This window comes from Anaerobacillus sp. MEB173 (assembly GCF_052119505.1).
Classification (GTDB): Bacteria; Bacillota; Bacilli; order Bacillales; family JBJMAU01; genus JBJMAU01.
Map to the genome: position 1 here is coordinate 1 of NZ_JBJMAU010000006.1, position 115343 is coordinate 115343.

At 39.6% G+C, this 115343-nt stretch carries 94 protein-coding genes, 5 tRNA genes, 3 pseudogenes and 1 riboswitch (1 of these 103 running past the window's edge); of the genes and pseudogenes, 87 read left to right on the plus strand and 15 right to left on the minus strand.

Translation table 11 applies throughout. The features are described from left to right. Positions 1-108: 108 nt before the first annotated feature. The 5 genes from ACJ2A9_RS13460 to ACJ2A9_RS13480 all read left to right on the plus strand — a co-directional run bounded on the left by ACJ2A9_RS13460 (position 109) and on the right by ACJ2A9_RS13480 (position 738). Positions 109-185, plus strand: a tRNA-Ile gene (locus tag ACJ2A9_RS13460). Positions 186-204: 19 nt separating this feature from the next. After that, a tRNA-Asn gene (locus ACJ2A9_RS13465) sits at positions 205-279 on the plus strand. 9 nt (positions 280-288) lie between these two features. Further along, a tRNA-Glu gene (locus ACJ2A9_RS13470) sits at positions 289-363 on the plus strand. A gap of 4 nt (positions 364-367) precedes the next feature. Beyond that, positions 368-443: transfer RNA gene (locus tag ACJ2A9_RS13475), tRNA-Val, on the plus strand. 222 nt (positions 444-665) lie between these two features. Beyond that, positions 666-738: transfer RNA gene (locus tag ACJ2A9_RS13480), tRNA-Lys, on the plus strand. Between the two features lie 147 nt (positions 739-885). On the opposite strand, the gene ACJ2A9_RS13485 is transcribed toward ACJ2A9_RS13480, so the two are convergent. After that, on the minus strand, positions 886-1038 hold the full coding sequence (locus ACJ2A9_RS13485; RefSeq protein ID WP_441422194.1) for a hypothetical protein: 153 nt from the start codon (positions 1036-1038) through the stop codon (positions 886-888). 291 nt (positions 1039-1329) lie between these two features. On the opposite strand from ACJ2A9_RS13485, the gene ACJ2A9_RS13490 reads away from it, so the two are divergent. Continuing rightward, positions 1330-2883, plus strand: coding sequence for a copper amine oxidase N-terminal domain-containing protein (locus ACJ2A9_RS13490; protein WP_441422195.1), 1554 nt, complete (start codon positions 1330-1332; stop codon positions 2881-2883). Between the two features lie 255 nt (positions 2884-3138). Here the strand turns inward: ACJ2A9_RS13490 and ACJ2A9_RS13495 are convergent, their stop codons facing one another. Continuing rightward, the gene (locus tag ACJ2A9_RS13495; protein ID WP_441422196.1) at positions 3139-3672 is read right to left on the minus strand and encodes a DoxX family protein; all 534 of its coding nucleotides are present in this window, start codon (positions 3670-3672) and stop codon (positions 3139-3141) included. A 274-nt stretch (positions 3673-3946) separates the two neighbouring features. Between ACJ2A9_RS13495 and ACJ2A9_RS13500 the strand changes: the two genes are divergently transcribed. Further along, on the plus strand, positions 3947-4909 hold the full coding sequence (locus ACJ2A9_RS13500) for a nuclease-related domain-containing protein (RefSeq protein ID WP_441422197.1): 963 nt from the start codon (positions 3947-3949) through the stop codon (positions 4907-4909). A gap of 260 nt (positions 4910-5169) precedes the next feature. Here ACJ2A9_RS13500 and ACJ2A9_RS13505 read toward each other — a convergent pair whose 3' ends face one another. After that, positions 5170-5706, minus strand: a complete 537-nt coding sequence (locus ACJ2A9_RS13505) for a DoxX family protein (RefSeq protein ID WP_441422198.1) — start codon at positions 5704-5706, stop codon at positions 5170-5172. Between the two features lie 548 nt (positions 5707-6254). Between ACJ2A9_RS13505 and ACJ2A9_RS13510 the strand changes: the two genes are divergently transcribed. The 8 genes from ACJ2A9_RS13510 to ACJ2A9_RS13545 all read left to right on the plus strand — a co-directional run bounded on the left by ACJ2A9_RS13510 (position 6255) and on the right by ACJ2A9_RS13545 (position 21492). Next, positions 6255-8576 carry a YcdB/YcdC domain-containing protein gene (locus ACJ2A9_RS13510; RefSeq protein WP_441422199.1) on the plus strand — a complete coding sequence of 774 codons (2322 nt, stop codon included), beginning with the start codon at positions 6255-6257 and terminating at the stop codon, positions 8574-8576. A 156-nt stretch (positions 8577-8732) separates the two neighbouring features. Next, positions 8733-10112, plus strand: coding sequence for a S41 family peptidase (locus tag ACJ2A9_RS13515; RefSeq protein WP_441422200.1), 1380 nt, complete (start codon positions 8733-8735; stop codon positions 10110-10112). A 447-nt stretch (positions 10113-10559) separates the two neighbouring features. Continuing rightward, entirely contained in the window at positions 10560-11921 is a 1362-nt protein-coding gene (locus tag ACJ2A9_RS13520; RefSeq protein WP_441422201.1) for an efflux RND transporter periplasmic adaptor subunit, read from the plus strand. Continuing rightward, the gene (locus ACJ2A9_RS13525; RefSeq protein WP_441422202.1) at positions 11921-15031 is read left to right on the plus strand and encodes an efflux RND transporter permease subunit; all 3111 of its coding nucleotides are present in this window, start codon (positions 11921-11923) and stop codon (positions 15029-15031) included. Before ACJ2A9_RS13520 ends, ACJ2A9_RS13525 begins: the two co-directional genes overlap by 1 nt. After that, the gene (locus ACJ2A9_RS13530; protein ID WP_441422203.1) at positions 15021-15605 is read left to right on the plus strand and encodes a TetR/AcrR family transcriptional regulator; all 585 of its coding nucleotides are present in this window, start codon (positions 15021-15023) and stop codon (positions 15603-15605) included. The genes ACJ2A9_RS13525 and ACJ2A9_RS13530 overlap by 11 nt, the downstream gene beginning before the upstream one ends. 408 nt (positions 15606-16013) lie before the next feature. Further along, entirely contained in the window at positions 16014-18302 is a 2289-nt protein-coding gene (locus tag ACJ2A9_RS13535) for an S-layer homology domain-containing protein (protein ID WP_441422204.1), read from the plus strand. Between the two features lie 178 nt (positions 18303-18480). After that, a complete protein-coding gene (locus ACJ2A9_RS13540; protein WP_441422205.1) occupies positions 18481-20244 on the plus strand; it encodes a stalk domain-containing protein in 1764 nt (587 codons plus the stop codon). Between the two features lie 144 nt (positions 20245-20388). After that, positions 20389-21492, plus strand: a complete 1104-nt coding sequence (locus tag ACJ2A9_RS13545; RefSeq protein ID WP_441422206.1) for a polysaccharide deacetylase family protein — start codon at positions 20389-20391, stop codon at positions 21490-21492. A gap of 284 nt (positions 21493-21776) precedes the next feature. Here the strand turns inward: ACJ2A9_RS13545 and ACJ2A9_RS13550 are convergent, their stop codons facing one another. After that, positions 21777-22958, minus strand: a complete 1182-nt coding sequence (locus tag ACJ2A9_RS13550; protein WP_441422207.1) for an acyltransferase — start codon at positions 22956-22958, stop codon at positions 21777-21779. Positions 22959-23423: 465 nt separating this feature from the next. Here ACJ2A9_RS13550 and ACJ2A9_RS13555 point away from each other — a divergent pair, with 465 nt between their 5' ends. The 4 genes from ACJ2A9_RS13555 (at position 23424) to ACJ2A9_RS13570 (ending at position 32342) form a co-directional block, all read left to right on the plus strand. Beyond that, entirely contained in the window at positions 23424-25718 is a 2295-nt protein-coding gene (locus ACJ2A9_RS13555; protein ID WP_441422208.1) for an S-layer homology domain-containing protein, read from the plus strand. Positions 25719-25960: 242 nt separating this feature from the next. After that, positions 25961-28216 carry a glycoside hydrolase family 3 N-terminal domain-containing protein gene (locus tag ACJ2A9_RS13560; protein WP_441422209.1) on the plus strand — a complete coding sequence of 752 codons (2256 nt, stop codon included), beginning with the start codon at positions 25961-25963 and terminating at the stop codon, positions 28214-28216. A 375-nt stretch (positions 28217-28591) separates the two neighbouring features. Further along, a complete protein-coding gene (locus tag ACJ2A9_RS13565; protein WP_441422210.1) occupies positions 28592-30271 on the plus strand; it encodes an S-layer homology domain-containing protein in 1680 nt (559 codons plus the stop codon). A gap of 334 nt (positions 30272-30605) precedes the next feature. Beyond that, positions 30606-32342 carry an N-acetylmuramoyl-L-alanine amidase gene (locus ACJ2A9_RS13570; protein WP_441422211.1) on the plus strand — a complete coding sequence of 579 codons (1737 nt, stop codon included), beginning with the start codon at positions 30606-30608 and terminating at the stop codon, positions 32340-32342. A gap of 135 nt (positions 32343-32477) precedes the next feature. Here ACJ2A9_RS13570 and ACJ2A9_RS13575 read toward each other — a convergent pair whose 3' ends face one another. Together ACJ2A9_RS13575 and secA2 are read right to left on the minus strand one after the other, a co-directional pair. After that, positions 32478-33380: an accessory Sec system S-layer assembly protein gene (locus tag ACJ2A9_RS13575; RefSeq protein ID WP_441422212.1), complete on the minus strand. Its 903-nt coding sequence runs from the start codon at positions 33378-33380 to the stop codon at positions 32478-32480. 22 nt (positions 33381-33402) lie between these two features. Next, positions 33403-35763 (minus strand): accessory Sec system translocase SecA2, encoded by a 2361-nt coding sequence (gene secA2 / locus ACJ2A9_RS13580; protein WP_441422213.1) that lies wholly within the window; start codon positions 35761-35763, stop codon positions 33403-33405. Positions 35764-36111: 348 nt separating this feature from the next. Here secA2 and ACJ2A9_RS13585 point away from each other — a divergent pair, with 348 nt between their 5' ends. The 4 genes from ACJ2A9_RS13585 (at position 36112) to ACJ2A9_RS13600 (ending at position 42795) form a co-directional block, all read left to right on the plus strand. Continuing rightward, entirely contained in the window at positions 36112-36849 is a 738-nt protein-coding gene (locus ACJ2A9_RS13585; protein WP_441422214.1) for a WecB/TagA/CpsF family glycosyltransferase, read from the plus strand. Beyond that, positions 36846-40331, plus strand: coding sequence for a DUF5693 family protein (locus ACJ2A9_RS13590; RefSeq protein WP_441422215.1), 3486 nt, complete (start codon positions 36846-36848; stop codon positions 40329-40331). Before ACJ2A9_RS13585 ends, ACJ2A9_RS13590 begins: the two co-directional genes overlap by 4 nt. Position 40332: 1 nt before the next feature. Next, positions 40333-41409 (plus strand): polysaccharide pyruvyl transferase CsaB, encoded by a 1077-nt coding sequence (csaB, locus tag ACJ2A9_RS13595; protein WP_441422216.1) that lies wholly within the window; start codon positions 40333-40335, stop codon positions 41407-41409. A 327-nt stretch (positions 41410-41736) separates the two neighbouring features. Continuing rightward, positions 41737-42795, plus strand: a complete 1059-nt coding sequence (locus tag ACJ2A9_RS13600; RefSeq protein ID WP_441422217.1) for a glycosyltransferase family 4 protein — start codon at positions 41737-41739, stop codon at positions 42793-42795. A 166-nt stretch (positions 42796-42961) separates the two neighbouring features. Here the strand turns inward: ACJ2A9_RS13600 and ACJ2A9_RS13605 are convergent, their stop codons facing one another. Further along, the gene (locus tag ACJ2A9_RS13605) at positions 42962-43936 is read right to left on the minus strand and encodes an LCP family glycopolymer transferase (protein WP_441422218.1); all 975 of its coding nucleotides are present in this window, start codon (positions 43934-43936) and stop codon (positions 42962-42964) included. Positions 43937-44218: 282 nt separating this feature from the next. Further along, complete coding sequence (locus ACJ2A9_RS13610; RefSeq protein ID WP_441422219.1) at positions 44219-44851, minus strand: YigZ family protein; 633 nt, start codon at positions 44849-44851, stop codon at positions 44219-44221. A 450-nt stretch (positions 44852-45301) separates the two neighbouring features. Here ACJ2A9_RS13610 and ACJ2A9_RS13615 point away from each other — a divergent pair, with 450 nt between their 5' ends. The 18 genes from ACJ2A9_RS13615 (at position 45302) to ACJ2A9_RS13700 (ending at position 60976) form a co-directional block, all read left to right on the plus strand. Then, positions 45302-46429, plus strand: a complete 1128-nt coding sequence (locus ACJ2A9_RS13615) for a sensor histidine kinase (RefSeq protein ID WP_441422220.1) — start codon at positions 45302-45304, stop codon at positions 46427-46429. 16 nt (positions 46430-46445) lie between these two features. Beyond that, on the plus strand, positions 46446-47153 hold the full coding sequence (locus ACJ2A9_RS13620; RefSeq protein WP_441422221.1) for a response regulator: 708 nt from the start codon (positions 46446-46448) through the stop codon (positions 47151-47153). A gap of 39 nt (positions 47154-47192) precedes the next feature. Then, complete coding sequence (locus ACJ2A9_RS13625) at positions 47193-48047, plus strand: DegV family protein (RefSeq protein WP_441422222.1); 855 nt, start codon at positions 47193-47195, stop codon at positions 48045-48047. Between the two features lie 51 nt (positions 48048-48098). Further along, positions 48099-49592: a DEAD/DEAH box helicase gene (locus tag ACJ2A9_RS13630; RefSeq protein WP_441422223.1), complete on the plus strand. Its 1494-nt coding sequence runs from the start codon at positions 48099-48101 to the stop codon at positions 49590-49592. 83 nt (positions 49593-49675) lie between these two features. Then, positions 49676-50035 carry a four helix bundle protein gene (locus ACJ2A9_RS13635; RefSeq protein ID WP_441422224.1) on the plus strand — a complete coding sequence of 120 codons (360 nt, stop codon included), beginning with the start codon at positions 49676-49678 and terminating at the stop codon, positions 50033-50035. 370 nt (positions 50036-50405) lie between these two features. Beyond that, entirely contained in the window at positions 50406-50876 is a 471-nt protein-coding gene (locus ACJ2A9_RS13640; RefSeq protein WP_441422225.1) for a ComF family protein, read from the plus strand. A 246-nt stretch (positions 50877-51122) separates the two neighbouring features. Then, positions 51123-51548 carry a TIGR03826 family flagellar region protein gene (locus tag ACJ2A9_RS13645; RefSeq protein ID WP_441422226.1) on the plus strand — a complete coding sequence of 142 codons (426 nt, stop codon included), beginning with the start codon at positions 51123-51125 and terminating at the stop codon, positions 51546-51548. Positions 51549-51630: 82 nt separating this feature from the next. Further along, the gene (gene flgM, locus ACJ2A9_RS13650; protein ID WP_441422227.1) at positions 51631-51891 is read left to right on the plus strand and encodes a flagellar biosynthesis anti-sigma factor FlgM; all 261 of its coding nucleotides are present in this window, start codon (positions 51631-51633) and stop codon (positions 51889-51891) included. A gap of 16 nt (positions 51892-51907) precedes the next feature. Beyond that, entirely contained in the window at positions 51908-52402 is a 495-nt protein-coding gene (locus tag ACJ2A9_RS13655) for a flagellar protein FlgN (RefSeq protein WP_441422228.1), read from the plus strand. Positions 52403-52428: 26 nt separating this feature from the next. Beyond that, positions 52429-54381: a flagellar hook-associated protein FlgK gene (flgK, locus tag ACJ2A9_RS13660; protein ID WP_441422229.1), complete on the plus strand. Its 1953-nt coding sequence runs from the start codon at positions 52429-52431 to the stop codon at positions 54379-54381. A gap of 18 nt (positions 54382-54399) precedes the next feature. Further along, positions 54400-56097, plus strand: coding sequence for a flagellar hook-associated protein FlgL (flgL, locus tag ACJ2A9_RS13665; RefSeq protein ID WP_441422230.1), 1698 nt, complete (start codon positions 54400-54402; stop codon positions 56095-56097). A gap of 139 nt (positions 56098-56236) precedes the next feature. Continuing rightward, positions 56237-56818, plus strand: coding sequence for a DUF6470 family protein (locus ACJ2A9_RS13670; RefSeq protein WP_441422231.1), 582 nt, complete (start codon positions 56237-56239; stop codon positions 56816-56818). 84 nt (positions 56819-56902) lie between these two features. Beyond that, positions 56903-57352 (plus strand): flagellar assembly protein FliW, encoded by a 450-nt coding sequence (fliW, locus tag ACJ2A9_RS13675; RefSeq protein ID WP_441422232.1) that lies wholly within the window; start codon positions 56903-56905, stop codon positions 57350-57352. A 2-nt stretch (positions 57353-57354) separates the two neighbouring features. Beyond that, positions 57355-57585, plus strand: coding sequence for a carbon storage regulator CsrA (gene csrA / locus ACJ2A9_RS13680; protein ID WP_441422233.1), 231 nt, complete (start codon positions 57355-57357; stop codon positions 57583-57585). Between the two features lie 160 nt (positions 57586-57745). Next, positions 57746-58084 carry a hypothetical protein gene (locus ACJ2A9_RS13685; RefSeq protein ID WP_441422234.1) on the plus strand — a complete coding sequence of 113 codons (339 nt, stop codon included), beginning with the start codon at positions 57746-57748 and terminating at the stop codon, positions 58082-58084. Positions 58085-58460: 376 nt separating this feature from the next. Then, positions 58461-60224: a flagellin N-terminal helical domain-containing protein gene (locus ACJ2A9_RS13690; RefSeq protein ID WP_441422235.1), complete on the plus strand. Its 1764-nt coding sequence runs from the start codon at positions 58461-58463 to the stop codon at positions 60222-60224. A gap of 92 nt (positions 60225-60316) precedes the next feature. Continuing rightward, positions 60317-60604: a hypothetical protein gene (locus ACJ2A9_RS13695; protein ID WP_441422236.1), complete on the plus strand. Its 288-nt coding sequence runs from the start codon at positions 60317-60319 to the stop codon at positions 60602-60604. 90 nt (positions 60605-60694) lie between these two features. Further along, on the plus strand, positions 60695-60976 hold the full coding sequence (locus tag ACJ2A9_RS13700; protein ID WP_441422237.1) for a hypothetical protein: 282 nt from the start codon (positions 60695-60697) through the stop codon (positions 60974-60976). A gap of 401 nt (positions 60977-61377) precedes the next feature. On the opposite strand, the gene ACJ2A9_RS13705 is transcribed toward ACJ2A9_RS13700, so the two are convergent. From ACJ2A9_RS13705 to ACJ2A9_RS13720, 4 genes and pseudogenes are all read right to left on the minus strand, one after another. Next, on the minus strand, positions 61378-62832 hold the full coding sequence (locus ACJ2A9_RS13705) for a reverse transcriptase domain-containing protein (protein WP_441422430.1): 1455 nt from the start codon (positions 62830-62832) through the stop codon (positions 61378-61380). Between the two features lie 804 nt (positions 62833-63636). Continuing rightward, positions 63637-63882, minus strand: coding sequence for a type II toxin-antitoxin system PemK/MazF family toxin (locus tag ACJ2A9_RS13710; protein ID WP_441422238.1), 246 nt, complete (start codon positions 63880-63882; stop codon positions 63637-63639). A gap of 599 nt (positions 63883-64481) precedes the next feature. Continuing rightward, positions 64482-64802: a DDE-type integrase/transposase/recombinase gene (locus ACJ2A9_RS13715; protein ID WP_441422239.1), complete on the minus strand. Its 321-nt coding sequence runs from the start codon at positions 64800-64802 to the stop codon at positions 64482-64484. Between the two features lie 137 nt (positions 64803-64939). After that, positions 64940-65319 (minus strand): annotated as a pseudogene (locus ACJ2A9_RS13720) (transposase); the annotation flags it as partial. A gap of 36 nt (positions 65320-65355) precedes the next feature. On the opposite strand from ACJ2A9_RS13720, the pseudogene ACJ2A9_RS13725 reads away from it, so the two are divergent. Beyond that, positions 65356-66675, plus strand: a pseudogene (locus tag ACJ2A9_RS13725) (IS3 family transposase). 297 nt (positions 66676-66972) lie between these two features. Here the strand turns inward: ACJ2A9_RS13725 and ACJ2A9_RS13730 are convergent. Next, positions 66973-68037, minus strand: coding sequence for a YARHG domain-containing protein (locus tag ACJ2A9_RS13730; protein WP_441422240.1), 1065 nt, complete (start codon positions 68035-68037; stop codon positions 66973-66975). Between the two features lie 273 nt (positions 68038-68310). On the opposite strand from ACJ2A9_RS13730, the gene ACJ2A9_RS13735 reads away from it, so the two are divergent. The 8 genes and pseudogenes from ACJ2A9_RS13735 to ACJ2A9_RS13770 all read left to right on the plus strand — a co-directional run bounded on the left by ACJ2A9_RS13735 (position 68311) and on the right by ACJ2A9_RS13770 (position 74464). Continuing rightward, a complete protein-coding gene (locus ACJ2A9_RS13735) occupies positions 68311-69252 on the plus strand; it encodes a lysozyme inhibitor LprI family protein (RefSeq protein ID WP_441422241.1) in 942 nt (313 codons plus the stop codon). A gap of 377 nt (positions 69253-69629) precedes the next feature. Continuing rightward, positions 69630-69908, plus strand: coding sequence for a hypothetical protein (locus ACJ2A9_RS13740; RefSeq protein WP_441422242.1), 279 nt, complete (start codon positions 69630-69632; stop codon positions 69906-69908). A 20-nt stretch (positions 69909-69928) separates the two neighbouring features. Beyond that, a complete protein-coding gene (locus ACJ2A9_RS13745; protein WP_441422243.1) occupies positions 69929-70348 on the plus strand; it encodes a hypothetical protein in 420 nt (139 codons plus the stop codon). A gap of 111 nt (positions 70349-70459) precedes the next feature. Further along, a pseudogene (locus ACJ2A9_RS13750) lies at positions 70460-70720 on the plus strand (Uma2 family endonuclease); the annotation flags it as partial. A gap of 177 nt (positions 70721-70897) precedes the next feature. After that, positions 70898-73321: a Lon protease family protein gene (locus tag ACJ2A9_RS13755; RefSeq protein WP_441422244.1), complete on the plus strand. Its 2424-nt coding sequence runs from the start codon at positions 70898-70900 to the stop codon at positions 73319-73321. A 93-nt stretch (positions 73322-73414) separates the two neighbouring features. Next, complete coding sequence (locus ACJ2A9_RS13760) at positions 73415-73654, plus strand: hypothetical protein (RefSeq protein WP_441422245.1); 240 nt, start codon at positions 73415-73417, stop codon at positions 73652-73654. Positions 73655-73672: 18 nt separating this feature from the next. Further along, positions 73673-73873: a YjfB family protein gene (locus ACJ2A9_RS13765; RefSeq protein WP_441422246.1), complete on the plus strand. Its 201-nt coding sequence runs from the start codon at positions 73673-73675 to the stop codon at positions 73871-73873. A gap of 135 nt (positions 73874-74008) precedes the next feature. After that, on the plus strand, positions 74009-74464 hold the full coding sequence (locus tag ACJ2A9_RS13770; protein WP_441422247.1) for a DUF2269 family protein: 456 nt from the start codon (positions 74009-74011) through the stop codon (positions 74462-74464). An 86-nt stretch (positions 74465-74550) separates the two neighbouring features. Here ACJ2A9_RS13770 and ACJ2A9_RS13775 read toward each other — a convergent pair whose 3' ends face one another. Beyond that, on the minus strand, positions 74551-75675 hold the full coding sequence (locus ACJ2A9_RS13775; protein ID WP_441422248.1) for a glycerate kinase: 1125 nt from the start codon (positions 75673-75675) through the stop codon (positions 74551-74553). 153 nt (positions 75676-75828) lie between these two features. Here ACJ2A9_RS13775 and ACJ2A9_RS13780 point away from each other — a divergent pair, with 153 nt between their 5' ends. The 5 genes from ACJ2A9_RS13780 to ACJ2A9_RS13800 all read left to right on the plus strand — a co-directional run bounded on the left by ACJ2A9_RS13780 (position 75829) and on the right by ACJ2A9_RS13800 (position 79545). After that, a complete protein-coding gene (locus ACJ2A9_RS13780) occupies positions 75829-76215 on the plus strand; it encodes a flagellar protein FlaG (RefSeq protein ID WP_441422249.1) in 387 nt (128 codons plus the stop codon). Positions 76216-76413: 198 nt separating this feature from the next. Then, positions 76414-78219 (plus strand): flagellar hook-associated protein 2, encoded by a 1806-nt coding sequence (locus tag ACJ2A9_RS13785; protein ID WP_441422250.1) that lies wholly within the window; start codon positions 76414-76416, stop codon positions 78217-78219. Positions 78220-78246: 27 nt separating this feature from the next. After that, positions 78247-78651: a flagellar export chaperone FliS gene (gene fliS, locus ACJ2A9_RS13790; protein WP_441422251.1), complete on the plus strand. Its 405-nt coding sequence runs from the start codon at positions 78247-78249 to the stop codon at positions 78649-78651. Continuing rightward, positions 78651-79001 carry a flagellar protein FliT gene (locus tag ACJ2A9_RS13795; RefSeq protein WP_441422252.1) on the plus strand — a complete coding sequence of 117 codons (351 nt, stop codon included), beginning with the start codon at positions 78651-78653 and terminating at the stop codon, positions 78999-79001. The genes fliS and ACJ2A9_RS13795 overlap by 1 nt, the downstream gene beginning before the upstream one ends. A 271-nt stretch (positions 79002-79272) precedes the next feature. Continuing rightward, positions 79273-79365, plus strand: a riboswitch (cyclic di-GMP riboswitch). Positions 79366-79383: 18 nt separating this feature from the next. Continuing rightward, a complete protein-coding gene (locus ACJ2A9_RS13800) occupies positions 79384-79545 on the plus strand; it encodes an anti-repressor SinI family protein (protein ID WP_441422253.1) in 162 nt (53 codons plus the stop codon). Here the strand turns inward: ACJ2A9_RS13800 and ACJ2A9_RS13805 are convergent. Beyond that, positions 79531-79860 carry a helix-turn-helix domain-containing protein gene (locus ACJ2A9_RS13805; RefSeq protein ID WP_441422254.1) on the minus strand — a complete coding sequence of 110 codons (330 nt, stop codon included), beginning with the start codon at positions 79858-79860 and terminating at the stop codon, positions 79531-79533. The two genes, ACJ2A9_RS13800 and ACJ2A9_RS13805, sit on opposite strands and share 15 nt — an antisense overlap. 831 nt (positions 79861-80691) lie before the next feature. Between ACJ2A9_RS13805 and ACJ2A9_RS13810 the strand changes: the two genes are divergently transcribed. From ACJ2A9_RS13810 to trxB, 32 genes are all read left to right on the plus strand, one after another. Beyond that, on the plus strand, positions 80692-80889 hold the full coding sequence (locus ACJ2A9_RS13810; protein ID WP_441422255.1) for a cold shock domain-containing protein: 198 nt from the start codon (positions 80692-80694) through the stop codon (positions 80887-80889). A gap of 314 nt (positions 80890-81203) precedes the next feature. Next, positions 81204-81746, plus strand: coding sequence for a ribosome hibernation-promoting factor, HPF/YfiA family (gene hpf, locus ACJ2A9_RS13815; protein ID WP_441422256.1), 543 nt, complete (start codon positions 81204-81206; stop codon positions 81744-81746). A 402-nt stretch (positions 81747-82148) separates the two neighbouring features. Beyond that, the gene (secA, locus tag ACJ2A9_RS13820) at positions 82149-84662 is read left to right on the plus strand and encodes a preprotein translocase subunit SecA (protein ID WP_441422257.1); all 2514 of its coding nucleotides are present in this window, start codon (positions 82149-82151) and stop codon (positions 84660-84662) included. Positions 84663-84892: 230 nt separating this feature from the next. Beyond that, positions 84893-85991, plus strand: a protein-coding gene (prfB, locus tag ACJ2A9_RS13825) for a peptide chain release factor 2 (RefSeq protein ID WP_441422258.1) whose coding sequence is annotated in 2 segments (ribosomal slippage) — positions 84893-84955 and positions 84957-85991 — 1098 coding nt in all. Because the reading frame shifts where the segments join, the coding sequence is not laid out codon by codon here. A 256-nt stretch (positions 85992-86247) separates the two neighbouring features. Continuing rightward, positions 86248-87117, plus strand: coding sequence for a YitT family protein (locus tag ACJ2A9_RS13830; RefSeq protein ID WP_441422259.1), 870 nt, complete (start codon positions 86248-86250; stop codon positions 87115-87117). A 78-nt stretch (positions 87118-87195) separates the two neighbouring features. Beyond that, positions 87196-87591, plus strand: coding sequence for a c-type cytochrome (locus ACJ2A9_RS13835; RefSeq protein ID WP_441422260.1), 396 nt, complete (start codon positions 87196-87198; stop codon positions 87589-87591). A gap of 412 nt (positions 87592-88003) precedes the next feature. Beyond that, positions 88004-88690 (plus strand): cell division ATP-binding protein FtsE, encoded by a 687-nt coding sequence (ftsE, locus tag ACJ2A9_RS13840; RefSeq protein WP_441422261.1) that lies wholly within the window; start codon positions 88004-88006, stop codon positions 88688-88690. Continuing rightward, positions 88680-89573 carry a permease-like cell division protein FtsX gene (ftsX, locus tag ACJ2A9_RS13845; RefSeq protein ID WP_441422262.1) on the plus strand — a complete coding sequence of 298 codons (894 nt, stop codon included), beginning with the start codon at positions 88680-88682 and terminating at the stop codon, positions 89571-89573. Before ftsE ends, ftsX begins: the two co-directional genes overlap by 11 nt. A 135-nt stretch (positions 89574-89708) precedes the next feature. After that, positions 89709-90980 carry a murein hydrolase activator EnvC family protein gene (locus ACJ2A9_RS13850; protein WP_441422263.1) on the plus strand — a complete coding sequence of 424 codons (1272 nt, stop codon included), beginning with the start codon at positions 89709-89711 and terminating at the stop codon, positions 90978-90980. A 334-nt stretch (positions 90981-91314) separates the two neighbouring features. Then, entirely contained in the window at positions 91315-92775 is a 1461-nt protein-coding gene (locus ACJ2A9_RS13855; RefSeq protein ID WP_441422264.1) for a S41 family peptidase, read from the plus strand. A gap of 214 nt (positions 92776-92989) precedes the next feature. Then, the gene (locus tag ACJ2A9_RS13860) at positions 92990-94198 is read left to right on the plus strand and encodes a PDZ domain-containing protein (RefSeq protein WP_441422265.1); all 1209 of its coding nucleotides are present in this window, start codon (positions 92990-92992) and stop codon (positions 94196-94198) included. A gap of 170 nt (positions 94199-94368) precedes the next feature. Then, positions 94369-94584 carry a DUF2198 family protein gene (locus ACJ2A9_RS13865; protein WP_441422266.1) on the plus strand — a complete coding sequence of 72 codons (216 nt, stop codon included), beginning with the start codon at positions 94369-94371 and terminating at the stop codon, positions 94582-94584. 249 nt (positions 94585-94833) lie between these two features. Continuing rightward, a complete protein-coding gene (gene uvrB, locus ACJ2A9_RS13870; RefSeq protein ID WP_441422267.1) occupies positions 94834-96813 on the plus strand; it encodes an excinuclease ABC subunit UvrB in 1980 nt (659 codons plus the stop codon). A 22-nt stretch (positions 96814-96835) separates the two neighbouring features. Next, positions 96836-99697: an excinuclease ABC subunit UvrA gene (uvrA, locus tag ACJ2A9_RS13875; RefSeq protein ID WP_441422268.1), complete on the plus strand. Its 2862-nt coding sequence runs from the start codon at positions 96836-96838 to the stop codon at positions 99695-99697. Positions 99698-99984: 287 nt separating this feature from the next. Beyond that, positions 99985-101076: a DUF4097 family beta strand repeat-containing protein gene (locus ACJ2A9_RS13880; RefSeq protein ID WP_441422269.1), complete on the plus strand. Its 1092-nt coding sequence runs from the start codon at positions 99985-99987 to the stop codon at positions 101074-101076. A 203-nt stretch (positions 101077-101279) separates the two neighbouring features. Continuing rightward, positions 101280-101480: a PspC domain-containing protein gene (locus ACJ2A9_RS13885; RefSeq protein ID WP_441422270.1), complete on the plus strand. Its 201-nt coding sequence runs from the start codon at positions 101280-101282 to the stop codon at positions 101478-101480. Continuing rightward, a complete protein-coding gene (locus tag ACJ2A9_RS13890; protein ID WP_441422271.1) occupies positions 101480-101842 on the plus strand; it encodes a phage holin family protein in 363 nt (120 codons plus the stop codon). The genes ACJ2A9_RS13885 and ACJ2A9_RS13890 overlap by 1 nt, the downstream gene beginning before the upstream one ends. A 266-nt stretch (positions 101843-102108) precedes the next feature. After that, positions 102109-103044 carry an HPr(Ser) kinase/phosphatase gene (hprK, locus tag ACJ2A9_RS13895; RefSeq protein WP_441422272.1) on the plus strand — a complete coding sequence of 312 codons (936 nt, stop codon included), beginning with the start codon at positions 102109-102111 and terminating at the stop codon, positions 103042-103044. 135 nt (positions 103045-103179) lie between these two features. Further along, positions 103180-104136, plus strand: coding sequence for a nucleoside recognition domain-containing protein (locus ACJ2A9_RS13900; RefSeq protein WP_441422273.1), 957 nt, complete (start codon positions 103180-103182; stop codon positions 104134-104136). Then, positions 104133-104780 carry a pyrophosphatase PpaX gene (gene ppaX / locus ACJ2A9_RS13905; RefSeq protein WP_441422274.1) on the plus strand — a complete coding sequence of 216 codons (648 nt, stop codon included), beginning with the start codon at positions 104133-104135 and terminating at the stop codon, positions 104778-104780. The genes ACJ2A9_RS13900 and ppaX overlap by 4 nt, the downstream gene beginning before the upstream one ends. Then, positions 104777-105301: an acyltransferase gene (locus ACJ2A9_RS13910; protein WP_441422275.1), complete on the plus strand. Its 525-nt coding sequence runs from the start codon at positions 104777-104779 to the stop codon at positions 105299-105301. The genes ppaX and ACJ2A9_RS13910 overlap by 4 nt, the downstream gene beginning before the upstream one ends. Positions 105302-105636: 335 nt before the next feature. After that, complete coding sequence (locus ACJ2A9_RS13915) at positions 105637-106380, plus strand: CAP domain-containing protein (RefSeq protein ID WP_441422276.1); 744 nt, start codon at positions 105637-105639, stop codon at positions 106378-106380. Between the two features lie 649 nt (positions 106381-107029). Next, positions 107030-108208, plus strand: coding sequence for an ATP phosphoribosyltransferase regulatory subunit (locus tag ACJ2A9_RS13920; RefSeq protein WP_441422277.1), 1179 nt, complete (start codon positions 107030-107032; stop codon positions 108206-108208). A 3-nt stretch (positions 108209-108211) separates the two neighbouring features. Next, positions 108212-108856: an ATP phosphoribosyltransferase gene (gene hisG, locus ACJ2A9_RS13925; RefSeq protein ID WP_441422278.1), complete on the plus strand. Its 645-nt coding sequence runs from the start codon at positions 108212-108214 to the stop codon at positions 108854-108856. Then, the gene (gene hisD, locus ACJ2A9_RS13930) at positions 108853-110124 is read left to right on the plus strand and encodes a histidinol dehydrogenase (RefSeq protein ID WP_441422279.1); all 1272 of its coding nucleotides are present in this window, start codon (positions 108853-108855) and stop codon (positions 110122-110124) included. Before hisG ends, hisD begins: the two co-directional genes overlap by 4 nt. After that, complete coding sequence (gene hisB / locus ACJ2A9_RS13935; protein ID WP_441422280.1) at positions 110125-110715, plus strand: imidazoleglycerol-phosphate dehydratase HisB; 591 nt, start codon at positions 110125-110127, stop codon at positions 110713-110715. Continuing rightward, positions 110716-111384 (plus strand): imidazole glycerol phosphate synthase subunit HisH, encoded by a 669-nt coding sequence (gene hisH, locus ACJ2A9_RS13940; RefSeq protein ID WP_441422281.1) that lies wholly within the window; start codon positions 110716-110718, stop codon positions 111382-111384. Beyond that, complete coding sequence (gene hisA / locus ACJ2A9_RS13945) at positions 111353-112072, plus strand: 1-(5-phosphoribosyl)-5-[(5-phosphoribosylamino)methylideneamino]imidazole-4-carboxamide isomerase (RefSeq protein WP_441422282.1); 720 nt, start codon at positions 111353-111355, stop codon at positions 112070-112072. Before hisH ends, hisA begins: the two co-directional genes overlap by 32 nt. A 245-nt stretch (positions 112073-112317) precedes the next feature. After that, positions 112318-113076: an imidazole glycerol phosphate synthase subunit HisF gene (gene hisF / locus ACJ2A9_RS13950; protein ID WP_441422283.1), complete on the plus strand. Its 759-nt coding sequence runs from the start codon at positions 112318-112320 to the stop codon at positions 113074-113076. Then, on the plus strand, positions 113073-113711 hold the full coding sequence (gene hisIE / locus ACJ2A9_RS13955; protein WP_441422284.1) for a bifunctional phosphoribosyl-AMP cyclohydrolase/phosphoribosyl-ATP diphosphatase HisIE: 639 nt from the start codon (positions 113073-113075) through the stop codon (positions 113709-113711). The genes hisF and hisIE overlap by 4 nt, the downstream gene beginning before the upstream one ends. 227 nt (positions 113712-113938) lie before the next feature. Continuing rightward, the gene (locus ACJ2A9_RS13960; protein ID WP_441422285.1) at positions 113939-114994 is read left to right on the plus strand and encodes a tetratricopeptide repeat protein; all 1056 of its coding nucleotides are present in this window, start codon (positions 113939-113941) and stop codon (positions 114992-114994) included. Between the two features lie 99 nt (positions 114995-115093). Further along, positions 115094-115343 carry the 5' end (the start) of a thioredoxin-disulfide reductase gene (gene trxB, locus ACJ2A9_RS13965; RefSeq protein ID WP_441422286.1) on the plus strand. The gene runs 701 nt beyond the window's last position, so 250 of the gene's 951 nt are visible here — the first part of the coding sequence; its start codon is at positions 115094-115096; its stop codon lies off the right edge, out of view.

A 115343-nucleotide genomic window follows, 5' to 3' on the forward strand; every position in this document is an offset into this window, starting at 1 on the left:
CTTTAAAATGTAAAATTAAAAATGTAGAATGTAAAATGTCTTTGGACAAGCTTCGTAGAAAGCTTCCACAAAATTTAAATTTTACATTTTCAATTTTAAATTTAATATGGGCCTATAGCTCAGCTGGTTAGAGCGCACGCCTGATAAGCGTGAGGTCGGTGGTTCGAGTCCACTTAGGCCCACCATAATTTTAAAAAACTTTATTCCACAGTAGCTCAGTGGTAGAGCAATCGGCTGTTAACCGATCGGTCGTAGGTTCGAGTCCTACCTGTGGAGCCATTTTTTAATGGCCCGTTGGTCAAGCGGTTAAGACACCGCCCTTTCACGGCGGTAACACGGGTTCGAATCCCGTACGGGTCACCATATCGGAGGATTAGCTCAGCTGGGAGAGCACCTGCCTTACAAGCAGGGGGTCGGCGGTTCGATCCCGTCATCCTCCACCATTTAATGTAGTAAATGAAAGTTAAGATTTTTAATTCTACATTATTAATTATTAATTAACTACGAGCCATTAGCTCAGTCACGAGCGAAACAGCATTGAAAAACGACGAGTTGTTTCGACACAGCAAGCGACGGAGCGCTACTAGTAGAGGAAGAAACAGGTAAGACCACGGAGCAAGACATCGTCCGTAAACGTCATGCATAGCTTCATTGAATTTATCTGCGAGCCATTAGCTCAGTCGGTAGAGCATCTGACTTTTAATCAGAGGGTCGAAGGTTCGAATCCTTCATGGCTCATCATAAAATATGAAAAAGGAGATTTCCATTAGGAGATCTTCTTTTTTATGTGTATAAGTCCTGTTGATAAGTTTTTTGAATTTGCTTCGTAAACAAATAATCCACAAATGGGGAACGGATCTGGCCCTCGCTTGTGGATTATTTGTTTTACTTTACTTTTACTTCTTCATTATCGTAGGCATCTTTTTCTCTGGCAATAATTGATGCAAATACTCTTTCTAGAATATCGTCTTCCTCAACTTTTGTTATTGTTGATTTATTTGAAGTGTCCTCGAATTTGATTCTTAAGTTTTTTCTCATTGTAATCGCTCCTCAAATTAGGTTTTTTATTTTGTTAAACTCATAATAGCATTTATAATTTTCTGATAATATGAGAAAAATCACACTACACAAACAGCATTCGACAAAATTCATCAAAAAAAGTGAGGGAAACGTTGTAGTATCAAGCTTTTTGAGGGTATTTTACAACTTTGTGAACTTTTACACGATAATATATATTTATTGGAAATTTTTACATTATTACATATTTCGAAGTTTATATGTATGTTAAGATAGATTATATTGGAAAAATAAGGAGAAAGGGATGTAGTTATGAAAAAATACTCTGTATTGGCACTGTTTGTAGCATTAGCGATGGTAATCACAGCATGTACTTCTCCAGCAGGTCTGTTACTTAAGGAAGCAACGATGAAACAATTGGAATTAGATTCATTTGAGGCTAAGTCAACAATTTCTGTTGATATCGATACGGCTGAGATGGAGGATTCCTTTGTTTTAGAGGCATATACGAAGCAGGTGGACATGCTCAACTCGGTGGTTGACTTTTATGTTGAAGGAGATTTGTTAAGTTTAGCTGGACTTGAAGTTCAACCGAATGAAGATGGGAAGGTTTCACTTCAAATCATTTCGAAAGACGGAAATTCCATTCTGGCGTCTAAAGAAGATGACATCGGACTTCAACTGGCTGATCTTAGCATGATGGAGGAAGAGTTAGGCGAAGGGGAGTTTGAGCAATTTATTGTAACGATTCAAGACGCTGTTCGTGAATTCGTAAAAGCTTACGTAGATGATTACGGGTATACATTAAATGATATTGTTAATCATGGTCAGGTTACGATTCAATTACCGAATGGCCAAAGTGTAAATACTAACCACATTGAGGTTTCGTTATCGGTTGTAGAAGTGATTGAGATGCTGCAATACTCATTAAATCACTTCATCGAAAATGATGAATTACAAGAAACGTTTTACAGTACATTTTTAGGTCTACCATTAATGATGGGAGATACTGCTAGTGAAGATGCACAGTTAAGTGAAGAAGAATTACAAGAAATGCTGGAATCGATTCAAGCTGAAGGCAATGCTGCATTAAAAGGTTTTGTTGATAGTTTAGAAGAGATGAAGCAAGAGTTCCTGTTGGAAAATGAAGAGCTACTAAATGATTTAGTGACGATTTCTTATCATACGTATATTGGGGTAAATGATAAACAAACATATCAAACTGAACTCTCATTACAAATCAACTATACAGAGGAATTAGCAGATCAAGAGATTGAAGAGCTTCAAAGTCTGCCATTTGCTCCAGGCGATTCTATTAAACTTACTTCTAAAGATCAATACTGGAATCATAACAAGCAGCTTGATCCAATTACTGTTCCAAGTCAATTAGTGACAATGGAAGAGTTAATGGAAAACATTGATGAATTTAAAGCTATGGCTGGTGAAAATTCTCTTTTAGCTCAAATTGCTGAATTATTAACGAGTGCCGGCAATTTTGGTTTTATCGAGTTAAAAATCAATGAGAACAAAGCGGAGACAATGACAGGCGAAGTTGATGCTCATCTGTATATTAAAAATGGACAAACAATGGCTCCACTGGCGCTAGTTAGTGAGTCAATAGGTGCTGATGTCGTTTGGCTTGCGGACACGCGCCAAATTATCGTTGCGGGTAACGGCCATTTCCTTGAAGTTCAATTAAGTGGTTTAAACAAGCATACAGTTACATTCGATGGCGAAGTGCGTTCAGATATTTTCGTGGAAGTAATCAATGGTACTAGCTATGTAAATGTTAGAGCATATGCTGAGGCAATGGGTTGGACTCTGCTATGGATTCCTGAAACAAAATCAGTTGTGATTTTACCGTAAATTTTTTGGTGAAGACCTGCTTCCGATGGATGGGAGTAGGTCTTTTCTGTTTAATTTATAGTTTGTAATTGGCTGATAAACTTGTGATTTTGGCTGATAAACAATCAAAATCCGCTGATAGACTGCAAGATTTCGCTGATAAACAGTGTAATTTAAATTTAGAAGAGTTAAGTCTGCTCTTTTCTAGCAAGAATTAACTCTTAATGACACAAAAAAGGGACGCACATCTATTGTACGTCCCCTTTTCATCATATTTTACGCCATTCCCGCAGCTGGGCGAGTATTTTTTGTTTTGCCATTTCCGTTAGTAGCAGTTAACTTGCTCTTAATGTAAGGAAGTACCCAACGGTCTCCACCGATGCGACCAGCGTTAGCGCCAGCAGCCAGGATGAACATAGAAATCAGTACTAATAATGGGTTAGAAGAAACCGTACCAGCGAACATGAAAGCAAAGTTCATCATGACCCCGAAGAACGCAGCAGCTGTTGTGAATACACCAAGGATTAAACCAAGACCTACTAAGAATTCACCCCAGGCAACCATGAAGCTGAATACCTCAGCGTTAGGAAGTGCAAACTTCTCTAAAAAGGCAACATACGTCGGATAAACAACAGCGCCGTGACTTTCAACAGGATTGGCAACCGCACCGCCTAAGTATCCAGCAGCACTGAACGGCTCACCAGTAATTTTGCCCCAACCAGCAGACAACCAAGCCCAACCAACATAGAGACGTAGGAAAGTTAAGATTCCAGCAGCATATCTATTTTCTCTTAAAAAGTTCATAAACATAAGTAATTCCTCCTTCACATTGATGTGAACCATATTTGTTTTATTAAGAATGTAAAAGTTCGAGTAGTTTTTGTGATCACTTCTTACTACACTTATAGTATACAACGGATTAGTTTGTGAATTACTGCACAAATGTGTACAAACTTTTGCAGAATAGTGTCGAACTTGTTAACGGCTCTCTGCAGGGCTGTTGTACTGAGTTAAAAGTCTAATTTGAGGAGGATTTTCGCTAAGTATAGTAGAAACTAAGCAGAATAGTAGAGGAGTGATACTTTTGATAAAAAAAGAACAAAAACCGCCACTCAAAATAGTAACTTTAGAGGCTTTATTAAGGCGCATTCCACTAAACCATCCACAACGTGAAAAAATTACTCAAGAGTTGAAGCGGAGGAAGGCAGGCTATCGGGGTGAACAGCTATTAAACTATCATTTGAGTTTTCTCTCACCGGATAAGTTCATGATTTTCCACGATGTACGCCTTACGAATGATGAAAAATACTATTTTCAGCTGGATATATTGCTGTTAACTCAGTATTATTGCCTCATTCTTGAAGTGAAGAACATTTCCGGTGAATTATATTTCGATCAAAACTTCAATCAATTGATTCGCACGTCCAATGAGAAAAGTGAAGCTTTTGAAGATCCAATTTTGCAAGTGAAACGCCAGGAAACTCAGCTTCAAACCTGGCTGGCAAAAAACAAACTTCCGTCAATTCCTCTGCATTCATTCATCGTTATTAGCAATCCTGCGACAATTATCAAAACAGACCCCGAGTACAAAAGCATCTCCAAAAAGGTTATCCATGCTGCATCGCTTCCCACAAAAATAGAAGCATTAGATCAATACTATAAAAATGAAATAGTAACAAGCAAAGAGTTAAAGAAGCTCTCACGCCTCCTCCTCAAACATCACACACCTTTTATTCCAGAGTTGCAAGTTCAGAAGTCAGAAATTTTATCTGGGGTTCACTGTCCTCATTGTCATACACTTTCACTGATTAGATACTGGGGAAAGTGGTTCTGCCCATGTTGTAAAACGATGGATAAAGACGCTCACCTTTCCGCACTTGAAGATTACTCACTGCTTATAGGTTCTACGATTACGAATAAGCAGTGCCGGGATTTTCTACACATCTCCTACTCAGTTGCTTCAAAATTACTAGCTTCATTAGATTTAGAATACTCGGGCCGGTTAAAAGGTCGTAAATATCACTTACGAAATGATAGATTAAGGTAGTTTTTTACTGAAAATGGTAATTGGCTTATAAATGTTTGAAATTGGCTTATAAGTTATCCAATTTGGCTCATAAAATAGTAATTTGGCTTATAAAAGATAAGAGTTGGCTTATAAATACTGTGCTTATCGCTTAGTAGGCATGAAATTAGTAGAAAAAGCATATAATCTGGCACTATCTCTCAGCAGAAACAAGTAATCTAGCATCTCAACAACACAAAAAAGGGACGCACATCAATTGTACGTCCCTTTTTTATCATATTTTATGCCATACCCGCAGCAGGGCGAGTCGTTTTTGATTTGCCGTTACCACCATTAGTAGCAGTTAACTTGCTCTTAAGGTAAGGAAGTACCCAACGGTCTCCACCGATGCGACCAGCGTTAGCACCAGCAGCCAGGATGAACATAGAAATCAGTACTAATAATGGGTTAGAAGAAATGGTTCCAGCGAACATGAAAGCAAAGTTCATCATGACCCCGAAGAACGCAGCAGCCGTAGTGAATACGCCAAGGATTAAGCCAAGACCAACTAAGAACTCACCCCACGCAACCATGAAACTGAAAACCTCAGCGTTAGGAAGTGCAAACTTCTCTAAAAAGGCAACGTACGTCGGATAAACAACAGCACCGTGACTTTCAACCGGGTTCGCAACTGCACCGCCTAAGTATCCAGCCGCACTGAACGGCTCACCAGTAATTTTGCCCCAACCAGCGGACAACCAAGCCCACCCAACATAGAGACGTAGGAAAGTTAAGATTCCAGCAGCATATCTATTTTCTCTTAAAAAGTTCATAAACATAAGTAATTCCTCCTTCACATTGATGTGAATCATTTTTTTTGTTTTATCAATGATGCATAAGTTCGAGGTAGTTTTTTGTGATCACTTATTTACTACACTCTTAGTATACAACGGATTAGTTTGTGAATTACTGCACAAATATGTACAAACTATTGCGGAATAGTGACGAGCTGGTGACATCGGGTGACAGACACCATCAAAAGACAGATACACCACATTTGTCCACGAACGGTGTCTGTCACCCAAAATGTGTCACCCCAAAATATGTCACCCCAAAAAATAATTTAAAAAATTTTGAAACCTTTCCTATTATTAATACGTCTAATGTAATAGAATAATTATTTCCACTTTTATCCTTTACTAGAGATATTGTTACGTGTAGTAAAATTGTGCCAATATTACCTGCAAACTAGTAAAGAGTAAGATAAAGGTGGAAATAAGAGTATAATAGACATTTGCTCACTTTTTTAGTAGTTAACATAATTGGTTATTACTGGTAAAATGCTAGAATAGTAGGAATGTAAATTTATTAAAATGGGGGAACAATTATGAAATCGAAAAAGTTATTAACGGGAGTATTATCTACAGCATTTCTTTTAAGCTCAATTGCACCCGCAGTTTCGGCAAATTCATCGGTTCCAGCAAATGAAGAAAAAACCGCATCGATTTTAAGTGTTGAGCAACAAGAGTCTGAAACGACTGAGCTTCGAACAGTGACAACTGCGGCTGAAGAGGAAGCGATTGCGGCAGCGGAAATTTCTAGGGATAAAGCAATTGAGATTGCTAAAAAAGCAGTGACCATCCCAGCGGATTATACGCAGCAAGGAGTTAGCTTTCATACTAACTGGATGGGAGCTGAAAGCGTTTGGCAAATTGAGTGGCGCAAAGAAAGCCGTGCAAGCTTCCATGAAATTCGCGTAACGGTCAATGCGGATACTGGTGAAATCGCTGGCATCAATGTATGGAATCATAATATGGATCAAGAAAATCCGCCATTCCCTCCTAAGTATAATTTTGATGGGGCCGTAGACATTGCCAAGGATTATATTAACTCGATTTTTCCAAACAAAACGGATGAGCTTTACTTAGATCCTATGTCAAAGGAATGGTTCGAGAACCGTCCGTTCCGTGATTACGGGTATGCCAATATTCGTTTCCAGCAAAAAGTGAATGATATTCCGTTTGAATATAACAGTGTAAACGTGGCGATCGATGGCAATGGAGAAGTTGTCAGCTTTGACTATAGCTGGTATGAAAATGTAGACTTTGATTCTCCAGAAGGCATTATCTCTCAAGAGGAGGCCGATGCGATTTTTGCGGACTCTATTGATATGGAGCTTCGTTACATTTATGAGCCGTATCGTATGAACGGGTCAAAAGATGTTCATCTAGCATATGTACCAAAAAGTCAGGATGGGTACCGTTACTATTCGAATTACTATCGCATCCTTAATGCGAAAACTGGTGAATGGGTACAGCCAAATGGTATGCCAGATCAATCAAATGTTAAGGTTCCAGACGGGCCATTAGCAGAAAAACCTAGCAGCCTACCAGACTATGGCGGAAAGACATTAACACAAGAACAGGCGTTAGAACGAGTAAAATCTACATTTAATCTTCCTGGCGATGTGGAATTATCTCGTGCAAATTATATGGAAAACTCATATCGTGAAGGCTTACCGATTTGGTCGTTTGATTTCCAACAACAAGGGAATAGTAGATACCCTTCGTTTTTACAAGCTGAAGTAAATGCAGAGACAGGTGAAGTGTTACAATTTTACAATGACAATGTTTGGCGTTTTTATGAAGAAAATAAAGAAGTTACGGTAAATGTTTCTGAACAGCAAGCGTTAGAAAAAGCAACTGAATTTGTGAAAAAGGTAGCGGGCAACCGTGCGGATCATCTTTATGCGACAGCACCAGCAAACCATTATTTTAATGATGACCAAAAACCGCGCTTCTATAATGTGTTCTTTATTCGTAAAGAAAATGGAATTCCTGTTCAAGGTCAAGGTGTTGAAGTGATGATTTCCTCTGAAACAGGAGAGGTATTTGAGTATCGTCTATCATGGAATGACTTGAAACTACCAAGTGCTGATCAAGTGATTCAGATTGAAAAAGCAAAAGAACTATTCCTTGAAGATACCCATTTCGGGCTGAATTATCACGTATTAATGGAAAATAACGGTGTAGTCTCAAATAAAGATCGTGAGGCGATTGTTGTTTACCAACCGAGCTATTCACCAGTTCCAAAATACTTGGATGCTGTAACTGGAATTTGGATGAACAGTGAAACAGGCAAACCTCTTTATGAGCCGAAAGAAGCAACTGATATTGAAGGGCACTGGGCAGAGGCCGCTCTTAAAGCAATGGTAGATTACGATATTATGGAAGTAGTTGATGGAAAGCTCAATCCAAACGCCAAGCTTACGAGAGCGGAGTTAATTGAGATTTTTGTGAAAGCGATTGGTGACCGTTACTATTATTATGATGGTCGTGAGTCATTACCATTTAGTGATGTTGCCAAGGATGCTTCCTACTATCCATACCTGTATCAAGCAATCGATCGAAACCTGATTGATAAAAACCAAAAAGAGTTTAAGCCTGATGAGCTTGTTGACCGCGAATACATGGCTGTCCTTGTTGTCAAAGGGTTAGGCTATGACCGCTTAGCAAAAGTGGATGGAATCTTTAGTTCAAAGTTTAAAGATAGTAATCAAATTACAGCGAAAGGCCATGTTGGCTTAGTTCATCAGCTGGGTATCATGCAAGGCAGCACGAACGGTAACTTCATGCCGAAGAAAGAAATTACGAAAGCAGAAGCAGCAATGACACTTTACCGCTTCCTAGAAAAGAGATCTGAATTGTAATAAAAGGAAAAATAGGATACGATTGAGTTCGTGTCCTATTTTTTGGTGACAGTCACCGCAAAAAGACAAATCGGCAGGAAATGTCCACGAGCGGTGACAGACACCGAAAACGAGCGGTGACAGACACCGAAAAGGTCACTGTAAAGGAGTTGGAATATGTTTAAAAAACTGATTTTTAGTTTGGTGTTATTGCTGTTATTTTCAACACAGACTAGTTTTGCTGGGAATATTGATGAAGTTCGCGACTACCTTTCTCTTTATTATGTTGATGAAGTGTCGGATTCGGTGTTAAATCAGGAAACGATCGATGAGATTCTAGCACAGTTAGATGAGCATACCATTTATATGAATGAAGCGGAATTTGAGCAGTTTATCAACTCACTTGATCCATCATTCGCCGGAATTGGGGTGACGGTGGAAAGCACTGAAGCAGGTGTCCTTGTGATTACGACGTTTCCTCATGCTCCCGCCGGTAAAGCTGGAATTGAAGCCGGTGATATTATTATTGAAGCAGATGGGGAAAATCTAGTAGGTCAGCCGCTGGAGCTGGCAACCTCGCATATCCGAGGCGAAGCAGGTACCACTGTGCATTTAAAAGTCTATCGCCCTCAGTCAGATGAAACGCTAACCTTTGAGGTTACGAGAGAGAAAATTGAAGTTCCGACAGTCGATTACACAACGTTATCAGGAGATATTGGTTATTTACAATTACGAAGTTTTGGTGAAAATTCGGCCAATAAGATTGAAGAAGTCCTCAGTAACCATGTTCATGACGGTTGGATTTTTGATTTGAGATATAATGGAGGCGGTTATTTAGAAACGGCGCGTGAAGTTCTTGGCTTTTTCCCTGATGTAGAGCATGCACTTCAAGTCGAGCAGAATAATGAGATTCATATTCTAGATCCAATTAGCCAAAGAGAGTCATTTCAGCAGCCAGTCCATTTTCTGATTAACCCATTTAGTGCGAGCGCGTCGGAAATCGTTGCCGGTGCGATTCAAGATTATGACATTGGTACACTTTACGGCCAAACGACTTATGGAAAAGGAAGCATTCAAAATATGATTCCACTCTCAGAGGGCGGAACATTGAAGCTGACAACGGCCCGCTATTTGACGCCAAAAGGATTTCAAGTCGACGGTGTCGGAATCACCCCTGATGTTGAAACTGAAATTGGGGAAGAGCTTCACCGGGCACACGGCGATTTGCTGTTGCAGGATTTAGTCTACTATACATCACTCGGGGAGCTGAATGATGTACCTGTTGATAAAACATTCACGGTGAGAGCAACTGCCGATATGGATTGGACGACTGGCGGGGATGCACCAGTCAAATTGATGCAGGTTGGCGGAGGAGAAGTCGAGGTTGAGTTTGAGCCAGTCTCGGAAACCGAAATGAAGCTGATTCCTACATCTAAGCTCGATGCAGGGAGCCAATACATCCTTGTTGTGCATCCGCAGTGGAAAAGTGCTGCCGGAGTACAAATCGAGCGCGGTTATTTTATCAAAGTAAGTGTTGAGGATGAAAATAAAGAGTAATAGTTTACATTGAGTAGAGTAGATTGCCAAAATTGCGGCAGCTACTCTTATTTTTTTGCAAAAAATGGACTGCACATGTGTACAGCGCCAATAACTCTTACCTCGGGTGGACATTTACTGCAATATTGTCCGTGCTAAAAAGATGTTAGTTTAACCGCTTCATTTTATGAGCGGAAATGAGGTGTTTATAAGCCAATTTTTATAGTTTATAAGCCAATTTCACAAGTTTATTAGCCGACTCCCAAATTCCACCAAAAATGCACCTCCATATATCATATTTTTCCTCAACTGCGTAGCTGCACAGCACCGCTAACACCCAGTAACTTTCTATTGACGCAGCTTGTCTATAAAGATTACAATGTACATGGCACAGAACTGACCAGTCAGTCGGAAACGGCATTAAACATATTAAAAATCTATTATTCTCAGAAGGGGAGTAAATCATTTATGGTTCGTAGAGGTCGGTATCAATCTTTAAAGTTACTAATCACAATTGTTGCGGCGGCATTCATTACTGCAGGCTGTAACAGTACGGCAGAAGTTGATGCACCGGTTTCAGAGACACCGATTGCGGTCGATGAAATTGTCAGTGGTTCACTAAGCGGCAGCAGTGACATTACAGGTACGGCAAAGGCGGCAAAGGATATCAACATTATGCCGAAAACAGCGGGAGAGTTAGTGGCAGTCAATGTCTCAAAAGGTGATGTTGTAAAAAAAGGACAAGTCATCGCCAAGCTTGACGACACAGATTACCAGCTAAGCCTAAAGCAAGCACAAGCAGGACTTAACCGTGCACAAAATGGCTTAAACAGTGCGAAGGAAAATAAAAATCAAGCGCAGGCTTCATTGCGACAAGCTGAGGCAAACTTGCAGCAGGCAAAAAATGCGCGTAAAAATAATATGGAAAACGCTTCGTTCAGTGTTGAGAATGCTGAAATCCAGTGGGAAGAAGCACAAAAGAACCTCGAGCGCACAGAAGCGTTATTTGAAGAAGGCCTCATCCCAGAGCAGCAATATGAAAATGCAGTAAATGTAGAGCGACAAGCAAAAATTGGCCTCGAGCAAGCGAAATCTGCAGCGAGCTTTTCGTCAAGTGAGGATAACATCCGTATCTTAGAAGCGTCTGTTGACCAAGCACGTGTCGGTGTGAACCAGGCTGAAGCAAGCATTACTGATGCGAACCTATCTGTAAATGAAGCAAAGCTAGGTGTAGAGCAAGCGAACCAGCGAATTGAAGATACATTGATTAAAGCACCTGCAGCAGGAGAAATTACGATGATCGCTGCTGAAGCGGGAGAGCTTGTGTCAAACCAAGGTCCATTTGCCCGCCTGATTACACTCGATATGATTACGGTTGAAGCGACAATCACAGCAGAGCAAATAATGCTGTTTGAAGTTGGTGACGAAGTCCAAGTGAATTTTGCTTCATTAGAAGAGCCATTCACTGGTAACGTCACATACATTTCTCCGGCATCGAATGAATCAGGGTTTTTTACAGTAGAAGTTGAAGTGAATAATGAAGAACGTCACATACGTCCGGGAATGGTTGCTACGATTATTGTTGAGCAAGTATTAGTCGATGATAGTTACATTGTTCCAACACAGGCGATTATTGAGCGTCAAGGTTCAGCGTATATTTTTGTTGTTAACGACAATGTGGCCTCCCAAAAAGAAATCGAAGTCATTCGTTTTGATACAGAGTATTCAGCAATCAGCGGTGACATTGAAGCTGGAGAAAAAGTCGTAGTAAGAGGACAAAACCTCCTTAACGATGGTGATTTAGTGAGGATTGTAAAGGAGGGTAAATAATGAAACTCGTTGATGTTTCAGTAAAACGGCCAGTCGGCGTCATCATGCTCGTCATTGCCGTTCTCGTGCTGGGGGGAATTTCCTTAAAAAACCTGGCGATCGATCTCTACCCTGATATCAATGTCCCGGTTGCCGTTGTTGCAACAACATATCAAGGAGCTGCACCGCAAGAGGTTGAGCAGCTCGTTACAAGGCCTGTAGAGTCAGCAGTAAGCTCGATTCAAGGTGTCGATTCAGTGCAGTCCGTTTCATCACCAAGTGCTTCGCTCGTTATTCTGATGTTTGATTGGGGCGTCAAAGTCGATGATGCAATGAACGACATCAGGGAGCGAATTGACCGTGTAGCCGGAATGCTGCCTGAAGGTGCAGAGCGACCGTCGATTATGCGATTTGACCCACAGCAAATGCCAGTCATGTGGATCGGGCTTTCGGGTGCAGATCCAGATCGACTGCAGGACATTGCTGATGATGAACTTGTTCCTTTCTTTGAGAGGGTAGACGGTGTTGCTTCTGTTGATATTGAAGGAAGCCGTCAGCGTGAAATCCAAGTTGAATTAGATCAAGCACGTCTTAGCTTGTACGGCGTCACAGCGGGACAAATCGTTCAAGCGTTAGGGACAGAAAATAGCAATGCTTCAGCGGGGAACTTAACCCGCGGTTCGCAGGACTTGCAAGTACGGATTGATGGTGAGTTCAAGTCACTTTCTGATATTGAAAAAACACCAATCATGACGCCATCTGGGCAGAGCATTACTGTTGGTGATGTGGCAACGATTAAAGACGCACACAAAGAAATGCTGACAGTGGCCAAGGTCAATGATGAAGAGGCATTAGTATTAACGATCATGAAGCAATCTGATGCCAATACGGTAAAAGTATCGGATGAAATGACGAAAGCGATCGGACAAATGCAAAACCTTTTGGACCGTGAAGATGTGAAGCTTTCGGTGATCATGGATACATCGATTTTTATTCGCCAGTCAATGAACACCGTTGTGAACAACATGTTAATGGGAGCTGTTTTATCCGTTCTTATCCTATTACTGTTCTTACGCAGCGTTCGAACGACACTCGTTATTGGACTTAGTATTCCGATTGCGATTATTTCAACATTTACTCTGATGTATTTTACAGGTGAAACGTTAAACATCCTGTCAATGGGTGGACTTGCACTCGGAATCGGGATGATGGTTGATAGCTCGATTGTTATCCTTGAAAATATATTTAGTAAACGGCAAAAAGGAATGCCGATCATTCAAGCAGCGACAGAGGGCGCCAGTGAGCTAGCTCCTGCCGTTATTGCTTCAACGTTAACCAGTGTGGTCGTCTTTGCGCCGATCGTTTTCGTTGAAGGATTGGCAGCGGAATTATTCCGACCGCTTGCCATGACCGTAGCCTTTGCTTTATTTACAGCATTAGCGGCTTCATTAACGCTAATTCCGATGCTCTCATCGAAGCTGTTAAAAGGGAAAGCGATTAAGTTTGAAGAAGATGATGAAGAAAAAGTTCGCGGTTTTAATAAGCTTTTATTCAAATTAAAGAATTTCTATGGAAGAGTCCTTGAGTGGTCGCTAAAGCACCGCAAGACTGTTGTTTTTAGTACGATCGGTTTAATTGCCGGAAGTTTGGCACTGGCAACGATGATTGGAACTGCGTTTATTCCGCCGTCTGACCAAGGACAAATTCAAATTAATGTAAAAACGCAATCTGGTTCACAGCTGGCGGAAACCGGAGCTGTTGTGTCGGAGATTAATGAGCACCTCCATCAATTTGATGACATTATTGAAACGAACTATGTAACTGTCGGTGGCGGTAATAATGGGTTTAGCAGCAGCTCAAACCAAGCAGCCTATATTATTCAACTCGTTGATCCGAAAGAGCGTGAGATGACGACAAGTGAGTTTCTTGCAGCAACAGAAGCACTCTTGAATGATATTCCTGGTGTTGAAATTACAGTAAGTGAACTCGACCCTGGTCTAGGGGCAGGAACACCAATTCAAGTTAACATTAGCGGTCCCGAGCTAGATGTATTAAGTGATCTCGCTTACCAGGTGATGTGGATTGCCGAAGAGGTAGAAGGGACATTCAACGTTGATAGTTCAGTCGCTGAAGGCAGACCTGAACTGCAAATTGTTGTAAACCGTGACGTACTAAGCTCGTATGGCTTAACATATCAGCAGGTGATGAATGAAGTAAGACTAGGATTCGATGGTCAAACAGCAACGCGTTACCGTGAGGATGGCAGTGAATATGATGTTCGTGTCATGCTTCCGGAAGAGAGCCGTACATCGATCAGAGACCTTGAAACAATGGTAATCAAATCAAACACCGGTGCTGATATTCCACTGTCAGCAGTAGCAGAGTTAAAACAAGTTCAAGGTCCGACAGAAATCAATCGTATGAATCAACAACGACAAGTGCAGGTTACAAGTGAAATTCGTGACCGTGATTTAGGAAGTGTTTCTGCAGAGCTTCAGCAAAAAGTGGATCAATTGAACCTCCCTGAAGGCTACCGCATTAGTATGGGCGGTCAAGGTGAAGACATGGCAGAGTCGTTTGAATCATTGGCGATTGCGCTATTGCTGGCGATTTTCCTAGTCTATCTTGTCATGGCTGTTCAATTTGAGTCATTCCTTTATCCGTTTATTATTATGTTCTCACTGCCAACGACACTTGTTGGGGTATTAGTCGGTCTCTTTATTACAGGGCATCCACTAAGTATTCCGGCTTTCATTGGGGTGATCATGCTCTCGGGGATTGTTGTAAATAATGCGATCGTATTAGTAAGCTATATTAACATTTTACGTGATGAAGGAGTCGATCGTTGGGAAGCGCTTATTGAAGCAGGAAAAAGCAGGCTCCGTCCGATTTTAATGACAACATTAACAACAGTATTGGCGATGGTTCCGTTATCGCTCGGACTAGGTCAAGGGGCTGAAGCACAGGCACCAATGGCCGTTGTTATTATCTTTGGATTAATGTTCTCAACTGTATTTACATTAGTGCTCATTCCAGTTGTCTATACTTTACTTGATGACCTATCTCAATGGACAAAACGATTATTTACGAGAAAAAAACAACAGACAGGAGAGGTTGACGTTGCAGAGTAAAGAGAATAAGAGAGACCTTATTATCGATGCTGCTCTGCATGTTTTTGGTGAGGAAGGCTATGACCGGGCAACGATTCAAGCCATCGCCAAAAGGGCTGGTGTAGGAAAAGGGACGACATATGAATATTTTTCAAGTAAGGAAGAGCTATTTTTCGAAACGATCCAAAGTGGTGTGTCGTATTTGATGACCGAGCTTGAAAAAGTGTTATCAATAGAAGGGTCCATCTATGAGCAAATTGAAAGACTGCACTATCGCCATTTGGAGCTGTTTAAAAGTCAGAAGCAGCTTCATAAAGTGATGATGAACGACCTTGGGAAAATTCCAAAGGATATTAAGTATTGGTTTCTAGAGCAAGAGCAGAGGCTTGTAACAATGATCGAGTCCGTGCTGAAAAAGGGGAACGAGTCTGGAGATATTGATTGTGCCAATCCTTATCTTACAGCTTATATGATCATGACTGGGCTGCGGGTTGTTTTTGTGTACAAGCCTAAAGATAATGAACAACTAGAAGATGTTATAGAAGAACAATTAAGACAACTTTGGAATGGGATTAATACATCTTCTACTAAATAGAATGAACGAGAAGTAGATTGTCAAAATGGCAATCTGCTTTTTTTGTTGAAATCATCATCAAAATTTAACTAAAAATCTACAGAAAACTTACCAATTCATATAGTTCTTAGCATTACTGGAAAAGTTCTCTTTAAATTTTGGATAAAAACGACATAGGAGTTAAGTACCTGTAATTATAAACCTCTTATAGTGCCAGTAGAACTAAATAGTACAAATGGATGAAAACTATACCAGAACATTTCCAATAACTGTCCATGGATAACAACGTGAATATGCAGTAAAGTATTACTTGTGAGTTGCTAGTGCAACAAAAAAACGCTAGCAATCAACTATATTAATCTATAAATGATAGCCTAATTTGTGACTATCTTACTATTATATTTAAACAAACCAAGGGGGATTTCATTAATGTCTTATCAACCAAAGTCTTATCGTAAATTTTTAGCAACTACAGTCGCAACAGCAATGGTAGCAACAGGAGCAGCAGCAGTAGCACCAACAAGTGCAGATGCAGCAGCAGTAAGCTTTAACGACGTTGTTGCAGGAAGCTATTATGCTGAAGCAGTTAATAAAATGGCTGAAGCTGGTTTCATTCAAGGTGTAGGGAACGGAAACTTTGGTACAAACCAAGAATTACTTCGCCGTGATGCTGCAGTTCTTTTCTCACGTGCTTTATTATGGGATGTTGAAAATGTATCAGCAACAAACTTCACTGATGTAGAAGCTGGCAAATACTATCACAATGCAGTAGCAAAAGCTGTAGAATTAGGTGTTATCGCTGGTAAATCATCAACTAAGTTTGCACCGGCTGACAAATTAACACGTGGTGAAATGGCAGTATTATTAACTCGTGCTCTTAACTTAACAGTTGATCCATCAGTAAATGTACCATTGAAAGACATTGCTGGTCACCCTTATGAAAATGCAATCAAAGCAGTATACCAAGCTGGTTTAACAACTGGTTTTGAAGATGGAACTTACCGTGCAGGCGATACAGTAACTCGTGCGCAATTCGCAACTTTCTTATACCGTGATGCACAAATTCAAGAAAATGTAGCTTCACAATTAAAATTTGAAGTGAAATCTGTAAAGGGCTTAACATCAGTTGTTGATTCTGAATCAGAAGGACAATACCTTCAGTTTGGTATTAACGGAGAAAACAAAGCAGCTAACTTAGAAGATTTAAAAGAAGCTGGATATGAAGTTGAATTCCAAGTAACAAATGAAGCTGTACTAGTTGACGCTGCAACTGGTGAGTTAGATGCAGACGCGTTAACTGATGGACAAAAGTTTGATTATAAAGTAGTTATTACGAAAGACGATGTAGTTGTAGAATCTGACGTTGTAACAGTTTCAGTAGAGGAATTTGCTGCAACAATTACATCAATTAATGATTACTCTTTATTCTTTAATAATAATGTTGAAAGTAACAGTGGAGTAATTACGTTAGCAGATACAAATGTAAGTTTAGGTAATATCGTAGTTGAATATAAAGACGGAAAAGAAGCACCACTTAACGGTTCAAATGCAAACTTAGAATTTTCTTCTTCAAATACTGATGTTGCACTAATTGATAATAATGGAGTGATTACTCCAGTCGCTGCTGGAAATGTAACATTCACTATTAAAGCTGGAGATGTAACGAAAAATGTAACAGTTACAGTATCTGCTGATTCACGTACAGCAACTAATGCAACAGTAAGTAAAAATGCAATTGGTTTAGTAGTTGGAGTTGAAGATAACTTTGAATTAGCAGTAACTGACCAATTTGGTGATGCTGTTAAGAACTTTGGTGTTCAAATTGCCGCAGTAGAAAATAACGATAAAAAAGCAATCTTAACAATTGAGAACGAACCAGCTACTGATGCAAAGGGTAAAGCCCTTGTAGCAGTTAAAGCACACGCTACAAACGAAGGAACAGGAACTTTAGAAGTGAAGAACAATAACGGTGATGTGCTTGGAACGATCGCTGTAACAGTTGATGCTGACACAACTGTAGCGACTCGTAAAATCGAATTAGTATCAGCTTCTGATGATCTTAACTTGGATTTAAATCCATTAAATGACGATGCAGCTGTACAACTAGTTTTAAATGAGTATAACGCACAAGGATTAAAAATCGGTGCACACAGCTTCCCATCAAACAAATATACTGTAACTTCAACTAATACGAACGTATTTACAGTAGCAGCTGCTGATAACAAAGTAGCAGTGACAGCAAAAGGTGAAGGGAAAGCAACACTTCAAATTAAAGAAGGTTCAATCGTCCGTTACTCTGCAGAGATTAACGTTGTTGATACAACTCCATTTATCGTAAGTGCATCATTTAAATCAGGTATTGAATTAACTTCAACTGGTACATTAAACCTTGAAAAAGATCTAATTGATTCAATTGTTCTTTCTGGTGAAGGTACAGTAGCATATGAAGTAAAAGATGGAGATGTTGAAGTGTATCTTAATGTGGAAAATGGCAATAACATTTTCTTAGGTACAATTGATGTTCTTTCAAATCACTTTGCTAATGCTCACTTTGCAGAAGTTGAAGGTAAAATTGTCCTAGTTAAGGATGTTGATGCTGAAACTGACGAAGTTACTGGATTTACAGCTGGCGATCAAGGCTCTGTAACATTACGATTAATCGCAGATGGCGAAACAAATGCCAAAGCAGTTAGAACTGTAAAAGTAGACGTAAAATAATAGATTTTCAATTCGAAGAGTTACCGTATAATTTGCGGTAACTCTTTTTTTGCGATATTAAATTTAGGAATATCATCCAATTAAATCCAATTTCCTAGGTCTTCTTTATTGTTAACTTTCTATTTATCTAGTAAAATTAAATAGATATGTAAAAAAATTAAAGTAGAGGTGCGGTCTTTTGAAGCTTAGAATATTCGTCTTAACATGTATCATGCTCCTTGTCATAAGTCCATTAGCAACAATCATTCAAGCGAATAATGCAAATGCTGATAAAATTATTATATTGTTGAATACAAGACAATTTTATCAAGATAATACAATGCATTTGTCAAAATCACCACATGTAGTGAGAAATGGGGTTACATATGTAGCGATGCGCTCTTTGGCTGAGCGGCTACAATATCAAGTCTTATTTGATCAAAGTACCAATGAGTACATCATGAAAAATTCCGAAAACGAATTGCGATTCAAGGCAAATTCTAAGGCTTTTAGTCATAATGGGCAAGTGTTAGAGCTTGGAAGTGGTGCTCCTTATATTGAAAAAGGGACATTGATGGTGCCTCTTCGTACAGTTACTAACCGTCTATCTATCCCATTAACAGCCAAGCTTTCTGAAAACAAAATTGAATTAACATGGAAAAAGGCTGGACAAGTAACAACACCACCCCCACCAACAGCACCTGTTCAACCATTAGAAGCTGATTTCATGACGAACAAAGACAGTTATAAAATTGGTGAATTGGTTCAATATGAGGACCTTAGTAAAGGTGGAAACAGTGAAATTATTCGTAGAACATGGACAAATAATATGCCAGCATTTTTCAGTCCGGGCCATCATATGATTGTGCTAGAAGTGGAGAACCGCCAAGGACAAGTTAGTCAAGTGACAAAAACAATTACAATTGAAGATGAAGTTTTGAGAACAGAAGATCAATTTTATGCTATGTATACACCATATGGTGACAAATTTAATGTTGATCGACAGGGAGTTCTTTCCTACCCAGTCATTCCATATACAATGGAAGAAAGGGATGTTACGTTAATACGTAGTAATAGCCCGGAGAAATTTATTCAAGAGGGAATTTATTACCGTGATCGTGTGCAAGGGAATGTTCGCTTCTTCTTCCATCATGAAAATGCTCGACCGAATCGTGTGAATATTCATTTGCTTGTAAAGAATAACGGAAGAGAAGCAGCGACGATTCGAAAAGATCATATTGCCATTGGCGGACCGAGTACCTATGTGTCGCAGGCAGGAAAAGCTTCTGTAGCCAGGTATTTAACGGCATTAACAAAACCTGCTTTAAATGAAACAATTACTGTTCGTCCTGGAGAAACGAAAGTCATTCTTGAAGAATTACTTAAACAACCAATTAAAACAGGAAATGTGTTGACGATGTATGCAGATCTTCATTTTAGCAGCGAACTAGACTTTGAGATTGTAGTTTTAGATGAAATCAATACATTAGAATCAACATACCCATACTTAGGTGGAATTAACGTCGTACGTGATGGAAAGCATATCCGTGGAACATTCCCGAAAGGAAATCGAACATTAACTGTAAATCAATTAGTTGGTATGGAGAATGGTCGTTTAGTCATTGGAGATGGCAAGATTGATCCATATGTAAAAGGCCGGGATGTCATGTCTGGCTTTGAAGAAACAAACAATGGAAATTTTGGCGTTGTTTATGAATTGAAGCTGAATCGTGTCGCTGCAAATACAGCTATAGTGATCAATCCTCGTGGCGGGCATTATGCGGGTGCGTTTTTAGTGAATAACCAAGTTGTTAACGCTCCTACAACTGGAATTATTAATAATCCATCAGAGGTTGTATCACTGTACCGAACGGGAAATAATGAGGAGGAAGTAACAATTACATTCATTCCTTCAGCAGGGAGCAATTTACCTATTAACCTATTATTTTTACCTTTTAAATAACAAATAGTACAGCCGCATTATACTCAATAAGAGTATAGTGCGGTTATTTTTTTGGTGGGAAAAGGGTTTGACATATTTTTCTAGAATACTAGAATATACATAATTTGTAATCTGGAAAATTAGATCATTTAGGGGGAGTTACAATTGAAAAAGCAGTTCTCGCTATTATTTTTTAGTTTATTGTTTGCCCTACTTCTTTCCTCACCTGTACAAGCTGCTGGCTCCGAAACACCGTCTAACATTGTTTTTAACGACGAATTAATTACATTACCAGATCCACAGGCATTTATCAAAGATGGAACAACGTATATCCCTCTTCGGTCTTTCTCTGACTTGTTAGGTATTACATTGAGCAAGGCAGGAGAAAAGATCGTGTTGCAAAAAGAAGGTACATATATTACGTTTGATACCAAAAATAGCAAGCTCATAACCAGTGATGGTACGGAAAGTGCTGTTGAGCTGTTTATAAAAGAAGGACGTTACTTTGTACCAAGCCGGGCGATTGCCCAAACATTCGGTTATAACATCACCTATTATTCACAGGGACGGATTGTCCGGATCACTGATGGAAATGCACAATTGTCAAATGAGCAACTGTATGAAATGTATAAGGATGTTCTAGTCAAAGAACCCCAAAAGCCAAGTAAAGTAGCCTACCTCACATTTGATGATGGTCCAAACCAACATACGGCAAAAATTCTTGATGTACTAGAAAAGTATGATGCCAAAGCTACGTTTTTTATGATGAAATATAATATGGAAAAGAACCAGGCTGTCGTAAAACGAATGGTGACAGATGGGCATGGTTTAGGATGTCATGGTGTGACACACGACCGAGCTAAATTTTACAAATCACCGCAATCAGCAGTAAATGAAATGACATCGTGCCAAAAGACAATAACAAATGTATCAGGAGTTACATCTACACTCATCCGTGTACCATACGGCAGTAAGCCAAGTATGACGACGCCTTACCGTGACGCAATGAGCAAAGCTGGCTATACGATGTGGGATTGGAATGTCGATAGTACGGATTGGAAGCTCTCAAGTGCCAAAGCGATTTCAAACCATACAATTGCCCAAATCAATAAGATAGAGACACGCGGGGAGACCCCGGTGATCCTGATGCATGACCGTGCTCTGACTGTTTCAGCATTACCTGAAGTGATTGGTTATTTGCAGAAACAGGGCTACAGCTTGGAGCCGTTAACTGGAGATATGAAGGAGTATAATTTTTGGAATAAATAACTGTTTGCAGAGTTGAATTCTGGACCGGTAAATTTGGCGGACACCAGAGCCCTTAAAGGAGGTAAAATCGTTAAATTTTGTTTTTGGCGGACATGAGCAACCTTATTTGGATAAAGACCTATCTTTTCTAAGCGATTTATGTCAAATAGAGGCTCTCCTGTCCGCTAACTATATAAAAATGTATGAATTCCTGGAAATAAAGGCTCTCCTGTCCTTTTAAAAGAGTGCGTTGAAATTTCAACCAAAAACCCCAAGGTCTGTGATCAGGCCTTGGGGTTTCGTTATTACATACTTTGTGATTTTAATGGTGGTTCCTCATACTTCTGTTCAGCTTGCTTGTAATTGATCTTTTTCGGTGCAGAGCCGAAGATCACCCATGAATATTTAAAGTATTTCATCGTTAAACCAACGACAATCCATGAAATAAACAGGGCTGACGCATAACCGCCAACGACCCATAAATGATAAAGCATCGGATCACTAATCGGTTCCATTCGACGGTAATAGAATAGGACGAGTGGATGGAACAGATACACACCAAATGAAGTCACACCCAGGTGAATCATAATGTTAATGATTCGTGGTGACCACTTCGCATAAATCCAGAACGCGATCTGTAATAATACGATGGCTGACGTATACGTACTGATATTCCATAGAAGAGAGAATAGTTTCGTATCTGCATAAACCCCAGCTGAACGGGCCATATACCAAAGATAGACATGGTATGAGCCTGAGCCGATCCATGTGATCCATAATGGAAACCAGAATAGCGCTTTTTTTGTAAAAAGTTCTTCCTTACGCACTTTAAGCCAGCCTACAATACTATTGTAATAAATCCCAATGAATGCCCCCAAAAAGTAGTACGACATATAAGAGATTGCCAGACTTCCAGTTTGCGTGTACCCAAGATAGTAATGATTATATAAAACAAAGGCCCATTGCAAGGCAAAGCCAATCCAAATCGCATTTTTGGCGAGTACCGGGAATCTTTTGAACATCCAAAGTAACAGTGGAAACAAAAGATAAAACTGAATACTAATAAATACAAAGTACAGATGAGTATAGGCTTTCCCGGTTAATAGCTTCTCAGTAAAGTCTGAGATCATATAATCAAATGTGTAATGGCTATAGTAATAATGAACACGAAGCCAGTAATAAAAGACCGAGAACAATAGATAAGGAATGATAATATATAACAGTCTTTTTTTATAAAATCCAGTAACAAGCTTTTTGTCTAAAGGACGATTGTAGTAGTTATAAAATAAGACAAAACTACTTAAAAAGATAAATGTTGGTGTTCCATATTTAAAAAATATATTTAAAAAGTTATACATCGACCAATACGATGAACTGTGATCTAGCTCTCCGACAACAGAAGAGGTGGAGTGGACCATTAAGACCCCTAGAATAGCAAGTGTGCGCACAAGATAGATTTCATCGATTTGTCCACGCTTAGCTGCCATAGTAAAATCTCCTTTTATTTCAGACGTAAATTATAAACATCCCACTGTATGATAATACAGCTTATAGTACAAGAACACAAACCTATTTTATTAGGTTATTAGAGGAAAATCAGCTAAATATGACAAATTTCCATGCTTAGATAGATTAACGTTAGGATTCTTTCATTATGCGTAAATAGGGAGTTAATAATTAATAATTAACAATTAATAATTATTAGTTGAAAGTTACTGTTCTTCCGCGGCTTTACTTGCAAGATCTCGATAAAATCGAGATCCCCAACTATTAACTTTCAACTTTTCACTATTAAATACATTTCCTACTATTTTATCTATTTGTTATGTATCGTAGTTTGATATAATTAATATCTGTGCCAAACGACATTGTTATATAAAATTAACTTAAATATGACAATTTTTTTGATAGAGTAATAGGTAGACTGAATTGCTAGTGGGAGAGGATAAACATTGAAAAAAAGAAGAGAGCAACTAAGAAAAGCAGGGGTGTTAATGCTCATTACGTTTCTGGTCGCTTCCGTATTTAACGTAAGTGTCTTCGCAGGTGAAGCAAGCGCATCAACGAGCTTTGGGACGAAGAGCAAGAATGAACAAATTAAGATTTCAAATGGTGTAAATTACATAAGTGAGCAATATACAAATGATTCGTTAAAAAGAGTTGTGAACGTTCTTGATGTGAACTTGAATAACCCGAATACGAAATTAAAATTAGAGCCAGTACCACCGTTAAATCGATTAGTAACAACAACTAATCAAGCGTTAGCGAATAATCGTGAAGGACATCATGTCGTTGGGGCTGTGAATGCCTCGTTTTTCAGTTTTGCGACACAAATGCCTGTTAATCTAGTAATGCAAAACAATGAAATTATCAACTATGGCATTCTTTCTCCAACGAATGACGGACCAATCAATCAACCGTTTGCCTTTGGAATGAAAAATGGCAAGCCAATCATTGACAGGTTTGATGCCAAAGTAACCTACACTCATAATGGTCGGACGATTCCTGTGCATTCGATTAATACGGATCGTCAGGATACCGAGTTGGTTATTTTTACGCCGTCCCACCGTTTGCCGACGGTTGGACAAAATGCCAGCCAATGGGCAACTGAAATTGTTGTCACGAATGCTTCAAAAGATACAAAATCAATCTCTTTTGGTGATACAATTACCGGAACAGTCTCAGAGATTACAAGATTAGGAGAAGGAGCAAACTCAGTTATTCCTCAAGATGGGTTTGTTATCTCTGCAAATGGAAGAGCTTTAGCTGATCAGTTAGCAAACGTCAACGTAGGCGATAGCATCAGCATCTCAACAAGTATTGATGCAACGTGGCAGAATGCTGATTATATGATTGCAACAGGACCAACATTAGTACGAGACGGAAAAGTCTCGATTTCCATGAATGAAAACAGCAGCTTTGCAAAAAATCGTGAACCACGTACTGCGGTTGCGATAAATAAGGATGGAAGCCGTGTATTTTTAGTGACGATCGATGGACGTCAAAGCGGCTACAGTGATGGAGCGACTTTACGTCAATTTGCTGAGTATTTAATTAACCTAGGCGCAGACCGAGCGATTAACTTAGATGGCGGTGGCTCAACAACAATGGTTGCACGCCTTCCTGGTTATGGTTTTCCGACGATGATTAATAAGCCTTCTGATACGAGTGAGCGTCGAGTATCGACAACACTGCAAGTCATTGATACAACGCCTCCTGTTGTAGTGAATGATGTCGTTCGAACACTGGATACAATGGATGATGTCTCAAAGTGGCGTACCGAAACAGCCAGGGCAACAGCAAGCATTAGCAAAAGTGGTACGTATGAACCGGTTTATGAAGGAAAGCATTCATTAAAACTAAGCTATGACTTTACAAGTGGATCAACAGGTACGGCTGCTGCATACGCAACAAGAAGAACACCGGTAGTACTTCAAGGAAAACCGTTGCAAATCGGTGCTTGGGTATTTGGAGATGGAAACAAGCATTGGTTAAGAGGAAACGTGTATGATGCAAAAGGTCAGCGTCATACGATTGACTTTACAGCGGATGGAGGATTGGACTGGACAGGCTGGCGCTATGTTCGAGCCAACATTCCTGCAGAACTGGAAAGACCATTAACGTTTGACCGAATTTATATTGCTGAACCGAATGCGGCGAAACAAGGCAAAGGGGCGATTTATCTTGATCAGGTGCAAGCGATTTACAGCACATCCTATCATGTTAATCGCTACAAAGATGTAACTGAAAAACATTGGGCACGAACTTCAATTGAATATTTAAATGACAATGGCATTATTAATGGTTTCCATGATGGAACATTTAGACCAGATCAAAATATTACTCGTGAACAGGCAGCGATAATGCTTGTACGTGAATTAGGATTAAATACAAATAATCGTCCTGATCCAGGTTTTACTGATGTTTCAAAAACTTCATCGTCATATCCGATGATTGCTGCAGCAGCTGATGAAGGGCTGCTTAATGGAAAAGGAAAAGGACGTTTTGAACCACAAGCATCATTAACTCGTGCCGAATTGGCTGTTATTTTACAGCGTGCATACACCCTTCAAGGAGAAGGTACACGTAACTTTACTGATTTAGCAAAAACGCACTGGGCATATGATGCGATTCAGCAATTAGCGGCATCAGGCATTACGGTAGGGTATCCGGATAATACCTTCCGACCAAACAGAGCAATTAGTAGAGCGGAGTTTTCTGTGTTTATGCATAGGACGATTCAGTAATTTTTAGTTTAGAGTTTAGAGTGTAGAGTTTAGAGTTGTTTGTGGGTGGTTTCGGGGAGGTTTTTGAATGATTTTTCCGGTGGGAGCTTTCTCACGTTTCAGGGTTTTAGCATACTGGTTTAATATTAATGGGTTATCGCGGGTTGAATTGCGGTAGCCTTTTTTCCTTTTTTTAGAAGGTTATTATACTTTGCTGTGATACAATGGGATAAATACTTAGTTTAATAGAAAGGTAGTTTGATATGAAGTGGTTTAAATATAGTGTTCTAATGTTTTTGTTCGTTGCGCTTCTTATTAGTCCGCTTGGAAGTGTTACTGCTTCGCAGGAGAAGTTTACAGATTTACGCTGGTCACAGTGGGCGAAGGATAGTATTTATTATTTGTCAGACCGTGGGACGATTGCCGGGTATGGGAATGGCAGATTTGGTCCGAGTGATACAATTACAAGGGCTCAGGCTGTTACATACTTAGTTCGTGAATTGTATCCTGATGCAGTTGCTGGAAAGGACCTTTCTTATCAAGATGTTCCAAAGAGTCATTTCTTTTATAAAGAAATTGCAGTAGCAACAGAACAAGGAATAATCGGTGGATTTTCGGATGGAACGTTTCGTCCTAACTCACCAATCAGCCGAGCGGAAACGACGGCTATTTTAACCCGTGCCTATGATATTGCGAAAGGGAAGAACTCGAGCGATTTAATTGATATTGAGAAGCACTGGGCAAGAGACCCTATCCAATTGTTAGCTTCAAATAATCTTATTGGCGGATACACAGATAAAACATTTCGACCAAATCAAGCTGTGACAAGAGCGGAGTTTGCTGTTTTTTTAACAAGGGTGATTCAATATAAGCGGGCGAATGCCATAAAAAATGAAGATTGGGACAGCCTTCTTGATTACATGACAATAAATGAAAAAATCGGGCAAATGCTCATGCCGGACATTCGGATGTGGAACGGAAAAAATACGGTGGAAATGAATGAAGGAATCGCGAACTCATTGTCCGATTACAAGTTAGGTGGTTTAATTCTCTTTAATAAAAATATTACCGGTATTGAACAGTTAACTACATTCACACACCAACTGCAGCAAAAAACGGGTGATATTCCATTATTTATTTCAATAGATCAAGAGGGTGGAGTGATCCATCGCATTCCAAACGGAACGAACCTTCCAGGAAATATGGCACTGGGAGCAACGCAAAAGCCCGAATTGTCGTATCAAGCTGGAAAGGTGACAGCAGCTGAGCTTCACGCTTTAGGGATCAATGTCAATTTTGCACCTGTCCTTGATATTAATAATAACCCTGATAATCCGATAATTGGTATCCGTTCGTTCGGTGGAGATCCGCAGCTTGTTTCAGACATGGGCATCCAATTTATGAATGGCTTAAAAGCTGAAAAAGTAATTGCAACAGCGAAGCATTTTCCAGGTCACGGAGATACAACAGTAGACTCTCATCTTGGGCTGCCTGTTTTAGATCACGATTTAAAACGATTAAAAGAAGTAGAGCTAAAGCCGTTTGCAGCGGCAATTACGAATGGTCTCGATATGTTGATGACGGCTCATATCGCATTTCCGACGATTGAAAAGACAAAATTTACTTCCAAGAAAGATGGATCGTCGATTTTTATACCGGCAACGCTTTCTGAAAAAATCATAACTGGCCTATTAAGAAATGAAATGGGTTATGAAGGTATTGTCATTTCAGATGCCTTTACAATGAATGCGATCGCGGAGCACTTTGGTGAAGAGAAAGCTGTACAAATGGCAATTTCAGCAGGGGTAGATATAATTCTCATGCCAAATGATGTCGCAAAAGCGTTTCAAGCGGTGAGTACTGCGGTAAAAAATGGAGAGATATCGGAATCGAAGTTAGATCAATCAGTAAAGAGAATTCTCACAGTAAAGCATAACTATGGACTGTTTGATCAGCAAACTAATCTTAACGAAAAGCTTGAGAACGTAAAACATGTAGTTGGCTCAGCACAGCACCGTACTATTGAAAAAACGATATCCGAACATGCGATTACATTGATAAAAAATGATAGCCAACACCTGCCGTATAAGTTGAACAACGGCGATCACATTACAATCATAGCAGAACAGGCTAACCATGCTAACGTCATTAAACAACAGCTCTCTGACATGAACAAAAATATCTCAATCACTGCTATGACAATAGAAGAGTTTCAAAAAAATAAGCAGATCATTGAAAAATCTGATTTCACGATTCTAGCTACCTATCAATTCCGTACCAATCTCTTTGACCATCCATGGGCTAAAATTCAAACCGTCCTTAATGAATTAAATAAACAAGGAAAAGGATATGTGAACCTGTCCCTCGGGAATCCGTACGAGTTTATGTTTCTTGAAGGTGTTCAAACGAGTATCGCCAGTTACGGAGACAACGTGCCTAACATTAAAGCGAGCTTACGTGTTATTTTTGGAGAGATAGAGGCGAAAGGGAAACTACCAGTATTACTAAATAGTAAATAGATTTCTAATAATTAAGGTTCCTTCGAATAAGAGGGAACCTTTCACTAAGTTCAGCGACTGCTAAATTTTTTCTACTATAATAAATAGGAACTAGGAGGTTCATTTATCCTAATAATATTTCTTTCCTAGGAATTGTAACAAAACTTTAATCTATATAATGCTTATGTCCTCTAGCCTTTTTGAATGGTCATTTGTACAATAAGATAGGATGAGGAAAAAATGCTATATTTTACTAGAATAGTTGGATAAGAGGGGGTTTTGCTATAAGGTTTGAGATTGCACTATACATAAAGTAAGAACCATCCTATGGAATAAGTTTCATGAACGGGTGTATTAACAATAACTAAAAAAATTATTATTTAGGAGGGTTTTCCGTTGCGGAAGTTTCTTTTTTTTCTTATTGTACTTGGTCTATTAATCTCGCCATCTATGAATGTATTCGCCAGTGATGATTTGCAGGGGCATTCATTAGAGCAGGAGATGAGAGCAGTTATTGAGTTAGGAATTATTAAAGGGTATCGTGAAGGTGTCTATGCACCGAATGATGATGTGACCCGAGCGCAATTTGCGACATTTCTTGTGAGAGCGCTGAAATTGCCTAGTGGTACAGCAAATGTGGAGTTTACCGATGTTCCGAAGAATTATCTGTTGGCAGATGGCATTTACCGTGCTGCAGCTGCCGGGATTGTTGGCGGATATCCGAATCAGGAGTTTAAACCGGAACAGAAGATTAGCAGAGAGCAAATGGCAGTCATGATTGATCGCGCGCTGCAATACAAAAACATTAAACGTACACCAGTGCATCTATCGTTTACAGATACGACCAGTATTGCTCCGTCATTTAGACAATCAGTAGCTCACAATGCTTACTTCGGTATTATTCGTGGGAATCCAGCAGGGAATGGAAATTTCAAGTTTGAACCAAAACAAAATGCAACAAGAGCACATGCTGCAGCATTCATTAACCGTATGTTAACGGTCATTGACACGAACGGCGAAAGAGTGGTTAATTATCAAATCGCCAATGTTTCGAGTACTGGTCAAGTCTCATTTAAGCCAGAGCAATACATGACGTACAATGATGCAGTCAGCGCAATGGCAGATAACCAGGTGCTTTTCTTAGGACAGGACGTTGTTAAAATGAATGGTGGTATTGCTGCCGCTGCACCACCCCAAGGCCAATTTATCGTCATTATTTATGAAGCAGATATGAAGAAGCAGCTTACTTATGTCGTAGCAGGTACTGAATTACGATATCTGGATGCTGATGAAAACAAGGTTAAAGTTCAAATCGCAGATACGATCGGTTATGTGAAGCAGAATGATGTTCAATTAAAGCCTTCAGCAATGCTTACAGGACGCTCTTATTATCGCAATGTGAACAATGAACTCGTTCATTATGTCTATAACCCATTAACAGAAAAATACGTGAGCTATATCATGGGACCAGCACCGTCGTTTTTAAAGGAAAATACAAACTACTATAGCTGGGATGGGAAGAATTACTTTTCAGCTGATGGGGTAAAAGTTGGGGAAGAGGTTCAATTCTTTAACCGTATCTCACTTCGAACGAAAAGTAACTATACAGCTGAACAATTAAATGAATATGTGGCAGCTATGAAACCGGAAAGTCCGTTAAAAGAGTTAGGGCATGCCTTTAAAGAAGCAGAGGAAAAGTATAATGTGAACGCTCTGTATTTATTAGGTAAGGCAATTCATGAAAGTAACTGGGGCTTAAGTGAAATTGCGCAGACGAAAAAGAATTTATTCGGTATACGTGCAACAGACAGCGATCCGCTTCGTAATGCTGAGGAATTCAAAACATTTGCTGAATGTATCGATTATCTAGCAAACTATGTATCTCAACGCTACATGACAGAAGGAGGCTGGTTCTTCAACGGCGCAGTCCTTGGTGACAAAGGAATCGGCTTAAACGTCAACTACGCATCTGATCCATACTGGGGTCAAAAAATCGCCGGCCACATGTACCGTGTTGATAAGCACCTTGGGCAATTGGATTCTAAGGATGCGAAGATTGTGAGTACGATTAAGTGATAGTTTAGAGTGTAGAGTTTAGAGTTGTAAAAGATTCTCGAGTAGATCTAATTCTAAAATCCAAAAAACTATCTATATCTCAAAAGCTCTTAATCTCAAATTATGAGATTAAGAGCTTTTTTGAATTTTATTCACACTGATTTTACAAGTTACACCGAAGCAATACCCCAACCAACTCTACACTCTACACTCTAAACTAAATGACTTTTTCCCATCCTTTTCCCCATTTTCGTTCAATAAAGGTCTAATATATGGTATATTTTTCATAAATAGTCTAATAATCTCGAAGACTAGTGTTGTAGTGTTAAAAATAAGAGAAAAAGGAGGTTTTTTTGTGTCTCAGAATCGCTTATTTATAGCGAGCATTTTTATGGTCTTCTTTGTGCTTTTTCTCGTGCAACCGGTTTCAGCTAGTGCTGCGCAAGAGGGGACGATTACAAGCAACAATGTTAACGTTCGGGCAGAGGCTTCGACGAGTTCAGAAATTCTTGGGAAGCTGAATTCAGGAGCGAAAGTAACGATTACTGGGGAGTCTGGCAGTTGGGTAAAAATTTCATATAACAACCGCACTGCTTATGTACATGCTGATTTTGTCAGAAAATCAACTCCACAGCAGTCATCACCTTCGAACCAGTCATCAACAGGGACAACAATTATTGTCAATGGCAATAAACTCTCATTAGCTATTGAACCGCCAATGGAAAGCAATCATATTCTTGTTCCATTTCGGGCAATAGGCGAGGCGTTAGGGATTGATGTGAAGTGGAATCAGTCATTAAAACAAGTGAATGCTAACGATCGAGGTAAGAAAGTACTTTTTACAATCAATCAAGAAAAGACAATAGTAAATAATCAAACGATTGATGTAAAGCCTGCTCCAAAAATAATTCGTAATCATACGGTGATCCCACTTCGTTTTTTTGCTGAAACGTTTGGAGCAAATGTTAATTGGGACCAGAAGTCAAAAACTGTTACGATTCAACGAACAGCTGTAGAAAGTGAGCAAGGTCCTAATACACCACCGACGCAAATTTCTCAGGAAGATAATTTCGTTGGTATTGTAGAATCGACTACGCTGAATGTACGCTCAGGTGCAGGAACAAGCCATAGTCTTGTTACAACACTAAATAAAGGTGATCAAGTAGTTATTGAGGCTATTCAAGGCAATTGGGTAAAAGTGAAAACGAGCAACCATACTGGCTTTGTTCATTCTTATTATTTAGATGTGTATAAAGATGGTGAAAGATCTCCACTATTAAGTGGACCACAGCTAAATCGTGACGTTCTGACTTGGAGCAAAATTGGTAAAGTAAATAGCTCTCATACTGCAACTGGAAACACAATTGAAATCAAGACATCTGCTAAAGAAGTAGAAGAGTGGACGGGAACTCATCCAGCAATTGAGCGTGTAACATATACGAAGACTAGCACAGGTACGACAATCAACCTATACATAAAACAGGGCTTTAGCTTTAACGCTACCCATACAACTGAGAGTTTAACAATTGCACTTCTTGCCCAAGGTCAGGGAAGCAAAACGATTGTCATTGACCCAGGTCATGGTGGAAAAGACCCCGGAGCTGTCGCATTTGGATTACAGGAAAAAGATATTGTCCTTGATGTCGGCTTACGCGTCCAAAAGTTGTTAAAAGATACTGATCTCAACGTTATCATGACAAGATCGACTGATGTGTTTTTAACATTAGATGAACGTGTAAAAGTGGGTGAGGCAGCAAAAGCTGATGCGTTTGTAAGCATCCATACAAATGGAGCTGAAAATAAGGCGGCTAATGGGACAGAGACCTACTGGGATTCAAAAAATAGTAGTGAGCAAAGTAAACAGCTAGCTGAAAAAATCCAAAAGAAACTACTAGCAAAGCTCGGAACAAATGACCGTGGTGTAAAACAAGCAGGCTTTCATGTCATCCGTAATTCCAAAATGCCAAGTGTTCTTATCGAACTCGGATTTACAACAAACGAAGCTGAAGCAAACCGCATGAAAACCGACGACTTCAGACAAAAGTCCGCAGAGGCGATTGTTGAAGGGATTAAGGAGTTTTACGGGAAGTAACACCAATTAATAATTAATAATTTAGAATTGGTGATGGTTCTTCGAAGTCTGTACGTTAGATGAGTCGTTTAGAAAATAGAAAAAACACTGCAGTTATTCATAGTGAATGAATCTGCAGTGTTTTTTATTATATATCTATTCTTGCGGGCTGAAGGCTTTCCATCTGCTTAAGTCAGGATCTTGTTTTAATACGAGTGACTTTGGATAGATGAATGTCCAAGGCTTACTTGTATTTGCTTTGACTGAGAAGTTCTCAAGCTTAAATCCGCCTTTGGCAATGATCTCGCCAGTCGCATCCTGAACGTGCAGTGGCAGCTGTTCGATATTCACGTTTTTCTCGCTTCCGTTTCGAATAAGCATTGTTACGTGAAGATCGCCGTTTTCTTTTTGCGATGCTTGAAGACCCATGAAGTTTACTTCACCAGCATTCGGTGGAGTTAACGACTTAACTAGGTCTTTTAATTTTGTTTTATCTGCTTTTGATAATGCTTTTTTCCAATTAGGATCAAGATCTAACGCATGTTCCTTTGGTGCTTCTGCTGTAAGATTGAAGGCTAACTTCCAGCCTTCAGAAGGAATTTCTGTTGTAAATAAATCCTTATCAGTGAAGTAGAAGTGCCAAGGGCGGCTGCTTCTTGCCGGGATCTCGCCTAGTTCTGAAAGCTGAAATACTTTACGGCCTAAAATTTTATCATCAGGGCCAAGTAGAACGAGTGACGTTTCCTCTAAAGTGATTGCCTTATCAAGACTGTTCCGGACAAAGGCATTCACTCGAATAAGGTCGCCTTCATTCATGATATTAATTCCATAAAGTGATAGTTGATTCGGCTGTAATGGCGGGCATTCTTGATTTAAAAATTGGAATGCATACATATCCTCTTTATTAATGTTCCATGATGGATGGATCGATAGCTCCGTATATACCTCTTCTTCTTCAGTCGCAGTTTCCTCTTTAATTAGCTCTTTCGATTGTACTGTACTTTCATTCCCCTCAAGTGTCGGCTTTTCACCGTCTTTCTTTCTAAAAAAAGATAACATGCAGGGTCCCCCTTAACTATAATTATTGCTCTAATGTTGGTTTAATAATATTTGCTAAATGCACACTAACCTGTCTCTCTAATGAAGCATACATTTTTTGGAATAGTTCGAAGCTTTCTCTTTGATAAATTCGCATTGGATCTTCTTGACTGTAACTTCTAAGGCCAATCCCTTCCTTTAAACGAGTCATGTCTTCAATATGTGATAGCCAGCGTGTATCAATTGTCATAAGCAGTAATTGCTTTGCCTTTAACAGAACATCTTCGTTATCACTATATTGCTTCAAAAATTCAATGTATTGCTCTGTTTGTTGTTCAACCAGTTCTTTAACTTCCTTACGCTCTTCAATTTCAACTCCTTCAAAGGATACTTCGTGGTTTAGAAGGATTTGATTTAGGTTAGCTGTAAGATCAGATAGGTTCCATTCTTCAGGAAGTAGTTCATCAGCGCAATATTGAGTAACGAGCTCATTTGTACTTGATTTCACCATCGGTAAAATATGCTCAAGAACATTGTCAGTGTCAACGGCCTTATTTCTAAGATCATAAATAATATTACGTTGCTCATTGACGATATCATCTAGGTTTAATGTGTATTCACGTGCTGCGTAGTTACTATCCTCGCACATCCGCTGTACACGGTCAACAAATTCATGGGCTTCTTTATTTTGAATGAGTCCAGTTTCGTCAGTTGTCAGTGTTTCCTGCCATTTTTCAACGTCTTCTTTGGCAAAGCGAAGCATCATCTCATCTTCTATTGAAATGAAAAACTGTGTAGAACCAGGGTCACCTTGACGACCAGAACGACCTTTTAACTGGTTATCAATACGGCGGCTTTCATGACGTTCAGTACCGAGAACATGAAGTCCGCCTAATTCAGCTACTCCTTCACCTAATTTAATGTCAGTACCTCGTCCAGCCATATTTGTTGCGATTGTAATTTGTCCTTTTTGCCCTGCTTGAGAGATTAATCTGACTTCATTTTCTACGCTTTTTGCGTTAAGTAATTCATAGGATAAGCCTGCTTTATCAAGATACTCTGCGACCATTTCAGATTGGATGATCGAAGTAGTACCGACTAAAATTGGTTGGCCAGTCTTGTGACGTTTTTCAACTTCCTTTGTCACTGCAGTATATTTTTGATCAATCGTTTTGAAGATGTTATCAGCGAAATCTTCACGAATTTTCGGTTTGTTCGTAGGGATTTGAATAACATCCATTCCGTAGAGCATTTGAAATTCTTTTTCTTCCGTCTTAGCTGTTCCAGTCATTCCTGAAAGAGTAGGGTACATCCGGAAATAGTTTTGAATTGTAACAACCGCTTGTGCCTTATTCTCTTCAGTAATTTGAAGACCTTCTTTTGCCTCAAGTGCTTGGTGAAGGCCATCACTGAATGTACGTCCTTCCATAATTCGGCCAGTAAACATATCAACAAGCTGAATTTCGCCCTTTTTGACAATGTAATCAACATCAAGACGGAACATCACATGTGCCCGTAACGCTTGCAGGACAAAATGGAAAAGAGTTTGATGTTCTAAATCGTACAAATTATCAATACCAAACGCTCTTTCTACCTTTGTGATGGCTTCATCTGTTAAGTTTGTTGATTTCGTAATTCGATCGTAAAGATAATCTCTTTCCTCTTTAAAGCTTTTTGCCAGCCTAGCACAAATATGATACAAATTAGGGTTAACTGGTGTCTTCCCCGCAATAATAAGAGGTGTCTTCGCTTCATCAATAAGGACACTGTCTATTTCATCGATAATTGCAAAGTGGTATGGACGCTGTCTAACACGCTGACTTTTATTGTAAACCATGTTGTCTCTCAAAAAGTCGAAACCAAACTCATTACCAACACCATACGTAATATCAGCATTATATGCCGCCTGCTTCTCTTCAGGAGAAGTTTGAGGGATGTTTAATCCGACTGTAAGGCCTAAAAATTCGTGAACTTGTCCGATCATATCACGGTCACGCTTTGCTAAATACTCATTAACTGTAATAACATGAACGCCTTTGCCTTCAAGAGCACGGAGGTAACTCGGTAATGAGGCAACAAGGGTTTTTCCTTCACCAGTCGCCATTTCAGGAATGTCACCGTCATTTAACGTCAAGCCTCCTAGAAGCTGAACATCATAATGACGTTGGCCAAGCACACGCTTTGCGGCCTCTCTAACGACAGCAAATGCTTCTGCCTTTATATCATCAACAGACTTTCCATTCGCAAGCTGTTCTTTAAAAAATGCTGTTTTATTACGAAGCTCTTCATCTGAAAGCTTTTCAATTTCTGGCTCTAATTTATTAACTTGATCAACAACCTTCTGATACTTCTTCAATCGCCGTTGCTGTTCATCGCCAATTAACTTTTTAACATAAGTGAGCATAATATTCTCTCCTTAAACTTCCCATAAAAATTCACATCATTATGTAGTATATCATAAAATGAAAACCTGTTTGTCAAGTAGACCAGCGTAAAATATTGTAAAAAAATGAAAAGATAGTTTAGAGTTTAGAGTGTAGAGTTTAGAGTTGTTTGAAAGCATCTTCGAGAAGTTTTTTAAAAAAATGTTATATTTATTATTTTTTACAAAGAATTTCAACGATGATCTACCCCACACCAACTCTAAACTCTAAACTCTACACTCTAAACTTAAAAGTAAAACCGTTTCATTTCGACATTATTTTTGATATGATTTGATAGGACTATAATATGAACTAAGATGGTGATTTTTGTGTCATTTGATAAGGTATCAATACTAGGTGTTGATTTTGTGAATACAACACTTGATGGGATGGTTCAGCGATTAACGACTCATATTAATAATGAAGAAAAAGCGTTTGTTGTGACGGCAAATCCGGAAATTGCTCTTCATGCGTATCAGGACAAAGGCTATAAGGATATTCTTGATCGAGCTACATATATTACCGCTGATGGAATTGGTGTTGTGAAAGCGGCTGGAATGTTAGGACAAGAATTGCCAGAACGTGTTACTGGTTTTGATATGTTTATGAAGCTGTTAGCGATGGCCAATGAACATGGTCGCTCGATTTATTTATTAGGTGCAAAAGATGAAGTGCTGCAGAAAGCAAAAGCGGAAGTGGCGTCTAAGTTCCCGAATGTCAAGATTGTTGGCTCTCATCATGGCTACTTCCAACTGGATGATGAATCCATTGCCAATGAAATCCGTGAGCTTCAGCCTGATTTTGTGTTTGTCGCACTTGGATTTCCAAGACAAGAACAATGGATCGATAAGTACTTTCCGACCTTTACGAAAGGTGTATTTATGGGGATAGGCGGAAGCTTCGATGTTCTTGCCGGGACGGTGAATCGTGCTCCGGAAATTTGGCAAAAATTAAATGTTGAATGGTTATACCGACTTTTACAGCAGCCTTCAAGGTGGAAGCGGATGTTAGCTCTGCCTCATTTTGTTGTAAAAGTGATGCAACAGAAAGTTAAGGGTCAACGATGAGTCAAACATTTGTAAAAGGTGCTTTATTTATTACGGTTGCGACATTGGTGTCAAAAATATTAGGAAGTATTTTTCGAATTCCGCTGCAAAATATTGCCGGCGATGAAGTACTCGGTATTTTTACACTAGTTTACCCTGTTTATATGGCGATATTAATCATTTCGGTTGCGGGCATACCGATTGCCATTTCAAAGCTAATTTCAGAGGCAAGGGTCGCGAAAAAGGAAGGCGATATCCGTGATATTTTTGTTACGGCAGGAATTCTTGCCTTTGCCTTTGGCTGTCTTAGCTTTGTTTTGTTGTTTAGCTTCTCCGGACAAATTGCTCACGTTCTAGGTGGAACGTATGCGATGTATTCGATTATTGTCGTTTCGTTTACACTATTAATTGCCCCGTATATGGCGGTGTACCGGGGATTTTTCCAAGGCTTTGACAATATGAAGCCAACTGCTTTTTCACAAGTACTTGAACAGTTCGTTCGAGTTGGACTTATTTTAATTATTGCATTTTATTTAGTTTATCTTCAGTACAGTTCAGAAATCGTCGCCGCTGGGGTCATGGTCGGTTCGTCTATCGGAGCGCTAAGCTCGCTTGTTTATTTACGCTGGCTATTTATCCGCTCAGCAGTTCGGCCGCGTTCTGAACAAAAATATCAGTTTGCAACATTTAAGCAATGGAGTAAAAAGATTTTAATTCTTTCGATTCCAATTTGTGTCGGGGCATTAACGATGGCACTGTTAAATATCGTTGACTCGTTAACGATCCCGCTTCAATTTAGAGCGATTGGATATGTCGGGGAAGAGATCACGTATTTATATGGTATATATGGACGTGGACTTGCTCTCGTTCAAATAGCCGTCGTGTTTGCGAGTGCATTGATTTTACCGTTAATTCCATTAATTACAGCCGCATTGGCGAAAAATGAGATTACGAAAACAAAAGGGATTATTGAGCGCGCACTTAAATTTACACACTTAACGTCATGGCCTGCAGCACTCGGACTTGTGGCCTTAACATTGCCGATTAACTTGGCACTTTTTAAAGATTTAGAGGGAAATACGGTTCTTGCGATTATTTCATTTAGTGCCTTATTTACATCCATGTCCGTTTTGACAACGGGAATTCTTCAAGGAATGAATCGTTCCAATCAGGCAGCAATCATTGTTTTGATTAGTGCGATTGTAAAAGTGGTGCTAAATATTGTCCTCGTTCGTCTATATGGACTTGAAGGGGCGGCTATTTCGACGCTCGTTACGTATATGGTGTTAACAGGATTAAACTTAATGATGATCAATAAAGCAATTCCGTTTAAGGTTGTTACGCGTGAAGCAGCAGTCTTTAGTTTTGCCAGTATTGTGATGGGGATAGTCATCGTTGCTCCGTTACTTTTTACATCGGTATACGAATGGACAAGATGGATGGCACTGGTGTACGTGGCTGTTATGATTGCTGTGGGCGGATTGATTTATACTGTTCTTATTTTTGTATGTAAAGGGTTAACGAAAGAAGAGTTGATTGATTTTCCAGTGATCGGAAAATTTTTAGCAAAACCAATGCCAAAGGGTGGAGAAACAGCACCAGCTCAGGTGAAACAGAAAGGAAGAAATCCTAAAATGAGAAAAGGACTTTTGGCAGTATTGATTCTATCAATACTACTTAGTTCCCCGTATTTATATAACAGAGTGACTACAGAAATGGGGAATAATACGTATGAACTCATCGTTCCATACTCAAGCATTCAAGAGATGACGAATATTAATGTCGATAAAGACTTGGTTTATGGAACGTTAAAAGAAGCTGGACTACACTCGATTGGCTTAGAGCCGTTAACAATGCTTGATTTACGTAATCAAAATGTAGTAAGCATGCTGTCAAAGCAGGACGTCTTAGAATTATTAGCCTTTTCAGATGATCGCCTGATGATCCCAGAGGAATATGGCCGCTTTCTACTGATTCATGATGAAGACCATCCAATGCTAGAAAATATTCAGGATGTGTTCTCCGATAAATTAGAGATTTACGAATGGGAAAATCGAACATTTTACTTTATTAAGGAAGGTTATAGCAACTTATTGCCGCTAGGTTTTGATTTTAATATTGTAAGTGACATTACTCGTCACGGCTTAGCGATTGTCCCAAGAATTCCGAACTCGATTGATGACCGAAATGACTTTATTTTTAATGAGTTAAATGAACTGCGGGCTTATGGGGATAAGATTTTATTCTTAGGTACCGAGGTTGTTGGATTCCCTGCTGTTAATGAGATTAGAAGGATGTCCGACTACTTCGATCATCATGACTACACAGTAACATCAATTGAATTTGCGGATCAGAAGGGGATGGCAAGCTTATCGACGTTCCAAAATCACGAAATTGTCCGTCTGCACAGTATTGAGCTTGGAAAAGCAAATCCTGCAGATCAAGTGAATGTTGAGCGAATTACAAGAGGACTTAAAGAACGAAATATTCGTGCAGTCTATTTAAATATTTTAAGTTCATATGAGGTTTATGAAAGTGCAGAGCAGGCGATCGCAACATTAGAAGGAACGGCCGAGCTCATCCAAGCTGTTCATGCGCAAAACCCAGTCTCGATGCAACCAGGAAGCGCTGGTCCTTTTGATGTGTTAAAACAGCCATTTTTATTAAAAGCTCTTGTCCTGCTTGGAGCAACAGCATTTGTAGGATTAATGACAAGTATCATTTTACCGAGACTAACGAAGCTCGCGATCGGTGGTACAGCTCTTGTAGCATTATTACAGCTTGCCACAGGAAATACGGCATTATTGAAGTTAATTGCTCTCTTTGTAGCTGTAGTTACACCAGTATTTGCCGTGTTATCTGTGAGAGAGATTAACAATGTAAAGCAAATGATACTCCAATATGTGAAGGCGATTGCTATTGGGTTAATCGGTGTGTGGGTCGTTGTCGGCTTATTATACGGCACGGAATTCCTAGTGAAAATCAACGCCTTTACCGGGGTAAAAGCGTTAGCAGTTCTGCCAATTGTGATTGGTGTGTTTCTCTTGTTTATAAGCCACATTAGAACTGTGTTAATGTATGCTGTTCGTTACTGGCACATTGCCATTCTAGGGATTGTAGGAGTTATTCTCCTTTATTATGTAACACGAACAGGGAATGCAGGTGTTACCCTGCCATACGAAAATGCCTTTAGACAAATGCTAGAAAATGTCTTTTATGTCCGACCGAGAACAACAGAATTCTTAATTGGATTCCCGTTATTCTTCTTAGGACTATACCTGACAATGAAAAAGAAAAAGTATGCACCGATCTTTATGGTCTTTGGTTTTATCGCGTTATCGTCAATGGTTAGTACGTTTACACATTTACACACACCATTATTTATTTCGGTACTGAGAACGGTATACAGTACAATCATTGGGGCTGGTATCGGTGTCATCTACATCTTGGTCCACAATCTAATCGAGGGTAAGATTGTTCCTTTAATTAAAGCGAGGTGGTAACGTGAAGGTAGTACTCTCAGGATATTACGGGTTTCATAATGTCGGTGATGAGGCGATTCTCTATTCGATCATTACTGCACTTAGAAACCTTGATGAAAAGATTCACATTACCGTTCTTTCCAATGACCCGGCCTACACCGAGAAAACGTACGGTGTAGCTGCGGTCAATCGTTGGAAAATGAAAGAGGTTATTGCTGCGATTCGTGAGTCGGACGGCTTGATCAGCGGGGGAGGCAGCTTACTGCAGGACAAAACAGGAAATCGAAGCGTCATCTATTACACAGGCGTGATGATGATTGCCAAAATGGTCGGCAAACCGTTCTTTATCTACGCCCAGGGAATCGGACCGATTTCTAAAGGCTTTAACCAAAAGCTGACAAAATTTGTCCTCAGCAAAGCAAGCGGATTAACAGTACGTGATGAGGAATCGCTGCAATTTTTACGAACGATTGGGGTAAAAAAAGAGATTTCGCTCGTCCCAGATCCAGTGCTGGGCATTGAGCTTGAGGATCGAACTTCACCATGGTTTGAATACAAAGCCTTCACAAAACCAGTGATCTCCGTTTCTGTACGTGACTGGGATGCCAAAGCCGAGTACAAGCAAAAAATCGCCACAGCACTTGATCAGCTCGCAGCAGCCGGTAATGAAGTTGTTCTTGTGCCAATGCACGGCATTCATGATCATGAAACATCCAAGGAAGTCACATCTATAATGAAGGAAAAAACACACATTGCACCGCATGACTTATCTATAGAAGAAAAAATCGCACTGATCGGTAAAACGGATCTTTTAATTGGAATGAGACTACACGCACTCATCTTCTCAGCAGTGGTCGAAACACCGTTTATCGCGATCTCCTATGATCCCAAAATCGATTCGTTTGCCAACCTCGCCAACCAGCCAGTCATCGGTCACGTCGACCACGACAACTGGACAAGCAACGACCTGTTTGAAACAGCAACATCACATCTAGCGAATAAAAGCGAGGAAATAGCGAAGATGAAGCAATATGTCGATGTAGCAAAACAGCAGGCTAGAGATACTGCGGGGGAAGCGGTTAGGAAATTTAGAATTTAGAATGTAGAATTTAGAATTATTTGTTTGTAAATCAGGGAGGTCTTTCAGGACATCCCTGATTTTTTTAGTCTTTTAATTCTAAATTCTAAATTCTACATTCTCAATTCTAAATTGTGTTTCTCCCATCCTTTTACACATTCTTTTAATTTTATTTTTATACCCTGTGGGCGAGAATTATGGTATAATCCGATTTGTTAGGTATTTATGTCGATTGATTATGGAAAATGTGGAACATGCTTACAGTTAGATGGGCATAAAATTGGAAATGTGTTCGAATACAAATATAAAACTTATTTTTGGATAAGGTAATAATTAAGGGGTGTCACTATGATCTTATTGACGTTATTGGTCTGTTTTTTAGTGGCTGTGCTTATTACGCCACTTGTAAAGAAGTTCGCCATTAAGATCGGGGCAACAGATCAACCGAATCACCGTAAAGTACATCAAAAAATAATGCCGCGCCTAGGTGGTCTGGCAATTTATATTAGCTTTTTAATTGGTTTTATCATGCTGCAACCTGAGAGTCCTTATATGCCTTATATTCTCATCGGGAGTTTCATCATTATTCTAACCGGAGTATTGGATGATATGCTCGAAATATCAGCAAAGTGGAAACTGCTTGGTCAAATTTTGGCTGCTGGTGTTGTCATTTATGGCGGAGTTCAAGTTGAATTTATCAACCTTCCGTTTAATGGCGTTCTGCACTTTGGCTGGTTTGGGATTCCGATTACATTACTTTGGATTGTAGGAATCACGAATGCCATCAACTTGATTGACGGACTAGACGGTCTGGCTGCAGGTGTTTCATCAATCGTCTTAATGACAATTACAGGAATTGCCTTAATTGATGGGAATATGTTCATTGTTGCTCTTGGAGTCATCCTTTTAGGAAGTACACTAGGATTCCTGGTATTCAACTTTAACCCGGCAAAGATCTTTATGGGTGATACAGGTGCATTGTTCTTAGGGTATATGCTTGCTGTTATTTCCCTGTTAGGATTTAAAAACGTAGCATTATTCTCGTTAGTTATTCCAGTCATTATTCTGGCTGTACCAATTTCAGATACATTCTTTGCGATTATCCGTCGTATTGTGAATAAAAAGCCGTTATCAGCACCAGATAAATCACATTTGCATCACTGCTTACTACGTTTAGGTTTTTCACACCGTTCCACAGTATTAGTGATCTATGCGATTAGTGCATTCTTCGGTTTATCGGCAGTTGTCCTAACACAAACAACATTGTGGGGTGCATTATTAATCATCAGCTTCCTGCTCATCGTTCTCGAACTGATCGCCGAACGAGTAGGCCTCGTAAGCACAAGCTACCGCCCAATGATCAATTTCTTAAAGAGAGTATTAACGACGAAGAAAGTTTCATCATAAAACAAAAAGCAAGTTGCCATTTATGGGCAACTTGCTTTTTGTTTTAAATTTAGAATTTAGAATGTAGAATTTAGAATTAAAAACCTACAAAAAAATCAGGGATGCCTCGAAAGACTTCCCTGATTAACTATCGATTAATTCTTAATTCTCAATTCTCAATTCTAAATTAATCTTGAATTCCCAAATGTTCTTTAAGCTCTGTGGATATTTCATTTACATTTGTTTCGTTAAGCTCGTAGTAGTAAATACCGTTTATTCTTCCGTTAATGCCTTCGAGTGTTAGTGATTCGATATTGGTTAGTGAGCTTGCGTATGAGTGTAGTGAAAGGATGTTACCGAAGCTCAGGTTTGTTGCTAAGTGATTTCCGATACTATCTAATACATCATCATATTTTGTAATGGATGAGATTGAAGCACCTTTTCTGATGATCGCTGCGATAATTTCCTGCTGACGCTCACCGCGGCCGATATCACCTGTTGGATCCAATTTACGCATCCTTGCATAGGCGAGAGCTTCCTCACCATTTAATAACTGTGTTCCTTCATATAAAGTAATCGCACCTTGATTATCAGAGCTATCCATTTCTGAGAATGTAAACGGAACATCAATTTCGATTCCGTCAAGGGAATCAACGATTTCAATAAACGCTTGGAAATTCAATTTTGCATAGTAATCAACTGGAATATCAAACAGATTTTCCACCGTATCGACCGTCATATCAAGACCGCCAAAAGCGTGAGCATGGTTAATTTTGTCGTAACGATCACGTCCGACAATTTCAACTCTTGAATCTCGTGGAATACTAAGCATTTTAATTGTATTCTCTTCTTTGTTGAACGTTGCCAGGATCATCGCATCGGTACGGCCGGATAATGTTTCATCACGGTCATCGACACCTAGAAAGAGAATGGATATATTATCTTTACTTGGACTAACAGCCTGAACTCGTTTTTCTGATTTTTCCCCGCGCTCAAGCTCTTGGCTGGCGCCTGATGTAATATTGGCAGCTTTATAGGTGAAATACCCGGCCCCTCCGCCTAAAAAGATAAAACAGAGCAGTCCGAATGTTATCAGTATCCGCTTGAATTTACGAAATCGACGTTGCTTTTGCACCTTACGCTCTAAACGTGAATGAGACATCATCGTTTCTCCTCTTCTATTAAAATCATGCAGTCTATCTACCTACATCCTATAATTCTACAATAAAGAACTAGATTCGTAAATAAGTAGAAAAAGGGAAGCATTTTTTAGTTTAGAGTGTAGAGTTTAGAGTTAAAACCTTTAAACCAGAAGTTTGTAATTTGATTTATATGAAAAGAGGAATTCCACAATGGAATTCCCCTTCACTTTTTAATAACCCCTTTGAACTAACGTAACCAACTCTACACTCTACACTCTACACTCTAAACTCTAAATTATTAATTAAATCTCCATCTCCAAATACTCCTCTGCACCCAGTGCTATCTCCGCTTGTCCGTTCGTCAAATTCGTCATCCACTCGGTAAATTGTTCTTCCTCACCGCTTGCGACATAGGTAATGACTTCGACTTGGTCGAGGTAGTTGATTTCTTTAAGCTGATAGTGGGAGGAGCGGAGTTCATTTTCGATTTTTCCGAGCCAGGTGTAATCGATCGTTGTATGGATTTGTTGCATGAGTTTTCGTTCGACGATACCAGTCGCATTTAACCCTTCACTTGTAGCGCTGCCGTAAGCGCGGATTAAGCCGCCGGCACCGAGCTTGATTCCGCCGAAGTAACGGGTGATGACAACAACGGTATCTTTTAGATGACGTTTTTTTAATACTTCTAAGATGGGAACACCGGCTGTGCCACTTGGCTCTCCGTCATCGTTGGCTTTTTGAATTTGGTCATGCTCACCGATTAAATAGGCGGAGCAGTTATGAGTAGCATTCCAATGCTGCTTTTTTATTTTTTCAATAAATTGCTGTGCTTCTTCTTCGGTTGTCGCACGCTCAACATATGCGATGAAACGTGACTTTTGAATTGTGATTTCATGCTCACCGTAGCCTTTGACAGTATAGTATGATGTTAACAAAATTAAAACCTCCTCAAATCGATTAGCCGAGTGCTCGTCTTGGATTAAATAATTTTTTTATAAATTAAAGACCTTGATGGACATAAGCGTAAAGGTAAGAACGAATCATTTTTATAATTGAATAGTTTACACCACTTTTTCAAAAATCTGAAACTGTGACTCTTGAACTACATTCTGTATTCTTATTGTAACCTTTTCTCAACTGTACTGTAGACGTTTCTATGCTATTATATAGACGAGTTATAAAATTATACAAAAACTAAACTAGATTAGTATAGTACAATCAGTTAAACTGTATTTTTATTAGGGAAATTTTCAAAAAACTCTCGGAATGTGCATTCCATTAGTGACTGTTTCATGGTAAAAGGTTATATTATATACAATGGCAATAGGACAATAAGAGCTAGTACTTTTATTCGAGAGTTCTATACATGAATGTGGAGGTTGAGTATGACCTTAAAAAAAGTCCTTGATGAAATTCTTGATAAAACAATAGATACAGTTGAGCAGAGTAAAGAGCAAATTTTTGAGATTGGTGAACAGTCTCTGAATGAGTATCAACAACTGGAAAAAGAACTGATGGCGATCCGTGTCCAAGTAGCGGAGGTCATTGAACAGACTGATAAGACAGAGATTCAGGCCAAGTTTGCGCGTAATCGCCTTGCGGAAGTCAGCAGGCAGTTTCAGAACTTTAGTGATGATGAAGTCCGAGCTGCTTATGAACAAGCCAATGATTTTCAAGTGAAACTCGCTGTATTGCAACAGAAGGAAAAGCAGCTTCGTGATCAGCGTGATCGAATTGAACGGAGGCTTGTTCAGCTGAAGGAGACGATTGACAGGGCGGAGGCACTTGGCAGTCAAATCTCGGTTGTCTTTAATTATTTATCAGGTGATTTACGCCAATTTGGTGAAATTGTTGAGGATGCGAAGGAAAAGCAGGAATTTGGCTTAAGAATCCTTGAGGCGCAAGAGGATGAACGAAAACGGTTATCAAGAGAAATCCATGATGGCCCGGCACAAATGATGGCCAATGTTCTCATCCGTTCTGAGTTGATTGAAAGAACTTACCGGGAACAAGGGATTGACAAAGCGCTCAAGGAAATACGCGATTTGCGAATTATGGTGAAATCTTCATTAATTGAAGTTCGCCGAATTATATATGATTTGAGGCCAATGGCGCTGGATGATTTAGGGTTAGTACCTACATTGATCAAATATTTAAAGACTGTCGAAGAGCATTCCGGAATTAAGATCATGTTTCGTAACCTTGGACAAGACGTCAGGTTACCAACGAAGTTAGAAGTAGCTGTATTCCGTTTTGTTCAAGAGGCAGTACAAAATGCACTCAAACATGCCAGTCCAACGGAAGTCCAAATAAAATTAGAAATTCAAACTACTAAAGTCATAGCACTAATTAAAGATAACGGTAAAGGGTTTGATCCAACGATTAAAAAGGAAGATTCGTTTGGATTAATTGGAATGAAGGAACGAATCGGCGTTCTCAAAGGAGACCTCACGATTGATTCAACAATAGATAAAGGAACGCTGCTAATGATTCAAATCCCGATCCATCAATAAGAGGAGGACAAACAAAATGAATAGTAATCTTGATAACAAGATTAAAATAGTGATCATTGATGATCATCAATTGTTTCGTGAAGGGGTAAAAAGAATTCTTACTATGGAATCAGGGCTCGAGGTTGTTGCTGAGGGCGGAGACGGCAGTGAAGCCATTGCGCTAGTTGAAGAATACCAGCCTGATGTAATTTTAATGGATATCAATATGCCGAAAGTGAATGGTGTTGAAGCAACAAGAGCATTGGTGGAAAAGTTTCCAAATGTGAAAGTGCTGATTTTATCGATTCATGATGATGAAACATATGTTACACATGTACTAAAAACAGGTGCATCTGGATACTTATTAAAAGAGATGGATGCAGATGCGTTAATTGATGCGGTGAAAGTAGTGGCTGATGGTGGCGCTTATATCCATCCTAAAGTTACACACAATCTGATTAATGAATACCGCCGTTTAGCGACTGAAGGGGAAGCAACAGAATCAGATATCGGTTACAGAGAAGTTGAATATCGTAAGCCATTACATTTGTTAACCCGCCGTGAGTGTGAAGTACTTCAATTAATGACCGACGGAAAAAGCAACCGTGCAATCGGAGAAGCGTTATTTATTAGTGAAAAAACCGTAAAAAACCACGTAAGTAATATTTTACAAAAACTAAATGTGAATGACCGAACGCAAGCCGTTGTTGAGTCAATTAAAAAAGGCTGGGTAAAAGTTCTTTAATCTAAAGAATGATGCCGAAAAAAAGAGAGGTTCCCATTTATGAGTAAAATCGCGATCGTCACAGATAGTACTGCTTATTTACCAGAGGAAATCCGTAAAAACTTTGACATCACGATGGTCCCATTAAGTGTGAATTTTGGTGACGAAACATTCCAAGAGGAAGTAGAGATTACAACTGAACAATTTTATGAAAAAATGAAACAAGCTGAACACCTGCCGTCAACATCACAGCCATCAGTGGGATCGTTTGAACAGGAGTTTGAGCGCTTGTCGAGCGAAGGTTATGAAGAGATTATTTCCATTCATATCTCGAGCGGTGTCAGTGGAACGTTTCAATCAGCACAAATTGCCGCTGATATGGTTCGTGAAAAAGTAAAGGTTCATTGTTATGACACAGAGATCAGCTGCATGGCTCAGGGTTATTATGTGATTGAAGCGGCCGAAATGGCCAAACAGGGCAAGGATGCAGACGCAATCCTTGAGCGTTTGAATGAGATCAAAGAAAGCATGCGCGCCTATTTTATCGTTGATGATTTAAAGCATCTTCACCGTGGCGGTCGCTTGAATGGAGCGCAGCTGGTCGTAGGCAGTTTGCTGCAAATCAAACCAATTCTACATCTTGAAAATAAAGTCATTGTTCCGTTTGAGAAAGTACGAACGTCAAAGAAAGCACTGAGCCGAATTCTAGGGATGCTTGCTGAAGATGCGAGTAAGGCAGAACAGCTGAAAGTCGTTGTCATTCATGGGAATATTCCGGAAGAAGCGGAAAAAGTAGCCTCAAAAATCCGTGAAGAGCACAGCAATGCTGACGTGGACATCAGTTATCTAGGTCCGGTTGTCGGTACGCATCTCGGTGAAGGCACCCTGGCGATTGGTTGGTATAAAGTCTCGTAAACTCATTTGGAGGTAATAGATGAATATGTACGCATTAGGGGAGACAACAGTATGAAGTTTGTCTCCTTTCTTTTTAATAATAACGTTGTCGTGTCCCCGGAAATCTGTCTTGAAACTGATAACAAAATCGTCCACGGACCAACAAGTATCAGTAAGCTCCCTCACTTTACAACTCCACAGTTAGATGCTGGCTTTCGCTTTTCAACCCAGCTTCAGCATTTTCTCCAAGGCAAACAACTCCTTCTTGATGAACTGCCATTTTCAATTCAACAAATCCAGTCCCATTATCTCTCTGGTTACCTTACATATGAACAGGGAATTACAATTCAAGATCAGCATTATCATTGTCAGCGCTGCGGGAATGAAGTCCAGCATCTTTTTGCCTCCTATCCTTGCGCACGTTGCCAGGAACAATGTATCTATTGCCGCGGCTGTATTCAAACAGGGCGAGTTAGCCAATGTTCACCATTAGTGAGATGGACTGGTGCGATGACTCCATACGAACCAAGAAGTGACGTACTCAATTGGTACGGCACGCTGTCACAAGGTCAGCAAACAGCATCTGAAGCAATCGTAAATTTGATTGGTAATGGTGGAGAGTTGCTGGTTTGGGCTGTTTGTGGCGCTGGGAAAACCGAAGTGCTTTTTGCCGGGATTGAAAAAGCATTGCAGCAATGCCTGCGTGTACTGATCGCCACACCACGAAAGGATGTTGTCCTCGAGCTCGCTCCAAGGTTGAAAAAAGTATTTCCAACAACCGAGATGATCAGCCTTTATGGCGGAAGTGAAGACCGAAATCATCAAGGACAATTAGTGCTGGCTACGACTCACCAATTACTGAAATACAAAGAATGCTTCGACCTCGTCATTGTCGATGAAGTCGATGCTTTCCCGTATAACGCTGACCCAATGCTCCCCTTTGCCGTGAACAAAGCAAAGAAAAAAGAAGCAACAACCATTTATTTAACAGCTACCCCAGAGCCAGCGATGAAGAAAAGAATTTCTAAAAATGAGCTGGCAGTCGTAAAAATTCCAAGACGCTACCACGGCCATCCGCTCCCTGTTCCAACATTCGCTTGGGCAGGTAATCTCCAAAAATCAATTACAAAGAAACACCTTCCCAATAACGTCATCAACTGGTTAACCGAAAAACACCAACGCAACGAGCAAGTCTTCCTCTTCGTCCCGACGATCACACTCCTTGAACAAATCGTCCCTCTCCTCAAATCACTATCTGAGAATATCGACGGCGTCCATTCCGAAGATCCAAATCGTAAAGAAAAAGTAGAAAAATTCCGCACAGGAGCGATACCGATCCTCGTCACAACAACAATTCTTGAACGTGGCGTCACCGTCCCCCGCATCAGCGTCGCCGTCCTTGCAGCCGAACACCAAGTCTATACCGAAAGCGCCCTCGTCCAAATCGCCGGCAGAGTTGGAAGAAGCGCCGATTATCCAACAGGCGATGTAGTGTTTTTTCATTATGGGAAAACAAAAGCGATGGTGGAAGCGAGGGAGCATATAGCTTCGATGAACCAGCTTTAATTTAGAATTTAGAATGTAGAATTTAGAATTGTTGAAGGTAACACAAAGAGGTTTTTGTATGACAGTATGAGAGGAGAAATGTTATGAATAAGAGAAATGTTGTAGATGATAAGGCTTTTTTGTTTGCTTTAAGGATTATACGCTTGTATAAGTACCTAGTCTCTGAGAAGAAGGAGTTTGTGCTATCGAAACAAATACTGCGGTCGGGTACGAGCATCGGTGCGAATGTACGTGAGGGATTATCAGCTCAAAGTAGAAAAGAATTTGTTCATAAATTAAATATCTCATTAAAAGAAGCTTCAGAGACAAAGTATTGGCTACAGTTACTTGTTGCATCTCAATTTCTAGACGGAAAGCTAGGCTCCTCCTTATTAAACGATGTTGAACAGATCATTAAATTATTAACATCAATTATTATGACAACGAAAGAGAACAATAGATAGAATTTAGAATTAAGAATTGAGAATTTAGAATTATTGATGGTGTTTCGAGATGCTTTTCTACCAGATTTAACCTACACCAATTCTAAATTCTACATTCTAAATTCTATATTAGAAAGAAGGTGTTATCTTGAATTTCTGCTTATTCTGCCACCAACCCCACCACGTACCTGTAAGTTGGAAATATGTATTCGCCATGCATAAGGAGAGTGTGCTTTGTGATGTATGTACGGAGGGGCTTGTTCGGGTTGGTGGGGAGGTTTGTGAGTGTTGTGGTCGTGGGTTTGCGGAGCTGTCGTCTGAATTTAGGAAGGGGGAGGTTTGTTATGATTGTTATCGGTGGGAACAGGATTCTGTATGGAAGGGGGTTTTGGTGAAAAATCGATCACTTTATCATTATAATGAGTTCTTAAAGGAGGTGTTGGCGAAGTACAAGTTTCGAGGTGATTATGTCATTGGACAAGCATTTGAACCATTGCTTCAGCAAATGTATCAAGCTGAGTTTTCAGATTGTATGGTTGTCCCGATTCCACTAAGTAATGAGCGCCTCTATGAACGCGGCTTTAACCAAGCCAAACATCTAGCGGAGCTGATTGGTGTCCCAGTCTTTGACGTTTTGAAGCGTACCACCCATGAGCAAAAGCAAAGTAAGAAATCCCGCACCGAACGCCTATCCCTTGAGAAATCCCCCTTTGAAATCCAATCCAACGAATCAATTCAAAACAAACCAATACTCATCATCGACGACATCTACACAACCGGAGCCACAATAAGACAAGCAGCAAAAGTACTTCTAGATTCAGGAGCAAAGGAAGTTAGCTCGTTAACCGTGGGGAGAAGCTAGGGAACTTGGAGAATTTAGAATTAAGAATTTAGAATTAAGAATTTAGAATTTAGAATTATTGAATGTGGTTCAATGGTGCATATAAATAATAAGAAACCGCATATTATCTATCCTCCATACCTCTACTATGAATAAACTTACACCAATTCTAAATTCTACATTCTAAATTCTAAATTTGTCCCTAAACCTCTCCTCTTTGTTTTCCGATATAATAGATATAACAGAAAAAATGAGGGAGAGAGAGCTATGAGTCAACTAATGAACTGTCCGAACTGTGGGAAATTATTTGTGAAGGCTTTGCGTGAGGTTTGTAATGAGTGTCATAATGAGGTGGAGAAGCAGTTTCAAACGGTGTACCAGTATGTTCGTAAGAAGGAGAATCGTATGGCTTCGATGAAGGAAGTGACGGAGGCAACGGGTGTGCCGGAGAGGAAAATTACGATGTGGATCCGTCAAGGGCGGCTTCAAATTGCACAGTTTCCGAATTTAGCGTATCCGTGTGATTCGTGCGGGGCACCGATTCGTGAGGGGAAGATCTGTGTAAGCTGTAAAGGGAAACTGAAAAAGGATCTTGATATCCATGAAAAAGAGAAACGGTTTGATGAGAGAAAGAAAGAGCGTCAGTATACGTATCATACATTAAACAGCCGAATCGAAAGGGATAGAAATTAAGCATTAACATTTTTACACTTGCAGACGATATAAGAAATAGTAAAGTGTGACGAAATCTTTTTTTACAAGTGAGGTGAATGTCATGAAAATAAACCCCTTTGGACCGATACACAATAATCCGTACAAAAAGATCGAACAGCAGCAGTTGCAAAGGGATGTTGTGAAGAAGAGTGACAAGGTAGAAATTTCGAACGAGGCGAAGGAAATGCTTTCAGCTGAGGTGAAGGTAAGTAAGGAGCGTCAGGAAAAAATTGATGCCTTGCGCGAACAGGTTCAGTCTGGTAATTATAAGGTAGACTCGAAGGCTGTAGCGCAGAAATTTTATGAATTTTGGACGGAGTAATTGAGGAGGTAGTTGAATGTCATCGAAACAAATGGTTGGTGTATTAGAAGGAATGATTAAGCTGCATTGCACATTATATGAGCTGGCAGTAGAGAAGACAGACGTTGTGATGAAAGGTGACATTCAAGCTCTCAATGAAATTGTCAAAAAAGAAGCAGAGACAGTGAAGCAAGTGATGCGCTTAAATGCTGAACGAAATAAGCTGATGTATGCGTTTAAAAAAGATAAGGGATGGACAACAGAGGACGTAACATTGCAGGATTTCATTGCTGCAACCGGGGAAGAAGAGCAACCGAAATTAAGTGAGCTTCAACAAAACTTAGTTCAAGAAATTGAACAATTAAAACAACGAAATGAGTTAAATCAGCAGCTGCTTGAGGATTCGTTGCGTTTTGTCAATCTGTCCCTTGATCTTGTAATGCCAGACGAAGAAGCCATACATTATCGGCACCCAACAAAAAAAGGCTATGATTCACAGCAAGGGTATTCGCTGTTTGATTCAAAGATATAGAGAAACGGAAAGAGAGGAAACGAAAGATGTCAACATTTCATGCCCTTGAAACGGCACGCCGGGGGATGATGACGCAGCAATATGCGTTACATACAACCGGTCATAACATTGCCAATGCGAATACACCAGGCTACTCACGTCAACGTGTGAATTTCACACAAACAGAACCGTACCCTCCAATTGGGATCAATCGCCCGTTAATCCCTGGACATATGGGGACGGGTGTTCAAGCAGGTTCGATACAACGAGTTCGTGAGGGGTTCTTAGACGTACAATATCGGAATGAAAATAATAAACATGGATATTGGTCAATGCGAAATGAAGCGTTAGAGAAGATGGAGGATATTATGAATGAGCCATCTGAACAAGCGCTTGCCAATACGATAGACCAATTTTGGATGGCACTGCAAGACTTGGGTGCTCAGCCTGAAGATGCTGGGGCAAGGGCTGTAGTTCGTCAGCGTGGAAACGCGTTAGCAGAGACGTTTAATTATGCCTATAACTCGATTTCAACGATTCGTCAGGATTTTAAAGGGCAAATTGATACGACTGAAAAACAAGTGAACTCGCTGATCCGTCAAATAAATTCGATCAACCGTATTATTGGGGAAACAGAACCTCATGGATACGTGACAAATGATTTATATGATGAGCGGGATAATCTTCTCGATCAATTGTCGGAGCTGGTCAATATTAAGATTGATCCAGTCCAGAGTGGTGGAATGCCTGACAAAGTTGCGGAAGGAAAGGTAACGGTACGATTAGTAGATAATGCCGGAAATCCGCTCGATCCTGATATTGTGCTCATTAATGGTGAGAACCCTAATGATGTAAAAGGGTTAAAGATCGAGTATATGACTGACGAGATGGGTGGTCAATATATTCAATCAGTCGGTGTCGGTCCTCTTGGTAACGGCAACACTGTCACTGAGACAACGGAGAACATTACTGTAGAAGCCTTTTCGAACGGGAAGTTAAAAGCGGCAATGGAAGCGTATGGCTATGAGGATGAAAACGGAAATATTAAAGGAATTTATCCTGAAATGCTTGCGGACCTTGATGAAATGGCTTACCGGTTTGCGACTGAATTTAACAAGATCCATGAAACAGGCTGGAATCTTAATGAAATTGCAGAGGGGAAAAAAGCTGAGGGCGGCGGAGTTTCCTTTTTCAAAGATACTGGCAACCCTGACCATAGTGGGTTAAATACAGGAGAAGGGAAACTAGAATTTAACGAAGCAGAGCATAAGAAGGGCTTTGCAAGTCGTATTGCAGTTTCTGATGCAATCCAGAACTCTACGAATAATATTGCCGCTGCTGGGGCGGGAGCAAATATAAATACCCAAATGACATACACAGGAGAGGCACCTAAGCCTAAGGGCTCTCCGGTTGTCCACGGGATTTTTACAGGGTTCCCTCAGAGTTCTGAATATCAGGCTGCAGAAAAGCTGACTATTAAAGTCTCTTTTGACAATGGGGAGTGGACGTATCAAGTGAACGATGAAGCTGTGGAAACGTTCAATCCACCAATGGAAACTGTGTTTGGAATCACAATTGATGTGACTGGTCTGAAATATGAAGATACAGAAAGTTTTTCATGGGAAATCAAAGATATTCCGCTTGGGACAAAGGATAGTGCGTTCCCAGGGGATGGTAGTAATGCGTTACTCCTTTCGAACATGAAAGACATGCGCTTTAATTTCGGCGGAAGCAGTGCGAATGTCCAAAGCTTCTATCGTGGCGTGATCGGGGATATGGCCGTGGATACATCAGAAGCGAAACGAATGATGGACAATTCGAATGTGCTTCGTACTAATGTCCAATTTCGCCGGGACTCGGTAAGCAATGTGTCAATTGATGAAGAAATGACAAACATGATTAAATTCCAGCATGCCTATAATGCAGCTGCCAGGATGATTACACTGACAGATGAAATGCTTGACCGAATTATTAACGGTATGGGCGTTAGTGGTAGATAAGAAGGATGGTGACTGAACATGCGTGTAACACAAACAATGCTTTCGAATAGCACGCTTCGTCATATTAGCCACGGCTATGCGAACTTATCAAAGATTCAAGACCAGCTCGCTAGCGGCAAAAAAATAACAAGAGCATCACAAGATCCGGTCGTTGCGATGAACGGAATGCGGTACCGAACTCAGGTAGCTGAAATTTCGCAATTTCGCCGGAACTTATCAGAAACATATAACTGGATGGAACAAGCAGACTCAGCACTAACAGAAGTAACACAAGCATTACAGCGAATTCGCGAGCTGACTGTACAAGCGTCCAATGATACGTACGATCGTACCCAAAGAGCTAACATTGCCAAAGAGATTCAGCAGTTAAACGACCATATTGCGTCAATTGGCAATACCCAGGTGAACAGCCGGTATATTTTTAATGGAACGAATACGGCAACAGCGCCTGTTGATTTAGGGAAGTTGGATAATTTTATTAAGAAGCCGGAGATTGCAGAGAGAGTCGTTACCCAGCTGCCGGCGACTACTGGAACAGTTGCTGGTTATAATAGGACGATTACTACTACGTATGAGGGGTTTGCTGTTGAAGATGATGGCACGGTTTTTACGGATGCCGTAGAAATTGAGTTGAAATTTCCTGATCCACCGGAATTAGATGGACTGCCTGCTAATCGATCTTTCTTTGGTGAAATAATTAATGGTGAACTTCGATTTGATGAGCAAGATCCGGAATTAAGAGCGTTTTTTGATTATTATTCAACAGACCAAAGTGCTGATTTATCTTCAGTACAAATCAATGTGAATAATGGAACGGATATTGTCCAACATTCTTTTACTGATCTAAATGGAGCATTGAAAATAGGAAAACCAATACAACTGAGCTTTACACCGGCAGACCTTGGGGCAACTGCTAACACGAAAGTGCTACTTACGATTGATGGAGAAGAAATTGAGCTTCAATATAATGGGAATACAGGCAGATTCGAATGGGATGTACCTGAAAATCCAACCTATACCGTTGATCAAATTAACGAAGCGAATATTACTGTAATGGATAATCGTTATAACTTTGAGTTTTCAGCTACGGATGTTGAAAATCCAAATGATTACTTTATGACAGTAAAAATCGACGGCAAAGAATTTAAGCTTATTTATGATGAGACTACCAAAACGTACAAAAATGATGTCCCAATAAGAACGAACACACCTTTAAAAGATTTAGAAGCACTAGAAGGTAATGTCTTCATCAAACCAGAGGCTTCACCAACATCAACAAATGAACAGCATGTTGAAATGGAGTTATTAAAAGGAGTCAATATTTCACCTTCAGTAAAACCGCAAAACGTCTTTTCAAATGGCTTCTTCAGAGATTTAAAGGAGATTATTGATCAAATCGGTAACCTTGGTGAAGGTATGGATGGTGAAAGCGGAGACCATGAATTTATTAGCTCATTTATTGATAAAATAGATGGCCATATTGGAGCAGTAGTATCCGAACAGGCAGAGCTTGGTGCAAGGATGAATCGAATTGAACTAATGGAAATGCGAATCATGCAGCAAGAAGAAACAGCAAAGCGAATTCTATCAAACAACGAAGACGCCGACATGGAAGAAGTCATCATTGGCTTAACAACTCAAGAAAGCGTCCACCGCGCCGCCCTAGCCGCAGGAGCAAGGATTATACAGCCGAGTTTGTTGGACTTTTTAAGGTAGTTTAGAGTGTAGAGTTTATAGTTTAGAGTTTAGAGTGGTTTGGGTAGTTCAGAGTAGTTTTGAAGATCTTCATTGAGAAGCTAAAAACAACTCTAAACTCTACATTCTAAACTCTAAACTAAAAAGAGGAGGAACAACGATGGAAATGCCACATATAGATATCACGCAAACAAATGCAGCTGTTAGCATGAAGTCCAACCGTCCTCCTCTGCAAATTAAGCAGCCTCATGCGGATTTGTCGATTAAGCAGGAGCATTTTGATTTGATTCAAATCAGTAAGACTGCATCGAAGCTATATATTGATCAAACAGAAGCGTTTGCGGATGCGAATTTGGTAAGCCCATTACGGAGCAGTAAAGAATTTCTTGATCGCACAAATCAAGAGGTCGGTGAATATGTGGCAAAAATGTCGCAGCAAGGCGATCAATTGATGAAGATTGAAAATGGCACCGGGGCCATCTATCAAATTGCTGCAGAAAACAGTAATCTTCCTCGAAGAGAAACCCAATTAGGCTGGATGCCACGTTCTGCATTTCAAGTGAAATTTGATTATGATCCAGGTGAATTAAGCTTTGCTGTTCGAAAAGCAAAGGTAGAGATCAATGTAAAACGAAACGAGCCGATCATTAACATTCCGAAATGGCAAATTGATGTATATGTGAAACAAAAACAATCCATCTCGTTTCAAGCAGTAGGTGGAAATGTAAACCGAAAGCTATAGCTTCGACAAAAATGTGTCGAGGCTATTTTTCATAATCAAGTTAGTGTACACTAACGATAAATTAGATAAAAAGTGGTGAAAACATTGAAAATAGATACAAAATATTTTGGAGAAAAAGAAATTAACGAAGATAAAATTATCCTTTTTGACAACGGGCTCCCAGCGTTTGAGAACGAAAAGAAATTTATTGTCCTTCCGTTTGGAGAAGGTACACCATTTTATATTTTACAATCAGTTCAAACAAAGGATGTTGCCTTTGTCATCGTAAATCCATTCGATTTCTTTGGAGATTATCAAGCAAAGCTAACAGACGCTACAATTGAACAATTACATATCAAAAAAGAAGAAGATGTCGCACTATTTGTGATTCTAACTGTTCAAGAACCATTTTCAAAAACAACAGCAAACCTTCAAGGCCCAGTTGTCATTAACGCAAACAAGCAAAAAGGAAAACAAATTTTCTTAAGCGATCCAAACTACGGTCTAAAGCATTTCCTATTCCCACAAGAAGCAAAAGTCGGACAGGAGGGGTAACAATGCTCGTATTAACAAGAAAAACAAACCAATCCATCCAAATCGGCGACAATATTGAACTAACAATACTCAGCATTGAAGGTGATCAGGTCAAGCTAGGCATCAATGCGCCTAAGAATATTGATATTCATCGGAAGGAAATTTATTTGGCTATTCAGGAGGAGAACAGTCAGGCAGCGGTTGCGTCGATGGACTTATTGAAGAAGTTGAGTGAAGGGGTTAAGGGAATTTAGAATTTAGAATTTAGAATTTAGAATTGGTGTGGGGTAGTTCAAGGGAGTTTATTTCATAAATAAAATAAAATAAAACGTATGTTCTTACTTTATTTTTTTGTATTATAATTGATATAGTTATTCCTCAATGTTGTACTTCAATCTTAATGAGAAGGGTTGAATGAGAATGGAAAATAGTGAAATCAGAGAAATGTTAGTAAGAATTGAGAAGAAGATGGATGAAAGATTTGAAAGTGTGGATAAGAGATTTGAAAAGATTGATGCTCGTTTCGAGGGTGTTGAAGGCCGTTTAGACCGGAGTGAAAAAATGCTAAAAAAGCTGATCACAATCGTTGGAGCTACAAATGAAAAATTGACTAACTTTCAATCGGAAACAAATTCTCGTTTTGATTACCTAGATAGACAATTAAAGTTACATGATGCAGATTATGAACTGCTAACACGCAAGTTGGTGGATCATGAGCGAGAGATTAATCGGATTAAAAGTACGATAAATTGATAAGTGCATAAAAAAGAGAGCTAATCATGTGTTGTTAAACGATTTAGCTCTCTTTCTTGTGGTTATAATTACTTCTTTTATTAATAATTTAACTTTTTTCTAAAAGCTTTAAACTCCTTGAAACCTCCGACAATAATTCTAAATTCTACATTCTTAATTCTAAATTTGTTTTGCAGGTCTTCTAACTCTAAAATCAGTTTTTTTACATTTTACACTTTAAATTTTACATTTCCTATTAAACTATTGTCTCCTCCTGTCGATATAAGTATTGTAAAACAAATGTGAGTATCGGCGGCCGACTTTATTCTCATTTGTTTAAAAACTATCCAACCACAAGGACGTGGGCGGAAAACATAATTCAAGGAGGAATTTTATTATGATTATTAACAATAATATCCCAGCATTAAACACGTATCGTCAGATGGGCGCTAACAATGCTGCAGGTTCAAAGGCAATGGAAAAGCTTTCTTCGGGTCTTCGTATCAACCGTGCAGGTGATGATGCAGCAGGTTTAGCAATCTCTGAAAAAATGCGTGCACAAGTACGTGGTTTAGACCAAGCTAGCCGTAACTCACAAGACGGTATCTCAATGATCCAAACTGCTGAGGGAGCTCTTCAAGAAACTCACAATATCCTACAACGTATGCGTGAACTTGCTACACAAGCAGCGAATGATACTAACGTTGAAGTTGACCGTAACGAGATTCAAAAGGAAATGAATGCATTAACTTCTGAAATTAACCGTATCGGTAACACTACTGAGTTCAATACACAAAACATTCTTGATGGTGGAGCAAAGGCAAACAAAACTGCCACAGCTAGCAATGAGGCTGTTGGAACTGCAGCACGTGGTGCTGTTTTACAATCTGTAAATCCTGATGCTGTTAAGACTGGTAACTTCCAACTTAGAGCAGGTGACTTTGCTCTTGAAATTAATGGTACAAGTTTTTCACTAAATACGACAGCTGATACTTATAATGCTGACTCTATTGGTACACACAATACAGCTGCTGGTCTTAAAGAAGCGTTAGAGAATTTAAAAACATCTGAGTTGGGAATTAGTCTTAAAGATGTTGCTGATGTTGATGTAACTGAAAATGGAGTTGTAACAATTACTGCAAAGGGTACTGGTGATGCTTCAGAAATAAAACTTACAGTGGCAACTACTGGAGCGGCTGCACCAGCGGCTACCACTTTAGCAGCTGATCTTGGATTACCAGCAACTCTTACTGGTGCTGATACATTTACAGGTACTGACGGCACTGCTGCAACCATTGTCGGAAATGATATTACTAACTTAACAGATTTAACAAAAGATGATTTAATTGGTAAGAAATTTGATATTACTCTTAATGGTGAAACTAAAACAATTACTCTTAATGCTGATGCTGTAAATGCTGGTACTTTTACTGGTGGTACTATTAATGATGCTGATGACTTAGCAGCTGTTATCAATAGCGCAATTACTTCTCAACTAGGTGCAAATACAGTTACAGTAACTAATAATGGAAATGAAGGTCTAACATTTACGCAAGATGCAGCAACTATTCCAGCAGATGGTTCTACTCCATCACTTAAAATTTCTGGTGATTTTGCTTCAAAATTACTTGGTGGGATTACTGAAGGTCAAAATGCAGTGGGTGGAACATTCAATGCAACGTTCCAAATTGGAGCAAATCAAGGACAAAGTATGACTATTCAAGTTGGAGATATGCGTGCGCAAGCGTTAGGTGTATCTGGAACAATTTCAGCAGGCTCTCAAGGTGATGTTGAAGGTGCGAAATTTACAGCTAATACAAACGTAACAAACGGAACAAACAATGATAACGTAGAATATTCATTAGATGTTTCTACTCATGAAGCTGCATCTGCTGCAATCAAAGTTATCAACAATGCACTTGAGAAAGTATCTTCTCAACGTTCTGATTTAGGGGCGTACCAAAACCGTTTAGAGCATACAATCTCTAACTTAAACAATGCTTCTGAGAACTTACAAGCAGCTGAGTCTCGTATCCGTGACGTAGACATGGCTAAAGAGGTAATGGAAATGACTCGTGCAAACATTTTAGGTCAAGCTTCTCAAGCTATGCTTGCTCAAGCTAACCAAAAACCTCAATCAGTACTACAATTATTAGGTTAATCCTAATTAACAATTACAAAGGAGGCTCTAGCATTGCTGGAGTCTTTTTTTCTTATAATTAAGTGATATTATAAAAATAGTGAGGCGATGATTTGAAAAAGGTAAAGCATATAGGAGCTAATATTGGGAAAAGCCAATATGTTGAGGGTAAAACTGATCTTAATCAAGAACAAAAAGAAATTCTAGAAAGTATTTCAGTAATTCTAAATTATTATAGTGACAACTACAATAATTTACCTAAAAACTATGCACCAGAAGGAGTTATTAGTATTCTTCGTGACCAAGTAAAAGCCAAAATAGAAAATAAAAGTATAAATAGTGATGAAGAAAAAAAGGCTTTATCCTTAATAGGAAAATTAGAAAAAAAACTAACAACATAGTGTTAGATAATTACTAGTATTAATGGTAGAAGACAGTCCTTCACTCTACTAAAGGGTGACGTGTTAATCGAACAAAAAAAGAGGTGTCTCATGGAAAAACACATCGAAGTCATGAAAAAATCAATTGAGCTTTCTGAAACAATCATAGAAGGCTTACAACACATTCAGAAACAACTAAGAGAAGACAAACATGAGCAAACCGTTTTCTTGTTCGAAGATGTACTAGTCGCCTATTCAACCGTTAGTAGATCAGTAGACACGGTACTAAAGGAACTAAGCAACGAAGCGATCCCAGCAATGCAAGTTGATCTCAGTAAAGCAGCAGACCTTGTCGTCACTACCTACGAAGAAAAGAACTATGCTAAAGTCTAGAAAACCTTCAATTCACCGTAGTAACACAATTCAAAAAGTTAAAAGTAGAACTAGAAAAGTCATTTAGCCCGTACCTAGTCTCTTAAAATGGAAGACTAAACGAAACAAAGGAGGTGTACACATGGACATTGCATTACTTTCAATGGTACTAACCCAAGGACCAGTCCAGCAACAAGCAGCCCAGCCACACCTTGGAGGAAACATTGACCTAACACTGTAGAAGACGATTTCAGAGTAGCCTTGTGAGAAGAAGGTTTAACCACAATTGTAGTTGGTTGAAACCTCCAGTTGTGGTAAAGTGACAATAACATAATAGTAGGACTTGTCTTTTACTAAATTAAAAATAATTTGAGATCCAAAATGTTACATAAGATCTAAAATTGAAATCCTGAGATTAAGCCTTAATACTGAAATAGTTCTTTGTATGGATTTCTAGTACTAACTAAATTTTTTAATATAGGAGAACATGAACATATTTGCGAATTATCAAAATTTTGTTTTTTATATTGATAATAGAGGATTTCTAGAGATAGAAAATTCATTTTCTTTAATATTGATCTAGATAGTCTTTGTTGCGTGTCCATGTAATATTTTTTATGTATTTCCCTTAATATCCAATTATCAAGCGATCTTAGTTGTTGAATATCGGTAATTGTAAGAAAAAAACTTAACCAGTTTCTTCCAATTTCATATTTCCCACATTCACTACAAATTCTTTGCTTCATTTCATTTCCGAGATACTTGTAATCGAGTCTCAATTTGAGAATTTTTAAAGAGTTTATATCTTTTAATTTTGTTTTATTTAAAAGGTTTTTTATCCGCATTTTAAACTTTTTAATATTTTGAGCTTTAATTCGAATTCCCGTTTCCGATATAGAAAAACCTACAAAGTTAATAAAATTTCCTTTTTGGGTTAGGTCTACTAATTTTGTCTTCGTAGGATCTGTATGTAGGTCTAAGCCTACTGAAGATAAAAAAAAAGAAGTTTTTTCCTTTATTTCGTCCAACCGAGAATTATTCTCTGTTAAAATAATAAAATCATCAGCGTAACGAATATAACGAAGAGGAATCTCTTTTCCGAGTTCCTTAACAACCCATTCATCAAACTGGTGTAGATAAATATTTGCTAATAGTCCAGATAAAATTCCACCTTGAGGAATACCTGCAGCTCTCTTTTCTCTAATGGGCTTTTCCTTCCAAAATTTATAGGTGGCATTTTTATATGTTAGCCAATTAACACGATCGACATGAATAAAACGATATAGTAGCTGGTAGATTATCGAAGAGTCTTTTAAAAAGGTTCGTATCGCTACAGCTAATCGTTCATGCGGAATAGTATCGAAGAATTTTTTAATATCACCATCTAGTGCGAAACAAAATCCATTAGAAATATGGGTATAGATTTTTCTTGCAGCTAATGGGGCACTTAAATTCCTCCTATATCCGTAGCTTACATTGGGTAATGATTTAAATTTAGTTTCGGCATATGGGTATAAAAAGTCATACAAAACTTTTTGTACAAGAACATCTCGTATACTAGCAATTGATAAAATTCTTTCTTTTCCTAATTTAATTGCTTTATATGGTGAAGTTACTTGATGATCTTTGGATTTAATTATTTCTCGAAAAGGATAGAAGTAATAGTTACCATTGTGAAGACGTTTTACTAATGCCTCAACATGATGATGAATTTTATTCTCAAAAATGCTTTCGGTGACCCCATCAGCCCCCATTTGAATATTTACTACAGGTGTATCTTTAAAAGTATCTGTCTTAATAGCTTTATACAATTTGAATTCTTCAATAAAACGCTCTACTGTACATTCTTTTAAAAAAGCTTCATCAAATTCACTCATTTTTTCCAAAAGGAACCCCTCCTCTCAATTTGTGGCGGCGTTAGAGGAGAAGGTGATTCAACCGCCCCCTTACATAAACTGCAAGGTAATACTTAGAGACCAGTTATAAAATAACCGACCTAAAAGATGAAACAATTAAATCAAATATGATTAGCATTATTTTCATCCTCCAATCGTTATCAGCTTGACTATATTTAGTATAGCATGCCGAAACGACCACCCTAATAAAACCGCGGGAACCGCATGAATATCCATGCGTACTAGCGAAAACTAGATATAAATATTATACCATTTAATACTGGAAAAGGAAAAGTGAGGTTACGTTCACTGGTATAAGAAATTAACGAAAGTCGTTGTGGTTAACTTGATTGATTTTCACTATTTTCTATTTGATGACTATAGTAATTGCTTTACCTTGAGAGAAGATAAACATTAGAATTATTTGCTGATGATTTGATGCAAGTACTTAATGTCAGTACCTGGTTAAGAACGTGGACAAAAGCGGAGTAAATGTCCTTGGTGAGTGTACAAGCCCCCGTGACTGTGTTGCCAACCGAAAGATCTTGTTTCACACATATAGATGTTTCACGATCAAGTCTAAATCTAATATAGTGAACTTCCTACAGTTATATAACGATAATCTCTACTAAAAGCACAATATCCAAATTTTAGTGACCATTTCCCAGTTTCCCCTTAATTGTTATGCCTAAAAATGATTAATAGGTTTTAGTTGTAATGACTAAAAGTCAATCAAACAAAAAAGGTATGAGCCCTCTCATACCTTTTTTACTATTGAATAAATGTTTAAAACTCCACTATCTGCAATGTTATTTGAAGAGTATTTTTTAATTCTATTTGTTCCTCGTCTGTCAAACGAGAAATTTTGTTTAATAATCGTTCTTTTCTAACCGGCATAATCTCATCAGTCTTGATTACAGCACCGTTTTCAAATTCTTTATTTGAAAACGGTAAATGAGTAGGAAGCTCTGCATTTTGTAATTCAATATCAATAATACAAACAATCACTTTGTCTGAGTATTTGTTTGCCATATCATTCTAAACAATAACAACGGGGTTTACTTTATCCCTTCCATCTATAGATAATTCTGCCTTATACACATCTCCAAATTTAATAATCATCTATCATTCTCCTTTTTCAATTATTAGATATCTTTCTTCTATTACATCGGCATGTTCACCATCTAAAAACACTATTCAAAAAAATCTTTTCTTATGAAATTTTGATAGTAGAGAGGAGAGGGGGAAAAAAAGGATTTTATTTTTTTCTTTAAAACAATAACTAGCAGAATAAATACTCCTTAATTTAATAGATGTGGTGGACCACCCTACTAAGAGGCTGAAGGCGTTTCTTGGTTGATAAAAACCTGTAACACTCTGAAGTTTTCCCTTGTTCTTCAGCAACGCTTGTAACCGAGCGTTGATTAGTCCGTTAGAAGGACTTTGTTTTTCCTAGATGATCCCGTCCCAGTAGCTGAAAAGCTAGGTAGGAGAGATGTAATTTGTGGTAAATTGGTTGATAAAGCTGGACCTAGGCAACCTTCTATCAATTGATAGAGGCATCTTCTCGTCATTCGTACGCAGCTCCGTACTCCACGCTGATTTTTTTGGGTAAAGCGTACTGAGCATTCCTACCCTCTGCAAAGGGGGTAGTCTGTTTTCCTCGCTTCCCACTCCATAGATGCGAAAGCACGGTAGACGAGTAATGTATCTTTATTTGGGCCCGTACAGAAGCCCACGATTTCTCGATTAAAGAGATCGACAAATACACATACGTAATGCCATTTTCGATTCACTCTTACGTATGTTAAGTCACTTACGATCGCTTTCATTTCTTTTTCTTGGTCAAACTCGCGGTTTAATTCATTCTTCTGTTCGGATTCATTGCATGACTTTGTATGTGGTTTAAATTGTGCTACCGTGTAAGTAGAGACAAGGCCTTGCTCCCGCATGATGCGGCCAATCCTTCGTCTAGAAACGATTAGCCCACGCTTTTTAACTCTACTTTGATCTTACGTGTCCCATAATTTTGACGACTTGCACGGAAGACTTCAATCACATCCGTGGTGATATCATCCTCTGCTGACCGTTCTTTTGCTTCGTAATAATATGTACTTCTAGGTAGTTGTAGGACTCTGCACATTGCTGATATCGAGTATTTGTGTTGGTTATTCTTGATTACATTTACTTTCGTCCTAGTATCAGCGCGGCTTGCTTTAAAATATCGTTCTCCATTTCTAGTTGCTTATTTCGCTTTCGAAGTTCCATCAGTTCCTTTTGTTCATCTGTTAGATTGTCTTTTTCCTTGAATGATCCAGAGTTTTTGCTCTGACTCACCCACTTATCCAATGTTGAAGGTGTTAGTTCATACTCCTGGATGATGTCCTTCCTTGGTTTTCCGTTAAGATAGAGCTGGACGATCTGTTGTTTAAATTCTTCAGTAAATGTTCGACGTTTTCGTTTAGTCATCGTAGATTCTCCTCAAGTATATTATCTGTAGTCTACTTGACCTTAACTTTTCTGTCCAACTCAGTAGCCTATCCATCTAATGTTAAATCGGCCAGCAAAAAGGCTATTACTTATACAGAAGAGTTTAAAAAAATATTTATTTCTGAAAGTGAAAAAGGAAAATCTCCACGTGAAATATTTGAAGAAAATGGTTTTAATATTCAAGTAATTGGATCAGACCGACTTAAGAAGACTGCTAATAGATGGCGTACTGTATATAAAAAATTTGGTGTGTTAGGGCTAAAGGATTCACGTGCAAATTTTAGTGGCAGACCTCTTAAAAGAGAACTTACGTTAGAAGAAAAAAATGTGAGGTTAGAAGCACAAGTTCAACTCTTGAAAGCTAAAAATTAATTATTAAAAAAGTTAGATATGATCGAAAGGGGGATGGGGAGAAGCCAGTAAAGAATTCTACTGAATTGAAGTTTCTCTTGATTCGTTCAGTAATTGAAAAGTAAAAACTCAAAAATATGGTTGGTTTCTTATGTAAAACTTCAGGAGTTTCGCGTTCGGGTTACTATAACTTTTTCTCTTTAAAATCCATAGAGAAACGCAAGCTTAGAGAGGCCAAAGATCTTATTTTAAAGAAAAATGTATTAAAAGCTTTTCAATATAAAAATAGAAAAAAAGGAGCTAGGCAAATTAAGATGACTTTTGGCGGGTAAGTTTAATATTGTCTATAATTTAAAACGGATCAGACGAATAATGAATAAATACACAATCATTTGCCCAATCAGAAAAGCAAATCCATATCGAAGAATGATGAGAGCAACCAAGGAACACAGGGTGATACCAAATTTGTTAGAACTCAAACAAGCAATTCCAGGAAAAGTGCTTTTGACTGATATTACATATTTGTTCTATGGTAAAGGAAAAAAGGCGTATTTGTCTACTATTAAAGATGGGTCTACTAATGAGATTCTTGCCTATCACATTTTGGATCGAATGACACTGGATTTAGCCATGGATACTTTGAAAATTTTAAAGAGAAACAAAAGATTCAAAGCAGCAGATGGAGCATTTATACACTCTGATCAAGGGGTTCATTATACCAATCCCACCTTTCAAAAAATGGTGAAGAATTATAAGTTAGGACAGTCTATGTCAAGGCGAGGAAACTGTTGGGATAACGCACCACAGGAATCGTTTTTCGGTCACTTCAAAGATGAAGCCTGTATAAAACCTTGTGAAACATTAGGAGAACTAAAACGAGAGATCAAGGATTATATGAATTATTATAATAACCACAGATATCAATGGAATTTAAATAAGATGACCCCTGTACAATACAGAGATCATCTAATTAAGGCTGTCTAGTCTTTTTTTAAAAACGTCCTTTACAAAGGGTACACTTTAATTTCTAGGGTCTCTTTTTCTATTGAAAAACTTTTCTTACATTGAAAGGACAATCGTTCATGGATGTTAATTATCAAACACAGACCTCGAAGGAATCTGGATTTGCAGTAAAATGTTAAAAATTAGATAATGCTATTAAGAAAATCAGTTGAAAGACGTGTGTTGTAGAGAGTTTCCGCATTCCAAAAGTGAACTACACCCCAATTAGTAAAAAAACTACCAATTAATTGGGGTGTGTTTGTTATTAAACAGACTTCACTATTCATAGGAACGAATGAAATTAACATTGTATTGTTCTATTGTTGATAAGTGTCCGTTATAGTTTGCATTCGGAGTATACCATTGCTGATTGTTAAAGTAGTGTTGAAGGTCTTTTGATTGAAAAATATAACCGTGACGTGCGAAGATTTCGTTTCTGGCAATACGTAACTCGTTTTGGGAGAATCCGGCGATGTCTGAATAGGTTAAATAAGCATGGCTGCTGTGCGGAAGCAGATAATAATTATAACTAGGATTGGGAATTGTACTTGGGACTTCTCTGATCACTTCTTTAATAATCACTGTTTCTTTACGCTCTTCATTTGTGTTCTCTTTTGGTTCTTCATCAGGTTCGTTATTAACGGTGATTTCTGTTGTCGTCTTTGTACCAGTCAATAGAATGGGGAAGTTTTCTTCTATTTGCTGCTCTTCTATTGTATAGAGGAGCTTAAGGTCGTACACACCTGCCAGAAAAGGTCCAAATTCCTTTGCATTCTTAGTATTTTCAATGACTCCAATTTCACTATTATTTAAAAAGACGGTTGTTTCTGCATCTGGATGCTTGATATTAATAAAATATCCAGGTGTATCAACGTTATATCGTTGAAAAGTTCCATAGTGCCGCCCGTCTTTCCGTATGAAGAACAGATGGTTTCCTAACCCTTCATCTTTTAAAGAGTTTTCAATTTCCTGAATTAATGAGGGCTCTTTATCAATAAGTGCAAATAAACTGTCTAAACTTTGATTGTTAATTTTTAACCGCGAATCAGAAGGACTAATCATTTCTCTTAATCGTTCTTTATTTTTTTCGAGCAGTGCGGATGTAAATTCCTCGGTCACAGCCTCCTCACTATAATTTTTGGCTATTAAGTGGTATGCGGTAAAAACGGTAAAGATGATTGCAGCAGCAAGTGTGATTAAGATAATGGATCCTTTATTAATAGGTTTCTTTTTCTTCCGGTCAATCATCTCTTCATTGCTATTTGTTGAAAGTGAGGTACCACATTTAACGCAAAAAGAAGCATCATTATTATGTTCGTGACCGCATGAACTACATGTTTTCATTTTATATCCTCCGCCGATTACATATTTTTTCTGGGAATGGGCAGTTTTTCTTGAATAAGATAGAAGAGGAGCCCATTCACTAACTCGGTTTAACAACTATATTCACAGTATGTAAGTACCGGCTTGTTTAAGAATAAGATTTTTTAGAAGTGTATTAGGGGACTTTTCGGTGAAAGAGCAATGTTTCGCAAATGGAGGTGTATGTAATTTTTACTATTCTAATTGCTAACCAGGATTTACCTGTTTATAGTTATTAGAAAAGGGGGAGTAGGCGTGAAGAAGATTGTTTGTTTTCTGATTGTTGTGATCCTTTTGTCTGGGTGTGGCAACAGTACTTATGATAAGGCGATGGAGGAAGCGAAGCTCGCAATTGCCAGCGCCGAATTTGACAAAGGTGAAGGCTTTCTGGAGTTGGCATTGTCTGAAAAACCGAATGACGAAAGTGCAACGGTAATACTTGAGCAAATAAAAAGGATGAATACGATTTTAATTGATTTGGAAAATGGTGATTGGGAAGGAGTTATTGCAAAAGCAAATGAGCTGATTCAAGATCCATCATTGAATAGTACGATAAAGAAACAGGTCGAACGAGATTTGAACTTGGCAAAAGAAAACAAAGAAAAGGAAAGTATGATTACGGAAAGATTGGATACGATCGAGAAACTGATTGATGATGGGAATTTTGCTGAAGCGGAAGTACTGCTTACTGAGCTTAGTCAAGATGACTCATTTAATACTTTTTCGAAGGAGATAAGCCAAAGTCAACAAAGAATAGAAGAGGAGAAAAAGAAAAAAGAGGCGGAAGAACTAGAAGCTCAGAAAATAGCAGAGGCCGAAGCTAAGAAAAAGGCGGCCAGCCAGAAAAATAAATACTTACAAAAACTTGCAGAGATTGAAAAAGGTCTTAGCGACTTAGACTATTTGTATAAAAATGGAGTCACTATCGAATTGACCGAAGCGGAGAGTAAGCGATACGAACGGTGGGATGATGCTCTTAATGAAATTTACGGAGTTCTAAAACAACAAATGCCAGGCAGTGAATTTGAAAAATTGCGTAATGAGCAGAGGAATTGGATTTCGTACAGAGATCAAAAGGCGGAGGAAGATGCTGCCGAATTTGAAGGTGGCACATTTGCCAGAGTTCAATATTTGAGTACATTGGCAACACTAACAGAAAAAAGATGCTATGAATTGGTTGAAGGTTATATGAAGTAAAGTTCGTTCTAAGCAATAAAAGGAGCATCTTCGGGGAACAGTGCTTGGCATTCCCTTGAAAAATCTTGTTTCATCTATGTCAATATTTAGAACTGAGCATACTAGATTTTCAATTCTTTCTAATGTACACCATCCTTCCTTATTGAAGGAAGTCTAGGAAATGGAATGATAATTTAGGGGAGGATATCGAACTATAGACATGTTTTAAGGAGTAACCGGGGGAGGTTGCTCTTTTTCTTTAGTCCGAATTTAGGAGAATGATGGATGTTACCTACGAAATTTATCCTATTATGTCATAATATTGACAAAATTTACAATCGGTAATATAGTTAATATATACTATATTTCCAATTTTTAGAGATTGGGGTGGATGTAAAATGTTATCTTATTGGGGAATTCAGCTTCCGGTATCAACTGATACTAAACTAAGAAAGTGGCAATCGAAGAAAAGAATTGAGCAGAAAGTAACAACGAAGGATTCTTTTGATTTGTACAATCAAACTAGTTTAATAGAAGACCCTCTAGCATCATCTCCTCGTCATACAGTTAGAAAAAGCGTCAGCGAACATAAGAAAGGTAATAGTATAGGTACGATTATTTCGTATTCTAAGTCTAAGAAGTTTAAGAATGTTTTATGGGGAAGAGTGAGTGATTAACATCTAAGGGGGGAAGCGGTATGATAAAGTCCATTACGATTTGTGAGGATACGACAGCTGACTTCAAACCTATCACGATGACAGATAGGTTCACAGAAAAGAATCATTCGATTACCATTTTAGTAAATTTGCAAGTTGAAACAGAATCAGCCATTCGGTTTCATTGGTATATTAGCTCTGACCCTGATGAGCCGATTGTTGTTTATGAAATACCAATTGAAAGTGAGAAGAAGGACATTTCCGTTACTAATACGTTAGGGTTGCAATACTTATTTAACGAAGATAAGTTAAATATTTTTCAGCCTTGGTATGTTTTGATCGAATACGAAAATGAAATGTCCAGAGTTGACTTTATCGTTAGCGAAAGTGTTGAGTATGGTCACCACCAAACTGCCATCATCCAGGAGAACTTTCAGTCAAGGTATGAATGGCGGGTGTGATAAATAGGATGCAGAGTTTTACTGTTATTTCATAGTTTTTTTATATGTTTAGTTATTAAATAAGTTGAGAAAAGTAGAGGAGTAGCCAATAGGTTACTTCTTGATCGAGGTTGTAAAGGGGCTCCTGATCTTGTTGTTGAAATTCTTTTACCGTCGAATGCCTCTCATGATTATATCCGGAAGATGAACCTCTATGAAAAGAATGGTGTAAAGGAATACTGGATTGTTCATCCTGTTGATCAAGTGGTAATGGTTCATACTTTACAAGACGGGAAGTATGGTCGTCCTGACATCTTTGATCGTGAAGGTTGTATCTCAGTGAAAACTGTCCCGGGATTAGACATTGAACTTCATACACTATTTGAAGAGTAGCAAAAATGCTGCTCTTTTTTTGTTCATAAACTCCCCCTAAAGATATAGACATTTCATGAACAATCTGAAAATTCACAGGAAAAAGGGTGGAGGTTGTCTAAATAAGTCCGTATAGTAATATAATTTTTTACTAAAACGACGTCTTTGGTCCTAGCAAAATGCAAAGTGGGTGTTTTTATGAATAGAGAAGAATATAAAAGTATGTTAGCACTTCATCGGTTACCGGTTTCATCACTTCGATCAGAATTTGATCCGGAGAAGTTTGCATTTGAAACAACGGATGAGCTTGATGTATTACCGAATGAAATGATTGGTCAGCAGCGGGCAGCGCAGGCGATGGATTTTGGATTATCTGTTGAACAAACAGGTTATAACTTATTTGTCGTTGGTCCAAATGGCACTGGGAGAATGACGTATACACAGGAAAGTGTGGCAAAAATGGCTGCTAAGCGTGAGATTCCGTTAGATTGGTGCTATGTCTATAATTTTGAAAATCCTGATCGGCCACTTGTAATTTCATTCCCTGCAGGTGAGGGGCAGCAGTTTCAACGGAAAATTGAAACATTAGTAATGGAGATTGAGAGGGAGCTTCGCACAGCATTCTCGAGTGATGTATATGAAAAAAAGAAGCGAGCAATTGTTGACCACTTTCTTGCAAAGGTTGATGAGCTTTGGTCAAAGGCAGATGACTTTGCTTTAGAACAAAACTTCAAAATCGAACGTACGCAAGCGGGGATTAATACGATTCCACTTCGATTTGGAAAAACGATTAATTTGAGTGAATATGCGCAGATGGCTGATGAATATAAAGAGCTGATTAAAGAAAGAGAGAAATTGGTTGAAGGAAAACTGCAGGAGACGATCCATCAGATACGTAAAGTGGAAGAGTATTTACGGAAAAATGTACAGGAATTTAACAATAAAACGGCTTCATATGCGGTTGAGGGCTTGTTTCAACCGCTTCAGGAGGCATACAAGGATAATGAGAAGGTGCATGCTTATTTAGAGGCTTACCTTCAGGATGTTGTCGAGCATTATTCCTTCTTTTTATCGGATGATGAGGAGGAACAGGACATTCTTAGTGCCTTAATCGGTTCCAAAGAGCAGCAGCTTCATCGTTATATCGTCAATTTGTTTGTGAATAACAAGAACTTAGAGGGTGCTCCTGTTATTTATGAAACAAATCCAACGTATCATAATTTATTTGGGAAGCTTGAGTATCAAGGGCAGTTTGGCAGCTGGGTTACTGATTTTTCATTTTTGAAGCCAGGGGCATTTCATTTGGCAAACGGCGGTTATTTAATTGTGCAGGCGATGGAATTGCTTCAGCAGCCTGATGCGTGGACGGGGTTGAAAAGAGCGCTGCAAACGGAAAGTGTGCGGATTGAGAATCCATATGAAGAGCGCGGGGCGTTTCCAACGAGCACGATTAAGCCTGAGCCGATCCCGTTGAATATTAAAGTGATAATTATCGGGTCTTATTATCTGTATGAACTGCTTTCAACACTGGATGAGGATTTTGATAAGCTTTTTAAAGTGAAGGTCGAATTTGATACAGTGATGGAAAAAGACGAGGAAAACAGCAGGAAAATGGCAGGCTTTGTGAAAAATTATGCCGAGCAGCAGCACCTGTTACCGTTTCATAAAAGAGCAGTTGCGAAGGTGATTGATTACAGCTCGCGCTTAGTTGATGAGCAATCGAAATTAACGACGCGTTTTCACGATATTACGAAAATTCTTGTGGAATCAAATTACTGGGCGAAGAAGGACAATGAATCTTTTGTTGACGCGCGTCATATTGACAAAGCTTTATCGGAAAAAGTACAGCGCTCAAACCATGTTCCAGAACAGTACCGTGAAATGATTAGCAATGACACAATTATGATTGAAACGGAAGGCTTCCGAGTTGGACAAATTAACGGACTTGCTGTGCTTGGAACAAGGGATTCGGTCTTCGGTATCCCAACGAAGATTACGGCGCAAACATTCGCAGGAAAAGGCGGGATCATGAATATTGAAAGAGAAGCTGCATTAAGTGGACAGATACATCACAAAGGGATGATGATTCTTACTGGTTTTCTTTCAGGACAATTTGCAAAAAATCGGCCGATTCCGCTATCCGCAAGTATTACGTTTGAACAGACGTATTCAAAAATTGACGGTGACAGTGCATCGAGTACCGAGCTGTATGTTCTGTTATCATCGTTAGCTGAAGTGCCGATCAATCAAGGGATTGCAGTGACAGGCTCGGTTAATCAATGGGGTGAAATTCAGACAATCGGTGGTGTGAATGAAAAGATTGAAGGTTTCTATCATATTTGTAAGGAGAAGGGCTTAACTGGAGAACAGGGAGTGATTATTCCTAAGCAAAATGTAAGAAACTTAATGCTCGACCAACAGGTTGTCAATGCTGTGAAAGAAGGTCAATTTCATATTTGGGCCATTGGTCATATCGCTGAAGGAATCGAAATTTTAACAGGTGTCCGTGCCGGAAATATTCGCAATGAAAACGGTCAATACCCAGCAGATTCGATCTTCGCTAAAGCGGATGACCGTTTTACAAGAATCTATGAAGCCGCAAAACTGCAAAACAATAAGTAGACTTACAGAGGTATCAGGTGCTTTCTTTGGGTATCTGGTACCTTATTTTTTTGTTAAAATAGATTCAAGCCGTGTTTTACAGGAGGAATTAAAGTGGATCAAGACAAGCAAGAGCAGCGGAAGTTTCTTGAAGAACAGCTGGAGTGGACAAAGAATCAGGCACAAATTCTAGATGAAATGAATGAGAAGCTTCTTGAAATGAAGCGGATTGCACAGTCAGTTCTAGAGGATAACTTATCAGATGTTGAAAAAGAGTCAGTAAACGATCAGTTTAACCGTCTGAAAAAAGAAGTTGCGGCGTTAGAACAACAATTGCACTCGGTGATTCATTAGTCATAAGGTGGTGAAACGATGGATATCGCATTACTTTCAATGGCATTAAGTCAAGGACAGCTGCAACAGCAAGCATCGATGTCAGTGATGAAAAAAGCAATGGGCAATGCCGAACAGCAAGGGGAAGCGTTGCAGAAGCTAATGAGCACAGCTGATACAAAGGCAATCCAACAGGCGGCCCAGCCGCATCTAGGTGGAAATGTAGATTTGAAATTATAGCATGTATTCATAGAGCAGTCCCTTGGGGCTGCTCTATTTTTTTATAGGTAGTACGTACTGAGAAAAAAAGAGGAAAGTTTTTAAATAACATTCATACTATGAAGATAGGCTTTTATAATTGAGGAGGTGTTCTGTATGACGACGACGTACACTGTGTTATTAGCCGTACATATTATTGCGGCAGTTTGTGGGTTAGGAGCTACCTTTGCGTTGCCGATTATAATGAACAGTCCGAGAACAGTAACCCAGGCAAAATTTGCACTTTCGGTAAGTTTAGGAATTGAGAAACTAGCAAAAGTAGGTAGTATTACCTTGCTTATTACCGGATTAATTCTCGGAATATTGTCCCCGCATTTATTTACTGAAATTTGGTATATTGCCTCGCTCATTATTTACGTTGCTGTCCAACCAATTGTTGCCGTCCTTATCCCAAAGGGGGCGAAACGGCAAATAGAAATCCTCGAAGGACACCAAGGAGAAGATCTTCCAGAAGGATATCTCCAAATCGGAAAACAGATCGTTCCCTACAACATCACAGCCCAAATTGCCGTCGTCATCCTGATCATACTAATGACGGTGAAACCGTTCTAAAATTTAAAATTAAAAATGTAAAATGTAAAATGGTTGAAAGGATTTCAAGGAAGTTCTTCTTTGAGCAGCCCACATAATTTTACATTTTAAATTTTACATTTAATCAGTTGTCCAATATTAAAAGCTGCTTCCTCAACCAATCGCTCGGTATCATTCATTGCCTCAGCTAATGTTGTTGGTTTTTGAATAATGGAGAAGAAGCTGTTGATATGTGTTGATAGTTCGAGATAGTTTTTACCGAGACTTCCTGAAAGAATAATCACGGGGAGATCATGTTTTTTTGCAAGTGTTGCCAGATAGAATGGTGCTTTGCCAAATTTCGTTTGGTAGTCTGTCATTCCTTCTCCAGTCAGTAAAAGGTCAGCGGTTCGTAATTCTTTTTCGATCTGACTGTACTGGGAGATTAACTCAGCACCAGGTTTTAACTGTCCTCCAAGAAGAAGGAAGGCAAACCCTAATCCGCCTGCAGCCCCGGCTCCTGGTTTATTGCTCAGAGTGCGAGTTTCTTTACTGAATAGCTGTTGATAGTGTGCTAGTGTTTGATCAAGCTGTTCAACCATTTCAGCAGTTGCCCCTTTTTGCGGTCCGAAAACGGCAGAGGCCCCATTGTCACCACATAATGGGTTGTCGACGTCAGACGCGATCGTGAAACGGGCTTTTTTTAGTCTTGGATCAAGTGTTGCCAGGTCAATCTTATCAATAACGGCAAGCTTGTCTGGTGTAATGCTCTTCTCTTGTTTTCCATCTGTGTAAAAAGTAGCACCTACTGCTTCTAGCATTCCGGCGCCCCCATCATTCGTCGCACTTCCGCCAAGTCCGATGATAAACTGTTCAATGCCTTGTTTTAAGCAATAAAGAATGGCTTCCCCTAGACCATAGGATGTTGCTGATAGAGGATTGCGCTCGTGCTCATGAAGGAGTGGGAGTCCAATAATCAGGGCACTTTCAATGATCGCCAGCTTTTTATCGTGACTGATGGCGATGGTTGACGTTTGTTCTTTGCCGAGCGGTCCTTTCGTTTTTATGGAGACACGTTCTCCTTTTGCATGAAAAAGGAGAGCATCAATTGTTCCTTCCCCTCCATCTGCCATCGGAAAAAGGGCGAACTCTGCATTAGGCAGCGCTTTTTGCAGGCCTTTTTTCATTGCCTTTCCAACATCAATCGAGCTTAAACTTCCTTTATAAGAGTCGGGTGCGATGATAATCTTCAAGTAAACCCCTCCAATCGGTAATGATTTTTGAGATGTTTCATGAGTCCTGCAATAATTCGTGAATTTTTATTTATAAATAGTTTAATGTAGTGAAAGTTTTTGACTGTTCTGACGATATAAGAGATAACAAATACTATTGTAGGGGTGAGAAGTATGGAGATCAAGTCAGCATCATCAATTGTTCCAGTTGAACAAGCGTCTCTTAAGAAAAAAATGACGGCACATGATGACGGGAACACCTCTTTAGAAGCAAAAAGTGAAATGATGAAAGAACAAATTCAACAAGAAATTAAAAGTGTTCGCGAAGAAAACAAAACCAAGGATGATTTGTTGAAGCAAGTCGACAATATGAATGAGTTTTTGGCAATGAATACGACCTCTTTAAAATTTAACTTTCATGAAAAGCTGGATCGTTATTATGTTCAAGTCGTTAATAAAGAAACAGATGAAGTTGTTCGGGAAATTCCGCCGGAGGAGTTTTTGGACATGGTTTCATCCATGATGGAGCATTTAGGTTTTATTGTAGATAAGCGCGTTTAAAATGGCCTAAGAAGAAGGGTTGATGGCAAAAAATCGACACTTCTTTTTTATTTTCGCCTTTTTTTATGATTTTTCATTAAAATCGCCAAAAACCAACCGATATAAATAATAAGTGATTTTTGAATTAGTTAAACGCTTAATTAAAGGCAGAAGCTATTGCTTACATAGAAGTGCAGTGTAAGTAAGGAGGTTAAACGAATGAGGATAACTGGTTTAGCCAGTGGGATGGATATAAATCAAATTATGAAGGATCTCATGCGCGCAGAGCGGATGCCTTTGGATAAATTAACACAGCAACGTCAAACTCTTGAGTGGCAGCGCGACTCCTACCGGGAGATGAACCTGTTACTGACAAAGTTTCGTGACAATATTTTTGATGGTGTAATGAGAAGAGCGAATATGACGTCAAAAGCGGTCATTAGCTCTAACTCTGCGAAAGTAACAGCTACGGCCAGCGCAACTGCAAGTAATGCCACCTATAACATACAAAGAGTCGACCGCTTGGCATCGGCTGCTTATAATTCGAGTGCTGAATCAATTTCTAATGGCGAGAAGATTGACCCTAGTAAAAGCTTACGTTCCATGAAAGGTAATCTAGCTGATTTTGATTGGGTAAAGGAAAACGTTACTGGTGAAGAAATTCAGGTAAATAATGCTGGAACTAGATTTAAACTGCAAAATGGAGGAATAAGTGATATCACTGCTATAAAAGTAGACGGTGTAGAGTTTAGCGTTTTTACGAATGCTGCCGATTATAATAATTCAGGCGATACAAATAAGGTACTTGTCAATCAAGATACAGGTGATCTTACTTTTAATAAACAATTAAGTAAAGGAAGTTTAATTGCTGCGGATTATAGCTATGAATATGTTGAATTTGGGATTACAACCCATACATCAAAGGGTCCTGTAGAAGCCACCTTCAAAATTAACGCTAATGAATCTCTAAATGATGTAATCACGAAAATAAATAATTCAAAACTTGGGTTAAATGCTTTTTATGATGAACATACAGATAAAATTACAATGACCCGTAAAGAAACCGGAAACTTTAATACTAATGGAGAAAATCCAACAACAGGTGTGAAAGAAACGGGTGGGTATGAAATTGATTTTACGGAGAGTGTGTTTTTAACAAATGTCTTGAAGTTCGATCAGACTAATGAACAAGGCGGCGAAAATGCCCAATTCACAATCAACGGTCTTGCAACAGAACGTCCAACAAACACATTCACAGTCAACGGTGTAACGATCACCCTAAAGGACACATTCACTGATGGAGCTGTAAACCTTACAGTTAATACTGACACGCAAAAAATCTTCGACACGATCAAAGCGTTCGTTGATGAATATAACGAAATGATTGATACGATTAATGGGAAGTTGAAGGAAGAGAAATATCGCGATTATAAACCGTTAACAAAAGAGGAAAGAGAAGCTTTGTCTGAGCGAGAAGCAGAGCAGTGGGAGGAAAAGGCGAAAAGCGGGATGCTTCGCAATGATCAAATGTTATCAAGTGGCTTAAATCGCTTGCGGGTTGATATTTACACTCCTGTAGCCGTTGGTGAGAATGCCCCATTTAAGCAGCTGACAGATTTAGGTATTACGACAACAAGTAATTATATGGATCGCGGGAAGCTGCAAATTAATGAGGATAAGCTGAGAGCAGCGATTGAACAAGATCCGGAAGCTGTTTTTCAAATTTTTGCAGCAGATGGACCGACGAATGCTGATAAGGGGATTGCACGACGGATGCGTGATAGCTTGGCAACGACACGTGACCAGGTCGTTTCACGTGCCGGAGCTGAAGGGCGCTTGAACCATCAGTTTACCCTTGGAAGAAATATTAGTTCACTTGATGATCGTATTTCTAACTTTGAGCGTCGTCTTCAACAAGTAGAAGATCGACATTGGCGCCAATTTACGGCAATGGAAAAAGCAATGCAGCAAGCAAATAGTCAGGCTGAATTTTTATATTCCCACTTATTTGGGTCACAACAATAATAAAAGAGATTTTTAGGAGGTAAAAAAATGGCCATTCCAAACCCATATGCAGCTAAATATAAACAAAATACAACAGCGACAGCTTCACCTGGTGAACTGACGCTAATGCTTTATAATGGCTGCTTAAAGTTTATCAAGCTAGCGAATACGGCAATTGAAAAGAATGATGTTGAGGCAAAAAATACGAACATCATCAAAGCGCAAAATATTATCCGTGAACTTATGGTGACATTAAAAACGGATAGTGAACTTGGACAAAATATGTTGAGAATGTATGATTTTGTCTTAAGCCGTTTGATTGATGCAAATGTCAAAAGTGATCGAGCGGCACTTGCCGAGGCCGAACAGTTTGTAACAGAGTTCCGTGATACGTGGAAAGAAGTTATTGCCATTGATCGTAAGCAACGTCATGGTCAAGGTGGTCAGGCATAGTGTCTACGATCAAAGCTGTGTATGAGGTGACGAAGCAATTATTTGATCACCTGCAGATGCAGATGCCAAAGGAAGAACGGGAATCTTATATTGAAAGAATTGAACAGCTTCTGGCAGAACGTGAAGACCTCATCAAGCAATTAAAGGATACTCCTACCGATTCTGAGAGGAAGCTTGGGCAAGTCATTGTAAAGATGAATCATGAGATTAATAGTAAGTTAAAGATTGCATCTGTGATGATTAATAGAGATATTAGTGATTTAAATAGAAAAAAGGAAACAAACAAACGATACGATCATCCTTATGAATCAGTATATACGGATGGACTATTTTTTGATAAGAAAAAATAGAAGGACATAAAGTGACAAGTTTTGTCAAAAAGTGCTTACAGTTTGTAGGCACTTTATTTTTTTACTAGAATTTCCAACGGGAATTAATTACCATTTAATTACATTTACTAGATATTTGTGGATATATGTCACAAAAATTGGAACTATTATTGTAACTAAATCGTTGGAAATGTGTTACTATTTGATTAGATTAAAATGACTATAGGAAAACGAATGATTTTTAAGACGTAGGATTTCAGTAGGTATCTAATGTAATACTCTATTTTCGGAATAATAGAAAGGGCAAACTTATTGAAAAGTAAGGACGCAAAGCCTCAGGTCTAAGGAAAGGTAGCATTTTTTCTATGATAGCTGGGTTGCCGAATAATTGGAGGTTATAGTATTGGACATACCGCATATAGAGGTGAAAAATAGTTTCATTGATAGAGAATGGTTGCGGTTATTAATTGAAGCTAAGAAAATCGGTCTGACACCTGCAGAAATCAGGAAATTTCTTAATGAAAACAAAGAAACTAAGAAGGGACATTATTCAGCTCCTTCTTAGCTTTTGCCATTTTGAAAATTCAAGAAATTCCTTGAACTGTTCTTTTGAGATACCTGACTCTTGAGCCTCTTTCGCAAGTTGTATCCATTCGTTATCTAATTGTTTGTCAACGTCTTCTTTGTCCGTATCTAGTAAAAAAGGGACATCAACATTAAGTTCCTTTGAAATTTTATCTAGAAATTGTATAGATGGATTTGTTTGAAGGTTTCGTTCGACTGAACTTAAGTATGACTTGGCAACTTGTGCACGGTTTGCAAGTTCGGTCATTGTTAACCCTTTTTTGGAACGTAAATCACGAATTCGGGAACCGAGCATTTAAAAACCTCCGTATAATAATTTATCGTCTTACTATCATAATACCATATTTTAACTATGGAAAATAGTAGTTCCCCCACTAATCCACTATAAAAGTTTCTTTTTTTTATTTTTTTAAAAGAGGGAGAATAGGACAAAAAAGCACCTCGCATAGGCAGCGAAGCACTAATATAAAACATACCCAGGATAATAGAGGAGCGGTAAACGCCACAGAAATTGTAGTCCACTATAATAAGAGAATTATTCTAATCGTATATGCACCTACATCTCTGTGGCATTTTACCGCTAAACTGCAAACTTGTGCTGAAGTGATACATGGCTAGAATGAATGGAGTAGCTGTTAATGAAACGAGATCGACGGAAGCCGACTAGCAGCAAGTTTGTTGCATGGTCACTGTAATGGGTAGAAATTATGTAGCTGTGAACATGCTTGAATATGACTGACCAGTTGTCCGGGGGTATGACAAGGGGCGATATAGAAGTAAGAAGCAAGGTAGTTATGTTTATGTGGTGTGAAAGTTTGTAGTATGTATGGACTAGTTCTTTTTGGTACCTGACTGATCACTACTTCTTTATTATATGAGAGGGTTACCCTAATTGCAATAATTTTCTGACATTTTTTATGACTTTTTAACAATTTTTGATGTATTTTGTCCTAGTATGTAAGATGGAGAAGTGAGGAAATGTAGCAAAGGAAATTCGACAAAGAGTTGTCGAATTTAAGATGACGAAATAGTTTGACTACAGATAGTGCTATTGTTATATTGAAATTGTGGAAGGGATTTCATACACTGCCTCCACTGGATTTTATTTATGAAGGGAATGTGAAACATGCAAGGAAAAGTAAAATGGTTTAACGCAGAAAAAGGTTTTGGGTTTATCGAACGTGAAGATGGAGACGATGTGTTTGTACACTTCTCTGCTATTCAATCTGAAGGATTCAAAACTTTAGACGAAGGACAAGAAGTTGAATTCGAAATCGTAGAAGGTGCTCGCGGACCACAAGCGGCAAACGTAAACAAGCTTTAATTCACATTCCTGGACAAAATGGGGACTAGATGAATATAGCGATTACATCCCACCTCTTTACGGGGGTGGGTTTTTATATTTAAATAGCTTAATGTTAGTTAAGCTGAAATGCATCGCGGAACTTCTTTTGTCACAGAAAGTTACGTTTACTTAACAAATGTTTGGTTGTATATTTAGTTTGGTAATGGGTAACCTTATTTAGGGTTGATGATGTTTATTCCTTCACAAAAACGACAAATATTTTCAAAGTTTTAGAAGGAAAAGAATTTAAGGAAATAGAATTATGTAAGTATAAGAAAGGAGGAGTTTTTTATATGAACTATAACATTCGTGGTGAAAACATTGAAATAACTCCAGCTTTAAGAAACTATGTCGAGAAAAAGGTTGGTAAATTAGAGCGATACTTCGACGATACTCCAACTTCTGATGTGAATGTACGTATGCAAGTGCTCAACAATCAACACATTATTGAGGTAACAATTCCAATGGCACAATTACTATTACGTGCTGAGGAAACTCATACTGATATGTATGCAGCAATCGATCTTGTTGTTGAAAAGCTTGAGCGCCAAATCCGTAAACATAAAACGAAAGTAAATCGCAAGTTCCGCCAAGAGGGCAGCTTAAAATATATGTTCCGTAATGATGTTGAGCCTGAAGCAACATTTGATGAGGACGAAATCGAAGTTGTTCGTACTAAGCGTTTTAACTTAAAGCCGATGGATGCTGAAGAAGCAATTCTTCAAATGGATATGCTCGGTCACAATTTCTTCGTATTCTCAAATGCAGTAAACGGTGACACAAACGTCGTATACCGCCGTAAAGACGGACGCTACGGCCTAATCGAGCCGGAATAAGAATACTTAACCAAGAACACAGCGGAAACGCTGTGTTCTTTTAATGTAAAATGTAAAATGATTTAGTTTACTCAAAGAAGCACTTTCAAACTCCCTAGGTTTTAGTCTTTTAATTTTAAATTTTACATTCTACATTTTACATTTTACATTTTCTTTTCAACTCTAAACTCTAAACTCTAAACTGAATAAAGCTCAAACAAAAATCCTCCCACAAACCGCAATTTTACATTTTACATTCTAAATTTTACATTATATTTGAGGTTCCTTGTCTCCATTACCGTAAACTGTTAAAATTAAAGTTAGGCTAAAAGAACATAAATTTTCCAGTATTACATATAAAAAAGTTAGGTTTTATTAATGAACACAAGCTATGTTAGTTGTGATAAAGGGAGCGTATAAACAATGTTAGGATTATTAAAAAAAATTGTTGGTGATCCTGGTCAGCGTCAGCTTAAGAAGATGCAGAAAACAGTGGATGAAATTGAGGCATTAGGCGATGAGTTCAAGAAGCTGTCTGATGATGGGTTACGTCAGAAAACGGAAGAGTTTAAAAAGCGCATTCAAGAGGACGGCGAGTCATTGGATAAAATCTTGCCTGAAGCGTTTGCGGCTGTTAGGGAAGGCTCAACCCGAGTACTGAATATGCGCCATTACCCTGTTCAATTATTAGGGGGCATGGTTCTTCATAATGGAGATATTGCCGAAATGAAAACCGGGGAAGGGAAAACATTAGTTGCGACTCTGCCCGTATACTTAAATGCATTAACAGGTAAAGGTGTTCATGTTGTTACTGTCAACGAATACTTAGCTCGTCGTGACAGTGAGATGATGGGTGAGCTCTACCGCTTTTTAGGACTGACTGTAGGTTTGAATGAAAATAGTTTAACGAAGGAAGAGAAGCGGGAAGCGTATGCTTGCGATATTACATATGGAACGAACAATGAATTTGGCTTTGACTACCTTCGTGACAACATGGTGTTATATAAAGAAGAAATGGTTCAACGCCCGTTATATTTTGCTCTTGTCGATGAAGTTGACTCGATCTTGATTGATGAGGCTCGTACTCCGTTAATTATTTCAGGTTCAGCTGAGAAGTCGACGGTTCTTTATATGCAGGCAAATGCATTTGTTCGTATGCTGAAAAAAGAAGAGGATTACACACTTGATGAAAAAACAAAAAATGTTCAGCTGACTGAAGAAGGGGTTAACAAAGCCGAAAAGGCGTTTAATATTGAAAACTTATACGATTCCGCTCACGTTCAGCTTAATCACCATATTAATCAAGCACTAAAAGCGCATGCGGTCATGCTTCGTGATACAGATTATGTTGTTGAAGACGGTGAAGTCGTTATCGTTGACCAATTTACAGGACGTTTAATGAAGGGGCGCCGCTACAGTGATGGTTTGCATCAAGCGATTGAAGCAAAAGAAGGCTTGAATATTCAGCGTGAAAGCATGACGTTAGCGACAATTACGTTCCAGAACTATTTCCGCCGCTATCAGAAGCTTTCGGGTATGACGGGTACTGCGAAAACGGAAGAAGAAGAATTCCGTAACATTTACGGGATGAATGTTTCGTCGATTCCTACGAACAAACCGGTCATTCGTGATGATCGTCCTGACTTAATCTACAAGACGATGAAAGGAAAGTTTAATGCGGTTGTCGAGGAAATTGCTGAACTGAATGATAAGGGTCAACCAGTTCTTGTTGGTACAGTGAGCATTGAAACGTCAGAACTCGTTTCGCAATTATTGAAAAAACGCGGTGTAAAGCACCATGTATTAAATGCGAAGAACCATGAAAAAGAAGCAGAAATTATTGAAAATGCTGGTCAAAAGGGTGCCGTAACCATCGCCACGAACATGGCCGGCCGTGGTACGGACATTAAGCTAGGTGAAGGAGTGCTTGAGCTTGGCGGGCTTCATGTTCTTGGTACAGAGCGCCATGAAAGCCGTCGTATTGATAATCAGCTTCGTGGTCGTGCGGGGCGTCAAGGGGATCCGGGTTCTTCTCAATTTTATTTATCAATGGAAGATGAGCTTATGCGTCGCTTTGGCTCTGATAATATGAAAACAATGATGGAAAAGCTTGGTATGGAAGAAGATCAGCCAATTGAAAGCAAGCTTGTCAGCCGTGCAGTTGAAACGGCGCAAAAACGTGTGGAAGGGAATAACTTCGATGCGCGTAAACAAGTCCTTTCATATGACGATGTAATGAATGAGCAGCGTGAAGTCATTTATAAACAGCGTATGGAAGTGTTAGAGTCTGATAACCTTCGAGAAATCGTTGAAGAAATGATGAAAGACGTCATTGAGCGTGTCGTTGCCTCACATACTCCAGCTAATGAAGTTCCTGAAGATTGGGATATCGCGGCAATTGTCCGTTACTTAAACGCGACTGTTCTTAATGAAGGAGATGTTACCGAAAAAGACTTATGGGGTAAAGATCCTGAAGAGATGAACGAGTTGATCATCGCAAAAGTAAAAGAGCACTATGAGCAAAAAGAGGTTGAGTTTACACCTGAACGTATGCGTGAGTTTGAAAAAGTTATCGTTCTGCGCGCGGTTGATCGTAAGTGGATGAATCATATTGACCAAATGGATCAGCTCCGCCAAGGTATCCACCTTCGTGCATATGGACAAAATGACCCGCTGCGTGAATACAAATTCGAAGGCTTCCAAATGTTTGAAGATATGATTGCATCGATTGAAGAAGAGGTTGCGACATACATTATGAAGGCCCAAGTTGAGCAAAATATGCAGCGTACAAAGGTTGCTGAAGGAAAAGCGGTTGTGCCAGGAAGCAGCAAACAACCAGCAAAAAAACAACCAATCCGAAAAGGCCAGGAAATCAAACGCAACGAACCATGCCCATGCGGCAGCGGGAAGAAGTATAAGCAATGTTGTGGGCAGTAAAGCTTGTTTGAAGTTTAGAGTTTAGAGTGTAGAGTTTAGAGGTGTTTTTGGGGTAACTTTAAGTAAGAGTATATCGCTTTAAAAACGACTTCAATTCTACATTATACTTTAACTGCTAAGAAGGGGCTTCAATGTGAAGCTCCTCCTTTTAATGCTTCGAAGATTTACATACACTAACTCTAACTCTAAACTATAAATTTTAAACTAATTAAAATAAGAGGTGTTTTTACGTGGAACTTACTGAGATTAAGCAGGAATTGGCGAATATGGCTAAGCGATTAGCGGACTTTAGGGGGTCTCTTTGACCTTGAACAAAAGCAGGAGCGGATTGATGAGTTAGAGGAGAAAATGTCGGACCCTTCATTTTGGGATGATCAGCAGGCAGCGCAAACGGTTATTAATGAAGCAAATGGTTTGAAAGAGCAGGTAAACCAATATCTTGAGCTGCAGGAAACGTATGATGATCTGGAAGTTTCGTATGAGCTAGTTAAGGAAGAGCCGGATGCAGGCCTCGAGGATGAGCTTGTGTCGGGTGTTACAGCGCTTGTGAAGAAGCTGAACGATTTTGAACTGCAGCTCCTGTTAAGTGAGCCTTATGATAAAAATAATGCGATCTTAGAGCTTCATCCGGGTGCCGGTGGAACGGAATCACAGGATTGGGCTTCTATGCTTCTCCGTATGTATACGCGCTGGGCTGAGCATAAAGGCTATAAAGTAGAGACGATGGATTATTTACCTGGAGATGAAGCAGGGGTAAAAAGTGTAACGCTGCTTATTCAAGGACACAATGCATACGGCTATTTAAAAGCTGAAAAAGGGGTTCACCGACTTGTTCGAATCTCTCCATTTGATTCATCAGGACGCCGTCATACGTCGTTTGTTTCATGTGAGGTTATGCCTGAATTAAGTGATGACGTTGAAATTGAAGTAAATACAGAGGATTTAAAAATTGATACGTATCGCTCAAGCGGTGCGGGTGGTCAGCATGTTAATACAACGGACTCTGCAGTAAGAATTACACATATGCCGACAAATACTGTCGTAACGTGCCAAAGTGAACGTTCGCAAATCAAGAACCGTGAAAAAGCAATGAAAATGCTAAAAGCAAAGCTTTACCAGCTTAAAATTGAGCAGCAGCAAGCTGAGCTTGCAGAAATTCGCGGCGAGCAAAAGGATATTAGCTGGGGCAGTCAAATCCGGTCATATGTTTTCCATCCATATAGTATGGTGAAGGATCATCGGACAAACTACGAGGTAGGTAACACAAATTCGGTCATGGATGGTGATTTGGATCCATTTATTGATGCGTATTTACGGTCGAAGATTTAACGTTGAAAGTTGAAAGTTAAAAGTTGGGCAAAGTTATATTTGGAAAGTATTTTTAGGAAGAGAAGAATAATAAATGTATAACTTTTCACTTTTAACTAAAAACTATTAACTGAGGGATTAACACTAAGTAGATAGTGATAACTAAAAATTTTTTTGAAGTGTGACATTAGTACATTTACAGCTTATCTACTTCAGTGATATACTACATTTCGATAATAGTTAAATGTTGCCAACCGAAAAAAGAAAGAGTGGTTGAATGAAGACAACGAGGAGGAATCACCGAAGAATTCCGCCACAATTGGAAGTCGCATTTGAATATGGGCTTGTATTGCTTGGCTCTGCGATTGTTGCGATTGCATTTAACTTATTTTTATTACCTAATCGAATCGCTTCTGGTGGGGTTAGTGGGATCAGTACGATTGTTTATGATGTTTTTGCTCTGGAACCTGCGATTACCCAATGGGCATTTAATATTCCGCTATTTATTGCTGGGTTAATATTTTTGGGAATGCAATTTGGAGTGAAAACAGCTGTTGGGACAGTGTTTCTGCCATTTGTCGTCTTAATGACACGAGGAATGGAGCCCATCACATTAGATCCATTACTGGGAGCCTTATTTGGTGGAATTGGTGTTGGCCTTGGTTTAGGGATTGTTTTTCGAGCTCGTGGTTCAACGGGTGGAACAGATTTAGCAGCACAAATTATTACGAAATACACCGGGATGTCATTAGGGTCAACAGTATTTTTAATCGATGGATTAATTGTAACGACATCCGCAATTGTATTTAGTATTGAATTAGCGCTTTACGCATTGATTGCTCTATATGTTACAGGAAAGACAATTGACCTTGTCCAGATGGGTTTAGGGTATCAAAAGATTGCTCTTATTATTTCGAACAAGGAAGATGAGGTCCGTAAAGGAATTTTAGAGCAAGTAGACCGTGGGGTAACAAAACTTCCTGGGTATGGTGGTTATACCGATCAAGAGCGACCTGTTTTAATGTGTGTCGTGAATCAAACAGAAGTCACAAAATTGAAACAAATTGTTCAAAGTCTTGATCCGACTGCGTTTGTCATTGTTTCGAACGCAACTGAGGTCCTCGGTGAGGGTTTCAAAAAAAAATAAATCGGTTATAATTGCCAAGTAGGGGTTTTTTTACACATAAAAATATTTTCACAAACATTTTGAGGAGGGTCTTAAGAAATGAAAAAGTTACTTATCGCAATGATGGGCGCAGCATTCATCTTAGGCGCATGTGGTGGCGCTGATGAGCCAGCTCCAGCAGATGAAGCACCAGTAGAAGATGAAGCTCCAGCGGAAGAAACACCAGCAGATGAAGAAGCACCAGAGGAAGGTGCTGAAGGTGATGCAGGTGAAGCTACAGCAGGAGACTATGATGCTGCAGCAGCTGAAGCATCATACGGAAACTGTATGGGCTGTCACGGTCCTAACATGGAAGGTGGCGCTGGTCCAGCTCTTACTGGATTAGACTATGATCACATTCTTGATGTTATCGAGAATGGTGCAACTGGAATGCCTGGTGGCTTAGTTTCTGGTGAAGAAGCTGAAAACTTAGCTGCATGGATCGCTTCACACTAAGATTTCCTTATACTTAACTTACCTTCTGCCTAATTAGGTAGAAGGTTTTTTTATGTTTATCTTTTTATTATATATGAAGAAACTGAAATAGAATCTGATAAATCGTAATCTGATCTTCTTTAGTGCAATAAAAATGTAATAATTTTTAACTCCACATCATTCTCAACAATGTTATAATGAAAAAGTGCGCTTTTGTGACATATATTGATATTTTCTTCCTTTTGCTATGTGAAAATGTCATATACAAAAATGTTACATGAACAAAAAGAGGCAGAGCACTGCCGATTGATTATGAATAGCTACAAAATTGCTAAACATCCTTGTCTTTTTTGCATGTAAAATGTTCATGGCTTCTCGATTGAAGATGATAAGATTGAAGGACTTGATAGCGATAATTCAGGAAGTGATGAAAATGATAGATATGAAAGATGTTTGGAAGACCTACCCAAACGGTGTCATGGCTTTAAATGGCATTGACGTATCGATTGGTAAAGGTGAATTTGTATATGTTGTCGGTCCCAGTGGTGCTGGGAAATCGACATTTATAAAGATGATGTACCGTGAGGAAAAGGCATCAAAAGGAACGATTAGTATTAATGGTGTAAACCTTACGGCGATTAAGGAAAAACAAATCCCATATGTACGACGTAATATCGGGGTCGTTTTCCAGGATTTTAAGCTGTTACCTAAATTGACCGTGTTTGAAAATGTAGCGTTTGCGCTAGAGGTAATTGAAGAAACTCCATCAAAGATTAAACGACTTGTTATGGAAGTTTTGGATATTGTGAAATTAAAAAATAAAGCCCGTTTTTATCCTGATGAACTGTCAGGGGGCGAACAACAGCGTGTGGCAATTGCTCGTGCGATTGTCAACAATCCGGATGTTCTCATTGCCGATGAACCTACCGGGAACTTAGATCCTGAAACCTCATGGGACATCATGGAATTATTAGAGACAATTAATAATCGTGGCACAACAATCGTCATGGCTACTCACAACAAAGAGATCGTTGACAGCAGCAGAAAGCGGGTTATAGCGATAGAAGGTGGCAGGATTGTCCGTGACGAAGTGAGGGGGAACTATGGCTATGAAAGGTAGAACCCTTATTCGACATGCCAAAGAAGGGTTAAAGAACTTAGGCCGTAATGGTTGGATGACGTTTGCATCCATCAGTGCGGTAACGATCACATTGTTTATAGTTGGAATTTTTCTATTGTTAATTATGAATATGAACCACATCGCGACATCAATTGAGGAGGATGTGGAAATTCGCGTCTACATTGACCTTACAGCAACACCTGAGCAACAGGAAGAGCTAAGGGGAAATATCGAAACCGTTGATCATATCTCAAGTGTCGTATTTCTTTCAAAGGAAGAAGGCTTGAAGCAGTTTATTGATAGTTTAGGAGATCAAGGAGAAGCCTTTCTGTCATTACAGAATGAAAATCCATTAAATGATGCCTTTGTCGTAAAAGCTGAAACACCGCAGCTAACTGAGGCTGTTGCTGGACAAATTGCACAGTTTGATTACATCGATCGCATTAACTATGGACAAGGTGTTGTTGAGCGTTTGTTTAGCGTTACAAACTATGCTCGAACGATTGGGCTTGCCTTAATCTTAGGTTTAATGTTTACGGCAATGTTCCTTATTGCAAATACAATTAAGCTGACAATTGTCTCTCGTAAACGCGAGATTCAAATTATGAAACTAGTAGGTGCAACAAATGGTTTTATCCGCTGGCCGTTTTTTATTGAAGGCTTGTTTTTAGGGGTGGTTGGATCACTCGTCCCAATCATTTTAATAGGTGTAGGCTATGCTTACTTGTATAAAGGCATCAGTCACCGGGCCGTTGAACACTTCATCAGTATATTGCCGGTATATCCACTAACCATTCAAATCGGCATTATTCTGTTAGGCATGGGCGCCTTCATCGGCATCTGGGGCAGCATGACATCGGTAAGGAAGTTTTTGAGAATTTAAAGTAAGTTTAGAGTTTAGAATTTAGAGTTTAGAGTTGGTGGAAGTATTTCAAGGCTGCTTCTATGAAACTCTTTAAATAACTCTACACTCTACACTCTTAACTCTAAACTAGATTTTGAGGGGGAAAGCTGGGGAATGAGACGGAAGTTTGTTTGTGTAGTTGCCGCGCTTTTAATTGGAGTTGGGAGTCTTGTATCTGGAACCGGAATTGATCATGCTTCAGCGAATTCACAGCTTCAAGGAGAGCTGAATCGTATCCAGGAAGAAAGAAAAGAGAAGCAAAATAAAGCTGAGAAAACTGAGACAGAAATTAAAGAAATAGAGTCACAGATTCGTACGGTTGAAGAAGAAATGAAAGTGATTGATCAAGAAACTGCAGAGACAAACCAGAATATTCGAGACAAAGAGTCTGAGATTGGTGATACACGTGCACGTATTGAAAAGCTGCACGCTGAGCTGCTTATTCTTGAAGAACGGATTGCTGAACGAGATGAATTACTGAAAGACCGTGTTCGTCTTATGTACCAAAATGGTGGTGCTGTTAGCTACTTGGAAGTAATTTTAGGTGCGCAAAGCTTTGGTGATTTTCTTGATCGTATAAGTGCATTAAGTACGATCGCTCAGCAGGATCGCAGTATTCTTGAAGCGCATATCGAGGACAAGCGACTCGTTGAAGAAATGAAGCTGTTATTAGAGGAAGAGCTTGCGGCATTGGAAACACAATTGCAAGAACTTGAGCAATTACGAGCAAAATTAGAAGAACAACGTAAGCAAAAAGATAAATTAATGTCTGAGCTAGAGCGAAAAGAAGACGAGCTTCATACTGATTTAGGTGAGCTTGAGGATTCAGATAAAATACTAGCTTCTCAAGAGCAGGCAATCAAGCAAGAACTGGCAGCATGGCAAGAAAGAGAAAGACAACGTAAAGAGCAGGAACGTCTTCGTCAGCAGCAACAAGGAACTTCTGCTCAAACGGGAGCGAAACCAACTGTAACAGCTGAAGGAACATTTATGCGTCCGGCAACTGGAAGAATTACGTCAGGTCATGGAATGCGTTGGGGTAAAATGCACCACGGAATTGATATTGGGAAGAATGGTCGAACTGGAGATGTTCCAATCGTAGCAGCAGAGTCAGGAACGGTTATCCGCTCGTATTACTCATCAAGCTACGGTAACACAGTCATGATTTCTCATAATGTTAACGGAAAAGTCATCACAACGTTATATGCTCACTTAGAAAATCGTTTTGTATCGGACGGAGAACGTGTTGAAAAAGGACAAACGTTAGGATACATGGGGAATACTGGTCGTTCATTTGGTGCGCATTTGCACTTTGAAGTTCATGAAGGCCCGTGGAATGCAAACAAATCAAATTCAGTAAATCCACTAAATTACATCCCTAATTAGTTGAAAAATTCGAACAAATCATTTATAGTTTTCTTAAAAGTTAATAGTTGAACGTTTGGAAGTTTTTAGGAACAACATCTCTGAATCTACTAACATCAACTCTAAACTCTAAATTCTCAACTCTAAACTCTAGAAAGACATATTCCGTACAAGCATTTCATATATTAAAAACGAATGAGGGCATTGCATCAAATGATGTGGTGCCTTTTCCGATAATGGGTATAATGCATTTGTCGGGATGAGAGTTAACAGGAAGCAGCAATTGTTATGGACAAGATGAATAAGGAACACTTATTTACTAGTGAATGGGCTTTTAAAAAAATGAGGTGAAGAAATGAATAATAACCGGAAAGTGATTGCCCTATTACTGACTTTATCATTTTTAATTGGCGCAGGCGGGATGTACGTTGGGCTGTCGGTTTTTGATCGTACCGAAGTGGTTGCTGATGATAATGGTCATACAGAAGTGGAATTTCCTAATTTTACAGATGCAGGTGAAATTGCCAAAATTGAAAAAGCGTACCGTTTAATTTCTGAGCGTTACGTTGAGGAGATAGAAGAATCCTCTCTAGTTGAAGGTGCGATCCGCGGGATGCTTGAGACGCTGGATGACCCTTATTCCGTCTATATGGATGAGGAAACTGCAACACAGTTTATCGAATCTCTTGATTCCCATTTCCAGGGGATTGGTGCGGAAGTAAGTATGACAAACGGCAAAGTGACGATTGTCGCTCCATTTCGAGATTCACCGGCAGAAGATGCAGGATTACGCCCAAATGATCAAATTATTAAGATCGATGGCGAATCGATCGAAGGGCTTTCTCTATATGAGGCAGTTTTAAAAATCCGCGGTGAAAAAGGAACAACAGTAACATTAACGATCGAACGTGAGGGTCTATCACAGCCAACAGATGTAAAAGTGGTCCGCGATGATATTCCGATTGAGACGGTACGAGTTGATACAATCGAACGAGAAGGAAAAACGTTTGGAAAAATTGAAATTACATCATTCTCTGAAGATACAGCAGAACATTTTGAAGAGCAATTAAAGAAACTGGAAAAACAAGGAATAGACGGCTTAATTATTGATGTCCGTGGAAACCCTGGTGGTTACCTTAACAGTGTAGAGGATATTGGAAGGTTGATCATTCCAGGTGGTGAACCGATCGTACAAATCGAAAATCGCGCTGGTGAGCGTGTTCGTCAGCTTTCAACATTAGAGAAAACAAAGGATTATCCGATTGTCGCTCTGACTGACGGAGGAAGTGCCTCAGCCTCCGAAATTTTAGCTGCAGCCTTAAAAGAAGCTGGCGGTTATGATGTGGTGGGTGAGACAACATTTGGAAAAGGTACTGTACAGCAGCCGATAAAAATGGGTGATGGAAGTGAAATCAAATTAACATTATACAGATGGTTAACTTCTGACGGGAATAACATTAACCAAGATGGTGTTGATCCGACTGTTGAAGTAAAGCAGCCTGAATTCTTTTATGTTGCACCTTTAAATGTTGAAGAAACACTCGTCTATGATATGAACAATGAACAAGTAAAGAATGCCCAGCAAATGCTAAAAGGTTTAGGTTTTGAACCTGGGCGCAGTGACGGCTATTTCGGTGAACAAACGAAAATTGCTGTTCAAGCTTTCCAACAAACAAATGGCCTATCAGTAACTGGAGAAATTGACGAGCAAACAGCCGGGAAAATTCAAGAAGAGCTCATTAAAGCCATTCGAAATCCAGAAAACGACCGCCAATTACAAACCGCGATTGAATTATTGGGTAAGAAAAGCAAGTAAGGTTTTAGAAGTTGAAAGTTAAAAGTTATTTTTGTAAAACAGGGGAGGAAATATTTCTTCCCTGTTTTTTTGTGTTTTTCACTTTCATCTTTTAACTTTTAACTTTCAACTTCATAGTAAAAGACGCTATAATAAAAGATAGTTGACTTCATAATTAAGGAAAAACAGGAAAGATAGTTTTGACCAATAGAATGTACGAAAGGGCGGGGAGTGTATGGTAAATATAATTGCTGTTGAAATTCTGAAAGGGATTGGTAGTCTCTTTTTACAGCCACTTTTTTATATTTTTCTAATCTTTTCGCTTTTACTAGGGGTTAAGAGAGTGAAGAGGGAACGACAAGATTTTAACACACGTATTTACGATTCGATTGATGATGTGTTAACTCCGCTAGGAACCGGATTACTGTTTGGGTTAGGTTTAACGATTGTTACGCTCACCCTTGGTATTGTTATGCCGATTGGAGTCATTGTCCTCCTTTCAGTCATTTCCTTACTTTTTGTTTTTTCATTTCAGATGCGTTGGTTTTCGCCGGCTATTACCGTTGGTCTGGTTGTTCTGTTAGCATACGGACTTCCAGTCTATGAAACAGGACAAGCATGGCTGGATCGATGGATTTTAGAGATTTCTGAAGTTCCATTGACGGGGCTCGTTCTTTTTCTTGGGGCGTCTATTTTGTTTGAAGGAATGTTAATTGCAAAAAAAGGTGGAATAAAAACGTCACCGAAGCTGCTTTCGAGTCGTCGAGGAAAAGTAGTAGGTGTTCATGAGGGGAAACGATTATGGATTCTTCCGACGTTTTTTTTACTGCCGCAAGGGGCCATTCCTGATGTTGGCTGGTGGCCGATTCTTTCACTTGGTGATCAAGTGGGTTATGGTCTTATACTAGTTCCAATCGGTATTGGCTTCCATAAGGTTGTCCAAAGCAACTTGCCGAATGTCGTAATTAAGAAGTTCGGAATGGCCGTTTTTGCCTTTGGTCTGCTGATTACTGCTTTAGCTGTTGCCGCAATTTTCTACTACCCGCTGCTTATTCCTGTCGTTGCGCTTGTGGCTATGGTCGGACGGTTCGGCATTGATGTTATGTTCTCAAGACGTGAAGCACATAAGACCAATTATTTTTCAGATCGTAATGAAGGGATTGTCATTTTGGCCGTTATTCCAAAATCCCCTGCAGACAAGATGGGTTTAAAAATTGGTGAAGTGATAAAAAAGGTGAATGGCAAGCCTTTAACATCAAAAAAAGACTTTTACCATGCGTTGCAGATAAACTCTGCATTTTGTAAATTAGAGGTATTGGATAAAGCTGGTGAAATCCGTTTCGCGCAAACAGCTGTTTACGAAGACCAGCACCACCAAATCGGCGTCGTCTTCGCCCAAGAAAAATACCACTTCGAAATAGAAGATAATATGTGGATTGTTTAAAGAGTTTGGAGTTTAGAGTGTAGAGTTTAGAGTTGTTTTGGGTTAATCAAAGTAGTAAATTCCACTTCTGAATTATTTACCCGACAATTACTCTTCTTGTAGTAACTTTCAATAACTCTAAAATCTAAATTCTCAACTCTAAACTATAAAAAGGAGTTTTTCCGTTTAATATGACTGCTGTGTTGATTGCAATATTTTTTCCGTTTCTATTGATGCTATTTCTTACTCGGGTATCCTATAATAAATATGTTTCACTAGCAATTACAATTGTTGTTTTAATTGTAGCGTTTGATGGATTTGAGCAGTCGCCTCTCGTTATTGGGGTAGGGGTTCTCTCAACGGCTGCTGGCTTTATTGGTTCCTCTAAATTAATAAAAAAGCGATAACAAATATACGAGCACAGATGATTCAGTTTACATGAGCACTGTGCTTTTTCTAGTTTTAAAGCGGCTGTGTTATAATTTTCTTGCTAAGAAGTTTAGAGTGTAGAGTGTAGAGTTTAGAGTTAATAATTAAAAGTTAAAATACACTTATGGATTATACACGGATGTATTAAAGAGCATCATTTGAAAGTACTTTCACTAACTCTAAACTCTAAATTCTATACTCTAAACTAAACGAAGGGAGTTTTTCTTTTGGAGGATAGGCAGTTTGAACTTGTTTCCAAGTATTCACCTCAGGGCGATCAGCCGGATGCGATTCGTAATCTTGTTGACGGTCTTAAGGCTGGGAAGAAGCACCAAACGTTACTTGGGGCGACGGGGACAGGGAAGACGTTTACGATATCAAATGTAATTAAAGAAGTGAATAAGCCGACATTGGTCATTGCTCATAATAAAACATTGGCTGGTCAATTATATAGCGAGTTTAAAGAGTTTTTTCCGAACAATGCTGTTGAGTACTTTGTCAGCTACTACGACTACTATCAGCCAGAGGCTTATATCCCACAGTCAGATACATACATTGAAAAAGATGCGAGCATTAACGATGAAATTGATAAGCTGCGTCACTCGGCAACTAGCTCATTATTTGAGCGGAATGATGTCATTATTGTTGCCAGTGTGTCGTGCATATACGGTTTAGGTTCGCCGGAAGAGTATCGTGATTTAGTTGTTTCATTAAGAACTGGAATGGAAATGGAACGAAACGAGCTGTTACGTGACTTGGTCGATATACAGTATGATCGTAACGACATCAATTTTACGCGCGGTACGTTTCGTGTTCGTGGCGATGTTGTTGAGATTTTCCCGGCATCACGCGATGAGCACTGTATTCGGATTGAATTTTTCGGTGATGAAATTGACCGGATTACAGAGGTGGATGCATTAACAGGTGAAATTCTTGGCGAGCGCAATCATGTCGCTATTTTCCCGGCATCCCACTTCGTAACCCGTGAAGAGAAGCTGAAAAAAGCGATTGTGAACATTGAAAAAGAACTGGAGGAGCGCCTGAAAGAACTGAATGATAACGGAAAATTACTTGAAGCACAGCGGCTTGAGCAGCGGACTCGCTATGATATCGAAATGATGCAGGAGATGGGCTTCTGTTCTGGAATCGAGAACTATTCAAGACACTTAACATTCCGTGAGCCAGGGGCGACACCATACACGCTGTTAGACTTCTTCCCTGAAGATTTCCTGATTGTTGTCGATGAGTCGCACGTGACACTGCCACAAGTGCGCGGCATGTATAACGGTGACCAAGCTCGAAAGCAAGTGCTCGTCGATCACGGCTTCAGGCTGCCGTCAGCAAAGGATAACCGTCCGCTGACATTTCAGGAATTTGAAAAGCATATTCATAACGCGATCTATGTTTCAGCGACACCAGGACCTTATGAGCTTGAGCACACACCAGAAATGGTTCAGCAAATTATTCGACCGACAGGCTTGTTGGATCCGACAATTGATGTCCGTCCGATTGAAGGACAAATTGATGATCTTATTGATGAAATTCAAGCGAGAATTGAAAAGAACGAACGTGTGCTAATAACGACGCTAACGAAAAAAATGTCCGAGGATCTAACCGATTATTTGAAGGATATCGGCATTAAGGTTCGTTATCTTCACTCTGATATTAAAACACTTGAGCGGATTGAAATTATTCGTCAGCTGCGCTTAGGAACATTTGATGTGTTAGTCGGAATTAACCTCCTCAGGGAAGGGATTGATATTCCTGAAGTATCACTTGTGGCAATTTTAGACGCTGATAAGGAAGGCTTTTTACGTGCGGAGCGTTCATTGATTCAGACGATTGGACGTGCCGCTCGTAATTCGAACGGTCATGTCATTATGTATGCCGATAAAATGACGAAATCAATGGAGATTGCAATTAGTGAGACGAAGCGGCGCCGTACGATTCAAGAAGAATACAACGAAAAGCATGGCATTACACCAAAAACAATTGAGAAGAAAATTCCTGATCTGATTCAAGCTACCTATGCAGCTGAAGAGGAAGAAACATATACTGCGCCACCGGTGACGAAGATGAGTAAGAAAGAGCGTCAAGTCGTCATTGAACGAATGGAAGCGGAAATGAAAGAAGCTGCACGTGCGCTTAATTTCGAACGGGCGGCAGAGCTGCGTGACCTTATATTGGAACTGAAATCGGAACAGTAACATGGAAGGATGACTTATAAACATGGCATTAGAAAATATTATTGTCAAAGGAGCTCGGTCTCATAATTTAAAAAACATTGATGTCACGATTCCGCGAAATAAGCTTGTTGTCTTAACTGGATTGTCTGGCTCTGGGAAGTCGTCACTTGCGTTTGATACGATTTACGCGGAAGGGCAGCGCCGCTATGTTGAATCATTGTCAGCATATGCAAGACAATTTTTAGGGCAAATGGATAAACCCGATGTCGATGCGATTGAAGGCTTATCACCAGCGATTTCGATTGATCAAAAGACAACAAGCCGTAACCCGCGATCAACAGTGGGTACTGTCACGGAAATATATGATTATTTACGGCTATTGTTTGCGCGAATTGGCCGACCTGTTTGTCCGAAGCATGGGGTTGAGATTAGTTCGCAAACCGTGCAGCAAATGGTAGACAGAATGCTGGAGTATCCTGAACGGACCAAAATGCAAATTCTCGCACCCATTGTTTCAGGGCGCAAAGGTGAACATGTCAAAGTATTGGAAGATATTAAAAAGCAAGGCTATGTCCGCGTTCGTGTTGATGGCGAGATGCGAGAGGTCAGTGAAGAAATTACGCTTGAAAAGAATAAAAAGCATAGTATTGAAGTTGTTGTGGATCGGATTGTCATTAAAGAAGGCGTGGCATCAAGGTTATCCGACTCATTAGAAACGGCTCTAAATCTGGGAGAAGGCCGAGTTATTGTTGATGTCATTGGTGAAGAGGAATTGCTGTTTAGCCAGCATCACTCTTGCCCACAGTGTGGATTTTCGATTGATGAATTAGAACCGCGAATTTTTTCATTTAACAGTCCATTTGGAGCTTGTCCGTCGTGTGATGGTCTTGGGACAAAACTTGAGGTTGACCTTGACCTTGTGATTCCTGATTGGACGAGATCATTAAGGGAGCATGCCATTGTTGCCTGGGAACCGACGAGTTCACAATATTATCCTCAGCTGCTGCAAAGTGTCTGTGATCATTACGGGATTGATATGGATATCCCGATTGAGCAAGTTCCAAAGCATATGCTGGAGAAAGTGCTGGCTGGCAGTGATGGGGAAAAAATTTATTTCCGTTATGAAAATGAATTCGGTCAAGTTCGTGAAAATGAAATCATTTTTGAAGGGGTTCTCTATAACCTTGCCCGCAGATATAAGGAAACAAGCTCAGACTACATCCGCGAACAAATGGAAGGCTACATGGCACAAAAGCCTTGTCCGACGTGTAAAGGAAATCGTCTGAAAAAGGAAAGTTTGTCGGTATTAATAGGTGATAAGCATATCGGTAATGTCACAGCATTTTCGGTTAAAGATGCAAAACAGTTTTTTGAACAGCTGCAGTTAACGGAAAAAGAGATTGCCATTGCCAGGCTCATTCTCCGTGAGATTGATGAGCGTTTAGGATTTTTGATGAATGTCGGTCTTGATTATTTGACATTAAACCGCTCTGCCGGGACCCTCTCTGGTGGGGAAGCCCAACGAATTCGTTTGGCAACTCAAATCGGCTCTTCATTAATGGGAGTGCTTTATATTCTTGATGAGCCTTCAATTGGTTTACATCAGCGTGATAATGACCGCCTGATTGATACACTCAAACATATGCGCGATTTAGGCAATACACTGATTGTTGTTGAGCATGATGAAGATACAATGATGGCGGCTGATTATTTGATCGATATTGGCCCGGGTGCCGGAGTTCATGGAGGAATGATTACGGCACAAGGGACACCCCAAGAGATTATGAAAGATGACAATTCGCTTACAGGTCAATATTTATCGGGGAAAAAATTCATCCCGTTGCCGACTGAACGCCGTAAGAAAACAGATCGGTTCCTTGAAATTAAAGGGGCGAAGGAAAATAATTTAAAAAATATCTCAGCCAAAATTCCTCTAGGTATTTTTGTTGCGGTGACGGGTGTGTCTGGGTCTGGAAAAAGTACATTAATCAATGACATTCTCTATAAATCGCTGTCACAAAAGCTTCACCGAGCAAAGGATAAACCGGGTGAACACAAACAAATTAATGGAATCGAGCTTGTTGATAAAGTCATCGATATTGATCAGTCGCCAATCGGACGAACGCCGCGCTCGAACCCAGCGACATATACTGGAGTTTTTGATGACATTCGTGATGTATTTGCGATGACAAACGAAGCGAAAGTACGCGGTTATAAAAAAGGCCGCTTCAGTTTTAACGTTAAAGGTGGCCGCTGTGAAGCGTGCCGTGGTGACGGGATTATTAAAATTGAGATGCACTTCCTTCCTGATGTGTATGTTCCTTGTGAAGTGTGTCATGGAAAACGGTACAATCGTGATACATTGGATATTACATACAAGGGGAAAAATATTGCTGATGTTCTTGATATGACTGTGGAAGACGGGCTTGAGTTTTTCGAAAACATTCCAAAAATCAAACGGAAAATCGAAACGCTCTTTGATGTCGGTTTAGGCTATATGAAACTTGGCCAGCCAGCAACAACACTTTCTGGCGGGGAAGCACAACGGGTAAAATTAGCCTCACAGCTACATCGCCGTTCAACGGGACGAACGATCTATATTCTCGATGAACCAACAACTGGTCTGCACGTCGATGATATTGACCGTCTTCTAAAAGTATTACAGCGACTCGTTGATAATGGAGATACCGTTCTTGTCATTGAGCATAATCTTGATGTCATCAAAACGGTAGACCATATTATTGATCTTGGCCCAGAAGGCGGTGACAAAGGCGGAACCATCGTCGCAACCGGTACCCCAGAAGAAGTCGCCAACACAGAAGGCTCACATACCGGTCATTACTTAAAACCAATCCTTGAAAGAGACCGGAAGAGGATGGAGGAACGAATACATTCTTTAATGTAAAATGTAAAATTTAAAATGTAAAATGGTGTGGATAGATTTCAGGGAGATAAGGTTGAAAGTTGAAAGTTTTGTGGAGATTGGGCAAAGGGCTTTTTAGTTTAGAGTGTAGAGTGTAGAGTTTAGAGTGAAAGGAACTTGAGGCGAGTTCAGGGTGTTTTAAAAAGCTTCTTTAGATTTTGCTTTCAGCAACTCTCAACTCTCAACTCTAAACTAACTGGAACTTTTTTCGTTCTTGTTTCGTATCATTATAAAGGGATTTTTTAGAGTGTGTTGAAGGAGGGGTTGTTATGGAAGAGGAACGCAGGATGATTTTGAAGATGATTGAGGATGGGAAGATTACAGCTGATGAGGGCTTGAAGCTGTTAAATGCTTTGCAGGAAAAAGATAATCCGAAGACGGAGAAGGAGCCTAGTTATTTATCCGATCAAGTCGACTGGGGCAAGGGGAAGCATTATCGTCGTAAATATAAGCAGCCATCATCGACTCATAAGTTTACCGACTTTATTGAAAGTGCGATTCAAAAAATTAAAGAATTTGATCTTGATTTCAACTTTGGGCCAGTCATTGAAATTAACCATATTTTTCAGCATCGCGACCCTAGCTTCTTTGAAATTGATGTGGCGTTGGAAAATGGCAGTGTTACGTTAATTCCGTGGGATGAACCTGATGTACGAGTTGAATGCAAAGTGAAAGTTTATAAAGTGAAAGATTCAGAAGCGGCAAGACAGACATTTTTGAAGGAAACGTCGTTTGAAGTGGATGAGAAGCTTAGCTTTTATGTAAATGTAAAATCAATTAAGGTTAATGCAACGATCTATATTCCGCGTAAACAGTACGACCACATTAAGCTTTACACGTTTAATGGCCATTTAAAGGGAGATGACATTGCTGCTCGTGAGTTAAATGCAAAAACGGTAAATGGCAGCATTACATTTGAAAACTCACAGCATTCCCGTGCTCATTTGGAAACTGTTAATGGAGCGATCACGCTTAGTAATACAACAACTGGGAAGTGCGAAGCAAAAACGATGAATGGCCCAATTACGCTAAAAGGGGATATGGCCTTTGTTGACGTGGAGACTGTCAATGGAACAATTCTATATCGGCTTCAGTCAGCAAAAGAAAGTGAAGCATACTTAAAAACGGGAACAGGCAGTGTTGACATCCTTATTCCAGTTAACCTTAAAACAGAAGGACAATTTAAGACTAATGTAGGTGGCTTCAGCTGTGACCTTCCTGAATTCGATGTACTAAAGGAAAAGAAAGAAATCGCCGCAAAATCATTAACTTTTATCTCGAACAAAGAAATACAACCAACCTTCGTCGTGGAAGCCGAATCAAAAACAGGCTCAATTTCGATACAGAACAAGAATAGTTAATGAATAATTAAAAATTTAAAATGTAAAATTAGTGTGGGGAAACAAGAAGAAAATAAGTTTAGAGTTTAGAGTGTAGAGTGTAGAGTTAAGGTCATTGTGAGTTTCTCAAGGTGAGTTTTTAAAACTTCTCTAGATTTTACCCTCAACAACTCTAAACTCTAAACTCTAAACTCTAAACTCTACACTCAAAAGGGGGTTTTTCGATGAAACGTCTTTATCGGACGCAGTATGAGCGGAAGGTTGCGGGGGTTTGTGGTGGACTAGCTCGTTATTTTAATATTGATCCTACCATTGTTAGGGTGATTGTTATTGTCCTTTCTTTCCTGACAAGTTTTATTCCAGTGATTATTGCCTATATAGCAGGGATTTTTGTTATGCCGAATGAAAAGGATCTTCTTGAATAATGGGCTGGCTCATACAACTGTTAGTTAACAGTATTGTTTTAGTTGCCGTTGCTGGGTATTTTGAGTCATTTTTTCTTGAAAGTATCTGGGCAGCGATCTTAGCTAGTTTTTTATTAATGATTATTAATATTTTTGTGAAGCCATTTCTTATTATTTTAACATTGCCGGTTACGATGTTAACGCTTGGCTTTTTTCTCTTTGTCATTAATGCCGTCACACTAATGATCACCGCAGCACTGATGGGTGATGCCTTTGTCATTGATGGCTTCGGAATGGCAGTCCTCGCCGCAATTATCATCGCTATCCTTAACCTGGCAATAAACAAAGTCATCATCGAACCACTGCGCCAGCGAAAACGCTAAAAACATTCCTTTCGAAAAGAGAGGGATGTTTTTTTAGTTTAGAGTTAAGAGTGTAGAGTTTAGAGTTGGTGAAAGAAACTACGAGGGTGTACTTTAAAATCCTCATTGATAGACTCAAGAAGATTTTCACTCTAAACTCTAAACTCTACACTCTTAACTAAGGAAGTGCTAAAATGGAAGGTGCTATTGTTTTTGGAATTGTTTGAAGTTATGTTGATTTGTATACTATATGAAATAGATAGGTTAAGATTTAGGGGGTAACCATTTTGGCGAAAGTAACAGCAAACGATTTAATTGAAAAGTTCCAGTTAGAGTTATTGTGTGGCGAGGAAGGGGTTTATCGCCCGATTACAACGAGTGATATTTCGAGACCGGGGATTGAAATGGCGGGCTTTTTCACGTATTACCCAGCCAAACGTTTACAATTGCTTGGAAGAACAGAGCTATCGTTTTTTGAGCAGCTGGATAAAAGTATCAGGGAAGAGCGAATTGAAAAGCTATGTACGTATGATACGCCTGGAATTATTTTGTCACGCGGCTTAGATGCCCCAGAGGAACTGCTTGAAGTCGCAGATAAAGTCGGTGTTCCTGTAATGCGTTCTTCGTTAACGACGACACGCTTAAGTAGCCAGCTAACCAACTATCTAGATGTTAAGCTTGCCCCGATGACAGCCATTCATGGTGTTCTTGTTGATATTTATGGAATTGGCGTGTTGTTAACAGGTGCAAGTGGTGTTGGTAAAAGTGAGACAGCATTGGACCTAGTTCGACGTGGGCATCGTCTTGTTGCCGATGATTCGGTCGAAATTCGTCAAGAGCATGAACATAACTTGATTGGTACGGCACCAGATTTAATTCAGCATTTACTTGAGATTCGCGGATTAGGAATTATTAATGTGATGACACTGTTTGGGGCGGGAGCTATTCGTCCTTTTAAAAGAATTGCGCTGGCGATTCATCTTGAGCTATGGGATCAAAATAAAATGTATGACCGCCTAGGACTGGAAGATGAAACAGTAAAAATATTAGATACAGAATTACCAAGAATCACGATACCAGTTCGACCAGGGAGAAACTTAGCGGTTATCGTTGAAGTAGCAACGATGAATTTCCGCCTCAAGCGAATGGGCATGAACGCCGCCCAACAATTCTCAGACCGCCTATCAGAAGTCATCGAAGAAGGAGATCGGGAGGAATTTTAATTCAGTTTAGAGTTTAGAATTTAGAGTTTAGAGTTGTTGTGGGGTTAGCCAAGATGTTTGGCTTCTAGAAAAGCTTTCACTAACTCTACACTCTACACTCTTAACTCTAAACTATAGAGAAAGGTTGTGCTTGGGATGAGGACGTTGAAGACGGGGTTGTTTGTTGGGTTGCAGACAACTTGGACGTTGGGGAAGATTATATTTCCGATTACGTTAATTGTAACAATATTAGGATACACGCCTGTATTGGGGTGGCTGGCAAAGGCAGTAACTCCTTTCATGGTATTGTTGGGGCTGCCTGGGGAAGCAGCCATTCCGTTGGTACTTGGAAATGTACTGAATTTATATGCCGCCATTGGGGCGATGCTGACGATGGATTTAACGGTGAAAGAGGTCTTCATTTTGGCGGTAATGCTCTCTTTCAGCCATAATCTCTTTGTTGAATCAGCGGTTGCGACAAAGGTTGGTGTATCTCTATGGATTGTTTTGGCTGTTCGAATCGGTTTAGCGGTCCTATCAGGTATTTTTATTAACTTATTATGGAGCGGTGGAAGTGAGAAGGCGAGCTATGGCCTTGTTTCATCATCGGGAGCAGAAGAGGTTACGGGCTGGGCTGCGATCGTTTATCAAGGGATGGAAAGTGCTACATTAGGAATATTACAGCTCGCCTTAATTGTCATTCCACTGATGATTTTTATTCAAATTATGAAAGATCTGCGTTGGCTTGATCTTTTTTCAAAATGGATGTCACCATTTACAAGGCTGTTAGGAATCAAAGAAAATACGTCAACAACGCTTGCTGCAGGGCTTGTGTTTGGTTTGGCTTATGGTGCCGGGGCAATGATGCAGGCGGTAAGAGAAGACGGAGTAAAAAAGAAGGATCTCTATCTCGCGTTTATTTTTCTCGTAGCATGTCATGCGGTCATTGAGGATACGCTTATTTTTATTCCATTAGGGATTCCTGTTTGGCCGTTGCTGCTGTTCCGCTTAATTGTGGCGGTGATATTAACGATTGCGGTGGCGATTGTTTGGAAACGATATGAGAAAAAAGTTGTGCACACAGACGAAGAACGAAAGGAAGCGACATTATGAAAATCGATACGATACTTTTTGATTTAGACGGGACATTAATTAATACGAATGAATTAATCATTGCTTCTTTTTTGCATACGTTAAATCATTATTACCCAAACCATTATCAAAGGGAGGATGTTTTACAGTTTATCGGACCATCTCTCATTGATAGTTTCAGTAAACTGAATCCGGAAAAGGCGGAGGAAATGATTCAAATGTACCGTCATTTTAATCATGAGAAACATGATGAACTTGTGGAAGAATATGAAGGTGTATATGAGGGGATTAAACGGCTGCATGAGGAAGGTTTTAAACTGGCGATTGTCACAACAAAAATTCGTGAAACGGCTGAAATGGGTTTAAAATTAACGGGACTTGATCAATTTTTCGATGTTCTTGTCGGGATGGATGATGTTGAGAAAGTAAAACCTGATCCAGAGCCATTAAATAAAGCAATGGCAGCATTACAGTCTTCACCAGAGACAACGCTTATGGTTGGGGATAATAGCCATGATATTCTTGGCGGTAAAAATGCGGGTACAAAAACGGCTGGTGTAGCTTGGGCAATTAAAGGAAGAGAGTATCTTGAGTCGTATTCTCCTGATTTAATCCTCGAGCATATGTCTGATCTTATTGACTATCTTGGAGTCGAGGCTAAGTGAGGAAGACGGAACGCTACCCTGTAAAAGAAGCCAATTCGCTATGGCAAATTTATAAAACCGTTCCATTTATGAAGGTTGTAAAAAATTTTGTTGTCATTCAAATTGCCCGGTATACACCGATCATCTCCTTAAAAAACTGGTTATACCGGACATTTTTACGGATGAAGGTCGGGGACCAAACAGCGGTTGCCTTAATGGTCATGATGGATATTATGTTCCCTGAAAAAATTACGATTGGACGCAACTCAATTATTGGCTATAACACAACGATCCTCGCGCACGAATACTTGATCAAGGAATATCGGTTAGGGGATGTTGTGATTGGCGATGAGGTGATGGTTGGGGCGAACAGTACGATTCTGCCTGGTGTCACGATAGGGGATGGAGCGATCGTTTCCGCAGGCACTCTTGTCCATAAGGACGTTCCTCCAGGAGCCTTTGTCGGGGGGAATCCAATGCGGATTATTTATACAAAAGAAGAAATGGAACAACGTGAAAAACAACAGCTTCACTCGGTATAAGAGTGGGGCTGTTTTGCTGTTTTTTGATTACATAATTTTTCAAAATGCTGTAACGTACAAGTAATGTGTGTAACAAAGGCTCTGTTTTTTGGAGCGTGTCAATAGTGAGTTGCTAGTAATAGGTGGGTCGTTTTACATTATAAGGTAAAATATACATAAAAAAACATGCGAGGCGAATTTCTTTGTCAGACAAAGTTCTAAATCGATTAGGATGCAAAAAGAAAGGTTAAGGAGCAATAGTTTGTCAGTCTATTTCCATTCCCTTCCATAAATGTTACAGAAAGTGCATGATACGATGATTACGTACCAACACAGCAACATTAGGAGGAAAAACAATGAAAAAATCTATCATGCTATCCATTGCTGCAGCAGTGGCATTATTCGTTGCCAATCCAGGTGAAGGGCATGCAAATACTGAAAAAACAAATCACAACGTCTATCAACAGCAATATGTTGTCTCTTTATCACAATTTAATCAACAAGACTTGCAAAAGATGATTGACAACTATGTAAAGAAATTAGAGCAACAGGGCTTTCAAGTAAATTGGCAGGTGCCTAAGCAACAAGCAAAAGAACCAAGTGCCCAGCAGCCGGTTCAACAGGAACCAGTGCAAGTACAGCCACCGCAACAGCAACAGCCAGTACAGAACCAACCTGCTCAAACAGAGCAGCCAATGCAAACGGAACAGCAGCAATCAGCATTAAGCCAGTTCGAATTAAGAGTAGTTGAGCTCACAAATGCAGAGCGTGCCAAACATGGATTAGCTCCTCTGCAAGTGGATGAGCAGTTAAGTAAAGTTGCTCGACAAAAATCAATCGATATGAAGCAAAATAACTACTTTGCTCACCAAAGTCCGACTTACGGATCACCATTTGATATGATGAACCAATTTGGTGTTCAATACCGCAGTGCTGCCGAAAACATCGCTATGGGTCAACGTTCTCCAGAGGAAGTGGTTAATGCATGGATGAACAGCAGCGGACACCGTCAAAACATCTTAAATTCAGGCTTCACACACATCGGTGTCGGTCACGCAGCTGAAGGCAACTACTGGACTCAAATGTTTATTAGTAAATAAAGTATATAAGAAACAGGGGGGCCTGTTCGGTTAGAGAAAAATGACTATTGACTTTGATAGTCATTTTTTTTTTTTGATGGGGTGACTCTGCTCGCTAGATGTGTGCTACACGGCCACAGGAGACCTTATTTGGTTCAAAAGTAGATAAATGAAAGGTTTCACGGCCATGAGAGATCTTATTACGTAAAAAAGAGATTGATATTAAGAGATCTAAGCCAAATAAGAGCACTGGTGTCCGCGTAGGTAAAAAAATAACGATTATTCAAGGGATAAGGTCTCTCATGTCCGCTTAACATATGACTAATCTCGAACCATCAACCTCCCGCCTCCCATCTACAAATACATCAATTTCTCAACAATATACAAGATTTTTTTTGAATTCACAGAATTCTGATATAATGGGGAAAAGCAGTTTAGAGTTGAGAGTTTAGAGTGTAGAGTTAATGAATGCATTTTCGGGGAAGTTAAACATCATTAAGGTTTAATATATTTTTTGCATCGTGGAGATAACGTTCAACAACTCTAAACTCTACATTCTAAACTCTAAACTACATGAACTTATTGACGAATTGGTAATTGAAGTGTAAACTACATAACAAGTCTTTATTATGGTAGTATGGTAGCGAACTAAAGTGTGGAGCGTGATAATATGACGAAACCATTCATGTTTGAAAAGCCGTTAGGGATGCGTGATACTCTTCCGCAGCTGTTTCAAACAAAACAAAATGTGAGAAATGTAATTAATGATGAGATTTCCAAGTGGGGCTATGACAGAATCGAAACGCCTACATTGGAATTTTACGATACAGTTGGTGTTGCTTCGGCTATTTTGGACCAACAATTATTTAAACTGCTTGATCAGCAAGGGAATACGCTTGTGCTGCGTCCGGATATGACAGCACCAATTGCCAGACTTGCGGCTTCAAGCTTACGAAATGAATCGTATCCGCTTCGGTTAACCTATGATACGAATCTCTTCCGTGCCCAGCAGCATGAGGGGGGACGACCAGCGGAATTTGAGCAAATTGGCGTTGAATTAATAGGCGATGGAACTGCAAGTGCGGATGGGGAAGTCATTGCCCTCATGATTGCCGCGCTGAAAAAAGCGGGAGTGGAAAACTTCCAGGTCGCGATTGGTCATGTTGGTTATGTGAATGCGCTTATGCTTGATATTCTAGGAAATGAAGAGCGTGCGAATGTGTTGCGCCGATACCTATATGAAAAAAATTACGTCGGCTATCGTCAGCATGTGAAGAGCCTCTCGCTTTCCTCCATTGATAAAGGTAGACTGCTAGACTTACTTCAGTTGCGCGGTGGTGAGCAGAAGCTCGATGAAGCGAAGAAACTCGTTCAAAACGAACAAGGTGAACAGGCATTAAACGAGCTGACGAAGCTTTGGGACGTACTAAAATGTTATGGTGTGACGGAATATTTGAAAATTGACTTAAACCTTGTCATGCACATGAGCTACTATACCGGTGTTGTGTTTGAAGGGTACAGCAGCAATTTAGGGTTTCCGTTAAGCAGTGGCGGGCGCTATGATGAGCTGCTCACGAAATTTAATCGTCCAGGTCCGGCGACTGGTTTTGGCTTACGTCTTGATCTCCTTGTTGAAGCGTTAGGGAGAACGGAAGAAAAACAGTCGAAAACGTGCATTGTATACAGCAATGAACGCCGTGCTGAAGCGATTGCCTTAGCCTCTGATAAAAGAGAAAGCGGGGAAACCGTTGTTCTTCAGGATTTAAAAGGTGTTAAGGAAGTCGATGTATTATCTGAACAGTTTGATGATGTGATTTATTGCATCGGCAAGAACGGGAAGGGGGAGTAAGCGATGAGTGAATTATTAACAGTGGCGATGCCAAAGGGACGTATTTTTGAAGAAGCGGTTGAGCTGTTACGCCGTGCTGGTTACCCGCTTCCACCTGAATTCGATGACTCCCGTAAATTAATCATTGATGTCCCGGAAGCCGGGATGCGTTTTATTCTTGCTAAGCCGATGGATGTGCCGACATATGTTGAGCATGGGGTTGCGGATATTGGGGTCGCCGGGAAAGACACCATGATTGAAGAAGAACGTGATGTGTATGAAATTCTTGATCTGCAAATCAGTGAATGTTACATGGCTGTAGCGGGACTGCCAACATATAAAAAAAGCAATGATATCGCGCCAAAAGTCGCATCAAAATATCCGAATCTTGCGGCAAGCTATTTCCGTGAGCAAGGTGAACAAGTTGAGATCATCAAGCTAAATGGTTCAATTGAATTGGCTCCACTTATTGGCTTAGCTGACCGCATTGTCGATATTGTCTCTACAGGCCGTACATTAAAAGAAAATGGCCTCGTTGAGCTGGAGTATATTGTGCCAATTACATCACGCTTAATTGTGAACCCTGTAAGCTATCGTATGAAAGATACGGTGATCGATGAAATGGCTGAGAAGCTTGCCCGTGTTATTGAAGAGGGGGAACAACAATGAAGATCGTCAAAGTAACTGATGAAGTTTCTCTAAAAAGAAACATTGATTCAGGAACAGAAATGCAGCGTGATGCGGTCAATAACATTATCGCTCAAGTGAAAGAACAAGGTGACAGTGCTGTTGCGACGTTAACGGAAAAGTTTGATGGAGCTAAGCTTACCAATTTTAAAGTAACAAAAGAAGAGATTGAAGCAGCTTATACGCAAATTGATGATGACATTATTGCTGCTCTTCGTGAAGCTGCAGACAACATTCGCGACTTCCATTCAAGACAAAAGCGTCAGTCATGGCTGACAACTAAGCCTGATGGTACAATTCTTGGTCAGCAAGTGACTCCGCTTGATTCGGTTGGCGTGTACGTGCCAGGTGGAACGGCGGCATATCCATCATCGATCATGATGAATGTCCTTCCAGCCCAAGTTGCCGGTGTTGAGAAGATCGTTATGGTATCTCCACCAAATGCCAATGGCGAGCTTCCTCCAGGTGTGCTCGTTGCCGCAAATGAAATTGGTGTAAAGGAAATTTATAAAGTCGGTGGAGCACAGGCCATTGCTGCTCTGGCGTATGGAACGGAAAACATCCCGGCCGTTGATAAAATTGTTGGTCCGGGCAATATTTATGTAGCCTTAGCAAAACGTGCGGTTTTCGGTCATGTCGATATTGATATGATTGCCGGACCTAGTGAAATTGTTGTATTAGCCGATGAAAAAGCAAATGCTAAATATATTGCCGCTGATCTACTTTCACAAGCAGAGCATGACAAATTGGCATCAGCGGTGCTTGTTACACCGTCACAGTTTCTTGCTGAGCAAGTGGCCGTTGAAGTTGAAAAACAGTTAGCAACGCTGCCGCGTAAAGAAATTGCTGCGGCATCGATCAACGATTATGGTGCGGCCTATGTGACTGAAGATTTAGCGGAAGCAATTGATGTTGTCAACCAGCTTGCACCAGAGCACTTGGAAGTTCTTGTACAAGAGCCGATGAACCTTTTAGGACAAATTCGCCATGCTGGAGCGATCTTTTTAGGACCTTACAGCTCAGAGCCTGTTGGAGACTATTTTGCCGGACCGAATCACGTGTTGCCAACGAACGGAACAGCGCGCTTCTCGAGTCCGTTAAATGTGGACGATTTTACAAAGAAATCGAGCATTATCTCATATAGCCGTCAAGCAATGTTAGAAAACGGTGAAAAAATTGCAAAGTTAGCACGTCTTGAAGGACTCGAAGCACATGCCAGAGCGATTGACGTACGATTGGAGGATAAATAGATGACAGAACGTAGAGCGAGCTTAGAACGTAATACAAATGAAACACAAATCCAATTAGAATTTGCTGTTGATGGTGAAGGAAAGTCTAACCTTGATACTGGGGTGCCTTTTTTAAGTCATATGCTTGATTTATTCACAAAGCATGGTCACTTTGACTTAACGGTGAATGCCAATGGTGATACGGAAATTGATGATCACCATACAACGGAAGATATCGGGATTTGCTTAGGACATGCGTTACGTGAAGCGCTAGGTGATAAAAAAGGGATTAAGCGTTACGGAAACGCTTTTGTACCAATGGATGAGGCACTTGCCCAAGTAGCCGTCGATTTAAGCAATCGTCCACACTTGGAGTTCCGTGCTGAGTTTCCAGCCCAGCGTGTTGGAACGTTCGATGTCGAGCTTGTCCACGAATTTTTATGGAAGCTGGCATTAGAAGCACGTATGAACTTGCATGTGATCGTTCACTACGGCCACAACACACATCATATGATTGAAGCAGTATTCAAAGCACTTGGCCGGGCACTTGATGAAGCGACAACGATTGATGCGCGCGTGAAAGGTGTTCCATCAACGAAAGGGATGTTGTAAATGATCGGAATTATCGACTATGGGATGGGCAATCTACACAGTGTCAGTAAAGCACTTGAACGCCTTGATTATGAGTATTTTATTTCAGAAGACCCTAGTGAATTGCAAAAAGCAAAAGGCTTAATTTTACCGGGAGTTGGCTCGTTTAAGGATGCGATGGTAGCACTTGAGCGTGACGGTCTAAAAGATTTTATTCTTGAATGGGTTGAAGCAGGAAAACCGTTATTCGGTATTTGCCTTGGAATGCAGCTTCTTTTTGAAGAAAGTGAAGAGAATGGGCTGACAAAAGGATTAAACCTCCTGCCAGGAAAAGTTGTTCGCTTCCCAGGTGTAACGAAATCTGGTGAATCGTATAAAGTGCCGCACATGGGCTGGAATCGTCTCAAGTTTCTTCAACCAGAGCATGAATTGTTAACCGAAGTGGAGCAAGGACATGTCTATTTTGTTCATTCATATGTTGTGCAAACTGACGACCGTGATGTGTTGCTGGCTGTTAGTGAGTATGATTTAGAAGTTCCTGCTGTTGTCGGTCGGGGCAATGTGTTAGGGGCACAATTCCACCCAGAAAAAAGCAGTGCAATAGGAATGGCGATATTACGCAACTTTGCAACGGTTGTTGAAGGGAGAACGAAATCTGATGAGCAATTTCATAATATATCCAGCAATTGATATGCGCGGCGGCAAATGTGTCCGCCTGATCCAAGGGGATTATAACCAAGAAACAGTGTATGGTGATTCACCATTTGATATGGCTAAACTGTTTGCCGATAGTGGCGCTGAGTGGATTCACATGGTTGACCTTGACGGTGCGAAAGATAAGCAACGCGTGAATCACGAGCATGTTGTTCGTGTTGCCAAAGAACTGAACGCGAAAGTACAAATTGGCGGCGGAATCCGTACAGCAGAAGATGTTCGGTACTACCTTGAAAACGGTGTGGACCGTGTCATTCTAGGAAGTGCCGCAGTTTCTGCCCCTGAATTTGTCAAAGAAATGCTTGCAACATACGGCGAAAAAATTGCGATCGGACTTGATGCACGTGATGGTTACGTCGCAACAGAAGGCTGGTTAGAGACATCAAAAGTAAAAGCAACTGACCTTGCGCAAGAGCTCGTAAAAGCGGGTGCACAAGTGTTTATTTTTACCGATATTTCACGTGATGGTATGCTCACAGGACCAAACGTTGAAGCAATCGCCCACCTTGCCGAAGTAACGGGCAAAGAAGTCATCGCCTCAGGCGGAGTCAGTAACCTAGCTGACCTTGAACAGCTAAAAGGTAAACAAGGCATCGCCGGCGCTATCGTTGGAAAAGCGCTATATACGGAGAAGTTTACGCTGGAGGAAGCGTTGAAGATCTAATTTAGAATTGAGAATGTAGAATTTAGAATTAAAAACGTGTTAGTTTAGAGTTGAATTAGTTTAGAGTTTAGAGTGTAGAGTTTAGAGTTGTTATTGGGTAACTCAGGAAGGTTTTTTAAGGCCTCTTCGAAATCACTCTAAAACACTCTAAACTCTAAATTCTAAACTCTAAACTAAAAAAGCTGTTTCAATTTAAGGTGCAGTTAATTAATATATGCTATAAACCAAAAAGAGGAGGGATGAACTTGTTAACTAAACGTATTATCCCGTGTTTGGATGTGAAGGATGGTCGGGTTGTTAAGGGAGTGCAGTTTGTTAGTTTGCGTGATGCGGGGGATCCTGTTGAGCTTGCTTCGTTTTATGACGAGCAAGGGGCTGACGAGCTTGTGTTTCTAGATATTTCGGCTTCAGTTGAAGGACGGGACACAATGGTTGAGGTTGTTGAAAAAGTGGCCGGACAATTGGCGATTCCATTTACAGTCGGTGGTGGAATTAATGAACTGGCTGATATGAAGAGAGTGCTTCGTGCAGGAGCTGATAAAGTTTCCGTCAATACAGCTGCTGTTCTTCGTCCTGAGCTTATTACTGAAGGATCCGATTATTTTGGCAGTCAATGTATTGTCGTGGCGATTGATGCGAAGTACGATGAAGAGATTAGCTCATGGCGTGTGTATACTCATGGGGGTAGAAACGCGACAGATTGGGAAGTGATCGCTTGGGCGAAGGAAGCGGTGAAACGCGGTGCCGGAGAGATTTTATTAACGAGTATGGATCAGGACGGTGCAAAGACTGGCTTTGACATTGCCTTAACAAAGGCTGTTGGTGAAGCGGTATCTGTCCCGGTGATTGCTTCAGGCGGAGCGGGTAATAAAGAACATTTCTTTGATGTTTTTGATCAGGCTAATGCGGACGCAGCGTTAGCAGCCTCTATTTTCCACTATAAAGAAACATCGGTGGCAGAGGTGAAAAACTATTTGCGTGAGAAAGAGGTTGAAGTACGATGAGTCTAGCAAACGTAAAATTCGATGATAAAGGTTTAGTCGCAGCAATAGTTCAAGATGCCAGAAGCAAAGAAGTACTTACTCTTGCTTATATGAATGAAGAGTCTCTTCAAAAATCAATTGAAACGAGAGAAACGTGGTTTTACAGTCGTTCTCGCCAAGAGTTGTGGCATAAAGGAGCAACATCAGGAAATACACAACAAATCATTGACCTCCGCTATGACTGTGACAGTGATGCAATTCTCGTTACGGTTGATCCAGCAGGGCCAGCTTGTCACAAAGGGAACTACAGCTGTTTTGCCGATTCACTGTTAGGTGAAGAAGTAACTGTGAAAAGTGACCGTTTTGCGATTATTAACCAATTAGAACAAATCATTGCTGAGAGAGAAGCGGAACGTCCTGAAGGTGCGTACACTACATATCTTTTTGAAAAAGGTGTCGACAAAATCCTCAAAAAAGTAGGCGAAGAAGCGGGCGAAGTCATTATCGCTGCAAAAAATAGAGATCCTGAAGAATTAAAATGGGAAACAGCCGATCTCCTTTTCCACCTCCTCGTTCTTTTACGTGAACAAAAGCTGCCACTAGACGATGTCCTAGCAGTGTTAGAAGAAAGATACACCAAGAAACGCTCAGAATAAATTTCTGGGTGTTTTTTCGTGAAGAAAGCTCTTTTAGTTTAGAGTGTAGAGTGTAGAGTGTAGAGTTATTTTAGCTTATTCAGCGAGGATTTCTTCCGTGAACTTTCTTACAGCTGCTTTGATATTACTAACACCTACTCTAAACTCTAAATTCTAAACTCTAAACTGCTTTTCTATGTTATACTTTCACTTGTGATTTAAATATTATTGATTTCTTGGAGGTTTTGATGAACAGTAATATTCATACGGCTAACAATGGGAAGCAGGTTATCTCTTTTACAAAGAACGGAGAGTACTTTTTTGAAAAGGGGATTCATGCTTACCAGAAAAAAGATCTAAAAAGAGCTGAAAAGTATTTAAGAAGAGCGATAAAACTTGAGCCGGATGAGCCTGTGTTTATTTGTCAGCTCGCTGCAATTTTAGCAGATTTGGGTGAGTATAATAAATCTAATGATTTACTTCTTTATGTTTTAGATGAAATAGATGGAGATATGAATGAATGTCACTTCTTTTTAGCAAATAACTATGCAAACCTCGGTTTGTTTTCAGAAGCTCATAAAGCGGTGAAAAAATATATTGAAAATGAGTTTGATGGTGAATTTTATGAGGATGCGCAAGATTTACTAGATTTACTGCTAGATGAAAATGAAGAGTTTGAGTTTCCTGAGGTTGAAGAGGACCGCTTAATTGTCCTGCATGAACAGGCAAAGACTTGTTTAGAAAAAGGCCAAATAAGTAAAGCGATAAAGGTTTTAGAGGATATGGTTGCGGAGTATCCGAATTATTGGACAGCACATAACCTGTTAGCAGAAGCGCTAGTTTTAGCAGGAAAAACAGAACTAGCGATTGAAATGCTAGAGAGAGTGATAGAAAAAGACCCAACCAATCTCAATGCCTATTGTAACCTTGTTGTTTTTTACCGAGAACTAGGTCATCATGAGAAGGTGAAAGCGGTAATTGAAGCATTGAAGGTCGTACATCCATTTAATATAGATCATTATTATAAGGTTGCAACAACATTAGGACTTGTTGAGGAGCATGAACAGGCCTATGAACGATTCCAGTTCTTAGCGAAAAAGGGCTTTGAAGGAAGCGCTGTTTATTATCACCGTTTCGCAGTCGCTGCTTTTCAGACTGGCAGAATGCAGAAAGCCGAGGCTCTTTGGGAAAAATCAGAAATGCGGGATGGGGAAGTAGCTCAGTTCTATTTGAAAAAGTTGAAAAAAGGACTTTTAAAACCAGAAGATGTGCAGTATAATTACATTATACCTACAGGGGTATGATTGAGCAGATCATTAGACGAAGCTGAAAAAATTCTTTACCATAAAAAAGTAAATAAATGTTTGAAGTAGTACTCATTAAGGAGAAGGAGAGTGTTACAAATGAGTGAAGAAAGAATTTATGATGTGATTATTGCTGGTGCTGGTCCTGCTGGGATGACTGCTGCTGTGTATACATCGAGAGCGAACCTGGATACGCTCATGCTGGAAAGAGGAGTGCCGGGTGGACAAATGGCCAATACTGAGGATGTAGAAAACTACCCGGGGTATGACCATATTTTAGGTCCGGATCTTTCTAATAAAATGTTTGAGCATGCCAAGAAGTTCGGTGCTGAGTATGCATATGGGGATA

Excerpts from the sequence above, each read along its gene's own strand:
- ACJ2A9_RS13485 (WP_441422194.1), bottom strand. The coding sequence starts at position 1,038 with ATGAGAAAAAACTTAAGAATCAAATTCGAGGACACTTCAAATAAATCA.
- ACJ2A9_RS13490 (WP_441422195.1), top strand. The coding sequence starts at position 1,330 with ATGAAAAAATACTCTGTATTGGCACTGTTTGTAGCATTAGCGATGGTA.
- ACJ2A9_RS13495 (WP_441422196.1), bottom strand. The coding sequence starts at position 3,672 with ATGTTTATGAACTTTTTAAGAGAAAATAGATATGCTGCTGGAATCTTA.
- ACJ2A9_RS13505 (WP_441422198.1), bottom strand. The coding sequence starts at position 5,706 with ATGTTTATGAACTTTTTAAGAGAAAATAGATATGCTGCTGGAATCTTA.
- ACJ2A9_RS13510 (WP_441422199.1), top strand. The coding sequence starts at position 6,255 with ATGAAATCGAAAAAGTTATTAACGGGAGTATTATCTACAGCATTTCTT.
- ACJ2A9_RS13515 (WP_441422200.1), top strand. The coding sequence starts at position 8,733 with ATGTTTAAAAAACTGATTTTTAGTTTGGTGTTATTGCTGTTATTTTCA.
- ACJ2A9_RS13520 (WP_441422201.1), top strand. The coding sequence starts at position 10,560 with ATGGTTCGTAGAGGTCGGTATCAATCTTTAAAGTTACTAATCACAATT.
- ACJ2A9_RS13525 (WP_441422202.1), top strand. The coding sequence starts at position 11,921 with ATGAAACTCGTTGATGTTTCAGTAAAACGGCCAGTCGGCGTCATCATG.
- ACJ2A9_RS13535 (WP_441422204.1), top strand. The coding sequence starts at position 16,014 with ATGTCTTATCAACCAAAGTCTTATCGTAAATTTTTAGCAACTACAGTC.
- ACJ2A9_RS13550 (WP_441422207.1), bottom strand. The coding sequence starts at position 22,958 with ATGGCAGCTAAGCGTGGACAAATCGATGAAATCTATCTTGTGCGCACA.
- ACJ2A9_RS13560 (WP_441422209.1), top strand. The coding sequence starts at position 25,961 with ATGAAGTGGTTTAAATATAGTGTTCTAATGTTTTTGTTCGTTGCGCTT.
- ACJ2A9_RS13575 (WP_441422212.1), bottom strand. The coding sequence starts at position 33,380 with ATGTTATCTTTTTTTAGAAAGAAAGACGGTGAAAAGCCGACACTTGAG.
- secA2 (WP_441422213.1), bottom strand. The coding sequence starts at position 35,763 with ATGCTCACTTATGTTAAAAAGTTAATTGGCGATGAACAGCAACGGCGA.
- ACJ2A9_RS13590 (WP_441422215.1), top strand. The coding sequence starts at position 36,846 with ATGAGTCAAACATTTGTAAAAGGTGCTTTATTTATTACGGTTGCGACA.
- ACJ2A9_RS13600 (WP_441422217.1), top strand. The coding sequence starts at position 41,737 with ATGATCTTATTGACGTTATTGGTCTGTTTTTTAGTGGCTGTGCTTATT.
- ACJ2A9_RS13605 (WP_441422218.1), bottom strand. The coding sequence starts at position 43,936 with ATGTCTCATTCACGTTTAGAGCGTAAGGTGCAAAAGCAACGTCGATTT.
- ACJ2A9_RS13615 (WP_441422220.1), top strand. The coding sequence starts at position 45,302 with ATGACCTTAAAAAAAGTCCTTGATGAAATTCTTGATAAAACAATAGAT.
- ACJ2A9_RS13620 (WP_441422221.1), top strand. The coding sequence starts at position 46,446 with ATGAATAGTAATCTTGATAACAAGATTAAAATAGTGATCATTGATGAT.
- ACJ2A9_RS13625 (WP_441422222.1), top strand. The coding sequence starts at position 47,193 with ATGAGTAAAATCGCGATCGTCACAGATAGTACTGCTTATTTACCAGAG.
- ACJ2A9_RS13630 (WP_441422223.1), top strand. The coding sequence starts at position 48,099 with ATGAAGTTTGTCTCCTTTCTTTTTAATAATAACGTTGTCGTGTCCCCG.
- ACJ2A9_RS13635 (WP_441422224.1), top strand. The coding sequence starts at position 49,676 with ATGAATAAGAGAAATGTTGTAGATGATAAGGCTTTTTTGTTTGCTTTA.
- ACJ2A9_RS13645 (WP_441422226.1), top strand. The coding sequence starts at position 51,123 with ATGAGTCAACTAATGAACTGTCCGAACTGTGGGAAATTATTTGTGAAG.
- flgM (WP_441422227.1), top strand. The coding sequence starts at position 51,631 with ATGAAAATAAACCCCTTTGGACCGATACACAATAATCCGTACAAAAAG.
- ACJ2A9_RS13655 (WP_441422228.1), top strand. The coding sequence starts at position 51,908 with ATGTCATCGAAACAAATGGTTGGTGTATTAGAAGGAATGATTAAGCTG.
- flgK (WP_441422229.1), top strand. The coding sequence starts at position 52,429 with ATGTCAACATTTCATGCCCTTGAAACGGCACGCCGGGGGATGATGACG.
- flgL (WP_441422230.1), top strand. The coding sequence starts at position 54,400 with ATGCGTGTAACACAAACAATGCTTTCGAATAGCACGCTTCGTCATATT.
- ACJ2A9_RS13670 (WP_441422231.1), top strand. The coding sequence starts at position 56,237 with ATGGAAATGCCACATATAGATATCACGCAAACAAATGCAGCTGTTAGC.
- csrA (WP_441422233.1), top strand. The coding sequence starts at position 57,355 with ATGCTCGTATTAACAAGAAAAACAAACCAATCCATCCAAATCGGCGAC.
- ACJ2A9_RS13685 (WP_441422234.1), top strand. The coding sequence starts at position 57,746 with ATGAGAATGGAAAATAGTGAAATCAGAGAAATGTTAGTAAGAATTGAG.
- ACJ2A9_RS13690 (WP_441422235.1), top strand. The coding sequence starts at position 58,461 with ATGATTATTAACAATAATATCCCAGCATTAAACACGTATCGTCAGATG.
- ACJ2A9_RS13700 (WP_441422237.1), top strand. The coding sequence starts at position 60,695 with ATGGAAAAACACATCGAAGTCATGAAAAAATCAATTGAGCTTTCTGAA.
- ACJ2A9_RS13705 (WP_441422430.1), bottom strand. The coding sequence starts at position 62,832 with ATGAGTGAATTTGATGAAGCTTTTTTAAAAGAATGTACAGTAGAGCGT.
- ACJ2A9_RS13710 (WP_441422238.1), bottom strand. The coding sequence starts at position 63,882 with ATGGCAAACAAATACTCAGACAAAGTGATTGTTTGTATTATTGATATT.
- ACJ2A9_RS13715 (WP_441422239.1), bottom strand. The coding sequence starts at position 64,802 with ATGCGGGAGCAAGGCCTTGTCTCTACTTACACGGTAGCACAATTTAAA.
- ACJ2A9_RS13730 (WP_441422240.1), bottom strand. The coding sequence starts at position 68,037 with ATGAAAACATGTAGTTCATGCGGTCACGAACATAATAATGATGCTTCT.
- ACJ2A9_RS13740 (WP_441422242.1), top strand. The coding sequence starts at position 69,630 with ATGTTATCTTATTGGGGAATTCAGCTTCCGGTATCAACTGATACTAAA.
- ACJ2A9_RS13745 (WP_441422243.1), top strand. The coding sequence starts at position 69,929 with ATGATAAAGTCCATTACGATTTGTGAGGATACGACAGCTGACTTCAAA.
- ACJ2A9_RS13755 (WP_441422244.1), top strand. The coding sequence starts at position 70,898 with ATGAATAGAGAAGAATATAAAAGTATGTTAGCACTTCATCGGTTACCG.
- ACJ2A9_RS13765 (WP_441422246.1), top strand. The coding sequence starts at position 73,673 with ATGGATATCGCATTACTTTCAATGGCATTAAGTCAAGGACAGCTGCAA.
- ACJ2A9_RS13770 (WP_441422247.1), top strand. The coding sequence starts at position 74,009 with ATGACGACGACGTACACTGTGTTATTAGCCGTACATATTATTGCGGCA.
- ACJ2A9_RS13780 (WP_441422249.1), top strand. The coding sequence starts at position 75,829 with ATGGAGATCAAGTCAGCATCATCAATTGTTCCAGTTGAACAAGCGTCT.
- ACJ2A9_RS13785 (WP_441422250.1), top strand. The coding sequence starts at position 76,414 with ATGAGGATAACTGGTTTAGCCAGTGGGATGGATATAAATCAAATTATG.
- fliS (WP_441422251.1), top strand. The coding sequence starts at position 78,247 with ATGGCCATTCCAAACCCATATGCAGCTAAATATAAACAAAATACAACA.
- ACJ2A9_RS13805 (WP_441422254.1), bottom strand. The coding sequence starts at position 79,860 with ATGCTCGGTTCCCGAATTCGTGATTTACGTTCCAAAAAAGGGTTAACA.
- ACJ2A9_RS13810 (WP_441422255.1), top strand. The coding sequence starts at position 80,692 with ATGCAAGGAAAAGTAAAATGGTTTAACGCAGAAAAAGGTTTTGGGTTT.
- hpf (WP_441422256.1), top strand. The coding sequence starts at position 81,204 with ATGAACTATAACATTCGTGGTGAAAACATTGAAATAACTCCAGCTTTA.
- secA (WP_441422257.1), top strand. The coding sequence starts at position 82,149 with ATGTTAGGATTATTAAAAAAAATTGTTGGTGATCCTGGTCAGCGTCAG.
- ACJ2A9_RS13830 (WP_441422259.1), top strand. The coding sequence starts at position 86,248 with ATGAAGACAACGAGGAGGAATCACCGAAGAATTCCGCCACAATTGGAA.
- ACJ2A9_RS13835 (WP_441422260.1), top strand. The coding sequence starts at position 87,196 with ATGAAAAAGTTACTTATCGCAATGATGGGCGCAGCATTCATCTTAGGC.
- ftsE (WP_441422261.1), top strand. The coding sequence starts at position 88,004 with ATGATAGATATGAAAGATGTTTGGAAGACCTACCCAAACGGTGTCATG.
- ftsX (WP_441422262.1), top strand. The coding sequence starts at position 88,680 with ATGAAAGGTAGAACCCTTATTCGACATGCCAAAGAAGGGTTAAAGAAC.
- ACJ2A9_RS13850 (WP_441422263.1), top strand. The coding sequence starts at position 89,709 with ATGAGACGGAAGTTTGTTTGTGTAGTTGCCGCGCTTTTAATTGGAGTT.
- ACJ2A9_RS13855 (WP_441422264.1), top strand. The coding sequence starts at position 91,315 with ATGAATAATAACCGGAAAGTGATTGCCCTATTACTGACTTTATCATTT.
- ACJ2A9_RS13860 (WP_441422265.1), top strand. The coding sequence starts at position 92,990 with ATGGTAAATATAATTGCTGTTGAAATTCTGAAAGGGATTGGTAGTCTC.
- ACJ2A9_RS13865 (WP_441422266.1), top strand. The coding sequence starts at position 94,369 with ATGACTGCTGTGTTGATTGCAATATTTTTTCCGTTTCTATTGATGCTA.
- uvrA (WP_441422268.1), top strand. The coding sequence starts at position 96,836 with ATGGCATTAGAAAATATTATTGTCAAAGGAGCTCGGTCTCATAATTTA.
- ACJ2A9_RS13880 (WP_441422269.1), top strand. The coding sequence starts at position 99,985 with ATGGAAGAGGAACGCAGGATGATTTTGAAGATGATTGAGGATGGGAAG.
- ACJ2A9_RS13885 (WP_441422270.1), top strand. The coding sequence starts at position 101,280 with ATGAAACGTCTTTATCGGACGCAGTATGAGCGGAAGGTTGCGGGGGTT.
- ACJ2A9_RS13890 (WP_441422271.1), top strand. The coding sequence starts at position 101,480 with ATGGGCTGGCTCATACAACTGTTAGTTAACAGTATTGTTTTAGTTGCC.
- ACJ2A9_RS13900 (WP_441422273.1), top strand. The coding sequence starts at position 103,180 with ATGAGGACGTTGAAGACGGGGTTGTTTGTTGGGTTGCAGACAACTTGG.
- ppaX (WP_441422274.1), top strand. The coding sequence starts at position 104,133 with ATGAAAATCGATACGATACTTTTTGATTTAGACGGGACATTAATTAAT.
- ACJ2A9_RS13915 (WP_441422276.1), top strand. The coding sequence starts at position 105,637 with ATGAAAAAATCTATCATGCTATCCATTGCTGCAGCAGTGGCATTATTC.
- ACJ2A9_RS13920 (WP_441422277.1), top strand. The coding sequence starts at position 107,030 with ATGACGAAACCATTCATGTTTGAAAAGCCGTTAGGGATGCGTGATACT.
- hisG (WP_441422278.1), top strand. The coding sequence starts at position 108,212 with ATGAGTGAATTATTAACAGTGGCGATGCCAAAGGGACGTATTTTTGAA.
- hisD (WP_441422279.1), top strand. The coding sequence starts at position 108,853 with ATGAAGATCGTCAAAGTAACTGATGAAGTTTCTCTAAAAAGAAACATT.
- hisB (WP_441422280.1), top strand. The coding sequence starts at position 110,125 with ATGACAGAACGTAGAGCGAGCTTAGAACGTAATACAAATGAAACACAA.
- hisH (WP_441422281.1), top strand. The coding sequence starts at position 110,716 with ATGATCGGAATTATCGACTATGGGATGGGCAATCTACACAGTGTCAGT.
- hisA (WP_441422282.1), top strand. The coding sequence starts at position 111,353 with ATGAGCAATTTCATAATATATCCAGCAATTGATATGCGCGGCGGCAAA.
- hisIE (WP_441422284.1), top strand. The coding sequence starts at position 113,073 with ATGAGTCTAGCAAACGTAAAATTCGATGATAAAGGTTTAGTCGCAGCA.
- ACJ2A9_RS13960 (WP_441422285.1), top strand. The coding sequence starts at position 113,939 with ATGAACAGTAATATTCATACGGCTAACAATGGGAAGCAGGTTATCTCT.